The organism is Nitrospiraceae bacterium, from assembly GCA_021373015.1.
Taxonomy (GTDB): Bacteria; Nitrospirota; Thermodesulfovibrionia; order Thermodesulfovibrionales; family UBA1546; genus JAJFTJ01.
In genome coordinates this window covers 1-115343 of sequence record JAJFTJ010000005.1, presented here as the reverse complement: position 1 = coordinate 115343, position 115343 = coordinate 1, and the positions used below count along the sequence as shown (strand labels likewise).

The window sequence follows — 115343 nt, the reverse complement described above, 5'->3', positions numbered from 1 at the left end:
TAAAAGTAGGTTTTAGCGCAAGAGATCTTGCAATCTCGCTTCTTCTCCTCTCACCTCCTGAAAGCCTGTAACCGTCCCTGTCTGCAAATTTACTCAAATTGAATTCATCAATAAGGCTCTCTATCATCTCATCTGTCTCTGTATCAGGATAGCCCTTAATTTCAAGCACTGCCCTTAAGTTATCTCTTACGCTCAGTTTTCGAAATATTGATGCTTCTTGAGGAAGATAGCTTATTCCCCTGCGTGCCTTTTGGTACATTGGAAGCTGTCCTATGTCCTCACCATCAAGAAATATGCTGCCTGACTCAGGTTTAATCATTCCAACGATCATATAAAATGTAGTGGTCTTTCCAGCGCCATTAGGCCCCAGAAGTCCTACTATTTCTCCTGTTTTAACATTAAGAGTAAGATTATTGACAACACATCTATTGCCGTAGTTCTTAGTTATTCCCTTTATTTCCAGTGAATGCATTTATTTCCCCTTTTTGTTTTCAAGCAATACCCTGCTTTTATTAACAATAAATCGTTCAGTTTTAATAAAATATGTCATCATATCGCCTGCAACAACATTTCCTTTTTCAACTGCCTTTGGTTCACCAGTAAAAACAACTTTATTTTCATCAGCATAATACTTTGCAACATCTGATGTAACAACAAGATCATTTTTTATTAATTTTACATTACCTTCCACATCAATTCTTGTTATGCTGCCTGTTTTTTCAGCATAATATACAAGCATCTTATCGGACATCAGAGTCATGGTTTCAGTCTTTGCTACTACATTTTTTTCAAAAAGGGCTGTCCTGGCCTTGTTATCAGCTGACAGTGTGTCAGAAGTAATTATTATCGGTCCCTTTAACTGACCTGTGCTATCTTCAGAAAAAACATTGGTCGTAAAGGAAAAAAGAATAACTGCACTAACGATAAAAAACCGCTTTAACATCTTTTAATATTCTCACCTTCTGGCCTGAATTTGCTTCGATTCCTACACCCTGTATAGTAAATCTCCTGCCCTCGATTTTAACATCACCTTTTGTTTTTATCTCCCCATTGGAAGTCCACTCAGCTGTATTAGCAATGATTGTATAATCTTTTGTATCTGCAATTATATTTCCAAGCAAAGTAAATTTTTTCCCTGACATGTCGTAAAGTCCATCTGCAGCTCTTATCTTCATTTCCTTTTCTGTTATTAGAATTTCGATGTTAGACAACATCGCCTTGTTCTCTTTTTCAACGATATCAGCTCTCTTGGCATTGAGAACCCATATATTATTCCCATTTTTTTTCTGCACAATCTTCAATCCTTCGATAAAAGAATCTCCCTTTAAACGAAAATCTTTTTCAAGCTCCCTGTTTTCTCTTGTAATCAGAAAGACTGCAACGGAAAAAATCAGGAAGAGAAGAAACAAAAACTTCCTTTTCATGTATAAATTTTATCACATGGGTATAACCAAGTAAAGATTAAAGCGCTGTTTAAAATGGGAGGAAATTTGTTGATCATTCAATAGCAAGGGGTGCTTGTACAATAAAAATTATCTATTTTTAAAAAAATATCAGATTAATTTTATCCCAGCCCTATAGATATTGTTATCAATTATTTTTGCGTTCCAGACTACAAAACCCTTTTTTTCTTCTTTTGCATTTAGAAATCTTACAAAATTCCCAGGGGCAACAGGAACCTTCAGCTTTACACCTATCCCAGCATCACTTTCGTCATTAACAACACATTCTAAGGTACATACACGCGCTGTTTTAAAGTCGAGTATGCTTGCTGCAAGAAATGCCGATTCTTTCAAATATTGTCTTGAAGATTTTCTCTTTTCCAGCATATATCCCCTTTTTTATTTAGCAGATTATACTCTGCAAACTGACTGCTTTGGAGCGGGCGACGGGATTCGAACCCGCGACCTCCAGCTTGGGAAGCTGACACTCTACCGCTGAGTTACACCCGCAGAAAAACCGTCACATGAACAGCGTTTTATAAACCAGAAGCATAACAAAAGTCAAGGAAGCCGCTTAATTATTGTTAATTATTGTAAATACCATTTAAATTTTTTAAAAAAACTTTTTCATAATATTTCAGAGAATTGCTTTTTTCATTAAATCAACCGGTGGTTTTTTGCCTGTCCATAATTCAAAAGCAAAAACACCCTGCCATAAAAGCATTCCAAGCCCGCTCATTGTTTTACATCCTTTTTTTGAAGCAGATGCAAGAAATTTCGTTTTTTTATAAATCAGATCGCAGACAATATGATTTCGTTTGATTAGTTTAATATCCAATGGCATAGGGTCACTGTTTTTTAATCCAAGAGGCGTTGCATTTATTATCAAATCTATATCTTCTAGGTTTGTTATCTCTTTTATTGAATGTATATTTGGTGAGATCTCTTTTAAATCATTTGCAAGGTTATTTGATTTTTTATTGTTTACATCGAATATGATAAGTTTTAATGCTTTTTGTCCGAGATAGTAACAAACAGCTCTTGACGCACCGCCAGCGCCGATAACCAGTACACGCTTGTTTTTTACTGTTATTCCAGCTTTTGACACTGACTTCATAAAACCCCTGCCGTCAGTGTTATATCCTTTGAGCTTTCCATTTTCATTTACTACTGTATTAACAGCTCCTATAAATGCAGCTTCAGCATCAATTTCATCAAGAAAAGGCATAATCTTTTCCTTATGAGGGACAGTAACATTGACACCGGTAAGACTTAGAGCCTTTATTGCCTTTGCAGCATTTTTTAATTCATCAGGCTTCACAGAAAAGCATACATAACAGAAATCCAATTTCAGATGTTTAAATGCTGTGTTATGCATTGAAGGCGAAAGACTGTGTTCAACAGGATAACCAAAAAGAGCAATCACTTTTGTCTTGGCACTTATTCTCATGCAGCCTCCTTGTAATCAGGCATCATCCCTTTTATCAAACCTTCAGGAGTAGACTCAACAACCCTTACTTTAATATTAAGAGCCCGTTCGATATCCTTTCTTGTGACATCATCCAAAAAAACACTTGTTCCCTCTTTTAACACAACATCGGGAATCAGCAGATATTTAAATCCGTCAATTTTATCAGTCAGTGTTTTTATTACATCACGAGCAGTTAAAAGACCAGTAACTGTAACTGATTTCCCAAAAAATGTGTTCTCAACAGGGATGACTTCGAGATGTATATTGTCTTTTTCCAGAAGCCTGTCAGAAAACTTTTTTAAAAAAGGATAAAAAGATACTCCGGTAAATGTAAGGAAATGTTTCTTTTTTACAATGCCATCTGGAACTCTAATTCTTCTTGACTGTGACATAAACATCGGCACCATTCCAATGCCGTTTTCTATCTGAGGCAATTCATCGTATTCTTTTAGGGCAGGAAATGCCAAACCTGCCTTTATATAAAGCTCATCAGCTCCATAAACAATTGTTTCTCCATGTTTCTTTATAAATCTTTTCTGAAACGCATTAATAATCCCTATTGCCTTTCCAGCATCTTCTTTTTCAACAGGTTTAAGCTCTTTTTTCCTGTGCATTGTAAGCCCGACAGGCACAACCGCTATTGATGACACATATGGATAAAATCCATACAGATCTCTTATTGTCTTTTCAAGTTCTTTTCCGTCATTGTAACCGGGGCACATTACTATCTGGGTATGCATCCTGATCTTATTTTCTTTAAAAAATTTCAGTTCCTTTAAGATATCTCCGGCTCTTGCATTCCCAAGAAGATTATTTCTGAGATTTTTATTTGTTGAATGAACAGAGATGTAAAGCGGGCTCAAGCGCTGTGCTGCAATCCTTGTCTTGTCCTTCGCACTTAGGTTTGTAAGCGTTAAATAATTACCATAGAGAAAGGACATTCTATAATCTTCATCTTTTAAATAAAGTGTTTTTCTTAACCCCTTTGGTAATTGTGATACAAAGCAGAATACACAATTATTGTTGCATCTTCTTGTCCTGAAAGGCTTCAGTATAATCCCAATGTCTTCAGATTCTTTTGGAGCAAGCTTTAGAGATATCTTTTTCCAGTTTCTCATAAGGGCAATATGTAATTCAGGCTCATTCCTGTAATACATAAAATCAATGCTGTCGCAGAGCTTGTGATTGTTTACTGAAATCAGGAAGTCTCCTGGAAGAAACCCAGCAGTTTCAGCAATGCTTTCAGTTCTTATTTTTTCAATTTCCACACCGCATTTATTCTGCATATGTAGTTTTAAAACCCCTATAAATATAATGCAGCCCTGATGCAATAGTTGTTATTGCTGTTATCCATATTAACATTCCGTGTATGTCTGGCACTGAAGGCACATTAATATCAAGAAGCACATAACAAAGCAATAGTAGCTGCATTGCTATCGCAAGTTTTCCTGTCTTGGTTGTATTAATAGTTGATTTCCCTGCAACAAGATATATTACTATCCATCCCATAACAACAATAACGTCTCTGCTCACTATTGTTATAGTAAGCCATAGCGGAATCAAACCGCTAACCGCAAAAACAATGAATGCGGTAACGAGCAGAAACTTGTCTGCCAGAGGATCAAGAAATGTTCCGAATGCTGTTTTCTGGTCTGTCAGTCTTGCAAAAAGCCCGTCAAGAGTATCTGTAAGCGCTGCAAATATAAAAAGATAAAGCGCATAGTCATACCTTTTGTATATCACAGCTGTTGTAAAAACAGGTATAGTAACTATACGCATTATTGTTAAAGTATTTGGAAGATTTAATACCTTCATGTTCTCCTTCATGATGCCTGATATCGAATACTATCAGGGAATATTAAACGGAATAGACCTGAATTTAAGTTTTAAGCCGAGCTTATTATAGCAATTGTTGTCTGATTTTCCATCTAAAAAACTAAGAAATGCCTTTGCATGGCATTTTTCCACAAGAAACATATCCTCAACTGCTTTTTCAAAAGCGGCTCGAAAGAGTCTGCATGCTGATGCTTTTTTACCCTTGAGGAATTCTATTTCGCCTTTCCCAAGACTGCAATATATTCTTCCCCTTGAATCACCTGTTTTTCTAAAAAGTTTATCTGCCTTATCAAAATATTTTAAAGCTGTTTTGAACTTTCCGGTCATGGTTAAAGTTTTTCCAAGACTCCACAAAGTATATGAGTAACTAACAATGTCGCCTATTTTTCTGTAAAGTTTCTCTGCATTCTTGAAATTTTTATGAGCTCCGTCATAATCATTCATCATTCTCAGTGCATTTCCAACACCGCAATAAGAATATGCGATGCCGAATATGTCATCTAATCCTCTGAATGTTTTATTTGCTTCTCTGTAGTATTTAAGAGATTTATCGAAGAGTCCTGCAATCCTGTTTGTTCCCCCAAGGCCGCACAAACAGTATCCCAAGCCTGTCCTGTTTTTGAGTTTCTTGAATAATTCTAGTGCATTATTAAATGTCTTTATAGCTTCAGGGATATTGCCTTCTATTCTCAATGCACCTGCTTCAGCCCAACACACAAAAGCAATGCCTTCCCTATCCTTGTTAAAAATATATAGTTTTTTTGCCTCTGAAAATAATTTTAATGCATCTTTCCATCTGCCCATTGCTCTCAGCGAGAGTCCTATTCCGACCGATGCATCTGCAGATGTCTGTCTGTCTTTTAATTTAATGCATAGACTGTCTGCTTTTTTATAGTTTTTGATTGCAGATCTGAAATCACCAGTCATGCGGTAGATGTCAGCAAGCGACAGAAAACAGTTACGAATTCCCTCTAAAGACATTTGTTTATTCTTTTCTTTTTTATAAAGACTGATTGTTTTGTTGAATAAGGCAAGCGCCTTTAAATATTTAGCGCTGTTTTTCAGGTTCTCCGCGTGAAGGTATTGTTTTTCTGGGATGTTAATCATGGGATTTTTATAATTATTAAACCAGTATGTTCCGCAGTTTCTTTGTGAAAGAGATATAATCTTCCTTTGTTATTTCGCCCTGTTTGTGGTTAAAAAATCCAGAACCTATTACAAGCATGTCTGCGCCGGCCTTTGCGACCTCTTTTGCATTGTCAAGTTTTACTCCGCCGTCTATCTCGATCAAGGTTGAGAGTTTCTTGTCTACAATCATTTTTTTCAAGGCTTTTATTTTATCTAATGCCTGAGGAATAAAATCCTGTCCGCCAAATCCAGGGTTAACAGACATAACAAGCACAAAATCAAGATCGCTTATTATATTCTCAAGAGTTGACAGCGGCGTTGCCGGATTAAGAGACACCCCTGCCTTTATTTTCCTTTCTTTTATATGTTGGACAGTCCTGTGCAAGTGGATACATGCTTCAACATGCACTGCGAGATAATCAGCTCCGGCATCAATGAATTCATCTAGATATTTATCGGGATTTTCTATCATAAGGTGAATATCAAGAGGAGTTTTTGTTATCTTTTTTATTGCCTTAACAACTGAAGGCCCAATAGTAATATTCGGTACAAAATGACCATCCATTATATCGATATGGAAAAGGTCAATGCCTGCTGAGTCTGAATTTTTTATTTCTTCGCCCAAACGAGTAAAATCAGCTGAAAGTATCGATGGAGCAATTTTTACCATCCTGTTCCTCCTCTAAGTTTTTCTGCATCCCTCATCGGCTGTGAACTCTCAATCTGAGCCAGCACTGTCTCACCTTTTTTAATCTGAGCGCCAGGTCTCGGCTTCTGAGATCTTATTAAATCCCCTGAACCTATAATTCTGAGTTTCAGTCCGAGCTTTTCAGCAATCTGTATTGCCTCTTCCTGTGATTTCCCCTGAAAATCAGGACAATAATATACTGTATCATAATTTCCTGCGCTGACAATAAGCACAACCTTTCCTTCTGATTTATCATCAGGTCCAGGCCTCTGTGCAATAACTCTGTCTTTTTCAATGCTGTTTGAATGTACGCGGATTATCCTGTTTAGCTTAAATCCTTTTTGAAGAAGTATTGATTCTGCCTTGTCGGAAGGCTCACCGACAACAAACGGTATTTCCTGAATTCTTGTTCCTCTGCTTATTATCACCTTTACTGCTCTTTGTTCTTTTAATTTGCTCCCTGGAGGAGCATCCTGCTTTATAATTTTTCCTGGCGGCGCTGATGCATCGAAATCTTCGCCTCCAATCTTGAGGCTAAGCTTTATTTTTTTCAACATCTCATTTGCTTCAACAAGACTTTTACCTGAAAGATCAGGCACATCAACTGTCTTGCTGAAGCTGATTATCTGGAACGTAATGTAAGCGAATAAAAAACCCAGAAGCACAAAACCAATAAAATACAGCGGAATTTTAATTGTATTGTTCATAAGTTATATTTGTCAAAGTTTTTCATATGTCATGATTATTAATCCTTCTCTGCAACCTTGCCAAAACTTACAATCTTGTCTCCCTTTTCAACATCCATGACCCTTACGCCCTGCGTGTTTCTGCCTTGCATGGAAATATTATCCGCCTTTGTTCTTATCAGTTTTCCTGAATTTGTGATCATTATTATCTCATCTTCTTCCCTTACGAGAATGAGACCCACTGACTTCCCGCCTTTCTCAGTGGTCTTTATTGATATTACACCTTTGCCGCCTCTTCCCTGCATTGGATATTCCTCGATCATTGTCCTCTTACCCATTCCTCTTTCAGTGATTGTAAGAAGCGCTGTCTTGTCCTCGGCAACCTCCGCTGAAACAACCGCATCATCTTTTCCAATGCGGATTCCTCTTACTCCCTTTGCAGTACGCCCCATGTCGCGGACATCATCTTCATTAAAGCGTATTGCAAGACCATTAATCGTACCTATAATCAAATCGCTTTTACCGTCTGTTTTCTTGACAGCAATCAACTCATCGCCTTTATCGAGCGTGATAGCGATGATTCCCTTTCCTCTAGGGTTATTGTATTCCTCAAGTGCGGTCTTCTTCACTGTACCATTTTTTGTAAACATCACAAGATATCCCTCTTTAAAATCTCGGACAGAGATTGCTGTTGATATTCTTTCTCCCTGAGAAAGCTGGAGCAGATTTACAAGCGCCTTTCCTTTTGAAGCACGACCTGCCTCCGGAATCTGATATACCTTCAACCAGTAAAGTTTCCCAATGTTCGAGAAAAAAAGCATGTAATCATGCGTAGAGCCGATAAAAAGCTGTTCAACGAAATCCTCTTCTTTTGTCTCCATGCCAATAAGTCCTTTACCGCCTCTTCGCTGGCTTCTATATTCAGACAGAGGATTTCTCTTTATATAGCCCTGATGCGAAAAAGTTATAACCATATCTTCTTCTGTTATCAGGTCTTCTATTGTTATTTCTTTTGTCTCTGCGCTTATCTCGGTTCTTCTTTCTTCAGTATATTTCTCTCTAATTTCAATCAGTTCATCGTTTATTACCTTTGCTATCAGAGTTTCACTTGCAAGTATGGCCTTCAGTCTTTCAATTTCCTTTAACACTTCTTTGTATTCGCTCATTATCTTATCTCTTTCAAGCCCGGTAAGGCGCTGCAGTTTCATATCCAGTATTGCCTGAGCCTGAATTTCTGAAAGCGGATAGTTACTCATCAACCCATTCCTTGCTTCCTCAGGGGTCTTTGATTTTCTGATGAGGGAAATAATCGCATCAAGATTATCAAGCGCAGTCTTTAAGCCTTCTAATATATGTGCTCTTTCTTCTGTTTTCCTCAGCTCGAATTTTGTCCTTCTGATAACAACATCACGCCTGTGTTGCAAGAAATACTTAAGCATATCTTTTAGATTCAAGACCCTTGGCTGATTGCCTACAAGCGCAAGCATTATAATCCCGAATGTTGATTCCATCTGGGTGTGCTTGTATAGATTGTTCAGCATTACTTCTGCCATCTCGCCTCTTTTTAACTCAAGAACAACCCTGATGCCGTCTCTGTCAGACTCATCTCTTATCTCTGATATGCCTTCTATCTTTTTATCCCTTACAAGCTCGGCTATTTTTTCTATTAGTCTTGCCTTATTGACCTGATAAGGAAGCTCAGTGATGATAATATTGTTCCCTCTTTTTTGTTCTTCGATCTTTGCTTTGGCCCTTATCTTTATTAATCCTCTGCCAGTGTTATAGGCATCAGTAATCCCGCCTGTGCCGTGTATAATCCCCCCAGTTGGAAAATCAGGGCCTTTTATTATATTTGCAAGCTGCTTAATACTGATCTCAGGATTCTTAAGCAGCATTACTAGTCCATCAATTATCTCGCCAAGATTATGAGGCGGGACATTTGTTGCCATTCCAACAGCAATCCCTGATGATCCGTTAATGATAAGGTTAGGAACCCTTGATGGGAGCACAACAGGCTCTTCTGTTGTCTCGTCAAAGTTAGCAGTGAAATCAACTGTATCTTTGTCTATGTCCTCAAGAAGCTCTTCTGCGAGCTTTGCAAGTCTTGCCTCTGTATAACGATAAGCTGCTGCAGGGTCTCCATCAATAGAGCCGAAGTTGCCCTGTCCGTCTATCAGTGGATTGCGCATATTAAAGTCCTGAGCAAGCCTTACAAGTGCATCATAAACAGCAGAGTCACCGTGCGGGTGGTACTTTTTAAGCACTTCACCGACAACACCAGCACACTTGGAGTATTTCTTGTTAGAAAGGAGTCCCTCTCTAAACATTGCATATAGAATTCTTCTCTGGACAGGCTTTAACCCGTCCCTTATATCTGGCAATGCCCTCCCGATAATTACGCTCATAGCATAATCAAGGTAGGAAGCCTTCATTTCTTCTTCAATACTTATTGGAACCTTTGCCATTTATCTCCTCTCTGAGTTCATAGAATAGCCTTTGGAAAAGCGTTATATTCTAACATAAATTCAACTCAGCCTGAATATAAAATTTCTCTTTAAAATTAACAGGATCAATAAATATTGACAGTTGTTCATGCCATATTTCGCAAGCATAGTTATGGTATAATGGAACAAATTTGTACTTTTATATCAATAGAGAAGACAATAGGGAAGAGATTATATCTTGAATTGCCTTGTACTTGGGGGAAATGGTTTTATAGGCTCTCATCTGGTTGATAAACTTATCTCAGAGGGGCATCATGTCCGAGTTTTCGACAAATATGAAGAACATTACCGTTCTCCTATTTGCTCTGTTGATTACCTATATGGTGATTTTGGCAACAGAGGATTATTGACTGAAGCTTTACATAATATTGAGATTGTTTTTCATCTAATAAGCACTACTCTGCCAAAGACTTCAAATGATGATCCAGCTTTTGACATTCAATCCAACTTAATTGACACCATATATTTGTTGGAGCAATGTATTGCACAAAAAATTAAACATATTGTCTTTATTTCTTCAGGCGGCACAATTTATGGACTGCCTAACACCTTGCCAATAAAAGAAGACTGTCCTACCAATCCTTTATGCTCATATGGAATAACGAAACTGGCAATCGAAAAGTATCTGGAACTTTTCAGCTATCTGTACGGACTGAGTTATACGATTATTCGTCCGTCAAATCCATATGGAAGCAGGCAGAATCCAGCTGGAATCCAAGGTGCGATATCTGTCTTTCTTGGAAAAGCGGTTAGAAATGAAGTAATAGAGATATGGGGCGATGGAGAAATAGTGCGTGATTTTATTTTCATTGATGACCTTATAGATGGAATTCATAGAGCAGCTATAACCAGAACTAAATCTCATATATTTAATATAGGCAGCGGGACAGGCATTTCAATTAACGATATTTTAACTGCTATTCGCAATGTTACTCATAGTGAAATAAAAATTGAATATAAGGAAAAACGCTCATTTGACTTGCCAAGAATATTTCTTGATATAACACTGGCAAAAGAAGAACTTGGCTGGAATCCGGTTGTCCCATTAGAATCAGGAATTAAAAAAACCCTTGATTTTATCAAGCAAATTTATAAATAGCATGCTTATTGTATATAATAGCGCAGCATATTAAATTGTGTTTGTTGTTCATAGATATTAAATGTTGGATTTTAAATAAAGATTAGAGGAATGGGTTCGTGAAAATTTCTATAGTGATCCCTGTATATAAAAGCGAAAAAATACTACCTGTGATTGCAAAACAGATAGATGAAGCTATGGAAGAAGCCGGCTTGAGCAGAGATTACGAGGTTATTTTAGTAAATGATTGCAGTCCTGATGAAAGCTGGCAGATAATTGAAAAACTGTGCGATTGTTATCCGTCTTTTAAAGGAATCAATTTAATGAAGAATACCGGTCAGCATAATGCTATTATGGCAGGATTAAATCATACCAATGGCAGAACGATTGTAATGATGGACGATGACCTTCAACATTCTCCTAAATATATAATTCAATTATTCTTAAAAATTAATGAAGGCTTTGACGTTTGTTACACAAAATTTAAAGAAAGGAAACACTCACTGTGGAAAGTATTAGGAAGCGCATTTAATGACAAGGCAGCAACAATTATGTTGGGGAAACCAAAGAAAATTTATCTGTCGTCATTCAAGGCGATCAGCAGTGATGTTAAAAATATAATAATAACCTATACAGGTCCTTTTGCATATGTAGATGGATTAATTCTAATGGCAACAAATAATCTGACAAGCATTGAAGTTGAGCATTATGAACGTCATGAAGGCAAGGGTAATTATACTTTTGCAAAAGGAATCATGCTGTGGATGAAAATGGCCACAATTTTCTCCATCGTGCCTTTAAGGATAGCAACTTTTTTAGGGTTCATTAGTGCCATTGTTGGTTTTATACTTGCCTTGATACTAATAATTGAAAAATTGACTATGAATGTTCCGGTTCGCGGTTGGGCATCATTAATAGTAACAGTTCTTATAATGGGAGGGATTCAGCTGATTGCTCTAGGAGCTATTGGAGAATATCTTGGTAGAATTTACATAAATATAAATAAGAAACCTCAATTTGTTATTAAATCAAAGAAAAATCTTTCTTGAAGAATAAACTTTCACGCATTTTACTGCTTATATTCCTGAATTGATTTTAATTACTGGTAAAACAGCATTGATTGACATATATCAAGAACTGCTGATATGATTAAACACTTTACCGATTTTTTAAAAAATTATATTAATAAGATATTACAAAAAGGGTAGGAATAAATGTCTTTTAAAAAAAATTTGCTCGAAAAAATAAAACTCGCAGAATGGCTCTTGCTGCTTTTGTCTGTTTTTTCATTGCCGCTGTTCAGATCTCCAACTGAAATTTTTTTATATAGCAGCGCTTTGTTTTTCGTTGTTCGTCATATTTACGAGAAGGACATTGGTATGGTTTTGTTTGCTAAAGATGTACGATTAGGTTTTCTTGCTATTTTTGCATCTGCCTGTCTCTCTGCCTTGTTTGCTCTGAAACCAGGCCTTGCATTGCTTGGAAGCATGGGCTACCTAAAGATGTATACAATATTTATTATTATTGCTTCTGATTTTTCAGACAGAAATTCTATAAAAATTATTTTGCGTGTTGTAATTGCAGCTTCAGTAATAGCAGGAGCATATGGATTAATGAGATATGAGATGGGATTGAATGATTTCGTTGAGTTTCCGTCAGGGGGAATGACAAATCATACAGCGATATATCTAGGCCTTGCTCTTTTAATAGCATTTTATTATTTTTTCAATGTAGCTAAAGAAGCCAAGTTATTTGAAAAAACTATGGCTGCCTGCGGGGGCATAGCAATTTTAATCCTTTTAATGTTTTCCTCTTCAAGAAGCTGGTTGAGCTACGGCAGAATGTTATTTATTCCATTTGTCCTTTTTTATTTCGATAGAAAAAAAATATTAAAGATTGCAGCATTAGTATTGATAATATGTGCACTATTTGCAATGGCATTTCCTCCAAATATGCAGTTTGCAAGTTATGGAGGGAGAGCGATTGCATGGGAACTGAGTTGGGAGGTCTATAAAGCCCATCCAATATTGGGTATCGGAGCTAAACACCTACGGTTCAATACTGCTGAAATGTATAATCTAACGCATGAAAGCCATTTTAACCATGCACATAATTTATTTTTGAATGTTCTTTGCCATCAAGGAACCGTTGGATTTCTTTCGCTGATGTTTTTGCTTTATTTGATCTATAAACTGTTGCGAAAGACAAATGAAGATATAAAACCGCTTATCGTAAGTGTCTGTATCTCTTATTTTTTGATAAGTTTTGTTAACACAACTCTACACTCTCAACACGGGTTTCTTTTTTCTGTAATTATAGGAATGGCTAATAATAGATTCAAGGAATAAATAAAGCAAGGTTATAAAAGATTATGGTATTCCTGTATAGATTTTATGGTCATATTTTTCTTTAAAAGTTTCTCTATTGCATTGACAACTGCCTTGGCGCCCGATACGGTCGTTGTGTAAGGAATCCTGTATTGTAAAGCGCTTCTCCTTATTGAGTAAGAATCTTTCTGGGCCTTTGCATCACTGACTGTATTGATTATGAAATGAACCTCTTTGTTCTTAATCATATCAATAATATCCGGTCTTCCTTCAGTAACCTTATTCACTACTTCAACAGGAATGCATTTATCTTTCAGATGCTGGGCAGTGCCTCGTGTTGCAACAACATCGAAACCCATATCATTAAGCTGTCTTACTAATTTACAGATGCCTTCCTTGTCCTCATCTCTCACACTTATAAAAATTCTGCCTGAGGTAGGTATCTTGTTACTGCTCGAAAGCTGGGCTTTAGCATAAGCCATGCCAAAATCTGCATCGATTCCCATTACCTCGCCTGTTGACTTCATTTCAGGCCCAAGTATTACATCAACTCCTGTAAACCTGTCAAAAGGCAATACTGCCTCTTTAACTGCAACATGGGTCATCTCCTTTTCCTTTTCAATCCCCAGTTCTTTCAGGGTTTTTCCAAGCATTGCTTTTGCAGCAAGCTTTGCCAGAGGAACTCCTGTTGCTTTACTTACATATGGAATTGTTCTTGATGCTCTGGGATTTACCTCCAGAACATATATTTCTTTGTCCTTCACAGCAAATTGGATATTCATGAGTCCAATAACATTAAGCTCTTTTGCAAGAGCCTTTGTCTGTTTCTTGATCTCATCAACAATATCTTTGCTTAGAGAATAAGCCGGCAATGAGCATGCTGAATCTCCAGAATGTATGCCAGCCTCTTCAATATGCTCCATAACACCACCAATTATTACATCAGAACCGTCAGATATTGCATCAACATCAACCTCAACAGCGCCCTCAAGATATTTGTCCACAAGAACAGGATGCTTTGAAGATGCCTTTACAGCCCTCTCCATATAATCCATAAGCGAGATTTCATCATATACAATCTCCATTGCCCTTCCGCCAAGCACATAAGAAGGTCTGACCATTACCGGATATCCTATCTTCTTTGCAATGGCAAATGCTTCTTCTGGAGACATGGCAGTATCGCTTTCCGCCTGTTTGAGGTTAAGTTTGTGCAGCAGCTCCTTAAATCTCTTTCTGTTCTCAGCCCTGTCTATTGAATCAGGCGTTGTTCCAAGAATCTTAACCCCTTCTTTTTCAAGAGGAACTGCAAGTTTTAATGGAGTCTGTCCCCCGAACTGCACGATAATTCCTATAGGTTTTTCTGTCTGGATTATATTCATAACATCTTCTATTGTAAGAGGCTCAAAATACAGCCTGTCGGCAGTGTCATAATCAGTGCTTACAGTCTCAGGATTGCAGTTCACCATTATTGTCTCGAATCCAAGTTCCTTGAGAGCAAAAACAGCATGAACACAGCAGTAATCGAATTCTATGCCCTGCCCTATCCTGTTTGGGCCTGAGCCTAAAATTACAACTTTTTTCTTGTCAGTTGGATTTGCTTCACAATCTGTAACAGGACTTGATAATCCCAATTTAAAAAAAGGCCTTTCATAAGTCGAATACATATAAGGAGTATATGCTGCAAACTCAGCAGCACACGTATCAACCATTTTATACACAGGTTTTATTCTAAGTTCATTTCTGAGTTTTCGTATCTCATCCTCTTTCTTTTTTGTAAGCTGTGCTATTCTTCTGTCTGAAAAGCCGTATTCCTTAAATTTTCTGAGTGTTTCTCCTGCATCCTTGCCGGGTTTCATTTTCTTTATCTCTTCTTCCATATCAATAATCTGTTTTATATTATTCAGAAACCATGGATCTATCCATGTAAGCTCATAAATTTCACTGAGAGACATTCCTTTTCTTACCGCCTCAGCAATGTACCATAGCCTTTCAGCATTCGGAACTTTGAGCTTTGGCTTCAGTTCTTCGATATCAAGATTAATATTCTCAAATCCATAACTGCTGATCTCAAGGCTTCTGAGCGCCTTTTGAAGAGATTCCTTGAATGTTCTTCCTATTGACATTACCTCGCCTACAGATTTCATCTGTGTTGTTAGGGTAGGATTGGAGCCCCTGAATTTCTCAAATGCAAATCTTGGTATCTTTGTAACAACATAATCTATCGTTGGTTCAAATGATGCTGGCGTCTCTTTTGTTATGTCATTTGGGATTTCGTCCAATGTCATACCGACCGCAAGCTTCGCAGCAATTTTTGCTATTGGAAATCCTGTTGCTTTACTTGCAAGAGCAGATGATCTGGAAACCCTTGGATTCATCTCTATAACTATCATCCTGCCGTTCTCAGGATTCAATGCGAATTGAATATTAGAACCGCCTGTATCAACTCCTATTTCCCTGATAATTGCTATAGAAGCATCACGCATCGTCTGATATTCTTTGTCAGTGAGTGTCTGTGCAGGCGCAACTGTAATGGAATCTCCGGTATGAACTCCCATGGGATCAAGGTTTTCGATCGAGCAAATTATCACAACATTGTCCTTTGTATCACGCATTACCTCAAGCTCATATTCTTTCCAACCTATAACAGACTCCTCAACAAGCACCTGATGAACAGGACTGAGTTTTAATCCTTTATCAAGAAGTTCTGTGTACTCTTCCATATTGTATGCGATGCCTCCACCTGTTCCGCCAAGCGTGAATGACGGCCTTAGAATCGCAGGGAATCCAATAGTCTCAATAATCTCAAGTCCTTGTTTCATGTTCCCAATGTGAGCGCTCTTAGGGACATCAAGATCAATTTTCTTCATAGCTTCCTTGAAAAGTTCTCTGTCTTCAGCCTTTTTGATAGCATGAAGTTTTGCGCCGATCAGCTCGACTTTGTTTTTGTCCAGTACTCCGCTCTCTGCTAGTTCAACTGCAAGATTAAGCGCTGTCTGTCCTCCCATTGTGGGCAAAATAGCATCAGGTTTTTCCTTTTTTATAATCAGCTCTAGTATGTCTGCTGTCAGCGGTTCGATATAAGTAGCATCTGCGATCTCAGGGTCAGTCATTATAGTTGCAGGGTTAGAATTCACAAGAACAACCCTGTATCCTTCTTCACGCAAGGCCTTGCATGCCTGAGTCCCTGAATAATCAAATTCGCATGCCTGACCTATAACTATTGGCCCTGATCCGATTAAAAGTATTGTCTTTATATCACTTCTTTTTGGCATAAACTATCTTGCTCCCGTTCAGCTGCAGTATTACTAGTGATTTTCAGCTTAAAGTCTATTTTTAAGATATTTATTCTCTGCATAAACTAAAGCAACTTGCAAATGGAGAAAACCTTAGATTTCAAATTTATATGCCTCAGCGTTTCCCTTCAATTATCTCCCTAAATCTTTTAAACAAATGAACTGAATCATTTGGTCCTGGTCCGGCTTCTGGATGATATTGAACTGAGAAAACAGGCAACTCTGCATGCTGCATGCCTTCTTCAGTATTGTCGTATAAATTAAGATGCGTTAGTTTCACCTTGTCTTTTATGCTTTTTATATCTACGCAATAATTATGATTCTGTGATGTTATCTCTACTTTTTCGGTTGATAAATTCTTGACAGGATGATTGCCGCCATGGTGGCCGAATTTAAGTTTATATGTTCTTCCTCCAAGTGCAAGTCCAAGAATCTGATGGCCAAGGCATATTCCAAAAATAGGTTTCTTACCTAAAAGTTTCTTTGCGCTTTCAATTCCGTATTTTACTGTCTCAGGGTCTCCAGGACCATTGCTTAGCAACACTCCATCAGGATTCATCTCAAGAACTTTTTCAGCAGGCGTCTGCGCAGGCACAACCGTCACATCAAATCCAGCATTCACAAGATTTCTTAATATATTTAACTTGATGCCAAAATCATAGACAATAACTTTATATGTATTTAATTTTGAATTTTGAAGATTTTTCTTTGCACATAAGTTCCAACAGCCTTCATCCCATTCATATTGTTTTTTTGTTGTAACATCCTTAACAAGATCAAGCGAAGATATGCCGGGATGCTTTTTCACCTTTAATAGCAGCCTTTCAGGCTCCATATCAGCAGTCGAGATAATCCCCATCTGTGCGCCCTTGTTTCTTAAATGTCTGGTCAAAGCCCTTGTGTCAATTCCCTCTATTCCTACAATTTTATTTTCTGTAAGATACTGTTTTAAAGACATTGAAGAACGCCAGTTGCTTGGCAGATCAAGATATTCCTTAACAACAAACCCTTCAATCTTTGGGCCTCCTGATGACTCTATATCTTCAGTGTTGACACCGTAATTTCCAATCTGGGGATATGTCATTGTGACTATCTGCCCTTTATATGAAGAGTCAGTAATTATCTCCTGATACCCAGTCATTGATGTATTGAAAACAACTTCGCCTATAGTCTCGCCTTCAGAGCCGAAACTTATGCCCTCAAAAACCAGACCGTCAGAGAGAACCAGTAACGCCTTACCACTCATAAATCTTTCCCTTGCATATAGTAGTCTTAACCATGCCCTTAAGATTAAATCCTTCAAAGGGAGTATTCTTCCCTTTAGAAACAAATTTTTCAGAGTCAACAATATATTCTTTTTTCGTATCAACTATTATAAGTTCAGCACCAGCTCCGACTTTTAGATTGCCTTTGTTTAATCCTAATATCTTTGCCGGATTCAAGGCCATTTTCTCCACCAGCTGATTTATAGTAATAATCTCTTCTTCAACAAGTTTAAGACTTAAACTGAATGCTGTCTCAAGCCCTGATATTCCTGAAGGCGCAGTATCAAACTCTTTCAGTTTTTCATCTCTATGATGCGGAGCATGATCCGTTGCAATCACATCGATTGTTCCGTCTTTCAATGCTTTTTTAATCGCCTTAATATCCTTCTCTGTTCTCAGAGGAGGATTAACCTTTGCATTTGTGTTATAACCTTTCACTGCATCCTCTGTCAGGCTGAAGTAATGCGGACATGTCTCAGCAGTAACATCTATTCCCATTTCCTTTGCATTTCTGATTAGCCTTACAGAACCTTCAGTAGAAACATGCGCCACATGAAGTCTTCCGCCTGTAAGTGTTGACAAAGCTATATCCCTTGCAACCATTATTATTTCAGCTTCAGAAGGTATTCCTTTTAATCCAAGTGTGAGCGATAGCAGCCCTTCGTTCATCACACCGCTTTCTGACAAAATCAAATCCTCGCAATGAGATATTATAGGGACGTTAAAAACTTTTGAATATTCAAGAGCCCTTCTCATTATCATACTGTTCATCACAGGGCTTCCATCATCAGAAAAGGCAATGCATCCTTCTTCATGCATAATGCCCATCTCTGCCAATTCCTCGCCTTTTTGTTTCTTTGTTATTGCTCCTATTGGATATACATTGCATGCGCCTTCTTGGATTGCTTTTCTTATAATAAAATCAGTAACGCTTGAGTTGTCATTAACAGGATTGGTATTGGGCATTGCACACACTGATGTAAACCCGCCCTTAACAGCTGCTGTTGTTCCGGTTTTTATTGTTTCCTTATATTCAAATCCAGGTTCTCGCAAATGTGTATGCATATCTATTAAGCCAGGGAAGATATACATCCCGCCTGCGTCAATAATTTGCATGCCGGAGACAAGAGACTGTTCAACTGAATTTCCAACAGTTTTTATTTTTCCGTCTTCAATTAATACATCGCCTATCTCGTCAATCTTCTGTGACGGGTCTACTATATGGCCGTTTTTTATTAATATACTATTCATCTATGCTCTCATACCTGCCAGAAGATACATAACAGCCATTCTTACAGCAAGACCATTCGTGACTTGCTCAAGTATTACTGATTTCGGGCCGTCTGCTATATGTGATTCTATTTCTACTCCTCTGTTCATCGGTCCAGGATGCATTACGATTGCATCTTTATCAGCAAATCTGAGTCGTTCTTCTGTAAGTCCCCAGTATTTGAAATATTCAAGTGTTGAAGGAAAAAATCCTTTACCCTGCCTCTCCATCTGTATTCTCAGAGTAATAATCACATCAGCATTTCTGAGTCCTGATTCAATATCATGAAATACTTTTACTCCAAGAGATTCCAGTTCGAGAGGAACAAGCGTAGGAGGACCAATAAGTCTGAGTTCAACTCCGAATTTTGTAAGAAGATAAATATTTGATTTTGCCACACGGCTGTGCAGCACATCACCTACAATCGCAATCTTCAGACCTTCAAAGCTCCCTTTTTTTTCTTTTATTGTGAATGCATCAAGCAGAGCCTGAGTCGGATGTTCATTTGTCCCATCACCTGCATTTATAACAGATGCCTTAAGATGCTTTGCAAGTATATGAGGCGCGCCTGAAGACGAATGTCTTATGATTACAAAGTCTGCTCCAAGAGCCTGTATATTCAAAGCTGTGTCAATCAGACTTTCACCCTTAACAACACTGCTTGTTGGCACTGAAAGGCTGAGCACATCAAGGCTGAGCCTTTTTTCAGCAAGTTCAAAAGATGTTCTTGTCCTAGTTGAGGGCTCAAAGAATAAATTAACCGAGGTCTTTCCTCTTAAGGCAGGGACTTTTTTGATATCACGTTTAAGCACATCCTTAAAGCCAGACGCTGTGTTAATGACAAGCATTATCTCATCTTTTGTAATATCCTTTATTCCCAAAAGATCTTTTGACGATAGTTTCATTCTATTGTCACCTTGTCTTCTGTTCCCTCTTCTTCAAGGCTCACATCTATCTTTTCATTCAGGGCTGTTGGGATGTTTTTCCCGACAAAGTCGGCTTTTATAGGAAGCTCTCTGTGTCCCCTGTCTATAAGCACAGCAAGCTGTATGTTCGCAGGCCTTCCAATATCCATTAATGCATCCAGAGCAGCCCTTGTTGACCTGCCGGTAAAAAGAACATCATCTACAAGCACGACTTTCATGTCTGCAATTTCACACGGCACTTCCGTATTTCTTACAGCAGGCTGTTCTTTTCTGATATTAAGATCATCTCTGTAAAAAGATATATCGATTGCTCCAACAGGTATGTCCTTGCCTTCTATCTCTTTAATTTTGTTTGCCAGTCTCTTTGCAAGATATACCCCTCCTCTTTGCACACCAAACAGGCAGAGCTCTTTTGTCCCCTTGTTTTTTTCAAGAATCTCATGCGCAATGCGCGCAAGGGTCCTGTCAATATCTTTTTTATTCATTAGTTCTTTAGACATATGCAGGCATAAAAAAACCTTCCCGGTTTCCTGGGAAGGTTGTATTGGTTATGTATTTTTTGCAGCTCACGCTGTCTCCTCCGCCTTCACAGTCTCGCCGAACTATGTTTAAAGGCAAAAGTATTAAAACACAAAAAGAATTCTTTGTCAATCAGTTTTAAAAATACACCCTCTGCATTCCTCGGATTTTTGCATATTTGATTTGCAGACACCCGATATCCCGTGATGGCAGAGTGCAAAATCATATTTAAGCGGGTCTTCAGAATCAAGTTTTTTGAGTGAATTCGTTATCTCAACAGCCATTTTCCAGTCAGGAGATTTTCGAGTTGCAAGGCCTAAACATCTTGATATTTTTGCTATATGCGTATCCAGAGGAATCACAAGCTTGTTTTTTGGAATTCCATCCCAAATGCCAAAATCAATATCCCTGTCTCTTACCATCCATCTAAGAAAAAGATTCATCCTTTTGCACGCACTGCCATCCTTAGGGGAAGGGAAAAACTGCATTAAACCTTGCGGCTTTATGTTCCTGCCATAAATTTCTGTTGTGTTTATCTCTGTAATTTCTTTAATAAATCCTTTAAGCGCAGTTTCAATGTCAGGATCATCTTCATTGAAAAATTTCTTGAATGCATTTTCTATTGAGCAGTGTTTCTTGAGCAGTTTGCTTATAATGTGAATCAGGCAGACAATATCCTTTTCTTTATTAAACCTGTATCGTATATTTTTAAATTTTTCAGAATCCCTGTCAGCATTAAACTCCTTCACAAAATCATATGGGCTCCTGCCCATAAAACCGAGTATTTTCTCTATTACAGATTTGAATAAATCAACTTTTCCATAAGCAAAACACGAGGATACAAAACCTGAGATTTCAATATCATTTTTGCTCTGATATTTGTGCGGAAACTCTATCGGGTCAGAAAACATCCTTTCCTTAAAATTGTATCCTCTGTAAAATCTGTCCAGAATTTGCTTGATATCTTTGGCCATGAACTATATTAGCATAGGCTATTTTTTGATCCTAAATTTTATCAGTCGAAAAAAATGTTGTTTTATGCTAAATTTCATAAAATACCATGAAAAACTTTAGGGGAATATTACCGGGAATCGCAGTCATCATACTTATTATGATCGTTTCTTTCTTTTTATCTTCACTGCATCAATCATTTGATATGCTGATTATATCGATCATACTTGGAATGGTTTTGGGAAACTTCACAAAAAATATTTTGATTCTTTCAGACGGTATTTCATTTTCGCTGAAAATCTTTCTTCCGATAGGCATTGCCTTATACGGCACACAACTGACTTTTACAGGAGTGGAGACAAAACAGTTTCCTTATGTAGTTTTGATTTTCTTTATGCTTTTTTCATTTGTGTATTTTTTCTCCAAGAAACTTGGTTTTTCTAAGAACATAAGCATACTGCTCTCAACCGGCATATCAGTATGCGGCTCATCTGCAATTACAGTAATATCACCTCTTATAGATGCAAAAAAAGAAGAAACATCACTGTCAGTCTTTGTCATACTAATAGTCGGGTTAGCAGGAATGATATTTTATCCAATTCTCAACGGAATAATAATGTTCGACAAAAATGAATTCGCTTTTTTAACTGGCACTACCCTTCCAACAATAGGGCAAGTTAAGACAACTGCTCTTACAGCGGGACAAGACGTGCTTTCTTATGCGCTCAAATTAAAACTTATAAGGGTTTCATTCTTGATATTCCTTCCGCTGATTGTTCTATGGCTCAAAGGAAAAGAAAAGAAGTTTTATTTCCCCTGGTTTATTATTGTTTTTATCATGCTTGCGATAATCGCAAACATCGTAAATAATCAGCACTATATCTTTCAGATAGCTGAATCTCTCAGTAAGTTTTTTCTTAGCGGCGCACTTGCTGCAATAGGATTTTCTGTGAATTTTAACTCTTTATTTGATGAAATTAAAAAAGCTTTTATTGCTACATTCATACCATGGAGTTTAATCGTACTTGCCATATGTCTCACACTGATATTCTCCAATTAATTCGTGACAATTTCCTTCTAGATATTCTATAATCAATTCACATCATTCATTATGGAATCATATTGTTAATATCCAATTTTAATAAAGACTTTGATAATACCGTCAGAGAGCTGAGCAATTCATATGAAGAAAATTCTCTTCTATGCAAGCTTTCAGATATATTCGCATGCCGCAATGTTAATGAAATCTACGAAAATCTAGTCATCGAAGCTGCTGCAACTTTAGGGGTGGCAACAACCGCTGTTTTATTTCTTGATGAAAACAATACAATGCTTCATACAAAGGCGTGTTACGGCATATGGGAAAAGAACAAGATATTAAACGGTAAAAGGGAGCCGCTCTTGAACATAATGAAAAGCGGCATGCCCGTAGTATTCAATAAAATAAACGAGATAGATACCAGTAATAATTTCTACGGATTAAATTCTGCACTATTCTGTCCTTTGACAATAAAAGGCAGGACAGTCGGGTTAATGATACTTGCTGACAAAATAACAGCAGAGGCATTCTATCCCAGCGATATAAAACTTTTCAGATTTATAGTTAATCAGGCCGCCCTTGCAATTGAAAATAAAATCCTCTATCAGGAAATCGAAGATATGATGCTTGGCACAATAAAATCATTCGTAAACGCTCTTGAATCAACAGCAGAATGGACAAGCGGACATGCAGAGCGTGTGATGCTCTACAGTCACGGCATTGCGAATGAGATGGGCATAGGCAAACAACAGACTGATCGTCTGCGGATATGTTCTCTTTTGCATGACATCGGAAAGATTGCAATCCCTCCTCACATACTGAATAAAAAAGGACCCCTAGATAAAGAAGAATGGGGAATAATAAAAACACATCCTACTGTTGGAGTAAAAATTCTTTCTGGACTTAAAACATTTGATGATATTCTTGACGGAATAAAGTACCATCATGAGCATTGGAACGGAGAAAATGGGATATTTAAACTCGAACGCAATGACATACCTTTAATATCAAGAATACTTACTGTCTCTGATGCATTTGATGCAATGACATCTGACAGGCCTTACAGAGATAAGATTAGCGAAAAAGAAACTCTCGCTGAGATAAAAAACCTGTCAAAAAAACAGTTCGACCCTCAGGTGGTCGAGGCATTATTAGTTTGGATCAGCCAACAGCATCAAGCTTCCTGATCCTCAGTATAATGCCTAGATCTTCCGTTATCTTTTTGCACTTTTCTATATCAACGCCTTTAATTTCTACAACTGTTGCCTGAACAATAGGTATATATTTTTTAGCCTCTTTTATGAATTCTATTACTTCGGGAAATGCGTTTTTAAATATCGGAGAACATATACTGTTATAAGTAGATGCATCATGTGCATCAAGACTAACTGAAACCGCATCAACAATCCCTTTAAGTTCTGGAAGAATATTTCTTTTATTGATAATGTTGCCATGCCCGTTTGTGTTGATTCTTACTGAACCGTTTTTTTCTTTAACCCAGCAGGCAAGATTCTTAACCAGATCAAGTCTCAACAGCGGTTCTCCGTATCCGCAGAATACTATCTCCTTATACTTAGACGGGTCACCTACTTCTGCTTTTATATCATCTTCTGTAGGCTCTTCAGAGAGTCTGAGATTGTGTCCCTTAACATAATCAGTATGAAATCTTACGCAGAAAGAGCATTTATTCGTACATCTGTTCGTTACATTTATATAAAGACTATCTCTAATCTTATAAGTAAATTCTCCTTTTTCTGGTAGCTCTCCGATCCCGAATAACTTTTTTGAATTTAATGTTGTAATTCTCTCAATATCCTCAAATCCAATATTCCTCAGCTCTGCTATTTTCTTAGCTGTATGAACAATATATGCGGGTTCGTTTCTCTTTCCTCTGAAAGGCTCCGGAGTCAGATATGGGGAGTCTGTCTCAATAAGTAGATACTTGTCGGGGATTATCTTTACAATTTCCATCAATTCTTTGGACTTGCCGAATGTTACAGGGCCTGCGATAGAAATATAAAAACCCATCTGCATTACCTTTTCTGCCATATCTCTGTCTCCGGAAAAACAATGCAATACGCCTTTGTTCAATTTTGATTCGCGCAGTACTTTAAGTGTATCTTCTTTTGCCTCTCTGCTGTGAATAATAACAGGCAGGTCTAGTTCCTGAGCTAATTCCATATGTTTCCTGAATACTTTTTTTTGTATATCACGAGGTGAATTGTCATAATGATAATCAAGCCCTGTTTCCCCGATAGCAACAATTTTGGGATTATCAGATTTTATTTCTTTTGAAAATTTATATTCTTCTCCCCATTTTTTGATTTGATTATATGTCTCGCCAGAAAAATCTTTTGCATCATGCGGGTGAATGCCAACAGAAGAATAGATAAAATCGTATTTTTTGGAAAGTGCAAGGCTGCCAAGATTTCCTTTATTATCAGAACCTACAGAAATGAGCGCTTCTATTCCTGATTCTTTTGCGCGGGCTATGACATCTTCTCTGTCAGAAGAAAAGGCGTCCATATCAAGATGACAATGTGTATCAATCATGCTCCAAACTTCTTTAAACGAAGTGCATTGGCAAGTGCAAGCGGCATAAGATTAACTGTATTAAAAATACCAAATTCTCCTTTTAGACATTCCCTCTCTGTAAAAGAACGGCAGGTATTTCCAAAAACATAAGGGGATTTCAAAAGCACAGGCACAGGATGCCAGCTGTGTCCCTTGAGCAGTGACGGAGTCGAATGATCACCTGTGATTATAAGTACATCAGGATTCAGAGCAAGAATCTGAGGGAGCATGCTGTCAAAATTCGCAAGCTGATTAGCCTTTTCTACAAAATTTCCGTCCTCGCCATATGAATCAATTTTTTTCACATGAACAAAGAAAAAATCGTAATCTTTATATTTTTGCTTCACAATCTCTATTTCTGTTTCAACATCTCCTTTTATCTCAGGCGCATCCATACCGATAAGTTTTGCAAGCCCCCTGTACATCGGATACGATGCAATTGCAAGAGACTTAAGCCCATACACCTCATTGAAATGAGGGATATCAGGCGCTTGTGAAAATCCTCTCAGCAATGCAAAATTGGCCTTATCCTGCTTTTTCAGAATATCCTCAATCTGGCTTATCAAGTTTTTTACAACAGGAATGATCTTTTCAGCCTGTTTTGTTTCTGGCACAGGATCAAGCGGCGCTTTTTCTTCCTTCTGAGGATCAGTATCAAGAATCACTCCAGAGCCTTTTTCCAGAGAGTCAGGAAATCTAAGGACTATGGAAAATCTGTGTTCCATGCCGGAAGTAAAGATTACCTCAACATCTCCTATCTTCTTTATCTTATTTTGAAGCAGTCCGGTAATATCTTTATTCTTTTCCGTAGGGATTCTGCCAGCTCGTCTGTCTTTGATGATACCGTTTTTTATCGTTGAATAATTTCCTCTGATCGCAATATCTGTTTTTTTCAATTCCACGCCAAGACCAAGCGCCTCAAGAACTCCCCTTCCAATCTGCCATTCAACAGGATCATATCCAAAAAGCGCAAGATGTCCGGGTCCGCTCCCAGGTGTTATGCCGTATCCAACAGGAAGATGCATACCGCATGCAGAGTTCTGAGCAATCATATCTAAGTTAGGGATATCAGCTGTTTCAAGTTCTGTCTTACCGTGCATTGGAAGACCTCCAAGCCCGTCAAGCACAACAAGGATTATCTTTGAATTGTTTTTTTGGATCAGGTGTTTTATTGTGTTTTGCATTCTTAATCTTACTTAAAAACTGCGGTATGTTGCAAGTTTAAATCATTTCTGGTTAATAAAGGTTTTAAGAGCATCTTCGTATTTAAGCGGTTTAAATCCGAAACTCTTTTCAACTGAATCAATAGGGCATAGATTATCTTTCTCTAGCAATCCAAGCTGTTCAATGGTCACGGGCGGAACACTTAATATCTTTTCTGCAAAAAAAGCTCCTAATTTCATTAAACCCATAGGAACATGAAAAACGGGTTTTTTTACGTTTAACGCAATCAACAGGTTATTTAAAATTTCATCATAGGTGAGGTGCTGAGGACCACCTATCTCAAAAGTTCCTGAGTAAGCTTCTGGTGAATCAATTATCTTGAGAGCGCACTTCACCCAATCATTAATATATAAAGGCTGAAATTTTGATTTTCCAGAACCTGGTATAGGAATTATCGGAGATTTTTTAATTATGTTTATTATCTTCCTTGTAAATCCATCCCATGGCCCGATTAAAATTGAAGGCCTAAGAATTGTAAATCGGATCCCTGACGCCTTAACAATCTCTTCAGTCTCAGCTTTTGTTCTCAAATATCCTGACCACGAATCTATGTCAGCCCCAATAGCACTCTGATAAAAAAAATGTTTCACTCCTGAGTTCTTTGATTCAGAGATTAGATTTTCTGTGCCGTAAACATGTATCTTTCTGAATGTGGATGAATCTGTTTCATGAATAATTCCCACAAGATGTATTACGAGATCAATGCCGTTTAAGGCATTTCTAATTGTTTCAGGCATTGTTATATCTCCAACAACAACCTCAATGCCCTTCTGTTTAAAACTATTCTGTGCTTTTTCTGAACGCACAAGGCATCTGAGCTTATGATTAAGCTCAATGAGCGCATCGATTAGATGTCCTCCGACAAATCCTGTTCCTCCTGCAATAAATATATTCATAGATTGTATTTGTTATTTAACATTAAAATATATAATGAGTTTTATCATTGTAAAAAATAACAGGTTAAAAGAATTTCCAGCCATGGATTCTAAAAAAAGTTACAGCTGATCTTGCAAACATTATAATGTGTTTAAATCCCTTTTTAGCTGCGTAACCGCCATAATGCTTAATTTTCACAGATGGGATATAAGCGATTTTCACTATTTTTTTAGCTCTAATACTAAGGTCAGAATCTTCAAAATACATAAAAAATCTCTTATCAAAACCTCCAAGTTTTTTTATTACATCTGTGCGGAAAAACATGAAACAGCCGCTGACAAGCAAAAGATCCCATACAACATTATTGCTGATCACATCTCGCATCTCAAAATAATCAAGCTGTTTATGAAAAATTTTTCTTAACCACTGAGGAGCGAGTCCTCGCAATGCCAGGATTAAAATAGATGGATATCTTTTGCAAAGATACTGCCTTTGCCCAGTTCTATCGAAAACTGCAGGGACAATCAGTCCACATTCAGGGTGGGCAGAAAAAAACTCAAGTGCATTATTAAGTCCGTCAAAGGCAATTTCAACATCAGGATTCAGGATTAAATGAAAATCACTGTTTGTCTTTGATATTGCCAGATTGTGCCCCTGACCAAAACCAATATTGCCATGGCCTTTTATATATACGACTTGAAATGATTCAGTGGCTTCGAACGTAATATGATTTTCAGGGCTATTATCAATAATATAAAGAACTGAGGTTGAAAGCGGCAAGTTCAAAAGAGCAGTCTCAAGGCTTCTTAATGTTTTAAATAAAAGATCCCTGTCAGGTTTGTATAAAACAATAGAAAAACTAATATTTATCTGCATTACCTCATACTCAAAAATTTTATAAATTTTTCTTTTAAAAGTCTCGAAATAAGAGCTGACCCTAAAATATATCTATACTTAATTTTGTCATAAATCGTATTTCTGCTTTTATTGCCCGTAAAGGTTTTATTAGAAGAATGTCTACGATAAAAAACCAGTTTTTCATTACAAAAATATATTTTCCCAACAAACTCACTTATCATACCGATCCACCAATCATGTGCAGGAATTTTTGCTGAAAACGGCAGAGCCTTAGAAAGAATTGATTTATTGAAGGCCATACAGCAGCCGATATAACTGTTGTGCATAAAATTTTTTAAAATGCCTTTCCCCGAACCAATCAGTTCAAAAATTGATTTATTTAAAATTTTAGATTCACCATCAATTATCTCGGCATCAGAAACAACAAGATCATATTTCATCAACAATTCCATTATGCGGGATACTCTATCATGGCGCCATACATCATCCTGATCAGACAAAAAAATAATTTCTCCTGAAGCGCTTGAAAGAGCATTTTCAAAATTTTTTACATAATTTTGGAAATTAGCCTTTAAAACAAAAATTCTTTTATCATTGAGAGATTTTATTATATCTACAGTCCCATCCGTAGAGCAGTCGTCTGATATGATTACCTCATCCTCTTCTTCCAATTGAGGCAGGATACTCTTCAGCTGACTTTCAATAAATTTACTGCCGTTGCATGTAGCCATACAGACAGAAACTTTCTTTCTGTGTTCAGACTGCTTTATGGTGCTCAAAATATGAATGTTCCTCCAGCTTTAGAAACTGATGTGCAATTATTCAAGCTTTCCGCTAATCCCCTTTACACCATCAAAAATACCTTTAAAAATCATCTGAAAAATCTTCTCTCTTGACCGCCCAGTTAAAAGTAAAAAAACAAAAATCTGCAGCAAGCTTATTATATCTGCAGACATCCATTTAACAGACATATATTCTCTGCGATAGAGGAGAAAACTGTTGCGGAAAATATAATAGTAGCGAAAAGGCTTGTGTTGAAAAAAAATTTTCCGTCTGAAACCCCAGATTTGCCTCGCTGATTCTCCGATAGAATGTTCCATAAAAGCGTTAGACACTCCCCATGCACAATATCCAAGAGAACGAGCGCGCAAAAACCACTCTATATCAATCTTATCGATAAACAAAGATTCGTCCATAGTCCCTATATCATTTATCGTCTCAAGAGAGATCAGAGAACCTGATGAAATAAGAAAGTCAGCAGGAACATAAATTGAATCCATAGATTTTATCTGATTGAATCTAAACCATCCTAACCGCATAAAAGGAGAAAATAAATCTGTTCTCAAATCATGATAAACAGGCCCCACAGCAGATATTTTATAACCTTGCTGCTTAAGATTATTAAATGCATTCATCAGTATAATAACCATGTTTGATTCTGGCACACTATCCTGATCGAATAAAATAATGTGTGAACAGCCTGACTCTCTAGCTTTCTTTACGCCTAAATTATAGGCATATCCCAACCCCATATTCTCATTTAAAAAAAAAGTCATGTTTTTATAATTTTTTTCCGCTTTAATCCAATCACAAAAACCGTTTTGAGAAAAATTATCAATGATAATAATCCGATTGACCTGATCTGCTAACTTATTTAAAATCTGACCGATTGTTAAAAAGTCAGGATTGTAAGTCACAATTATTGCGCATATGCAATTTGATTTAAGATGTTCGTTAAACATTATTCCTTCCCAAATATTTAAAAATAAAATTTTAAAATATTAAGTGATTTGTTCAAAGCCTAAATAATCCATACGCAGTTAACGCTCATCAAATATAAAAAACTAGAATTTCTTATTCAGCTTTTTTATAAATCGAAAAACTGCCTGCCCTATATTATGAAATTCACCCCTGAAAAGGTATTTAAATAAGCGAATAACCGCATTACAAAAATAAATTTTTTTCTTAGAATGCGGTGAAAAAACATCATCTCCGCCGTTAATCATTTCATGTATAAGCTTGTTTCTCTTGTCTTCCGCGATGCATGAATATCTCATCTGCCATTCTTTTTCTTTAGCAAAAAAATCATCATAGCCGCATTCATTTTTAAATATAACCCCAAGTCCATAAGACTGATAAAATTCTATTGTTTTGTATTTATTTTTCAGCTCTTCCCATAGCTTATAAACACCGAAATCGTCCTTATTTACGAAAATATCATGAAGAAAAATAATCCCTTCTTTTTTGACTTTAGGCAGCCATGTTTCAAAATCATGTTTTACAGCCTCATATGTGTGCAGTCCATCAATATGCAGTAAATCTATCGAATAATCCTCAAATTCATTGCATGCCTGATCAAATGTTTTTTCTAAAAAATTAATTTTCAAGTCACAGTAATACCTTTTCACTATTTTAGTTAAGGTTTCAAAAATATTACTGTCATAAAATCCCGAATGCTTATCTCCCAGCCATGTGTCCACAGAGTAGAGATTTGCATTGTAACGAGCATCTTTCACGCCTTGACAAAACGAACAAAACGATATGCCCTTGTATGTTCCCAACTCAACAATTGTCTTTGGTTTCAGATTGCGCACTAGATCATATGCGAAATACTTATGCCCTGACCATGCTGATTCAAAATCATGAAGCATCTCCTCATACTCGAATTTTCTGTTAAAATATTTCCAGACACCGCTAGTTGCTTCGAATCCTGACATCAAATCCCTGAAATCTATCTCCTCGACAAATCCTTGCTTCAAAAACTCGTTAACTTCAGTGTCTTTAAGAATAAGCTTTTTATATTCTTTATCCAGCAGACCTTTTTTATAGCTTTTGTACCAGCGCCTTACATGAAATCCCATTTTTTTATCGAGTTTTTTGTTTCTTTCATGAGAACTTCCACTCTGTATTGTTTTCTGAAAAAACTGAGCTTTATTTCTTATAGGATAATGATAAATAAGTATATCTTTTGAGATGCCTTCTGCCACGGAAGAATCCTTGTTGGTCACAAAATGATTTCCCTGAGAAACAAAAAAAAGTTTATTCTTCAGTTTGAAAATAACTTTAGGAGGGTATTTAAAATAAAAAAAGTTGGTGTCCTTAGTATCATTTATATAGTCTTCAGCGACAAGAGGATCAACAACTGCATATTTTGCATCTTCAGGAAATGTTTCTTTGCCACTTTTATCTGATAATAATATGTTTACCACGTCAACTATTAATATATCTTCAGGTCTTTTCAAAATTTCATATTTAAGATTGCCTGCTCTAGGGTGCCAAAATTCATCAGCGTCGCAATGAAAGACAATATCAGCATTGTATTTATCCCGGGCGATTGTTGTCATGTGGTTGTTCCAGCCTGCTTGATCATGGTCTTTACCTTTTTCATCAATCACATGCAAAATTCCTCTTTTCTCATACTCGGCTAAAATTTCTCTGGTTCCATCTGTTGAATCATTGTCAGTAGCAATAATAAAATCAACACCTTTACTTAAATGAAAATCAATATTATGGCGGATTATATCTTTTTCATTCCTGACAAGCAGAGTCATGACAAGTTTTTTTTGACTTGTAGTCAGCTTAAAGCCTTGAAGATCAGCAGTGAAATCATCAACGTCAGGATACTTAAATTTTAGGCATGACATCATTTCTTTATAAAATCTCATATATTTTTACCGCTTTGAAAAATTGTCCGAATCAATTCAGAGAATCCTTCTTTAAAAATATTTTTTAAAAGAAAGGGAGTCTTCAATCTCGTTACTTGAGAGATATCTGGATTATGTGAGCTAAAAGCTATTCTTCCGTCATTTCTTCTATAAGAGATATCTGTAAGGGGTGAGCACTTTACACCGTGTTTCCATAGAGCGTATGTGAAACTGAGCTGATCGCGTCTAGAAAAGTTTTCAACCCAAGACCACCAATCATTCATAAGCTCGATATTCTTTTTGTCGTTATTCTCTCTGAATAATATATTGGTCTCAAAAAGACCTTGTTTTGCGGGAAATCCATCCTTTTTTATCATCTCAATCTGTTTTTTCATTATTTTAAAATCATCTTTGTTTAATGCTATGCAAGCTTCCAGCTCTTCATAAACACAGTTTCTATCGCGATGTGGAGCACTCGAAATTTTCATGAATTCTTTTATTGCTTTCCCTAAATCTTCGAATAAATCTTTTTTTAATACGTTTACGTTCCCGTCAACCCATAAACTTCTCTCATATTCAGGGAATAGAATGTGAGGATGCAGTTTGTGCCAGCGTTGATTTCGCACAGGATCAAGGGCTGTAAATATTATTGGCCTTACCTGCCATGACAAATTTCCATTATTCTTAATAGATAAATCATCAGTAAAACAAACATAATCCCACTTGGGATCTTTATATGAATGATCAACAAGATCATCATATTTGTTTGTTATACAAGTATAGACCACTCCGAGTTTTTTGCTTTTCATTTTTTTATTCATATAAAACCTATTCGAGTATTTTCTTGTCAGGCAATACCAGCATGCTGCCTAGTTTATAGTCCCAGTCAACCGGGTCAAAAGGGACAACGCCGCTTCCTGGATGAAATGTTAGCTCTCCAAAAAAAATTTTATTATTGACATGATAAAGATCGACTCTTACAAACGGGAACGGTTTTGATAATTTTTCAGCAATCTCAATCATTAAATCAAGGTTCTCTGGTTTTTTTATTTTTTTAGGGATATTTTTATTAAATCTTTTGAACGGCAATTGATTCCATTCAAGGTCAAAATAATCCACCCCTAAACTTACAGCCCTTTCATAGCAGACAGAAATTATTTTCACTTGCCCATTGAAGCACATAATTTTATAATCCTTAAGATCTCCGTCTTCTTTGTCTTCAATGAATTCTTCGCATATAATTCTCGGTTTTATATTTTTATAGCACCATTCGTATAAATAATAATAATGACTAGCTCTCGGATTCAGCCAGCTTTTCATTTTTTCCTTCGCATCATAAATGTCAAAAATACTCTTATTTTCGCAGAATATATTTGACCCCGAACTATTATTTGCTTTCAGCACAAATTTATCAGGAAGCTTATCAAAATCGACATCATCTGAATCATCGTAAACTCCCAAAAGCCTTACCAGAAACTCTTCTCCAATTGTCTGTTTGACATATTCCCGGACAATGTATTTGTCAGAGCATTTAGTTATAAGATCGTCTTGATAATAAAGTTTTAGCCATTGTATCTTTTCATTTAGGCTTTTTGGGCTGTCAATATCAGGGAAGTATCCGACATTCTTCAAAAAAAGCTTTTTAATATGTATTTTCTTTATAATTAAACTCTCAGGAAGATATGGCTTAATCTTTTTTCTGAACTCAGCGATTTGTTTTTTATATCTATCAGGTATGAGATTTTTTAAAATTCTCATTTCTTTTCTGAGTAAAGCGCTATTGTTTCAGAAGCAGCGCCGCTGAATGCAATCCTTCCCGATTCCATCAAAATGGCTTTAGTGCACAAGGATTCGATGGTAGACATGGTGTGGCTTACCAGAATGATCGTACGCCCCTGATTTTGTGATTCTTCAATTTTTTTCATACATTGTTTTTGAAACTCAGCATCGCCGACTGCAAGCACTTCATCAAGAATCAAGATATCAGGGTCAAGGTGCACTGCAACAGAAAAAGCAAGCCGAACATACATACCGGAAGAATAGCGTTTCACAGGCGTATCCAAAAAACGTTCTATGCCTGAGAACGAAACAATACTATCAAATTTTCTCCGTATCTCAGGTCTTGACATGCCTAAGATAGCTCCGTTCAAATATATGTTCTCACGGCCTGTAAGTTCAGGATGAAAACCTGTTCCGACTTCAAGGAGACTTGCTGTTCTGCCATGCAGATGAATTGTGCCGGTTGTAGGTTCAGTAATTCTGCTTAAGATTTTAAGCAAAGTTGATTTACCTGCGCCATTTCTCCCGATAATACCGACTCTTTCTCCCTGTTTAATTTCAAAGTCAATATTTTTTATCGCCCAGAATTCTTCAATTTTAGGTTTTCTATTTTTTTTGTCAATGAAGTTTTTCCATGTATAATCAAACAATTCGCGGATCGTCTGGGGCTTTTGCCCTGATAAGTGGCGGATAGTATAACGCTTGCCAATGCCTTTTGCTGTGATCACTGTTTTATTCATGTTTAATATATTCTCATTAGATAATATCTGCAAAAGTTTGTTCAGCTTTTCTAAAATATGACATGCCAAGCATAAAACTCAATATCGAAACTCCCAATGACATATAAATACTAATAAGATTCAACTCTGTTATCCCAGGCAAAAGCGACCAGCGGAATCCGTCAATAATTCCAACCATTGGATTGAGATAATATATAAGACGCCATTGTTCAGGCACAAGAGAACTGATAAAACCAACAGGTGAAATGTATAAACCTATTTGTATTAAAAATCCCGAGATAAAATTAAAATCCCTGTATTTCACATTGAGTGATGCCATCCAGAGTCCCAGCCCTAATAATGAAAAAATTTCAAGCGCAAGAAACATGGGCAAAAAAACAATTTTCCATCCCGGTAATACCTGATACCATATCATTAAACCGACAAAAAGGCAGAGGGATATCAAAAAATCCACAAGATTCACTACAAAAGCGCTCATCGGAACTATAAGTCTTGGAAAGTAAACTTTAGAAATAAGATTAGAATTTACAACTAGACTGTTGCTTACGCCGGTTAATGACGAAGCAAAAAACTGCCATGGAATTAAGCCTGAAAAAACTATCAGGGAATACGGCATGTCCATGGAAGGCAGTTTAGCAAGCTTCCCGAAAATAAAAGTAAAGATAGCCATCGTCAGAAGCGGTCTTACTACATTCCATGCAATGCCTAAAACAGTCTGTTTATAACGAACAAGAATGTCGCGCCATGAGAGGAAGTAAAACAATTCCCTATAACGCCACAGATCTTTCCAGTAATTAGATTTTAGTCTCCCGGCTTCAATGATCAGGGTATATTCATGTTTATTATCCATTAATTTTAATTACCTTATGAGCTTACTAAACTCTGAATTAGATTTTTTCTCAATTTTATCATGCAGACTCTTTCCGTGTGCATCCATCGTAACTATTGCAGGAAAATTTTCAACCTCAAGCACCCACATAGCTTCAGTGGTACCAAATTCATCAAGTTTCCACACATCGGCAACTCTTATTATCCTGTCTGCAAGATATGCTGCTGCTCCGCCTATTGTATGAAAATATACACATCCGTTTTTGCGCATTGCATCAAGAGTTTTTCCCCCCATACCGCCCTTGCCCATTACTCCGCGTATTTTGTATTTTGATATAACTTCATGTTCATACATCTCTACTCGTATGCTTGTTGTAGGGCCGGCTGCTATTATTCTATATTTACCTTCTATTTTTTTAACTATCGGGCCGCAGTGGTATAAAACCGCTCCTTCAAGGTCAATCGGCATATCTTTTTTCTGAATTTTCTTATTACAAAGAAATTTATGAACCTTGTCTCTTCCTGTAACCATAATCCCATTGATAAGAACATTATCTCCGACTTTGAGATTCAAAGCGTCTTTCTTTGTCATGGGCAGATTAATTATTTTTTCTTTTTTGATCTTCACTTTTTTCCTTACCATGTGAGAATCCCTCTTCTGTTAGCCCAGCATGCAATTGATATATCAACAAAGTATGATGCGGGATGACGATGATTCACTGCAACCTTTACAGCTATTGCAGTAGTCCTTCCGCCAAAGCCCATAGTCCCTATTCCCAATTTATTAATCTCTTTTAGCAGTTTTATCTCAAGTCCTGCAAGAACAGAGATTGGGTTTATGTCATCAATCTTTCTTAACAGCTGGCTCTTGGAAAGCTTGGTTACCTGATCTTTTGCAGCGCCTATTGCAACTCCTATAGTGTATGGAGGACATCCCTTACCCTGAGATTTCTGAACCGCATCAAGAACGCATTTTCTTACTCCGTCAAAATCTCTGCCTGCATTTAGCTCTGACATTGGAAGTTTATATGTCTGCCCGACATTTTCACTGCCTCCGCCTTTCAACATAAGATCTATTGTAAAAACATTATCCTGTGATTCTTTGAAATATATTACAGGATAACCAACACCAGTATTATCACCGCTGTTTTTTTCTGTGATTATGTCTACAGCATTCGGTCTTAATGGAATTTTTTCAGTTGCAATGCGTGTAGCTTCAATAATTGTATTTTCAATCTCAAGCTGGCTGAAGCTTCTTGGCAATGATACATAAAAAACAGGAACTCCTGTGTCCTGGCATATTGGACGGGATGTATTGCGGGCTATGGTAATGTTATCGAGTATTACTTTTAGCGCCTGCTCGGCATTAGAGCCTTTCTCTTCGCTTTTACGCGCTTTTATTAATGCATTCTCAACATCAGGCGGCAGAGACGTTGCAGTTTTTCTGTATAATTCTATAATTCCATCACGAAGTTTTAGCATTACTTGTCCCTCCTCGTGGAGTATATCATTTTCAAAAAACTTCTGTAAATTTTTGGATTTTCTTGGAGTAAAACATAAGTGGGTTGTTGACACAGTCAACAACCCACTAGAAAAGAAATAGTCTTTATAATCTTATTTTTTTGGCTGTTCTTTTATGGGTTCCTTTTTGTTGTCTTTCTTTGACTCTGCCGGTTTTGAGATATCTGCAATCGCCTGTTTGTTTATTTCAACCTTGTATGTCTTTTTCAGATTTTCGATATACGCGTCGAAAGCCTCTTTTTGTTTCTGTGAGCTTATCTGCTGAGTCAGATAGCCCTTAACTTCTTCAAATTTGTATTGTCTGCCGCTCTTATCCTTAATGTTTGCCTTGTTCTTGTCGTAAAAATCTTTTATTTCCTGCTCAGATACATTCACCTTGCTGTCAATCTCTTTCTCTAAGAGAGTACTGATAAGAATGAGCTTCTGTGTATCTGCAATTTTCTTTGCATATGCTGGGTCTTTATCAAGACCTTTTTTCTTTGCTTCCTTATAAAGCAGTTCTTTCTTTACAATCTCATCTATAAGTCTCGATTTGCCTTCTTCGCCGTCAAACATCTTCTGTGCAAAAACAGGAAGCGCTTCAAGCTCTCTGCTCAAGTCCTCCTTTGTTATAGCGGATCCATCGACCTTTGCTAAAACAGGGTTTTTCTTGCTTCCGTCTTTTGAGCACCCAACCAGAATAAAAATCCCAAGAATCAAAACTAATACTTTTTTCATTTAAGGATCCTCCTCGTTTTTTACTTAGATATTAGTAATGCTTTTTTATTTCAAGCAGAACTTGTTTTGCAACGCCTTTCAATGTTTCGAATACGCCCAGTCCATTGGGTGCAATTGCCTCGAACCATGGAACGCCGTCAACATTGAGCAGTTTATTCATCTCTTCCAATGGCGCAACATTTGGAAGGTCCCTTTTATTGTACTGTATGACAAAAGGAAGTTTTTCAAGAACATATCCCTGCTCGGCAAGATTTATCTTTAAATCTTCGAGACTCTCTATGTTTGCCTCCATTCTCTCTAATTGTGAATCAGCGACAAAGACAATTCCGTCAACACCCTTGAGTATCAGCTTTCTGCTTGCAGCATAGAAAACCTGACCTGGAACTGTATATAAATGAAATCTTATTTTAAAACCTTTGATATCACCCAGAGCAAGCGGCAAGAAATCAAAGAACAGAGTTCTCTCTGTCTCTGTTGCCAGAGAAATAAGTTTGCCTTTTTGATCCGGATTTGTTTTTCTATAAATGAGCTGAAGATTTGTGGTCTTTCCGCACAAACCAGGACCATAATAGACAATCTTGCAGTTAATTTCCCGCGAAGAATAATTTATAAAGGACACTTAGCTGTCACACCTACTTGAAAAGATTATCAATATCTTCATCGCTTATCTCCGCAAAAGGCGATCTTTCCGCCTTTTCACCTGATTTTTCTGTCTCAGCCTTGTTTGTCATTTCATTGAATAAGTTAGAAAGAGCTTCTGATGATTTTTTAACCCTCAGCCTTACAAGTCCCAGTGAAGATCTTTTGTCAAATATCACGACAAGAATTACTCTGTGTCCAATTAAAGAGATATGTATATTGTCTTTTTCACCCTCATGAAAGAGAATTGAAAATTCTTTCTCTCCAAGAAGCCTTGCCATTCCGCCTGTTGCCGCTATGTTGCCTGCTGTCAGGGACGCAAGCGAAGTGGTATCGACATTGCTGATGTCGCCGGCACACGCTATTAACTGGCCGTTCTTGTCAACAAGAAAGACGATGTTCGCATTCGCCTGCTGCTGCAGTTTTTTGAGTTCCTCGTCAATCTTCTGAAACTCGTTCTCATACATCACAAGATCAGATGTAGCCATTTTTATCTAAGCTCCCTCAACTAAATTATCAGAAACAGCAGTAATAATCAACACTAAGAATGCATCTTTGAAATTATTCAGGATTATTCAGTTGGTGAATTTTTCAGAAGCTTCTCCCATTCAGCATCGACATATTCCTGAAATGTTCTCAGCATGCCTTCATTCTCAGCGCTAAAAAGGTGCTTAAATCTTCCCTGCGGCTTCAAAAAATCCGCAAGAGGCTTTTTCTCTTTAGGCTTGTATGTAACTTTTGTAACCCCGTTTTCTATTTCATACAAAGGCCAGTAGCATGTCTCAACTGCAAGTCTGCTGAGCATAATCGCATCATCAGTTTTGGATCTCCACCCTCTGTTGCATGGAGAAATTACATTAATGAATTTTGGCCCTTTTATCTCTAATGCCTTCTGTACTTTTTTAATAAAATCCATCCAGTGGCTGGGAGATGCCTGTGCAGCATAAGGAATATCGTGTGCAGCCATTATCTTTGTAAGGTTCTTCCTGTTCTGAGATTTTCCCTTAACAATACTGCCGACAGGGCATGTTGTTGTGTCTGCACCAAACGGAGTGGCGCTCGAGCGCTGAATACCTGTGTTCATGTATGCGCCGTTGTCATAGCATATATAGAGCATGTCATGACCGCGTTCCATTGCGCCTGAGAGACTCTGGAAGCCTATATCATATGTTCCACCGTCTCCGCCAAATGCTATGAACTTGACGTCCTTATCAATCTTTCCCTGTTTTTTCAGAGACCTGTACATTGTCTCAACGCCAGAGAGTGTTGCTGCTGCATTCTCAAAGGCATTGTGTATCCAAGGAATCTTCCATGCAGTGTATTCAGATATACATGTTGATACTTCGAGACAACCTGTTGCATTTGCCGCAATAACGGGATAATCGCATGCAAGGAGCGTCATCTTAACAACTATAGGTGCACCGCAGCCAGCGCACATTCTGTGTCCTGAAGTCAAAAGCATTTCTTTTTTTGAAAGCTCTTTTAATGTAATTGCAGTTGCCATTTTTATTCCCTCACTCCAATGTATTCTTTAAATGTCCTTACTTTGCCGGTTTTTGCAATCTCGACAAGCTCGTTAAGCACAAGCTCTGCATGTTCAGGCAGATAGTCTCTTCCGCCTAGACCGAAAATCTTATTGATAAGCAAAGGCTTTTTATCTGATGTATAAAGACTTGCTGCGATGTCAAGATACAGCGGTCCGAAAGAAACTCCGAATGAATCAGACCTGTCAAGAACGCATATTGCTTTCAGGTGTTTTAAGGCATCGCACACTTCTTTATATGGAAATGGCCTGTACAATCTCGGTTTTAAAAGACCTGCCCTTATTCCCTTTTTTCTGAATTCATCGATTACATCCTTTGTTGTCCCCGCAGCAGAGTTAAGTATCACAATCCCAATCTCAGCATCATCAAGTCTGTATGACTCAAACAAACCGTATTTTCTTCCTGAAATTTTTTCAAAGTCTTTAGCAACATCTAAAACAATCTGTGGAACTTTAGACATTACATCTGCCTGCGCCTTTCTGTATTCCATATAGTAGTCAGGCAGTATAAGCGGACCATAACTTACAGGATGTTCCATATCAAGCAGCGGATTAAGCTGTTTGTATTCGCCTGCAAAACTTTTAACAGCATCATCGTCAATATACTCTATCCTCTCTATTGAATGGCTTATTATAAATCCGTCAAGGCATACCATTGCAGGAAGTCTTATATCCATATGCTCGGCAATCCTGAAAGCTTGTATTGTATTGTCATATGAATCTTGAGCGTTCTCCGACCATAGCTGGATCCAGCCTGTATCTCTTGCGCCCATGGCATCTGAATGGTCGCCATGAATATTTAAAGGCGCAGCAAGCGCCCTGTTTACAACAGGCATTACTATAGGAAGCCTATAGCCTGATGCTATGTAAAGTATCTCCCACATTAGAGCAAGCCCTTGTGACGATGTAGCTGTTATTACTCTTCCTCCTGCTGCTGAAGAGCCTACACATGCGCTCATTGCGCTGTGCTCGCTCTCAACAAGGATAGTTTCTGTATTGACCTTCCCGTCTGAAACAAACGACGCAAACCGCTGCATTATATCTGTCTGAGGAGTTATTGGATATGCTGCGCACACATCAGGATTAACCTGTCTGAGCGCATTAGCCACTGCTTCATTGCCTGTAACTGCTACAATATTTGGCATTATTTCCCCTCCTCTTCCATGATAATCGCCTTATTCCCTTTTTTACCGGGACATTCGAGAGCGCAGATACCGCATCCTTTACAGTAATCATAGTTGAATCCTGTCATTTTTCCTTCTTTTACATTAATTGACATGTCAGGACAGTATGCCCAGCAGAAGAGGCAGTGAATGCAGTTCTCCTCTATCCACTTTGGTTTCAATGCCCTCCATGATCCGGTCTTGAATTTCAGAGCGCTTCCAGCCTCAGTGACAACAGCGCCCGGAACTAATTCTTTGCAGTTTCTCAGTTTCATCCCTCGTTTACCTCCTGATATCCGCGTCTTGTTGCCTCAAGGTTTCCGTCAATTATTTTTTGAGAGAATTTTTTACCAAAGCTTTTCTTCACATCTCCCAGAACATGCTCAAGAGTAACAAGACCTGTTACCTTGCATACTGCTCCAAGCATAGGAGAATTCGGCATTGCCCTTCCAATGCAATCAACCGCAATCTTTGTCGCGTCGATCGTATAAACTTTCTGAGTTGATTTAGCTTTTAATTTTGCTCTTATTTCTTTCGGATCTCTCATGGTGTTCACAACAAAAATTGCGTTCTCCGTTGAGCCGTCTGCAACATTAATGCTGTCAAGCAATGTGGCATCAACAACACTCACAACCTGAGGTTTGAGCACAGGACAATGCATTCTAAGTTCATTGCTGCTTATCCTGTTATAAGCTCTAAGCGGAGCGCCTGCGCGTTCAGGCCCGTACTCAGGAAATGCCTGTACGTATCTGCCGCTGCTAAGGCAGGTATCTGCCAAAACTTTTGCGGCAGTTACGGTTCCCTGTCCTCCTCTGCCATGCCATCTAATTTCAACCATCTCAGACATAATTTTCCTCCAGAACAAATTTTAAGATTATAATTTTATATAATTACATTTTCATTTTACAATACCAGAATAAGGCTATAACTATTTCTTATGAATCAATTCGATGCTTTATCAAACCAAGCTCTCCTGACAACTGACAAAATAGTTCAAGTCCCTTTTTGTGTTCATCATTAAAATCATAAGATATATTTTCCCAGTAATCAACAATCTCTTTTCCGCCCAGAACTTCTTTCAGTGGAAAATTATCTGCTACCAATCCAAAATTCTTGAGAGCAAGTAATTTTGCGGCATCAAGATCTTTCCTAAGTTTTTTGATAAGACTTTGTTTTTCAGGACTGAGATTTTTTTTGTAAATCCATAATGCGAATGTAAACGGGAGTTCTGTATATTTATGCCACAATTCTCCAAGGTCATATATATAAAGCTCCGGACCTCTGCAGGATGATTCGTATTTTCTCACTGCTTTCATGGCATCGTCGCCTATCAGCATATAGGCCTCGGCCTTATTATATCCGTAAATTAAACTTTCGATGCTTATGTTTCCTGGTTCAGAATTGCAGTTTATCTTCAGAAATTTTCTGAATATTATTTCTAGAAGCGCAGTTGATGTCTCTGACTGTGAAGATGTTAATATCTTCATGCCGTTAAGCTTTTCTATCGGTCTTCTGCTGTAAAGAAATATACTGCCAATCGCTCCTATCGAACTTATTGAATGGTTTTCTATAAATTCATATTCATCTCTCATACGAAGATACTCAATTGACGACGAAGGGCTTATATCAATCTCTCCATTTCTCACCATTTTATTCAAATCCGAAGGCACTCCATGTATAAATTCATAAAGCGCACAGTCGCAGTTTTTTTTAAGCATATAAAATATAGGGAATAAGTTCGAGTAAAATATCTCGCCTATCCTAAGTCTGTTTTCTGCTGGTTCAACAATATCGGTCATTTATTTAAATATTTTTTAAGGCCGTCAATATTTATGTTTTCGGCGAATGCCTTCAATATCTCATCTCCTGAAATATTGTCAAGAAACGGCAAAACACCCATAAAGGGAATATTCCCTATCATCTTTCTCACAACATCAGGGTTTGTTTTTTCAGCAATTAATTCCTGATAGGGATACATATTATTCATTATCAAACCTGCTATCTCAAGTCCTTTGTTCAAAGCAAAATTTATTGTCAGCATAGTGTGATTTATCGTGCCCAGATACGGTCTTGCAACTATAACTAGAGGAAGATTTAGTTCTTTTGCAATATCTGCAATGAAGTAGTCTGTTTTTATCGGCACGAGCAGCCCTCCCACCCCTTCAACAATTACTGCATCGTATTTATCTGAAAGTTTTTCAAATGATCCTTTTATTATATTTATATCAATAGTTTTATTTTCCAGCGATGATGCAACCATTGGCGCAAGCGGATGTTCGAAGCAGTATGGCGTTATCAGATCAATATCTTCATCTGCAATATTCATCTCTTTTAAAAAAAACCCATCACAAGGGACAATCTTATTGTCTTTTCTTTTACAGCCAGTCTCAATCGGTTTCATGCCGCAAGTCTTGATGTTTATTGAATTCAATGTTTTTACGATCGCTGCTGTAATTATGGTTTTCCCTACGTTTGTGTCTGTTCCTGTAACAAAAAAACCTTTTGTTTTCATATGATCCTGCTGTCAAGACAGAATACCTGTCCTGTGATATTTCTTGTTTTTACGATATTCAATATGAATTCAGCAACTTCATCAGGATCCGATAATCGGTTTAACAGGCTTTCCTTCTTTGCGTTTTCCATTGCCTTTGGAGAAGAAACTCCCATCTCAGTCTGCATATAACCCGGCAACAAAGCGTTTACTCTGATATTGAATTCAGCAAGTTCTCTTGCAGAAGTATACGTGAGACCAAGTATTCCTGCCTTAGAAGCGCTGTAAGCAGACTGTCCAGACTTTCCCTTTAATCCTGAATACGAAGAGATATTTATAATATTACCGCCTGTTTTTTTCATTTTTTCTGAAAATACTGTGATTGTGTTAAAACAACTTTTGAGATTAGTCCTTAAAATTCTGTCCCAGTCTTCTTCCTTCATATTGATCATTAGTTCGTCTTTTGTTATGCCTGCATTGTTTACTAATAGGTCAACCCTGCCCCATTTTTTATAAACTGCATCAGCCATATTATTCACTTGTTTCATATCTCCTGCATCAGCCCTGAAACAAAAAGAATCATTTTTTATTTCAGCAACTGTTTTCATTGCATCTGACTCTGACTCAAGATAATTAACTGCAATACTATAGCCTGCCATTCCAAGTTTTATTGCAATGGTTTTCCCAAGACCGCGTGAGGCTCCTGTGACTACTGCTACAGGCAAGGTAACGCTCCTTTGAAAAATGTTCTTTACCTGCACATTTTAACATATTTTATAAAACACGCATTTTTACCTTTTTAATAAAAAACAAATAGAATGTTGTTTAAATTGAGACTATAATCAAGAGTAGATATATTGATAACATGCAAGAAAAGGGAGGTGAATTCAATGACAAAAAATATGGGAACAACTGACAAGATAATAAGGATAATAATCGCAGTTGTTATAGGCATACTCTATTTAACAGGCAATATAAGCGGCATACTTGCTGTTGTGCTAGGAATATTAGCAGTTATATTCCTGCTCACAAGCTTTGTTGGATGGTGTCCGCTATATGTGCCATTTGGGATATCTACCAAGAAAAAATAAGAATCTGCTGTCAATTTAAGGCTGTTTTATCCATTATGGACAAAACAGCCTTATTTATTATTTTATTGCATCTTCTAAATTCTCATTCTGTTCTGATATACTAGCAAAATGTTTTACAGGGTAATTTCAATTGCTTTTATCCTTGGGTTATGTCTTGTATCCTTTCTCGAGGCAAATCCATCCTTTATTCCTATCGATTTTAAAGGAAAACTTGATTCAAAAGGAGTTCCTGAAGGATGGGAACTAAAGACAAAAAACGGCGATGCTTTATTCAAAATACTGAATGAAGATGATGAAAAAATTGTTCATTTTACGTCTATTGATTCATCTTTCTCCTTTCAACGTGATATATCTTTAAACTTAAAAGATTATCCCTGTCTCGTAATGAAATGGAAGGCAGTAAAATTACCGACAGGAGGCGATGTCAGAAAAGGGAAAACAGATGATCAGGCTCTTCAAACACTCATAGCATTTAAAGGCGGGAATATATTGAGTTATGTATGGGACACAAACGCGCCTGAAGGTTTTTTGAAAGATGATTCTATTGGCTTTCCTCTTAATCTAAAGATCAAAATACTTGTCGTTAAATCCGGAGCTTCACAGATCGGCCAGTGGTTGACAATAACAAGGAATGTATATGATGACTATAAAAAATTCTTTGGCAAAGAACCGCCGCAGATTAAAGGCATCAGAATTCAGATAAATTCACAAAATACTGGCACAGCTGCTGAAAGCTATTTCGGCAGCATGATATTTAAGAAGGATACTGCAAATTAGATGAGGACAATATGGGCGCCATGGAGAATGGATTTTATTGCCTCGAAAAAAGAGCCCGGATGTCTGTTCTGTAATAAACTCAAGGAGAAAAAAGACCGAGAAAATCTGATCCTCTACAGAAGCAGACACTGTTTTGTTATTATGAATTTATATCCTTACAACAACGGTCATCTTATGGTTGTGCCAAATATTCATACGCCTTCTATAGAAAATCTGCATGATGATATGCTTCTGGATTTTTCAAAGGTTACTCAATATTCAATAAAATGTCTTAATGATCTTATGAAACCCGAAGGTTTTAATCTCGGCATTAATATGGGGGCTGCTGCAGGAGCAGGGATAAAGGAACATGTCCATCTTCATGTTGTTCCAAGATGGGCAGGTGATACGAATTTCATGACTACAGTCAGTGAAACAAAAGTGATCCCCGAACATATACTGAACACTTATGACAACCTTTTAAAAATCTTCACCAAATAATAGAGTTCCGATTTATCACAATATCATCTAATCTGTCTTATTTCTGCTCTTTGTTTTTGCCTCATCCCACAAAGCATCCATTTCTTCAAGCGCCATGTCTGAAAGGTTCCTTTCACTCTCTGATGCCTTCATCTCTATATAGCGGAATCTTGATATAAATTTGCTGATTGTTTTTCGGAGCGCATCCTCAGGATTTACTCCTACAAATCTTGATATGTTAACAAGCACGAAAAAAATATCTCCCAGTTCATCCTCGATCTCAGACTGTCTATTGTTGTTAAGCGCAGTCTTGAACTCATTAAGTTCTTCATCAAGCTTTTTAATTACATCATCCGTCTTCTCCCAGTCAAAACCAGCCCTTGCAGCTTTTTTCTGAAGCTTATGCGCTCTCAAGAGAGACGGTAATGCCTTGGGAACTCCTTCAAGGACTGACTCTCTTTTTTTGCCTTCTCTCTTTTTTTCTTCTTCCCAGTGTCTTTGATGCTCTGCCTTGCTCTTAAATTGTATTCCGGCAAAAACATGCGGATGTCTTTTGATCATTTTATCGCTGATCGTCTTAACCACATCATAAATATCAAACTCTTTTTTTTCTTTTGCTATCTGAGAATGGAACACTATCTGTAAAAGAATATCTCCGAGTTCTTCTTTTATCTTTTCCGGATTATCTTCGTCCAGAGCCTCAAGCAGTTCATATGTTTCCTCTAAAAGAAAAGGTCTTAGAGACGCTCTTGTCTGTTCTTTATCCCATGGACAGCCGTTTTCTGCTCTGAGCGCTGACATTATTTCTACAAGTTTTTTAAAGTCCATAATCAAGAATAATAGCAGAAAACAAAATTAATGGAGAGCTAAAATTACCAGACAATCGAGATCAAGGAATTTATATCAGCCTGAATGCGGTTATATTTACATTTTACAATCGAACACCGTTCTGAACGATAGCAATATCCGCCTCTTAGAACTACATGTGTGTAAATTCCAGTAGACTCTCTGTATGGACAGGGCAGATGCAGTTTGCCTGTTGTCTCTGAAAATTGTTTTTCTAGGATTCTTTTCTTCATTGATTTTCAATCAGGATCATAATCGAGGTCTTATTCGAGAAGTAGTATAAATCATCTAAAAGCTTTTTGTCACTTAAAACTATTTTTTATAGAATTAACTCCTGCCCACTGCATTCAACCGGCAGATGTCATAACACGCACCGCATTTTATGCATTTAATGTGTTCTATCCTGTGCGGAAACTTATGGTCGCCTACTATAGCTTCTTGAGGACATACTCTCTTGCAGGCACCGCATCCTGTACATATATCTTTGTGAATCGCATATATAAGAAGGTGCTTGCATACTTTTGCGGGACACTTTTTTTCTCTTATGTGCGCTTCATATTCGTTCCTGAAATATTTTATAGTGCTGAGCACAGGATTAGGTGCTGTCTGTCCAAGACCGCAGAGAGATGTTTTTTTTATATATTCGCTCAGTTCTTCAAGTTTTTCTATGTCTCCTTCTTCTCCATTACCGGTTGTTATTTTTTCCAGTATCTCAAGAAGTCTCTTAGTCCCTATTCTGCATGGAACGCACTTTCCGCAAGATTCTGACTGAGTAAACCGTGTGAAATATTCAGCTATATTCACCATACAGTCATCATTGTCCAGAACTATCATCCCTCCGGAACCAACTATAGAGCCTGCTTGTGCAAGAGACTCGTAATCGAATTTTATGTCGAGCATACTGGCTGGAATGCACCCTCCTGACGGACCGCCTGTCTGAACAGCTTTTAAATTTTTTCCCTCATCAAGTCCGCCGCCAATGTCATAGATTATCTCTCTGAGGGTTATGCCCATCGGCACTTCTATCAGTCCGGTATTTTTTATCTTGCCTGTTAAAGCAAATACCTTTGTGCCTTTTGATTTCTCAGTCCCGTATGATGAATACCACGCATGGCCTTTTTTGATTATGTAAGGGATATTCGCCAGTGTCTCGACATTATTGATGACTGTCGGCTTCTCCCATAAACCCTTATTCACAGGAAAAGGCGGTTTGGATCTGGGCATTCCTCTCTGCCCTTCGATGGAAGCTATCAGCGCTGTTTCTTCCCCGCAGACGAACGCGCCTGCTCCGAGTTTTATAACAATATTAAAATTTTTGTCTGAATTGAATATCCTCTTTCCTAAAAAACCTTTGTCCTCCGCCTGTTTAACAGCAAGCCTCAGTCTCTCAACAGCAAGAGGATATTCTGCTCTTATATACACATAACCTTTCTCAGAACCAACAGCATACGCTGTTATTATCATTCCTTCCACAACAGAATGCGGGTTCCCCTCTATGACTGCCCTGTCCATAAATGCTCCGGGGTCTCCTTCATCAGCATTGCAGATAATATATTTTGTATCTGCTTGAGCCTTTCTTGCCAACTCCCATTTCAAACCCGTGGGGAAACCTGCTCCTCCTCTTCCACGCAAACCAGATAATTTTATTTCATTGATAACATCTTCAGGTTTCATTGAGGAAAAAACTTTGCGCGCAGATGCATATCCATCTGCGCATATGTAAGATTCGATATCTTCAGGATCAACTTTTCCACAATCAGAAAGAACTATTTTCATCTGTTTTTTATTAAAATCCACCAGAATCTCGTCAGCCATCCATCTATGCACAGGTTTCCCGCCAATAATATGATCTTCTACTATTTTTTCGACCATGTCAGGCTTCACATGCTGATATACTGTCTTAATTCCGTCAATGACAATGTCGACCAAAACATCACTTGCGCACAAACCCATACAGCCAACCTGATGAGATGAGCATTTTTTGCCGACTGATGCCTTTATCTTTTTTTCATGAAAAATTCTTTTGAATTCGTCAAGAATATCTTTCCCTCCTGCAGCAATACCTGCAGGCCCCATGCATACCCTTATCAATATATCCTTTTTCATATCTATTTCTTCTTTTTCATTGATTTTATCTCTCTTACTAAAATTTCATGCTTGACCTTGCCCCTTACCTTGCCGTCTATCAAAACAATAGGAGCAAAACTGCAGGTGCCAAGACAAGCAACTTTTTCGAGAGTGAATTCTCCGTCTTTTGTCGTGTCTTCTTTGTCGTCCAGCCCTAATTCAAGTTTAAGGCTGTCTATTATTTTTTCTGCTCCTTTTACATGACACGCTGTGCCGCAGCATGCTGTAATCTTATGTTTGCCTGCCGGATTTAACCTGAACTGAGAGTAGAAGGTTGCCACTCCATAAATATAAGCCGAAGGGATATTAAGTTTTTCAGAAAAATAATAGATTGACTCTCTGGGTATGTAACCAAATACTGCCTGTATGTCCTGCAGAAGAGATATAATATTACCGTTGTTTTCTAAATGTCTGTGCAAAATATCTTCGTTTGATCGCTTCATATAATATCCCTTACTCTTAAGTAAGGTATTTTAACATGCATATAATAAGCCAGCTTATTAATTTTTCTTATTGCGTCTTATTATAAAAACAAGCGGCACAGTAAATAGCAAAAGTACACTCAACAGATGAAATGCATCATTAAAAGAAAGCATGGAAGCCTGCTTTAACATCTGATTATATATTACTGCCAGTCCCCCCTGCTGTGAGGATGCTGCATCTAATCCTTTACTCTGGAGCATTTGAGATGTTTGTGACGAGAGAATCTGATAATTCGCATCAAATGGAGTCAGATGCTCAACAAGTCTTACCTGATGGAACTGGGAGCGTCTTGCAACCATAGTAGTTACAAATGCAACTCCAAAACTCCCGCCGAGATTCCTGAGCAGATTAAATATTCCTGTAGCATTTGCCATCTCCTCTTTTTTAATTTCTGACATTGTAAGAGTCGTAAGAGGAATAAATAAAAAACCCATTCCAACGCCAAGCACAACACGCGGCCAAATTATAGTATCGAAATCAGCCATGAGATTGAAATTAGACATCAGATATGTTGAATATGCAGCTATGCCTATCCCTGAAGCAAGAAGAAGTTTTGGATTCATTTTTGTTACAAGCTTTCCTGCTACTGGCATTGCAACCAGAGTTGCTATTCCTCCGGGCCCCAGTACTAGACCTGCAAGTGTTGCATTGTAGCCCATTAAAGTTTGAAGATAAATTGGAAGAAGAACGATACTGCCGAAAAGATTAAAAAAAGCCAGAAACATTATTGTACTGCCTGTGCTGAACGAGATATTTTTAAATGTCTTCAGATTAACAATAGGATGTTCTGCAAAAAATTCCACGATTATAAAAAGAACTAAAGACAATGCTGAGATTGTAGCCAGCCATGTAATAAAGTTTGACGAAAACCAGTCCTCCTGCTGACCCTTATCAAGCACTATCTGAAGACAGCCAAGACCAACTGCAAGCAATGCAAGACCCCAATAGTCTATCTTCATCTTCATCTGTCTCATGTAATGAGGGTCTTCTATGAAAAACATGACCATAAGTATCGATACAACCCCAATAGGTATATTAATAAAGAATATCCAGTGCCATGACCAATTATCAGTAATCCATCCGCCGAGCAATGGTCCTATTATTGGGCCGAACATTATTCCGACACCAAATATCGCCATTGCCATTCCATGCTGTTTCTGTGGAAAAGTTTCAAGAAGTATTGACTGTGATATCGGCTGCAAAGCTCCTCCGCCAATACCCTGCAAAATTCTAAATAAGACCAGACTCTGAAGATTCCATGCCGTGCCGCATAAAAAAGAACTTACTGTAAAAAGCATAAGTGAAAATATAAGATATTTTTTTCTGCCGAATAGTCTGCTCAGCCACCCGGTCATCGGGATGATTATTGCGTTAGATACAAGATAGGATGTTATTGTCCATGTAGATTCATCTATGCCTGCCGAGAGACTTCCGCGTATATGGTCAAGCGAGACATTTACAACAGACGTATCGATGATTTCGATAAGTGTTGGAAGCATTACTGTTAAAGCAACAATCCACTTATTCATTCATTTTAATTTTGCAATGACAAAACCACAAGAGAAGATTTATTTATCAATAATAATCGTGGTTACAACAGACATGCCTACTCTGAGCACATGTCCAGGATCAGTTCCCTTGTCAAAGGCAATCTTCACAGGGATTCTCTGAACAACCTTTACATAATTTCCGGTTGCATTTTCAGGGGGAAATAACGAAAATACTGCGCCTGTGCCTGCCATAATGCTGTCAACCGTGCCTTCAAATGTCTTTCCAGAATAAGTATCAACTTTTATCTTCACTCTCTGTCCAGATTTAACCTTTTTGAGCTGTGTCTCTTTGTAATTAGCAATAACCCAGATATCATCAAGCGGCACAACCGCCATTAAAGGCTGTCCTGCCTGTACCTGATTCCCAGCCTCAAGTGATTTTTTTGTTACATTCCCATCTGCAGGCGCATAGATCTTTGTATAACCCTGATTAAGTTTCGATGCATCAAACTGCGCTTCTTTTTGTTTAATGGTTGATTTCTGAGGTTCCAGTGCTGCAGCAGTCTGTTTTATCACAGCCTTCTGAGTTAGAAGCCGTGACTCAATCTGTTTTAGTTCTTCTCTTGAAGCCTTAAGCTGTGCATTTGCAATATCATAGCTTGTCTTTGTTTTTTCATACCTTTCTTTTGAAATAAGTTCCTCTTTAAAAAGTTCTTCTGCTCTCTTCATGTCTGATTCAGACTGTTTCATATTCGCTTCCTGAAGTTCAAGATTCGCTTTTGCCGAGCCAAGCACTGCCTTTAACTCTTCATACTGCTGTTTTGCTGTCTCGAGCTTATACTTAAGCTCTGAGAGCCTTGTTTTTTCTGCATCAAAAGCTGATGATGCCTCTTTAACCTTCACGTCATAATCCTGTGTGTCTATCTCAAGAAGCATATCTCCTTTTTTCACAAACTGATTATCATTTACATACACAATTTTTACTGTCCCGGAAACTTTTGCGCTGATCGTATGAATGCGTCCTGTTATAAATGCATCGTCTGTGCTTATATGACTTTCTTTATACGGAAGATAGATTGCAAGTGAGATTGAGCTTACTATGACAAGAACGCCAAATACAACAAGAGCTGTCTTTTTTCTTTTATCATTATTGCTGACAACATTCATTTCATCCATCTATTTTTTCCTTCAAAATATAATTTATTCATATCTCAAGGCATCTATTGGATTAAGCAGAGACGCCTTATATGCCGGATAAAAACCGAAAAATATCCCGACAATCGCAGAAAAACTGAACGAAAGCACTATAGAAAAAACTGAGACTACTGTTGTCCATCCAGCTGTAAAAGACAGGATTTCCGAGCTTGTTATGCCGAGAATTATTCCTATTATTCCTCCTGTCATAGAAAGAATAAGCGCCTCGATAATAAACTGCAGCCTTATATCCCATGTTTTAGCTCCGACTGCCATACGTATCCCTATCTCTCTTGTCCTCTCTATAACAGAAACAAGCATTATGTTCATAATGCCTATCCCTCCAACAAGCAAAGACACAGAAGCAATCGCGCCAAGAAGCAGCGTCATAACTCTTGTTGATTCTTCAGCCGCCTGCATCATCTGAGTGAGATTTCTAACAGTAAAATCTAAATCTTTTTTAAAACCTATTTTATGCCTCTGTTTGAGCAGTTCTGTAATCTGTTTTTCAGCAGCTGGCAATTCTTCAGATCCTTTTGCCTTGACCATGATAAACCTGACCATACCAGGCAGAGTAGTTCCGAAAAGTTTTTTTTGTGCGGTAGTTACAGGAACATAGATAACATCGTCCTGGTCCTGTCCAGTCGCAGACTGGCCTTTTTTATCAAGAACACCGATGACCTTAAAAGGAACTTTTTTTATTCTTACAATCTGACCAACAGGGTCAAGACTTCCGAAAAGGCTGTCAACCACAGTCTGGCCCAGCAGACAGACTTTTGTTGCGCTTTTTACATCTTCTGAAGTGAACGGTCTTCCTGAAGACAATGCCCATTCTTTTACATCAAGCATCTCAGGTGTCGTGCCTGTGACACCTGTGGACCAGTTCTGATTTCCATAGACTATTTGCGCTGTTCCACTCAGAATAGGCGCAGCATACGCAACTGCAGACAATTCTTTTTGTATTGCCTCAGCGTCTCCTGTTGTAAGAGTTGGCTGGGAACCTGCTCCCATTCTAACTCCGCCTGAAGTAGTTGCTCCGGAAAGTACCATAATAAGATTGCTTCCAGTGCTTGCGATCTGCTCAGCAATTTTTCTGCTTGCTCCTGTTCCTACTGCAAGCATTGTTATTACAGCTCCAACACCTATAATTATTCCAAGCATAGTCAGCGCAGAACGAGTCTTATTCACCTTGAGCGCTCTAAGAGAAATCTTTAATGCCGAGGGTATATAAATCATATTATTTTCTCTTCTCGTCTTTTATTATTCTGCCGTCTACGAATTTTATATTTCTCCGCGCATATGCCGCTATATCAGGTTCGTGAGTCACAAGAATAATTGTTATCTCCGATTTTTTATTAAGATTTACAAAAAGATCCATTATCTCATTGCTTGTTTTTGTGTCGAGGTTTCCTGTTGGTTCATCAGCAAGAATCATAGGAGCATCATTAACAAGTGATCTGGCTATGGCAACCCTCTGCTGTTGTCCGCCTGATAACTGGTTGGGATGATGATGTTCTCTACCATCGAGCCCTACAAGCTTTAACGCATTCATAGCCCTTTCTCTTCGTTCCTCAGGCGTAAATCCGTTATACAACATAGGGAGTTCAACATTTTCTATTGCCGATGTTCTGGACAAAAGATTAAAACCCTGGAACACAAAACCTATTTTTTTATTTCTTATTCCTGCAAGCTCATCTCTTGAAAGGCTTGCAGTATCAATACCGTCTATCAGATATTCACCGCTGGTCTGCTTGTCGAGGCATCCGATAATATTCATGAATGTTGATTTGCCTGAGCCAGAAGGTCCCATGATCGCTACGAATTCTCCTTTTTCTATAGAGACAGTCACTCCGCACAGAGCGTTCACCTCGACATCACCTAGGCTGTAAATTTTGCATATATTTCTTACTTCTATGAGCGCCATATTTAATTTAAAACAGTCTGGGACCACCAGACTGTTTTGTTGAACCGCTTTTTTGCTGTGTCAAAGCCTCAACAATAACTTCTTGTCCTTCTTTCAGTTCTTCAGAAATCACTTCCGTATAATTGCCGTCGCTTAGTCCTGTTTTGATATTTATCCTTTTTGGTTTTTTGTTTTCCAATATCCAGATACCAATAGATTTTTTCCCCGGTTTGCCTGCTGTCTTTTCAGGCGCTTCACTGAGTCTGAATCTAAGAGCAGCATTCGAAACTTTGAGTACATTTTTCTGAGAAGCAATAATAATCGAAACATTTGCCGTCATTCCCGGTTTTAGTTTCATATCACTGTTATCAACCATAACCACGACGTCATAAGTGATAACGTTTTGAACATTTATCGGAGAATTTCTTATCTGAGCCACTACCCCTTTAAATGTTATTTCAGGATATGCATCGATATTGAATTCGACTTTTTGTCCAACAGCTATTTTGCCTATGTCCGCTTCGTCGACATTTGTGTCGATCTGCATCTTTGTGAGATCCTGAGCTATTGTAAAAAGTGTCGGTGTCTGAAAACTTGCGGCAACTGTCTGTCCAACATCCACATTTCTTGATACCACAATCCCATTAACAGGAGACAGGATTCTTGTATACCTCAAATTTGTTTCTGCAATCTTTAAAGCAGCAGCTGTTTGAGCAACCTGAGCCTTTGCAGAGCTTGCAGCTGCTACTGATGTCAAATAATTGGTCTCGGCAACATCAAGATCACTGCGCGCAATAAGATTTTTTGCGAACAATTCTTTATATCTCTCCATTGTACGCTTTGCATCAAGAACTGTTACATTTGCCTTGTCCTCATTTGCCTTTGATGACATCAGATTCGCCCTTGCCTGGTCAACCTGAGCCTCGAATGTTGTTGGATCGATCTGAGCAATAAGCTGGCCTTTTTTAACAATTGAATTGAAGTCAACGTAGATATTTTTTATTGTTCCTGAAACCTGCGTGCCAACCAAAACATTTGTAACAGCATTAACATTTCCCGTTGCCGAGACAGCTGCAGTGATATCACCTTTTGCAAGCTTTTCGGTCCTGAACTTCATTTCTTTATTGCCGCTTAAAAAATAAACAGCTGTAAGAACAATAACTAATACAGCGATTCCAGAAGTAATAATAATTTTCTTTTTCATATTATTTTAACCCCATAGCCTGCTCAAGGCTTGCAAGCGCCAATTGATAATCATAAAGCGCCTGTATGTGTGATAGTTTTGAATTGCTGTATGCAACTTGTGCATCAGTTACTTCGATCGGGCTGCTTATTCCTGCTTCATATCTCCCATTTGCAATTTCTAGATTTTCAGTTGCCTGCTTTACCGCAAGCTCAGCAGTTGTTGTTGATTCTTCAGCTTGAAGAAGCTGAAGATATGCCTGTCTTATATTTAATTGAATTGTATTTTTTAGTGCCTCTTCATTGGCTCTAACTAAATCCAGATTAGCCTCTGCTTCTTTCACCTGATGCCTTGTGAGAAATCCGCTGAATATCGGAAATGTCATTGTAACTCCTGCGGTCCAGCCTTCTTGAAGAGGAAATTTCTGCGCCGACCAGTTATAAGCAGCGCTTCCGTTCAACACAGGATAATATCCTTTTTTTGCAAGTGAAACGGATTCTTTTGCAGCCTCTTTCTTTGCTGTAAGCGAAATAAGATCAGGACGATTTTTAAAGGCCGTCTCAATAGCTTCTTGTAATGTTACATGTTGTTTTTTTACAGTAAGATTGTCTACAAGCGTATATTCCGGCGCATTTGGAATTCCCATGGCGTTATTGAGTGTTACAAAAGCGATCTTAAGATTATTTTCAGCCTTTATCAGATTAAGCTTTGCAGTGCTAAGATCAACTTCAGCTTTTGTCACATCGAATTTTGATTTAGTTCCAACACTGAAAAATCCTTTTGCCTGCTCAAGATGCTGCTGATACTGGGCTACTGTTTCAAGAGCAACATCTCTGCTTCTCTTTGTCTGGAGCAGATTATAATAAGCCTGTTTTACGTTGAATATTGTCTGATCTATAATGTTGTCAAGATCAGCTTTAGAGGCATCGCGGTTGAACTCCTGAATTCTGACCTGTGTCGGAGTCTTACCAAAATCAAAAAGCATCTGGTTGAGATTTATACTGCTGGTATATTGATCATAAGGGTTGTCGGATTTAAGCGTTGACCCTCCTGATGCTGATTTTATTTTGCTATAGCCTCCCGATGCGCTTAGCTGAGGAAAATAATTAGACTGCGCCTGTCCTATTTTGCTCTGGTTCACTAAAACATTATTTTTAGCAGCAACAATACTCGGATGGAATTTGAAAGCTAATTCAATACATCGTTCCAAGTTTAAATTCTCATTCTTTTTAATTATCTCCTCGCCAGCTGCATGAAAAGGAAGAGACAACAAGAAAATGACTGAAAAAATTACCCGAATAAAATAAAATTTACGCTCTGTCATGTTATAAGCCCTCATACTTTGCTTTACTGATTTTTTTTGGAATGTCTCCATTCATTCACCTTATCTTTGAATGCCTCCATATATACATAAAAAACAGGAGTAACATACAGCGTCATTAACTGTGAAACTACAAGACCGCCAACAACAGCAAGTCCTAATGGACGACGCACATCAGCGCCGGCGCCAAAACCAAGGGCAATTGGCAATATTCCCATCATAGCTGACATTGTTGTCATCATAATCGGACGGAACCTTACAATACATCCTTCATATATGGCTTCAGCAGGCTCCTCGCCTTTTTCCCTTTGGGCAACAAGCGCAAAATCTATCATCATAATCGCATTTTTCTTAACAATCCCAATAAGCATGATTATTCCAACAAATCCATAGATATTAAGTTCCATACCGAATATCATAAGCGTAAATAATGCTCCGAAACTTGCAGACGGCAGACCTGAAAGAATAGTTATCGGATGGATAAAACTTTCATAAAGTATTCCGAGAACAATGTATATAACAAGCACAGCTACAATTAAAAGAATCCATAAATTTTGCATTGATGATTGAAACGCCTGAGCTGTGCCGCCAAAATTTGTGCTTATGGTTTGAGGCAGGGTTGCACTCGACGCTTTATCAACAGATGAGACAGCCTCGCTCAAAGATACATCAGGTCTTAGATTAAATGAAAGCGTAACTGCAGGAAGCTGTCCCTGATGATTGACTGACAGAGGACCAACGGTATTTTTAAGGTCTGCAATAGCATTTAAAGGAACTAGTTTCCCGGAAGAAGACCTGACATATAATAACAGCAATGCCGATGGATCCAGCTGATATTTTGATTCTACCTCCATAATAACCTGATACTGATTAGTTGGAGCGTATATTGTAGATATCTGTCTTGTAGAATATGCGGTGCTTAAAGCATCTTCTATCTGCTGGGCGCTTATTCCTAATGCCGAGGCCTTATCCCTGTTTATATCAATATCCAACTGAGGATTTTTTATCTGAAGATCGCTTGTTACATCTTGAAGAATCGGGATTTCACGAAGTTTCATTTCGAGTATTGCAGAATATTTATAAAGTTCTTCTATATCAGGCCCCTGGAGAGTGTACTGATACTGCCCTTTTGTTAATCTGCCGCCGATAACAATAGGCGGAGGGTTTTGCATAAAAATTTGTATTCCAGTTACATTAGAAGTTTTTTTTCTGAGTTCCTGTATAACTCCCTCTGCTCTCAATTTACGTTCTGAGCGCGGCTTTAGATTTATGAACATTCTTCCTGTATTGAGTGAAGAGCTAGGACCTGCTGCACCTACTACTGACATAAAGGCATCAACATTAGGATCCTTGCTTATAATATCCGCCAATTCCTTTTGGCGTTTTACCATTGCATCAAAAGAAATCCCCTGCTGTGCCTCTGTAAATGCAAAAATTCTTCCTATATCCTCGCTTGGAAGAAATCCCTTTGGCATTGAAGCGAACATAAAAAGACTTAGGATTAACATAATGACTGTAATTATCATAGTTGTTCTTCTGTGCTTTAGGACTATATCAAGACTCCATTTGTATGTATCAAGCATCTTGTTAAAAAATTTCTCAAGTGTCATGTAAAGCCTGCCGTGGCGTTCTTCACCGTGAGGCCGTATAAATTTACTGCAAAGCATCGGCGTAAGGCTCAATGACACAAACCCAGATACAAGAATTGCCATGCTTATTGTGACTGCAAATTCATGAAGCAGACGGCCGAGTATCCCGCCCATAAAAAGTACGGGGATAAATACTGCAACCAGCGATAATGTCATTGATAAAATGGTAAATCCAATTTCCTTCGAGCCTTTCAATGCAGCTTCCTTTACACTCTCGCCCTTTTCCATATGTCTGACGATGTTTTCCAGCATAACAATAGCGTCATCTACAACAAATCCTACAGCGAGGATCATCGCCAATAATGAAAAATTATTAATGCTGTAATCAAGAAGATACATTGCCGCAAAAGTAAATATGATCGATATTGGCAAGGCAAGACTTGGAATTACTGTTGCAGAAAGATTTCTTAAAAACAGAAATATAACGAGAACAACAAGACAGATTGCAAGAAATAGTGTGAATTTAACCTCATTGACTGATTCCTTAATAGAAACAGATCTGTCAAAAAGTATATTTAGATTAATTGATGCAGGTATCTGAGCGCGAAAAGCCGGAAGAAGAGCTTTAATTGAATCAACTACTTCAATAGTGTTCGTTCCGGGCTGGCGCTGAATAGCAAGAACAATCGAACGCGTATCATTATACCAACTGGCCAATCTGCTGTTCTCCACACTGTCTATGACATTTCCAAGCTGCTCAAGATACACAGGAGAGCCGTTGCGGTAAGCCACTATCAATTTGCGATATGCCGAAGCTTCATAAAGCTGACCGCTTGCCTGTAATGTAAATGCCTTGTCAGAACCGTATAAAGCGCCTATAGGCAAATTAACATTAGCCTTTGAAACAGCATTCATGATCTCATCAATGCCAATGCCTCTGTAGGATAAGGCTTCAGGATTAAGCTGAACGCGCACTGCATATTTCTGAGCGCCATAAATCATAACCTGAGCCACTCCGCTAATCATCGAGATGCGCTGTGCAACATATGTATCTGCATATTCATTCACTGTTGAAAGCGGCAGAGTAGGAGAATTCATCGAAATAAAAATAACCGGGGAATCAGCAGGGTTAACCTTCTGATATGAAGGAGGACTCGGCATATCAGGCGGAAGCAGACGCGCTGACTTCGAGATCATTGCCTGAACATCCTGCGCTGCTGCATCAATATTACGGCTGAGATTAAATTGGAGTGTAATCTGCGTTTTCCCTAAAGTATTTGTTGATGTCATTGAATCAATACCAGCAATTGTAGAAAACTGTCTTTCCAAAGGAGTGGCTACTGCTGATGCCATAGTCTCAGGGCTGGCGCCCGGCAGATCTGCCGTGACATTTATTGTAGGGAAATCCACACTCGGCAGGTCATTAACAGGCAGAAATTTGTAACCGATAATCCCAAAAAGCACTAATGCTGTCATGACAAGCGTTGTCATGACAGGTCTTTTTATAAAAATCTCAGCGATATTCATTATTGTTTGCTGCCTTGTTTTTCTTTAATCTCTTTGCTGTTTTTCCCGTCCTTGATCTCTATTTTTACTCCGGGAATAAGCTTCATCTGTCCATCTGTAACAACTTTCTCATTAGGCTGCAGACCTTTTTCAATAACAGCCTTGTCATTGAAACTCCTGTTCGCCACAACAGGACGCATTTCAACAGTCATATCATTCTTTACAACAAAAACATACTGTCCGCTCTGGCCTGTCTGCACCGCCTGCAAAGGAACAACGATTGCATCAGGTTGTGTCGTTAATGTCATGACAACATTCACAAACTGCCCCGGCCAGAGTCTCTTGCTCTTGTTCGCAAAGGTTCCTTTTATTCTTATAGTCCCTGTTGATGCATCAACTGCATTATCAATGAAGCTAAGTGTTCCTTTTTCTGTATCCTGATAGTCTTTTGCAACAACCGCCTCGATCTTCAAAGAGCCCTTTGACATATATTTCTTTATCTCAGGGAAATTCTGCTCAGGCACAGAGAAATTCACATATGTCGGCTGCAGCTGATTAATAACAACCATTGCCTTATCATCATTAGCCTTTATCTGATTTCCCTTATTAAAAAGCAGGCTTCCTGTCTTTCCTGAAATTGGAGCATGTATCGTGCAATAACTTAACTGAAGCTCAGCGTTCTCAACAGCCGCTTTATCAGCTTCAACTGTTGCCTTTAAAGCCTCGGCATTTGCAAAAATCTGCTCATACTGCGATCTGCTCACAAGCTGTTCTTTGTAGAGTTCTGAATATCTTTTTTCGTCTTCTTCAGCTTTTTTGTATAAAGCCGTATCCTTTAAAAGATTAGCTTTTGCAGAATCCAGCGCTGCCTTATATGGTCTGGGGTCTATGGTAAAAAGCAGATCGCCCTTATTGACATCTTTGCCTTCTTGAAAGTGAACAGCCGTTAACTCTCCGTTGACGCGCGCCTTTATCGAGACAGTTGAATACGCCTCAATATTCCCTATTGCATTGATCTGAACAGGCACTGTTTCTTTTGAAACACTTGCAACAAGGACAGGAACAGGCATTGTCTTGCCTTTATCGGGTTTTCCTCCAGAACATGCAGCAATAAATGAAACCGAAAAAATTAGCAGCGATATCCCCAGTATTTTATTTAGAGTGTTTGGTCCTATGTTTATTTTCATCAGAGCCCTCTTTGCTTAATTATTTTTATTGTCAGCCTGAACAATTATATTTTTCAGAAGAATGCCTGCGGCTTTTTTTAATTTTAATACAGCAACCTGATAATTGTATTTTGCGTCAGCCAGTTGTCTCTCTGCTGTAACAAGAAGATTGTTTGCATCCATAACATCAAGACTGTTGGCTATTCCATACTGAAACTGTTTATTTACAGCATTGTAATTATCTGTGGCAAAGGCAAGCTGTGCTTCAAACTGCTCCATTATGCCTTTCTGTGTCTGCAAATCAAGGTATGCATTTTCTACCTCAACGCCTATTGCCTTTTTCTTGTCCTCATATAAAAGAACAGCCTGTCTCATTCTTGCTTCTGCCTCTCTTACTTCTGCCCTTCTGAGACCGCCTTCAAAAAACGGAAAATTCAATTTAACGCCTCCGTATACGCTCTCTTTGTTAACACTCGATGCCATTGGATCATCCTCTTTTTTTGAATAAACTCCTTCAATGGAAATCGTAGGCCAGTAAGCTCCTTTTGCGTAACTAACCTGATTTTCGTTCATCTTTTTCTGCATCTCGAGGCTTTTGAGCTCTGTTCTCTCTGAAAATGCTGTATGTTTCAAAATATTTATTGTTTCCATCCCCTTTATCTCTGTTATTGACTTGAAGCTGAAAGGAGTTTCCTTCAGTTCATATGGTCCGGTTATCCCCACAATTCTAGCCAGAATAGCTCTCGCAAGTTCAAAAAAATTTCTTGCCTTTATCTCCTCTGACTTTGCTCCGGCCAATTCTGCCTCTGCGCGTAAAAGAGTGGTCTTTGTTATTTCGCCAATCCTAAGCCTGATTGCAGCTGCTTCCCTGTATTTTGTCAGCCTCTCTACATTCGATTTTGTGATCTCGAAAGTTTTCTTTGCTCTGAGAACATCATAGTAAGCAGCAGAAACACTCAGGAGATAATTTTCTTTTAGCGCATTATAATCGTATTTGCTTTTTTCGATATTTTCCTTTGTGATCTGAAACGCCTTTAGCTCCCTGCCGTTAATCGTGAATGACTGATCAAGCCTGAAGCCCCATGTCTTTGAATTATCAGGCTGTATCAGCTGTCCACCCGAAGATGCGTATTTTTCTTCAGTGTATTTTGTATAACCGGCAAATGCAGACAGCTTCGGCAGCAAGGCTGCGACAGCCTTGTCCTTCGTTGTCTCTGCAATAAAAACATCTTCCTCAGATATTTTTATGCTTTCTGCCCGCTCTAGTGCAAGCTTATAAAGATCTTCCAGCGTATATTCGACTGCATAGGCATTTATCGTAATAAACAAGAAAACAATCACAAGAAAAAATATCTTTTTCACTTTTAATTCCTCCTTAAAAACCCGTTAAGTACAAGACTGCTGAATTCTTCAGGAACGTATAATGTTTCAGGGTCTATTACCATTGAAAGTGCATATCCTCGAAGAGCGCAGTTTATTACCTTTGCTGATTCTTCTACATTGCACTTCCGAAACATATCTGATCTTATTCCGTCTTGAATAATATCTTCTATATGCTGTCTCTGTATCTTAAAATATTTCCTTTTCACTTTTACGCCGAGAGTAAAACCAAGCTCTCTCCCTGATACTAAAATGAGCTGCCTGTATTTTTTAATATTGCTAACTGCAATAGATATGAAAGTTTTAAGGGCTTCTTCAGGGTCGTTAATAGACTTGAGGATTTCTCTGGTCTCTCTTGCCATAGTTTCCATGTTGGACTTCATAAGCGTAATGAACAGGTCTTCCTTATTTTTAAAGTAGAGGTAAATACCTCCGATGCTCATGCCGGATTCTTTTGCGATAGCGCGCATATTTGCCCGTGCATAACCGTACTCGGAGAATACTTTTTCAGCTGCACTGAAAATCCTCTTCTGTGACTCTATGCCTGAACGTTTGTTCATGTGAACCTGAGTTCAGTATAAATTATAAAAAAAAAACTGTCAAGAAAATTTATTAAAATAGCAGGAAAATTTCATATTGAAAAAATCTGTTTTTTTTGCTAATTTACAAAAAAAATTGGGAGGGGAAATTTATGCGTAAACAGTTATTTTTATTACTCCTTTTGTTATGTTGCAGTATTGTTTTGACTGGTTGTGCAAGTATAATATCAGGATCTACTCAAGAAGTGACATTTCAGAGTCAGCCAGAGGGCGCCACAGTTTCTGTTGACGGAAAACCTCTCGGGAAAACTCCATTTACAACAACTCTTAAGAAAAAAAACGACCAGAAACTTACATTTGAAAAAGAAGGATACAAGACCGAGACTATGCAACTTACTACACACCTGAACCCCTGGTTTTTTGGAAATATTATTTTTGGTGGACTTTTGGGATCTACAACAGATGGTCTTTCAGGATCAATACACGAATATGTTCCAGCTCAATATTTTATTCCGTTAACTCCTCTTGATAATACTCGCCTTGATCCCCTAACTGAGAAAAAAAATAAGGCAAAAAAATTTATTGTTTTAGAGTATAAAAACATAATGTCAGATATCTCAAGAGGCTCAGGAGAATATCTAAATTCGCTGATGGATTTATTATCTGTTGCTCCAACAGAACAAAAAGAAGCTACTACAAGGATAACTGCTTTGTCAGAGACACACAAAGACCCCTTGATTTTTGCAGACAAGATAATAGAACTTTATGTGAAATAAGTAATTGATACAAAAATCGACAAACAATTGACAAACGTTTTTTTCTATGATAAGGTTTAACATAAATTCTACAGGAGGTGCTTTATGAAAAGATTTTTAGCATTATTTGTAGCAGTTTCAGTTATGCTTGTTGTAGGCATCGCATTCGCAGGCACAGCCAAGGACAACACAGGCTGCGGACTGGGTACAATGTTATGGAAGGAATCAAGTTCAGCTGACGGATCAACCGTATCACAGTCTTTACAGGCAACCACAAACGGAACATTCGGCAACCAGACATTCGGGATTACAAGCGGAACATCAGACTGCAAACAGCCTGCAAAATTCGTAGAGAACAAAAAACTTCAAGAATTCGTTTCATCAAATCTTGATACTATTGCAAAAGAAATTGCAATTGGCAGAGGAGAAACTCTTGATGCAATGGCAGAGCTTATGGAGATTTCAGCTCCACAGAGAGCAGACTTCTATGCAAAGCTCCAGACAGGTTTTGACAAGATATTCACTTCTGAGAAGGTTGAGTATGCAGCTGTAGTAGACAGCATAGCAGCAGCATATTCTCAGATCTAATAAGGACTCTATTCTGATTTCGTTAATATTGTTTTGCGATTAGATAAAAAGGCATATGGAATGAGAAAAAATTTCATATGCCTTTTTTTTATACTCTTATTTGCTTTTATAAATGCATTTCATGCAGCAGCTGAAGAATCTTACCTCGAACAACTCTTAGAACTTTCTGAAGAAAAGAAACTATATGAAGATAGATACTGGCATACTCTTCTTCACTATAAAGCTGGAATTTTCGAAAAAAGAAGCCTGATCGATGATCCCAGATTTTTTATTGCTGATAATGGAAAGACAAACCCGCAATCAGAACTAAAAGAAACAATCAAAAGCTTTTTTTCAGAACAAATAAAGGATATCGAACACCCTCAGTGCAGGTTCATAGCCAGATACAACTGGCTAAAAGAAAAACTAAATATTGATGAAACTAAACTTCCAAAAGTTCAATGCACAGAGTATATTGAAGTGACTGGTAAGATGAAGCCAAAATCTGCAGCCTTTGTATTTCCCGGCTCTTTTATGAACAGACCGGCCTCTATGTTCGGCCATACATTCATACGAATTGACAGCGAATACCAGAGCAAATTGCTTGGACACGCAGTCAACTACTCTGCCTTTACCGGCGGAGGAGACGATATGCTCTATGCTATAAAAGGCGTTTTTGGATTTTATAAAGGATACTATTCTATTCTCCCCTACTACGAGAAGGTCAAAGAATATAATGATATAGATCAGAGGGATATGTGGGAATACATTATGAATCTGTCTGAGGATGAATTGAAAAAAATGCTTATGCATATATGGGAGTTGAAAAATCTCTACTCATATTACTATTTTTTTGACGAAAACTGTTCTTATAATATTCTTTTTCTTCTCGAGGCTGCCAGGCCGTCTTTAAATCTTACTGACAAGTTTGGTTTCTGGGTAATACCTATTGATACTGTAAGGGCTGTAAAAGAAAGTGGTTTAGTAGACTCAGTAAATTACCGCGCATCAAAAACAACAACAATAAATCATATATCATCTTTACTCGATGAAAATACCAATTCAATTGCACTTCAGATAATCAATGGAGAAACAGACCCAGAAACCTTATTGAACAACAAAAATCTAACTGTAGATGAAAAAACCCATGGACTCGATATTGCATCTGAAATGGTTCAGTATAAATATCTTAAAGGGGAATTAAATAAAGACGATTATCTTAAAAGGTTTTTGCACATTCTTAAAATTAGAAGCCAGCTGGGAAAAAGAGACGATAATTTTTATAAAATCCCCAACCCCGTTAATCCAGAAAACGGACATCTATCTAATAGGTTAGCTGTTGGGATAGGTGTTAAAAAAGACTACCTATTTCAAGAAATAAAAATAAGGCCGGCATATCATGATCTTCTCGATCCTGACGAAGGTTACAGGGAAGGTTCTCAGATTGTTTTCACAGATATCAGGGCAAGATATTATTTTGAGAATAAAAAATTCAAATTGGAAGGTGTGGACATTGTAGATATAGTCTCAATTTCTCCTATGACCGAATTTTTTAAGCCAAATTCATGGAAGATAAGCACAGGCATAACTCAAAAAATATTCAAGGATGGCAATGACCATGCTGTTTTATATGGGAATGGCGGGTATGGACTTGCATTTGAAGACAACTCAAAAGGGCTGTATTATATCCTTGCAGAATCAGATATCTATATAAGCAGGAAACTTGAAGATAAATACTCAGTCGGCATTGGTATAACACCCGGCATAATAAAACCCATAACCAGGTTTTGGAAAATTACTTTCTCGCTTGAAGCCCTTCATTATTTCGCAGGAGATAAAACAGATACGTACAAAGGCACATTCAATCAGAACTTCAGAATCAGCCAAAACAATAGCATCTCGCTTAATCTTTCGAGAATAAAGACTTATACAATATATCAAAGTGAAGCGATATTAAGTTGGAATCTGTACTTTTAAATGCTGTACTTTCTAAAGCATAAACTATCTCATCCGCTAGTTCTTCTTATTCTTATCTTTCTTATTACGTCTGGCTGTAATGGTTATTTTTTTTATCCTAGCAAGAATATGATTCCAAATCCAATGCTAGAAAAGTTTAATTATGAAGATGTATATTTTAAAACCCCTGACGGCCTGAAATTACACGGATGGGTTTTAAAACCAAAAGATAAAAGCATCGGGTTTATACTTTTTCTTCATGGCAATGCTGAAAACATAAGTACACACATCAATAGCGTGCTCTGGCTTGTTAAAGAAGAGTTCACTGTTTTTGCATTTGATTATAGGGGATACGGCAAATCAGATGGACATCCAACAATAGAAGGCGTGCATATAGATGCAGAAACCGCACTTGAGAAAGCATTATCAATGTCTGGTGAAAAAATATTTGTGTTTGGCCAGAGCGTTGGCGGAGCAATTGCAGTATATACAGTTGCAAATTCAAAATATAAAAATAATCTTAAAGCATTAATTATAGAGAGCACTTTTTCAAGTTACAGAGAGATTACAAGGGAAAAGGCTTCACAGATTATAATTACATGGACTTTCCAATACCCCCTGTCATTTCTTGTAAGTGATTATTACAGTCCTGTCAAATGGATAAAAAATATAAGTCCTGTGCCGCTTTTAATTTTGCATGGGGAATATGACAATATAGTACCTCTTCACCACGGTATTGAAATTTCAGAAAAAGCTGTAAATCCTAAAGATTTCTGGATTACAGAAACCAAAGGTCATATCCAGTCTTTTGCTGACAAGAAGATCAGGGAGAAATTTATTGAATACTTAAAGGAAAAATCTAATTGATTTAAATTTCTTTAAATCCACAAAGTTCAAGTTCAGATTAAGAGACAACTTCCAATAAATGCTAAGTAGTCTTCTTAATCCTGTTCTTTGAATCTACAATTATTATCTTTGGCTTGAAGTTTTTAAGAGTGTTCTCTTCGAGATATGCATATGAGAATATTATTATCTTGTCTCCAACCAGCCCTTTTCTTGCAGTAGGTCCGTTAAGGCAAAACATGCCTGAACCCTTTTTCCCGGGAATAGCATATGTCTCAAACCTCTCACCGTTATTTATGTTGCTGATCATGACCTGTTCGTATGGAAGAATGCCTGATTTTTTCAGGATATCTTCATCAATCGTTATACTGCCTTCATAGGCAATATTAGACTCTGTGACTGTTGCCATGTGAATCTTTGCTCTAAGCATGCATCTTAACATCTCTTACCTCACTCTATTATCTTTGGCACACGATAAAATTTATCTGTGCAGTCAGGCGCATTCATCAGCGCATCTTCTTTTGAAAGCGATTTATCTGGCTTATCTTCTCTCATCACATCGCTCAAGGAAAGCACATGCGAGGTCGGCTCGATATCTTTTGTATCAAGTTCATTCAGCGTCTCTATATGATCAAGAATATTTTCAAGCTGTTTGCCGAAAAGTTCTTTTTCTTTTTCTGAGATATTAAGTCTGGCAAGTTTTGCTACATATTCTACAGATACTTTCATATATTTTTATATTTTCTGGAGATTTGCGAATTTCAAGGCAAGCCTTTTAACTCCTACCTCCGGGAAATTGACCATCACCTTCTGCTCATGGCCTTCGCCGTAACATTCCCTAATTACGCCAACGCCCCATTTAGGATGTTTAACCCTGCTGCCAACAACATAAAGAAGTGATTTCTTGAAGGAAGCCGGCAAAACGGTAATTGTTTTTTTTGAAGAAAAAGCAGGAATAGGCTTTCGTGTTGATGACTTTTCGATCCAGTGATAACAATGCGGCGGAATATCATCAAGAAATCTTGACGGTTCCTGCTCCTGAGTCTTTGTATAAAGTCTTCTCTTTTTTGTTCCTGTGAGCCAGAGGATATCTTTTGCCCTGGTCATTCCAACATATAAAAGCCTCCGTTCCTCTGATATATCATCCTCGTTATTGAATGTCTTGAAATATGGCATTAATCCGTCTTCAAGCCCGACAACAAAGACTACAGGGAATTCCAGACCTTTTGTACTGTGCATTGTCATGAGAGACACGGCATTTTCTGAATTCGAATCGTCAATATTTGAAACAAGTGAGGCAGTATCGCTGAATTCCTGCATTGATTTGCCTTGCGCAGATGATATAAGTTCATCTACATTTTGAACCTTGTCTTCAGCCAGCGCATCCATGTACTCTGTTTTTTCTACTATGTCTTTAATCATGTCAGCAGCTGTTTTGTAGCTATCAGCATTTATTGATTCGATTAATTTTATGAAATCTGAAAGTTTTTCTTTTGCAGATGCTGCAACTGAATTGCTTTTGATTATGCCCTTGATTGAGCTGAAAAGACTGCATGTTTTCTTTTTTGCCTCATGTTCTATTTTTGAAAGCGTTGCAGCTCCAATCCCTCTTGCAGGCGTGTTTATTATGCGTCTTAAGCTGACATTGTCATGAGGATTAATTCCAAGCCGCATATAAGAGATTATATCTTTAATCTCTTTTCTCTGATAGAAACTTATTCCGCCCATTACACGATAAGTTATAAGTTCGCTCCTCAGTGCGTCTTCTATCGCTCTGGCCTGAAAATTAACGCGATATACAACTGCAAAATCCTTGTAATTGTGTTCGCCTTTTAAATAGAGCTCCTTTATAACGCTTGCTACCTGTTTTGCTTCTTCTTCTTCTGTGTTCAGCCAGCAGTGAAATACTTTTTCGCCTGTTCCTCTGTCTGTCCAGAGTTTTTTTGACTTCCTTGCTGTATTGCCGGCTATTACAGCGCCAGCTACATCAAGTATGTTCTGAGTCGAGCGGTAATTCTGTTCAAGTTTAATGGTTTTTGTTTTAGGAAAGTCTTTGTCAAAATTGAGAATATTGGCAACATCAGCTCCTCTGAATTTGTATATGCTCTGGTCGTCATCGCCAACTGCGCACATGCTGTCACTCTTGTCCAGAAGTTTTAAAAGCTTGTACTGTGCATAATTTGTGTCCTGAAATTCATCGATTAAAATATAATTAAATATACTGCGGTATTTTTTTAGTACTGCAGGATATTCCTCGAAAAGTTTCACTACTAAACCTATAAGGTCGTCAAAATCAACAGCGTTGCACCTTTTCAGCTCATCCTGATATCTCACATAAACTTTCGCAAGTTTTTCGTCAAAACCAAACCCATCGTTTGAAGACAGGAATTTGCTTGGACTGGTCAAGGAGGATTTAAGAGAACTTATTCTTGATACAACACCTCTATACATTGCCTCGTAAATCTTGAATTCTTTAAGGATATGGCGGACAAGACTGCACTGATCATCGTCGTCATATATCTGAAAATTACTAGTGTAGCCGAGCGCCTTAATATCATGTCTTAATATCCTGTTGCACTGTGAATGAAAAGTGCCGATCCATGAACCGTTAAGGTCTTTACCAATGAGACTCTCTATTCTTCCCTTCATCTCCTCAGCTGCCTTATTGGTAAATGTGACTGCGAGTATAGAGTTAGGGGATAATTTCTCACCTTTTACAAGATAGGCAAATTTATGCGTTATTACCCGTGTTTTACCGCTTCCTGCGCCGGCAAGCACAAGCAGAGGACTTCCTTTGTGCAGTACAGCTTCTTTTTGCTGTTTGTTTAGGTCTTTTAACAAGGTATCTTTTGACATTTTTAATACATGCTTAGAATAACAGATACATGCAGGATAAGTCTATAATTTATTATAATTCTATGCAAAATCACTCAACTGTAACGCTTTTGGCGAGATTTCTGGGCTGATCAACATCACAGCCCCTGAGAATTCCTATATGATACGCCAGAAGCTGCAATGGTATTGTAAGCAGAATTGTCATAAGAAATTGATTGGAGTTCGGAACATACATCTGGTACTCAGAACAAGTTATGATATCTGAATTGCCCTCGTCTGTTACTGCCATAATCTTTCCCCCTCTGCTCTTTACCTCTTGTATATTAGAGAGAATCTTTTCATAAAGCTTGCCCTTTGGCGCAAGGATAACTGAAGGCAGAGCCTCATCAATAAGCGCTATTGGCCCGTGTTTCATCTCTCCTGCAGGATAGCCTTCAGCATGAATATAGGAAATTTCCTTAAGTTTTAAAGCGCCTTCAAGCGCTATTGGATAATTTATTCCTCTTCCAAGATAGAGAAAATCTTTTGCCTTAAATAAATCTTTAGAAATCTTTTTTATCTCAGGGTCTGATTCAAGAACTTTTTCTGCCATGCCTGGCAAAAACAGCAGATCTTTAAGAAGCGCTGCTGCTGTGTTTTTATCAATTGCTTTTTTGGCTCTTGCAAAACCGACTGCAAAGAGATAAAGCCCTAGAATCTGGGTCGTAAATGCCTTTGTTGATGCAACTCCTATCTCAGGCCCTGAGTGGGTATAAAATACTGCATCTGCCTCTCTGGAAGATGTGCTTCCCACAACATTACATATGCTTAGCACTTTGCAGTCAAGTTTCTTTGCCTCTCTCTGCGCTGCAAGAGTATCCGCAGTCTCGCCTGATTGTGTTATTGCAATAAGAAGACTTTCCTTCCCGGCAATAGGATTCCTATATCTGAATTCCGAAGCTATATCCACCTCAACAGGAACTCTAGCAAGTTCTTCTATCATGTATTTGCCAACCAGGGCTGAATGCCATGATGTTCCGCATGCAACTATGAAGACCTTTTCTATTTTTAAGAGTTCGTCTTTTTTAAGACCGAACTCTTCCATGTTAACTTCACCGCTCTCAGGATAAAATCTTCCTCTTAGAGTGTCTCCTATTGCCCTTGGCTGCTCAAATATTTCTTTAAGCATGAAATGTTTATATCCACCCTTCTCAGCCATTGAAGGACTCCATGATACTGACACAACCTCTTTTTGAATCGCAGTTCCGTCAAATCTGGTTACCATTACACCATCATCGGTTATAATAACCATCTCATCTTCATCAAGGAATATTACGTCCCTTGAGTGAGCAAGAAATGCAGGGACATCCGAGGCAAGAAAATATTCTCCTTCACCTAATCCTATAACGAGCGGGCTGTCTTTTTTAACTCCAACAATCTTGCCGGGTTCTTTCTCATCCATTACAGCAATTGCAAAAGCCCCTTTTAGCTGACCAAGCGCTTTTCTGACAGCATTTTCCAGAGAACATCCTTCAGAATATTTTTCTATCAGATGACATATCACCTCTGTGTCAGTATCAGAAGTGAATTTATATCCTTCATCAATGAGCTGTTTTTTGAGCGTTAGATAATTCTCGATTATTCCATTATGAACAATAACAATGCCGTTCGATCTGTGCGGATGGGCATTATCTTCTGTTGGTTTTCCATGAGTTGCCCATCGTGTATGGCCTATTGCTGTATGACTTACAGGTTTATCAAGATCTATTGCTGAGCAAAGGTCTTTTATCTTTCCTTTACGTCTACGGACTTCTATTCCTTTGCCATTGAAAAAAGCTATGCCAGCAGAATCATATCCCCTGTATTCAAGCTTCTTAAGCCCTTCAAGAACAATAGCGACTGCATTCCGTTTTCCTGTGTATCCAATTATCCCGCACATTTTATTGTCCTCTTAAAGTTATCTGACCTTTTTGTTCTTCTTAGACGCCCAATTTTTGATATGCCTTTGCTCTGTCCTGCTGACTGCAAGCGACATTGGCGGTACATCCTTCGTTATTGTGGAACCAGCGCCAATATATGCGCCCTTCCCGATCTTTACAGGTGCAACCAGCTGAGTATCGCTGCCAACAAATACATTATCTTCAATTGTAGTTTTATGTTTATTCATGCCGTCATAATTGCATGTTATTGTTCCTGCTCCGATATTTACAGACTTGCCTGTGGAAGCATCTCCAATATAGCTGAGATGAGATGCCTTTGTTTTATCTCCGATTTTTGATTTTTTTATCTCTACAAAATTCCCTATTTTTGCGCCTGAACCAATCTCAGAGCCGGGTCTTATATGTGCGAAAGGACCTACAACAGCTTTTGATTTAATTGTTGAACTCTCGATAATTGTTGAATCCTTTATAACAGCATTATCATTAATTGCGCTGTCAATAATTCTCACATTAGGGCAGATCACACATCCCTTCCCGATCTTTGTCTTTCCTTCAATATGAACGTTTGGATATATTCTAGTTCCTGCGCCTATTACAGCTTCAGGGGAAATAAATGCCAGATCAGGATCTATAAATTCAACACTCTTTTCCATCCATTTACTATTAAATCTTTTCCTCAGCATTTTTTGAGCTGATGCAAGTTCAATGCGCGTATTAATCCCTGACATCTCTTCTTCAGAACCGATGCAAAAAGCTCCGACATTGTAGCCATGATCCAGCCCGATACGGATTATGTCAGTAAGATAATATTCCTTCTTTTTAAGATTTATCGGTATTTTTCTTAAGAGTTCCAGCGCCTCTGATTCTATTGCGTATACCCCGCTGTTAACCTCATTTATTTTTTTCTCTTCATCTGATGCATCTTTTTCTTCAATAATCCCTGAAACGTTTTCCGAATAATCCCTGATCACCCTTCCATATCCAGCTGGATTGTCAGGTTTAAATGAGATAAAAGATATATGTTTATCTTTTTTAGAATGCAATTCCAAAAATTTTCCTAAAATCTGAGGGGTAATCAAAGGTGTATCTCCATTTACCACCAACACAGTGCCTTTAAATCCCTTAAGCGGCTCTTTGGCGCTTAGAAGCGCATCAGCAGTGCCTTTAGGTTGTTTCTGCAAGGCGAAAAAAATTTTTTCTGAATTTATGGAATTCTTTATCTCTTTAAAATGTTTGCCTGCAACAACAGTAATCTTGAAAGGTTTAAGCATGCTGACAGAATCAATAACATACTGAATCATATGCTTGTTGAAAATTTTATGGAGCACTTTGGGCAAGGAAGAGTTCATTCTCTTTCCTTGTCCGGCCGCAAGTATAACAACTGCTGTCTTCATTCTTTTGCCTCTTTTATTATTCCAGGAGTCGATATCCCTCCTGATAGTATTATTTTTATGCCTTCTTCTATTGATATGTCAGTATTAAAAACATCCTTCTCATCAAAAAGCACTATTTCACCAAGATAAAGATTGTTCGTTGGTATATAAACTGCCCTAAGAGATGTTTCATTGCCGCTGTTTTCTGTTTTAACTGTTTTATCTTTTGTGAGAAAACCAAATGCAAAGGCGCCCTTACGGGGATATTCAACTATAACGAATTTTTTGAATGAACTTTTCTCATTCGGTGCAAAACCGTCAACAAGCTGTTTTATAGCAGTGTACACTCCTTTAAATACAGGTATTCTTGCAAGCGTGAAATCAAAGAGTTCAAGCGTTTTTTTGCCGAATACATTTGTTGATACTATGCCGATTAGAAAAATAAGTATTATTGCGGATATGAAACCAAGACCTGGAATTTTATAGCCAAGAAAATTTGTCAGCATTGGACCCAGCAGGCCATCGACAAAATGAAAAAACCATAAAATAACTAAAACAGTGACAACAGCAGGGATGGAAACAACAAGCCCTGCAAGAAATTTTCTTTTTAATGTTGCACGAATATAAGAAATCATATTTTTTATATTAAAGCTATAAGCGTAAAGATTGCAAGATTATTGGTTATAAATGTTTTAAGGCAGCATTAAGAATTTCCTCTGATGCGTCTTCCTTTGTCATTAGAGGCAGGGCAGTCTCATTGTTTCTTTCGACTATTGTTATTCTGTTAGTATCCACATCAAATCCTGCACCAGAAGATGTGACATCATTAAAAATAATTATATCTACATTTTTTTCAACAAGTTTTTTCCTTGCCCTGTCAAGTCTTTCCCCTGTTTCTGCAGCGAAACCAACAAGTACAGGCCTGCGTTTTAATTGTCCAAGCTCAGTCAGAATGTCAGGATTTTTTTTAAGTTTAATATCAAGCACATCTGATTTTTCGATCTTTTTAGCATGTGTTTTTTCAGGAAAGAAATCAGCAGGAGCTGCTGCCATAATAACCATATCAGCATCCTTGAGATTACTGAAAACAGCATTCTTCATCGCTGCTGCAGTTTCAACAGGAACAAATGACTTAAGCCCACGAGGAGTTTTTAATGAAGACGGACCGCTTATCAGAATGACTTCTGCTCCTCTTCGCATGCTCGCAATTGCAAGTGCATAACCCATCCTGCCTGATGAACGGTTAGAAATATATCTTACCGGGTCAAGATACTCTCTTGTTGGTCCGGCTGTGACAATTACTTTTTTTTTTGAAAGGTCTTTATTTGATAAAGAAGATTTTATTGCATCAATTATTTCACACACCTCTGACATTCTGCCGATGCCATCTTCACCGCATGCCAGTGTTCCTTTTTCCGGTCCAATCTGAATTACACCAAGCGCCAAAAGACGATTAAGATTTTCCTTAAATATAGGATGTTCGTACATCCTCCAATTCATGGATGGAGCAATTATTATCTTTCCCTTGAATGAAAGAAAACATGTGCTAAGCAGATCAGCAGCAATGCCATTTGCGAATTTTCCTATTATGTCAGCAGTTGCCGGAGCAATGACCATTACATCTGCATCTCTCGAAAGACTTATATGTGACATTGGGTCGCCGAAAAGATCTGAGAATACGCTGTTCTCAGATGCGATCTCCAATGATAGAGGAGTTACAAAATATTTAGAGGCATCAGTCATTACCACAGTAACCGATGCCCCTTCATCTTTTAATCTTCTTGTGAGTTCAACTGCTTTATATGCTGCCGCTCCTCCGGTAACCCCGAGAAGTATCTTTTTATTCTTCAGCAACTTCGTCTTGTCTTTCACCAAAAAGCTCTTCAAGCGCTTTTTTGTCTATACTCTCTCTCTCATGGAGATAGACCTTCAAGTCTTTCTCTAGCTCTGTTAGTTCTTCAGGGGTAGCTTCTTTTCTCTTTTCCTCTAAAAGCTTCCTGTAATCAAACTTTTTAGCCTCTTCCCTGGCCTTCCTTGCCTCTTCACCAACCACAAATTCAAGTTTGTCTTTAACAGCTTCCTCAATTGCAATTGTCGTGATTTTTTTAGACTTGGTCTGTACTTTTGGCTTGCCTCCTGCGGCAAGCTCTTTTGCTCTCTGCGAAGCAACCATTACAAGCCTATATCTTCCATCGATCTTTTTTTCATCGATCTCAACCGGCAGTGAAATTATATCCATCTACTCCTCCTAAATAGTCTTAACTTTCAAAGCTCTAATACTTTATTTCAAAAAATGTTTTTTTATCCATTCTTGATTGATATTCTTTGTACGAAGCCCTTCAATTAAAATAATCCCTATAAGTTTATCAAGGGCGCTCTCAAATATGTCGTTAATTATAACATAATCATACATTTTATAGTCCTTAATCTCTCCAACAGCCCTTCTCAGCCTTTTTTTAATCTCTTCATCAGAATTTGCCATTCTTTTTTTGAGACGCTCTTTGAGAATTTTCATTGATGGAGGGAGAATAAATATATATATGCCTTCAGAATATTTCTTTTTCATCTGTTTTGCGCCCTGGGTATCAATATCAAGCACTACATTAATTCCGCTGTTAAGCATTGACTCCAGTCTCTTTTTGGATGTGCCGTACAAATTGCCGTGAACTCTCGCCCATTCCAAAAATCCACCTTTTTTTGCCATCTTAAGGAATGCATCTTCTTTTATGAATGTATAATCTCTGTTATTAACTTCTGTTTTTCTCTTTTGTCTCGTAGTGTATGAAACTGAATGCTGGATATTCGGCAGGATTGCACTTATCTCATTGCAGAGTGTTGTTTTTCCTGCGCCTGATGGTGCGGATACGATGAAAAGACTTCCCCTATTCTTCCTCTTCATCCGCAGTTACCTTACCATTTGAAAATCTCTGAGTTATGGTCTCAACCTGTAAAGCGCTTAGAATTATATGATTGCTGTCAGTGACTATTATTGCGCGAGTTCTTCTTCCTTCTGTTGCATCAACAAGCCTTCCCTGTTTTTTTGCCTCATCCTTGAGTCTTTTCATTGGCGCTGAACCGGGTGTTACTATAGCAACAACTTTTGAAACAGAAACTACATTGCCGAATCCTATATTGACCAACACCGAGCTTATATCACCTCTCTTCATATTCACTCCTTCTCATCACTGAATGTTCTGTGCCTGTTCTCTGATTTTTTCTATCTCGCTCTTCATCTCAATAACAAAAGATGAGATTTTATAGTCGTCTGTTTTTGAACCAACTGTATTGGATTCCCTGTTAAGCTCTTGCAACAGGAAGTCTAGCCTTTTGCCTATTGTATCACCATTGGAAAGAATTTTCCTGAACTGCTTAAGGTGATTATCTATTCTTATTATCTCCTCTGTAATATCTATTTTCTCTGCCAGAACAACAATCTCGTGTGTGATTCTGTCTTTATCAGTCTGGATCTCATCAAGAAATTCTTTTATCCTTTCATTGATCTTAATCTTGAATTTATTTTCAGCTTCAGGGCTCAGCTCCATTAATTGTTTATTCAAAGATTCAAGGTGATCAATCCTCTTGACAATATCTTCCTGTATAGTCCTGCCTTCGTTTCTTCTCATTTTTTCGAGCTGATCCATTGCCTGGTTGAAAGCATCGTAAAGAGATGAGATGTTATATTCAGGCTCTTCTGAAATCAAAAACTCTTTATAAGCAAGCATTGCATTAATCCCTATTTCTTCAGAAATTGCTAAGTCAGTTTTCATGAAATTGAGGTTGTCATATATCTCTTTTGCCAGAGCTGTATTCACCTTGAGCTTAAGTTTTGAATAATCCTTTAATGTTACTGTTGCATCAAACTTCCCTCTTGAAAATCTCTCTTTGAGAAGATTCCTCAAAGGTATCTCATGCTCGCTAAGCCATGGCATAAGCCTCATAGAGATATCTGTAAACCTGTGATTAAGAGAGCGTATCTCTATCCTGAAACCGTCTTTTTCCGAAGCACCAAATCCTGTCATGCTCTGTATCATCGTGTGCTAAATATAAAACAGTTGTAATATTTAGTCAAATTTAATGAAAATTTTTTAAATCTGTAATATAATAGTCACTTCCAAATCAACTTATTCGGAGGTTTTCATGGTTAAGATTTATTATGATAAAGATGCAAAAGCAAGCATCCTTAAAAGCAAGAAGATTGCAGTCGTAGGTTATGGAAGTCAGGGGCATGCTCATGCCAACAATCTGAAGGAAAGCGGCATGGATGTTATCGTGGCAGAAACAAAAGGCGCAAACTGGGATAAGGCTAAAAATGCCGGATTCACAGTATTATCAGCGTCAGAAGCTGCTAAACAGGCAGATCTGATAATGATACTCGTTCCTGATGAATATGCAGCTGACATTTACAAGACTGAGATAGCGCCTAACATAAAAAAGGGGACATATGTAGGTTTTGCACATGGATTTAACATACACTTTGGCCAGATTGTTCCTCCACAGGATGTTAATGTACTAATGGTCGCACCAAAAGGACCCGGACATCTTGTCCGCTCAGAATACACTAACGGAAGCGGTGTTCCATGCCTGATTGCTGTTTATCAGGATCCTTCAAAAGATACAAAGGATATTGCACTTGCCTATGCTTCTGCAATAGGCGGTGGAAGAGCAGGAATCATCGAGACAACATTCAAAGAAGAAACAGAGACTGATTTGTTTGGCGAGCAGGTTGTGCTCTGTGGAGGACTTACCTCGCTCATTCAGGCAGGATATGAGACGCTTGTTGAAGCAGGTTATTCACCAGAGATGGCTTATTTTGAGTGTCTGCATGAGGTAAAGCTCATCGTTGACCTTATATATGAGGGGGGAATCTCGACAATGAGATACTCAATAAGCAATACAGCCCAGTACGGAGACCTTGTAGTTGGACCAAGAATAATCACCGAAGAAACAAAGAAAGAGATGAAAAAGGTGCTCTCTGAAATACAGAACGGTCAATTTGCAAGAGAATGGCTGCTTGAATGCAAAGCAAACAAGCCTGTGTTCAATGCACTCACTAAAAAAGGCGAGCAGCATCCTATAGAAGAAGTTGGAGCAAGACTGAGGGCAATGATGCCTTGGCTCAAAAAAGGCAGACTCGTAGATAAATCAAAGGCATAATACAATGCTGAAATTTGCTCCTGAAGGTTATTTCTTTATTGCCTTTTTCGGTATTGCAACAATAATCTCTTTTTTATTACAGGGATCATGGTTCACAATTCTCCCTTTTCTTCTGACTATGTTCATGTTTTATTTTTTTAGAGATCCTGAAAGGAAAATCCCTGAAGAAGGAGACATATTTGTTTCTCCTGCAGACGGAAAGATAATTGTGATAAAAGACACATTCGAAAATGAGCATTTGAAAACGGATGTGAAGCAGATAAGCATATTCATGTCTCCATTGAATGTACATGTCAATCGTGTGCCTTGTGATGGAACTGTTAAAACTGTTAAATATATCCCAGGTTCCTTTAAGGCCGCATATAAAGATGAAGCGTCTCTGAAAAATGAGAATATTGCTATGGTATTTGAGAGCAGGTACGGCAACATACTTTTAAGGCAGATTGCTGGGTATATTGCAAGAAGAGCTGTATGCAGAGTAAAAGCGGGTGATTCTCTAAAACGCGGCGAGCGTTATGGGATCATAAAATTCAGTTCAAGGGTTGATATATATCTGCCAAAAAATATTGATATCAAGGTGAAATTAGGTGATTCAGTAAAAGCAGGAGAAACTATAATAGGCCATGTATCTTAAAAAAGTTCGCGAACTAAAACCCAAGAAAGGCGTCTATCTGCTTCCCAATACATTAACGCTCTGCGGAATGTTCTGCGGGTTTTACTCTATTCTGTCTTCGATAAACGGCAATTTTTTGCATGCTGCATGGGCGATTGTTCTGGCAACTATCTTTGACGGATTGGACGGCTGGATAGCAAGGCTCACTAACACATCAACCCGTTTTGGCATTGAGCTTGATTCATTATCTGATCTTGTTGCATTCGGTGTTGCACCGTCAATAATGATATACAAGTGGTCGCTTATCCCATTTGGCAGGCTTGGCTGGGCAGCAGCATTCCTTTTTGTTGCATGCGGCGCATTAAGACTTGCTCGTTTCAATATACAGACCGGCACAACCGGATCAAAGGCATTTAAAGGAATGCCTATTCCTGCTGCAGCGGTCATTCTTTCTTCTATAGTGATTTTTTATTACGAATTCTGGTCAGGAAGACCTGATATAAATGAATTTTTCCTTACCATCACAATGCTTCTTTCCCTTCTTATGGTCAGCACATTCAGATATCACGGGATAAAAGAAGTAGATTTTAAGGAAAGAAAACCTTTCTGGGCGCTGATTGTCTTTGTCCTTTTTTTATTTATGCTGCTGGTACGGCCGTCAATCACAATATTCATTTTTGCAATGTCATACCTGATCTGGGGTATAATCGAAAATATATTAATCTTCATAAGAAAATTAATATCAAAACCTGAAAAAATAACAGAACATGCAGGGAACAGTGATGAGACAGGTAAAAATATTTGATACAACATTAAGAGACGGCGAACAGTCACCTGGAGCATCCATGACTGTGGATGAAAAAATACAGGTCGCAAAACAACTTGCGCGTCTTGGCGTTGATATAATCGAAGCAGGATTTGCAATAAGTTCTCAGGGTGATTTCGATGCTGTGAAGCGCGTATGTGAAGAAGTAAAAGGACCCGTTGTATGCAGTCTTGCAAGGGCAAAGGAAGAAGACATAAAACGCGCAGGGGAAGCCCTGAAGAATGCACCTAAAAAAAGAATACACACTTTCCATTCAACTTCTGACATACATCTTAAATATCAGTTCAGAGTAAGCAGAGAAGAGGCGCTCAGGCGCTCTGTTGAGATGGTAAAATTTGCGCGCAGTCTTGTCGCTGATGTAGAGTTCTCTCCAATGGATGCCACAAGAACTGATCTCGTATATCTTCTTGAAGTGGTTGAGGCAGTTGTGGAAGCAGGAGCATCAACCGTAAATATTCCTGATACTGTGGGTTATACAACTCCTGAAGAATTCGGGGGAATAATAAAGACAATAAGCGACAAAATCAAAGAAAGGGCGGTTATTTCTGTACATTGTCATAATGACCTTGGGCTTTCGGTTGCAAATTCATTGTCCGCAATAATCAACGGCGCCGGTCAGGTCGAATGCACGATAAACGGGATTGGCGAAAGAGCAGGAAACTGCTCTATGGAAGAAGTAGTCATGGCATTAAGGACACGCAGAGACTTCTTCAATGCTGATACCAATATCAACACAAAAGAGATCATTCGCTCAAGCAGGCTGATAACAAAAATAACCGGAATCACAGTCCAGCCCAATAAAGCGATTGTAGGAGCAAATGCATTCGCACATGAGTCCGGCATACATCAGGACGGTCTCTTAAAAGAAAAGACCACTTACGAGATAATCAGCCCTGAAAGCATAGGTCTTCAGAGTACAAAATTAGTTCTAGGAAAACACTCAGGCAGGCATGCATTCAAGACAAGGCTGAAGGAACTTGGGTATGATCTGAATGAAGAAGAGATTGAACGGGCTTTCCAAAAATTCAAAAATCTAGCAGACCAGAAAAAATCGATATTCGATGAAGATATTGAGTTTATAGTTTCAGAAGAAACTTCAAAGCTGGAAGAGATATACAGCCTTGTAGGCCTCTCTATTGTCAGCAGAATGAAAAAAACACCTAAGGCAACTATAAAGATGAAGGTCAGAGGCAAAACAGTGCAAAGGACATCTGAAGGAGACGGACCTGTTGATGCAACTTACAAGGCAATCTCGCTCACAACAAAGACAAAAAGCAAACTCCAAAAATTTGAGGTAAAGAGCATTACAGGCGGAACAGATGCACTTGGAGAGGTTATTGTAACTCTTGAAGAAAACGGAAAAACTGTAAGAGGAAATGGCGCTGACACTGATATTATTGTAGCCGCTGCAAAGGCATACATAAATGCCCTGAACAAACTCGCTTCAAAAAAGAAATAATTTTCTATACTTTAAAAATACTTACTTTTTGATTTAGCGCCTCTGCCTTGTTCCCAAGATTATCTGCTGTTTTATCAAGTTCTGCGGAAAGAGAAATACTCTCGTCTGTCTTGCCCTTAATTGTCTCGACCGAGCCAAGAATCATTTCAGACGCCTTCTTCTGCTCAGCGGCAGCCTTGGCAACAGACTGCATTTTCTGAGCAACATCCGTTATAACCTGTGAGATATACTTTACCTCTTTCAACTGCTGTGCTGTTGCCTGTTTTACTCTCACAGTTATATCGCTCATATCCTCTGTTGCATATAATATTTCTTGTGAAGCGCCTTTCTGCTCGTCTGTAGCTTTCTTTATTCCTTCCACCATATCGCTCATCTTTGTTACAGCTTTTGTAACATGGGCTATGCTTTGTCCTTGTTCTTCTGTCGCCTTTTCCACACTCACTGCCATCTCAAGTGAAGCATCTGCACTCTCCACAATCTTGGCAAGCGCATTCTCAGCTGCATTAGAAAGTTTCACTCCTTCAGCAACTCTTTCTGAGCTTTTATTCATCGAATCTACGGCAGCATCGACCTTGCTCTGCACAAGTTTTATCAGTTCGCCAATCTCTTTTGTAGAATCAGCTGTTCTCTGCGCAAGATTTTTTACCTGGTCTGCGACAACAGCAAACCCTTTCCCATATTCTCCTGCCTGAGCAGCGAGTATTGCAGCATTTAGAGAAAGCAGATTTGTCGTCTCAGCAACTTCATTAATGACATTAATTATTTTTCCAATCTCTCTTGACCGCTCTCCGAGGTCGCTGATTATGAATGCTGTGTTCTCAACTTCCTTTTTTATCTTATCCATTCCATCTTTTGTATTCCTTACAGCTTCAAGACCAATAGTGTTTGCGTCTGATTTAACCTTTTCAGAAAGATATGCCTGCTCCTGCGAACGCATACCCACTTCCATTGATGTTGTATTTATTTCCGTTACAGCGGACACTACTCCTTCTGTCTCCTGAGAAAGTTTGTCAACGCTTGAAGCAACTTCCTTGAGTGAAGCAGCGATCTCTGCTATTGAAGACGATACTTTTTCTACCGATCCTGTAAGTCTCTCGGAATTTTCTGCAACTTCAGAAATATTTGTAGACACTTCAAGAGAAGACGCCGATGCAGCTTCTGTGGATTCAAAAAGCACTTCGATATCACCTGCAACAGCTCTTATTGATTTATCCATCTCTTCTATGGAAGAAGAAATATCCTGCATTGCATCATGCTGAGCCTGAGCAGATATTTGTATCCCGCTTGAAGAAAGTTTTATTGATTTGGATGTATTAGTTATGTCATTGGAAGTTGAAATATTATCTTTTACTATTCCCTGGATCCCGTCCATAAACTTATTGAACCACTTGCTTGCCATCCCCATTTCATCGTTGGAATCAATCGTGAGCCTTTTTGTAAGATCGCTTTTCCCTTCAGCTATATGATTGAGCATGACCATTACGTTAGAAATAGGTTTGATAATTGATCTGCTTACCAAAATTGAAAAAATAAGGCCCAGAATACCTACTATAAGGAAAATTATTATAATTATATTCCTTGAGTAATTTTTTACAGTTAAAGCATTTTCTTTTTCTGCAAACAGTTTTTTTTGCAGGCCTGTCCTTAAATAATCTATCTTGCCAAGCGCAGGATATACATAATCATTGCTCATTGATTGAACCAGTGCTGAAAGTCCCGCGGATCTGTTAGACATTCCTAATAGTTTGACAGAGACTTTGTTTGCTTCAATATATAGAGACCAGATTTTTTCTATATCGACAAGTTCTTCTTTCGTAAAATTCTTATTGTTTTTTATGCTTAAAAGAATTCTCTGAACCTTGTTGTCTGCCGAGTCAAAAGTTTTCTTATAAGCAGGGTCTCCGACAACAATATATTCACTGACAGGTATTACTGTTTCATTGATAGCAAGCTGTAATTCATTTAAAAGGTTAACCTTCTCTGTATACGCTGATACCTTTCCAATGCTATCACCCAGTTTTCCCTGTATTAACAATGCAGATAATCCAATAACGCCAAAAAAAATACCTGCAGCGATAATAGAAATTACAAATTTGTTCTTGACAGTTAAAAACATGAATACCCCCTTTTTATGAAACAGCAGGGTCTTTTATCTTGTCGACTCATCCTGCCTGGATTTATCATCTGTAAAATAATTATAAACTAACCTGTTACAGAATAAAAGAACTAAAAAATTTTCACAACTTACTTGTTAAACTATCACAAGTACAGCTATAATAATTTTTTGAAAATTCTGTACTTCGGGAGATTATATGACTATTACTGAAAAAATCCTGAGCGCACATTCAGGAAAGAAAAAAGTAGAGGCAGGCGAGCTTATCAATGCAAAGGTCGACCTTATACTTGCCAATGACATTACTGCACCGATAGCAATACAGGAATTCAAAAAAACAGGCGCAAGAAACGTATTCGATAAAAACCGTGTTGTATTTGTTCCCGACCATTTTGCGCCTCAGAAAGACATAAAAGCTGCTGAACAGTGCAAGCTGCTAAGAGATTTTTCAAAAGAATACGACCTAAGTCTATATTTCGAGGTCGGCAGAATGGGAGTCGAGCATGCACTTCTTCCAGAACAGGGCCTGGTTGTATCAGGAGATGTTGTTATTGGAGCTGACAGCCATACCTGCACATACGGAGCGCTTGGGGCTTTCTCAACAGGCGTTGGCTCGACTGATGTTGCTGCTGCAATGGCAACTGGAGAATGCTGGTTCAAGGTTCCTGAATCCATGAAATTCATATATTACGGCAAGCTCAATAAATGGGTTAGCGGTAAAGACCTGATACTTCACACAATAGGCGATATAGGTGTTGACGGAGCATTATACAGAGCAATGGAATTTGAAGGAGAAGCTATAGACGAACTTCCGATGTACGGAAGACTCACAATGTGCAACATGGCTATTGAAGCAGGAGGGAAAAACGGGATCATCGTCCCTGACAAGATCACGAAAAAATATCTTAGAGGAAGAGCAAAAAGAGAACCCATATTTTACAGATCTGACAAAAAATCAAAATACATCGAAACAAGAGAATATGACTGTTCAAAAATTCCTACTACTGTTTCATGCCCTCATCTTCCTTCAAACACAAAACCTGCGTCTGAATTAAGCAAAATAACAATAGATCAGGTTGTTATAGGCTCGTGCACTAATGGAAGGCTTGAGGACTTGAGAGAAGCTGCTCTTGTTCTAAAAGGCCGCAAGGTCAACCCGAATGTTAGACTAATAATTATACCTGCAACACAGCAGATTTACAAACAGGCTATGAAAGAAAAACTTTTCGACATTTTTGTTGATGCAGAGGCTGCTGTGTCAACTCCCACATGTGGTCCTTGCCTCGGAGGCCATATGGGAATACTCGCAAAAGGCGAAAGAGCAATCGCAACCACAAACAGAAATTTCGTAGGCAGGATGGGACACCCTGAAAGCGAGGTTTATCTCTCAAATCCTGCTGTTGCAGCAGCATCAGCAGTGCTTGGAAGAATCGGAACACCTGACGAATTGGGTTTATAAAACTCATTATTGCTCTTGGGCAAATTTTGATCTCAGGAGGAGAGTTTTGAGAAAAAGAATAAAATTCAGGAAACCTCTTCAACAAAAACCAGCAGAAAACAAAACCGCCTCAGAAATAGTGCGTGAATTGAAAGGAGCCTTTGCTCCAGAGTCAAATTACAGAGAGCAGTCTTTGAAAATCCACGGCTTGATCTGCGCAAAGTGCGGCAGAGAATTTGATTTTAAAAACAGGAATCTTCTAACAGTCCACCATAAAGACGGAAATCATCACAATAATCCGACGGACGGCTCTAACTGGGAAAATCTCTGCGTCTATTGCCATGACGATGAACACAGCAGAGGGATCCTTGGAGATTATTTACATGGTACGTAATATGGTACAATTTCAAATCCGTCCAGACTTGAAAAATTAGTCGGAGATCTGACCGGTGCATACTCCAGCTGAATTAACATTCAGAACAGGCTGGTTTATCAGGTCTTGGATAAAATTAAAACAATAAAAATAATCAGAATGTGGACTCACTATGAATAAAATATTTTAATGATTTGATATGCAATCCTCTTCTTTCTTTCAAATCCCTCACTTTATATGTACAATAACTGCATCATGATTACTCCTGAACAAAAACTAAAGGATATCGGCATCACTCTTCCCGATGCGCCAAAACCTCTTGCTTCTTATCTGCCATGCGTGCAGACAGGCAAACTGTTTTTTCTGAGCGGGGTGCTGCCTCTGAGAGAGGGAAAATTAACAAAAACAGGAAAGGTCGGAGAATCAGTTACGCTTGAGGAAGCGCAGCAGGAAGCCAGACAGATCGTGATAAATGCACTTTCGATTTTAAAGTCTCATATCAAAAGTCTGAACAGCGTAAAACGCTGCATAAAACTGACCGGCTATGTAGCTTCTGCGCAAAACTTTCATGATCAGCCAAAAGTATTGAATGCTGCATCTGATCTGCTGTTCGAGATATTCGGTGAATCAGGCAGGCATGCAAGAGCAGCAGTCGGAGTAAACACACTGCCGTTCAATGCTTCTGTCGAGATCGAATTTATATTTGAGATTTAGTAAAAACTGTAAATAAATTTTCTGGATACCAATGTCAAAACCATTTGTAGTGATAGTCGGAAGAGCGAACGTCGGCAAATCCACCTTGTTTAACAAGATGGTTGGCGCTAATGCTGCTATTGTGGAAAATACCCCAAATGTTACTCGTGACAGAAATTACAGAGAAGGCATATGGGAAAACAAGGCATTCATTGCAGTAGACACAGGAGGCTTTTATCCTGAGGCGGCAGATGACATATTAGTCCAGATAAGAGAACAGGCTCTGTTTGCAATAGAAGAGGCAGACCTGATAATCCACCTGCTTGACGGGAAAGAAGGACTTAACCCTGCTGATAAAGAACTTGCAAATCTTCTCAGAGCATCAGGCAAGAAAGTTTTATGGGTTGTGAATAAGATTGATATTCCCAAAAAAACCGATCGGATTTATGATTTTTATGCCTTGGGCGTTGATGAGCTTATCCCTGTCTCTGCTGAAACAGGATATGAATTTGACGAGATGATGGACAAGGTTGCATCTTTACTTCCTGCTGCTAAAGAAAAGGAATCATCATATCCAAAAATCGCTGTTGTGGGAAAACCAAATGTCGGCAAATCAACTCTTGTAAACAGTCTGCTTGGAAAAAAAAGAATGATAGTAAACTCTGTGCCAGGCACAACAAGAGATGCTATTGATTCAATATGCACATATTACAAAAGCAAGTATTTAATCATAGACACTGCCGGCATAAGAAAGAAAAGCAGGTTAAGTTTTTCAGTAGAGAAATTTTCAGTGGTAAGCGCAATTAAGAGCATCGAGAGATGCGATGTTGCTCTTATCGTGATAAATGCCGTTGAAGGCGTGTCAGAGCAAGACCAGAAAATAGCAGGAATTGTCGAGAGCTATCACAAAGGTGCGATATTTTTACTGAACAAATGGGATCTTATCAGCGATCCAGAACAGGTTTATAAAAAACTCACGGCAGAGCTGAGGAGAACATTCTGGTTCCTTGACTATGCTCCGATCATCACGATATCAGGCATGGAAAAGAAAAGGATAACGAAAATATTCCCTGTCATTGACGAGATAATCAAGGAAAGAAAAAAAAGAATAACAACAGGTGAAATGAACAGACTTCTCAAGGATATTATTGAAGGCAGCCCTCTTCCCTTGTATAGAAGCAATCCTGTAAAAATTTTTTATATTACACAAGTCAAGACAGAGCCTCCTGCATTTACACTTTTCAGTAATCATCCTGAAGGCATCAGAAAATCCTATTTGCGCTATATAGAAAACTGCATCAGAAAAAAATTCTCATTCACAGGCACCCCAATAAAGATTTACAATAGGATGCGAAGCAGACGCGATAGACAGGGGGACTAATGCAGGATCTTATCGGAAAGATAGTTGATGTTATTTCAGCAGAGACTAAATACACAGGCAGGCTCATTGAGGTGAATGAAACAGACGTTTATATCGAGACTGAGGCTGGCTGGCTTATGATTCCTGTTGAAAATATTATAGATATTGTTGAAAAAAATATTGAACAGACTGAAGAGTCTTAATTCATATCTCCGATAATAAACTGGACCAGTGTTAAAGCTGAGATTGCTGCTGTTTCTGCCTTGAGTATTCTTTTTCCAAGGCTTACTGTTATAATCCCTCTGTCTTCCGCAAGTTTAATCTCCTGTTTTGCAAACCCTCCTTCAGGACCAATAAAAACATAAAATGGCTCATCGCGGATATTTTTATTTTGCAATGCATTTGACAAAGATATTCCTCCGTCTTCATAAAATATCAGACCATTCATCTGCTTTTTAAAAATATCATTGAATTCCATATATTCATGAATAACAGGGATGAATGTCCTTCCGCATTGCTTTGCTGCCTCTTCGGCAATCTTTTTCCATCTAGCAAGTTTTCTTGTATACCTGAGCTGACTTCTTTCTGTGATTGCAGGGATTATCCCCTTAACTCCAAGTTCAGTGGTTTTCTGAATAACCCAATCCATTTTCTCGCCTTTGAGAATTCCCTGAACAAGGATTAGATTCAAAGGCGATTCATTTGAATAAGACAATTTTTCTGGCAGATCAGCGATGACCCTTTTATTTTCAAGTGCAGAAATTTTTGCATTATAAAGTCCGCCTTCTCCGTCAAATATCTGTATCTCATCTCCCACCCTGCATCTGAGAACAGAAATAAGATACCTTGCCTTTTCTCCAGAGATAGAAACTTTTTTGTTTTTCAACTCGTCTGTTGAAAGAATAATCTTCATATGAAATTTATTATATCTGCGTTAAACAAAAATTGACAAGAAAAAGCCCTTCATAAGGCAATCAGCCAAACCTATAAATCATGATGCTTTAATCGATATTTCCTATTGGAATTTCCAATAGGTTACCTTGTATATTCAAATACAATCTTATTGTAAATCAAAAGGAGGAAGTAAACATGTCTACCCTTACCTCATTCTTTGGCTCGCGAAAGGGAATTGTATCTGTTGGTCTGTTTATCGGAGCTGTCGCTGCTCTACTGCAAAAACTTGGAAATCCTGCAAATATGGGGATCTGCGTTGCGTGCATGGAACGAGATATTGTAGGCGCTCTTGGCTTTCACAGAGATGGTGTTGTTCAGTATATACGTCCAGAGATCATCGGTCTTGTCCTTGGCGCAATGCTGGCTGCATTTTTATTCAAGGAGTTCAAGGCAAGGACAGGCTCTGCACCAATAGTAAGATTTGTACTTGGATTTTTTGCTATGGTCGGTGCATTGGTATTCCTTGGATGTCCATGGAGAGCTCTGCTCAGACTTGCAGGAGGAGACGGGAATGCAATCGTCGGATTATTGGGTCTTTCTGCAGGAATAGGAGCCGGCTCGCTTTTCATAAAATCAGGTTATTCATTAGGCGCTAATAAAAAAACTTATTCTATTGTCGGATTTATCTTGCCTGCAATAATGATCGGACTGCTGCTCCTGCTTTTATTTGCACCAAAGCTTCCAACAGGGACTGTCTTTTTCAGTGTTAAAGGTCCAGGCTCTCAACATGCTGCAATATTTTTTTCATTGATTCTTGCATCAGCCATTGGATTTTTTGCACAAAGAACACGCTTCTGCACAATGGGAGCGATAAGAGACGTTATTTTAATAAAAGATTTCCATCTTCTAAGCGGAATAATTGCTCTTGTAATCGGAGCATTCGTAACAAATTTGATATTCAACCAGTTCAACCCGGGATTTGAGAACCAGCCGATAGCTCATACAGATATTCTCTGGAATTTTGGAGGAATGGTACTGGCTGGTATTGCATTTTCACTCGCAGGAGGATGTCCGGGACGTCAGTTGTTTTTATCCGGCGAAGGAGACGGCGATGCAGCAGTATTTGTTATCGGTATGTTTTCAGGAGCTGCATTTGCGCATAATTTCACAGCTGCAAGCACGCCGGCAGGCCCTGGATTGTGGGGACCGGCTTCAGTAATTGTTGGACTTATAGTCTGCGTTATTATCGGCTTTGCAATGAGAGAAAAAATAACATAAGGAGAATTAAAAAATGACTGAGCAACTTGATGCAAGAGGGCTTTCATGTCCTCAGCCTGTTATAGAGACAAAGAAAAAACTGTCACAGATAAAAAAAGGGACATTAGAAGTTTTTGTTGATAATGCAACTGCAAAAGAGAATGTATCACGAATGGCAAGAAATTCAGGCTGGGGTGTTTATGTTAAAGAGAATAATGAAGAATATATAATCACTCTCTCCAAGTAAATACATTACAATATAATTAATATGATATATCTTGACAATGCAGCCTCTTCTTTTCCAAAACCAAAACAGGTGGAAGAAGCTGCGCTTAATTTTCTGAGGAATATTGGAGCCAATCCCGGCCGTTCAGGCCACCGCCTTTCTATTGAAGCTGGACGCATCATATACAAAACAAGAGAAAGTCTAGCTGCTTTATTCGGGGTAAAAGACCCACTTAGAATTGTATTCGGACTTAATGCAACAGAAGCGCTGAACCTTGCATTGAACGGAATATTAAAAAAAGGAGATCATGTAATCACAAGCAGTATCGAGCATAACTCAGTTATGCGTCCATTAAGAGAGCTAGAGAAAAACGGCATTGAAATAAGTGTTGTAAAGTGTTCTTCCCATGGATTAATAGATCCTGATGATATAAGGGAATCTATCAAAAAAAATACTCGTTTAATTGTCATTAATCACGCCTCAAATATTATAGGAACAATCCAGCCTGTTTCAGAAATAGGGAAAATTGCAAGAGAACATGGAACACTCTTTCTTCTGGATGCTGCACAAACAGGAGGCTGCTGTCCGATTGATTTTGAAAAAGATATGATAGATCTGCTTGCATTTACAGGACATAAGAACCTTTATGGTCTGCAAGGTACAGGCGGGCTGATTATCGGAGAAATAATTGATATAAAAAAATTCCAGCCCCTCAAAACAGGCGGAACAGGTAGCAGATCTGAATATGAGAAACAGCCTGATTTTCTGCCTGACAAGTTCGAGAGCGGAACACCGAACACAATCGGATTGGCGGGACTTGGCGCCGGAGTCGAGTTTGTGCTCAAAGAAGGAATCAAAAAAATTCAGAAACATGAAATAAAACTGACACGAAAATTAATCACAGGACTAAAAAACATTCAGGATGTAATTGTTTACGGTCTGGATAATCCTGAAAAAAGAACAGCAACAGTCTCATTCAACATAAAAGGTATTGCTTCATCCGACATAGGGCTTACACTAGATGAAAAATATGACATTATGTGCAGAATAGGGCTTCACTGCTCACCGGCAGCTCATAAAACAATCGGGACATTTCCTGATGGGACAGTCAGATTCAGCATGAGTTATTTCACGACTGAAAAAGATATAGACAATACATTGGAAGCAGTTGCTGATATTGCAAAAAAAGGGAAATAATCATTGGAAAAAAATTTCAGCATTGTACTTTTCAATACAACAAGTTCAGCAATCAGATCAGAGATACTGATAAAAAAGAGAACTGATATTAAAGTAAAGCTTATACCAGTTCCAAGGCATCTGAGTTCAGACTGCGGAATATGTCTGAGTTTTGAAAGTGGTGATAAAGAAAAAATCCAGGAATTATTGCTTGAGGGAAATATAGAATTCGAGGGGATATACAAGGTTTAAAACTTACTTTGTCACTGAGAAAAAATTTTTCACCTTTTCCCTGAAACTCTTATAAATATCATCGCTGTTAATCTTAGAGAATTCTTCAAGAAGTTCTTTCTGCTTCTTATTGAGACTTTTTGGAACTTCGATATTAACAATAACTATCTGATCTCCTTTACTATGGCTTCCCACTTTTGGCATTCCCTTGGATTTAAGATGAATTGCCTTGCCTGAAGGCGTTCCTGCCGGGATCTTTAATTTTGAAACGCCATAGAGAGTTGGCACGTCTATTTCTGCACCTAATGCTGCCTGTGGAAATGTTATGGGAACGTTACAGTATAAATTCATGCCTTCTCTTTTAAGAAAAGGATTCTCTTCAACATCGAGAATTATATAAAGATCTCCTGCTGGTCCTCCATGTGTTCCGAGTTCGCCTTCTCCTGTCATTCTAAGCCTTGAGCCTGTATCAACACCCGGAGGAATTTTTACTATAATATTTCTTACTTCCCTTGTCTTTCCGCTTCCCTTGCACTTCCTGCATGGGTCTGTGATAATTTTCCCCTGACCGCCGCATTTTCCGCATGTCTTTGCAACGCTGAAAAAACCCTGCTGAAATCTTATCTGTCCTGTGCCCTTGCAATTAGAACATGTTACAGGTCCTTTGCCTGATGCAGCCCCGCTGCCATTACATTCCGCACAGTGCACCCATCTTGGGATTTGGAGAACTTTTTCCGTGCCGAATGCTGCTTCCGTTAAAGTTATATCAAGATCGTATCTAAGGTCTTCGCCTCTTGTTGGTCTTGCCCTGCGCTGGCCCGTGAATGTGCCAAAAAAATCACCGAAAACATCTTCGAATATATCTCCAAACCCTGCCCCAAAATTACTGAAACCATTCCCCATTCCCTCAGAAGTTCCGAACCTGTCGTAATGCGCCCTCTTATCTTGGTCGCTGAGACAGGAATATGCCTCGTTTATCTCCTTGAATTTATCCTCTGATTCCTTGTTATCAGGATTTCTATCAGGATGATGTTTCATGGCAAGCTGCCTGAATGCCTTTTTTAACTCAGCATCAGTAGCCTCTCTGGACACACCTAGAATGTCGTAATAGTCTTTCATTTTAGTAAATAGAAAATAGTAAGCAGTGAATAGTTTTCAATGCTAAATCCTATTCACTGCTTACCGGATATCAGCTCTCTTTCTTTCCTTTATCAACATCTTCAAATTCAGCTTCAACAACCTCTTCTTCAGCTGGTTTTGCACCTGTTGTTCCTGCACCCGCGCCGGCAGATGCTCCCTGCTGCTGTGCGCCTGCTGTCTTGTATACATGCTCTGCTAGCTTATGAGAAGCCTTCATCAAAGCTTCAACCGAAGATTTTATCTCAGTTGGATCCGTGCTCGAATCTTTAAGCTTCTTGCATTTTTCCAGCGCATCCTGTATGTCTTTTTTCTCTGTCTCGCTCAGTTTGTCTCCATAGTCTGCAAGTGATTTTTCCACGCTGTATACAATAGTGTCTGCCTCATTTCTTGCTTCAGCAAGCTGCTTTTTCTTTGTGTCTTCCTCTGCATGAGAATCAGCATCGCGAGTCATTTTCTTTATCTCTTCCTCGCTCAATCCGCTTGATGCAGTTATTTTTATAGACTGTTCCTTGCCAGTTCCAAGATCTTTTGCAGAAACATGCAAAATTCCGTTTGCATCAATATCAAATGTAACCTCTACCTGAGGCACACCCCTTGGTGCAGGTGGAATTCCAATAAGTTCAAAGTTTCCCAGGAGTCTGTTGTCGTTAGCCATCTCTCTTTCACCCTGGTGTATCTTTATGGTCACAGCAGGCTGGTTATCAGCGGCTGTTGAGAATACCTGGCTTTTCTTCGTAGGAATCGTTGTATTCCTTTCTATAATCTTTGTGAATATTCCGCCAAGTGTCTCTATGCCAAGTGAAAGCGGCGTTACATCAAGAAGAAGAACTTCTTTCACATCACCTTTCAGCACTGCTGCCTGTATTGCAGCTCCAACAGCAACAACCTCATCAGGGTTAACTGTCTTGTTTGGTTCTTTGCCAAAGAAATTCTGAACAGTCTGCTGAACCTTTGGAGCTCTTGTCTGTCCGCCGACAAGCAGGACTTCATCTATATTAGAAGCTGAAAGATTTGCATCGTTAAGAGCATTTTTGCATGGACCTGTTGTGTTCTCGACAAGGTCGCCTGTGAGCTGTTCAAATTTGGACCTTGTAAGCTTCATTAGAAGATGTTTTGGTCCTGATGCATCTGCAGTTACAAAAGGCAGATTTATATCTGTCTCAGCTGCAGTGGAAAGCTCTATCTTTGCCCTTTCTGCAGCTTCCTTAAGCCTCTGCAGAGCCATTTTATCGCCCTTAAGGTCAATGCCTTGATCTTTTTTGAATTCCTCAACCATCCAATCCATTATCCTGATATCAAAGTCATCACCGCCAAGATATGTGTCTCCATTGGTGGATTTAACTTCTATTACACCTTCGCCAATCTCGAGTATTGATATGTCAAAAGTTCCGCCTCCCAAATCATAGACTGCGATCTTTTCCTCTTTCTTCTTATCCATGCCATAGGCAAGGGCGGCTGCAGTAGGCTCGTTTATTATTCTTAGAACATTCAATCCTGCAATCTTTCCTGCATCCTTAGTTGCCTGGCGCTGGCTGTCGTCAAAATATGCGGGGACCGTTATTACCGCATCAGTTACAGATTCACCGAGATAATCCTCTGCTGCCTGCTTGAGCTTCTGGAGTATCATTGCTGATATTTCAGGCGGTGAGTATTTCTTGCCTCTTATCTCAACATGCGCATCTCCATTGGAAGCCTCGGTAATTTTATAAGGCAGACGTTTTTTTGCATGGTCAACTTCCGGTGAAGTATATTTTCTTCCCATCAGTCTTTTTATGGAAAAAATTGTATTTTCCGGATTTGTTATAGACTGTCTTTTTGCTATCTGTCCTACAAGTCTTTCTCCTTTATCCGTAAATGCAACAACAGAAGGAGTAGTCCTTGTTCCTTCCTGGTTTGGGATTACCACAGGTTCTCCGCCCTGCACAACAGCAACAACAGAGTTTGTCGTACCAAGATCTATTCCTATTGCTTTACCCATTTTGTATTTCCTCCTCATTATTTAAATTTATCTTATTTTCATTCTCGCTTTTCTCTGTCTTAGAACTCTCTTCATTTACATTTCCTCCTTCATTTTTTTTCTTTGAAACAGTAACCAATGAAGGCCTTAACACCTTATCTTTAAGCATATAGCCTTTTCTTAATTCTTCAATTATTGTATTCGCCTCAACATCATCCTTCTCTGCAATTGACATTGCGTGATGAACAGATGGATCGAAATGTTTGCCTTGCGCCTCAATCGGAACAACTCCAAATCTTCCAAGTACTTTCATAAACTCTTTGAGCGTTATCTCAACCCCCTGCACAAATCCCTCTCCTGCTTCCGCATTATCAGCAGAATGCTTAAGAGCCATCTCAAGATTATCAACAACAGGCAGGAGATCATAGATCAAAGACTCATTCCCGTAATTAGCAATCTCTTCCTTATCCTTGATTATTCTTTTTTTGTAATTCTCAAATTCTGCATATAGTCTAAAATATTTATCCTTTTGTTCTGCGAGTTCCTTTTCAAAGTCTGGCTTTATAGCCTCAAGTCCGGCTTCTAAAATGCTTTCAGCTGTTTCACCAGACACAGGCTTCTTATCTTTTTCCTCAGCTACTTCTTTGACATGGGAATCATGTCTAGTCTTGTCTTTTTTCAATTTTATCTTCACCTCAATATCCTTGATTTACTTGTCAGAGAGTACCTGGCTTATTAACTTTGCAGTTATATCAATCATTGCTATTGCCCTTGGGTAGTCCATTCTTGTTGGACCTATTATACCAATACTCCCTGCAGGCTTGTCGCCTTGCATGAATGTCTTTGCCACTATGCTGAATTTCTTCATCTCAGAAACAGAATTTTCAGAACCGATTATTACCTGAACGCTGTCAAAATCAGAAATCTTATCAAGCAGCTTTATAATCAGGTGTTTATCCTCAATTGCCTTTGAAATCTCTTTTATTTTTTCCAGATCAGCAAAATCAGGCAGATTCAGAACTTCAGACAGACCTGAGACATAGATATCTCCGAAAGAAAAAGCCATTGCTTCCCTGCATATCATCATTGCCCTTGATATCATAGAGTCGCACACTGCTTTCTCAATAGCCATCTCTCGTATTATTATTGAGCTTATTTCTTCCAGAGTGCAGCCGTAAAATTCTGAATTGAGATATGCCGCTATCCTGTTAAGGTCTCTCTGGGTCAGATCACAATCTATATCTACTATTTTATTATTTACCAGCCCTTCATCCGTAAACAATACAGTAACTATGAAATTCCCTTTATGCTTAAGAAGATTGATCCTGTTAAATGTTGCTGTTCTTGTCTTTGGAGAAAGCGCAAATCCAAGATAGTGCAGAAAATTAGAAAGTCTTTTTGTTGTCTCACTTAAAAGAAAATTCATATCATTTCTTATGGATTCGAGCTCTTTTGCAAGCTCTCTGGCAAATGCACTGTCATCAGGCTGAGATTCTCCGCTGATAAGCGAGTTAACATAAAACCTGTACCCTTTGTCAGTCGGCACTCTGCCTGCAGAGGTATGCGGCTGACTTAGAAAGCCTAGTTCTTCAAGGTCTGACATTATGTTTCTTATTGTTGCAGGTGAAAGACTTATGGCAAATTTCTTTGTTATAAATCTTGATCCCACAGGATCAGGATTATCTATATAGCTCTGCACTATTGCACAGAGTATCTGTTTATTTCTGTTATCAAGCATAGTTGGCACTCTCAACATTAGAGTGCTAATAATTTATCAGTAAACCCCTATCTCTGTCAAGTGGAGCAAAACATATTGAAATAAAAAGAAAAAAACGATACAGCTCTAAGCATTAAGCAACTGGATGCGTGCAAGCCATAAAAGCCAGCCTTCACTTAAGTTTTCACCAATAAGAGATGCAATTGCATTGTTTGCATTTTCATTCAGCTCTTTTATCCTGCCTGTCATTGGAGAGACAAGATATTCTTCTTGTCCAGAACCTGACAATATTTTGGCAAAGGCCTGTCCGGCAGTGACAATATCAATCCCCTTTAGAATATCCACATACATTAGTTGGCCTCCAAGAAGCCAGTATCTTACATCAAATCCTATCTCCCATATCCCCTGCCTTAGCGCCCTAGCCCAAGTGCCTTCTTTGTAATAGATGACAGGATTTTCTGAGTCTCTTAATAACACTACTTCATTCCTGAATTCATCAATAAATGCCTTTCTTAATATCCAGCCTCTCTGATCAAAGACTTTTTTTGCAACATTGATCATGAAATCGGGGATAAATGGCTTTTCTATATATTCAAACGCCCCGAGTCTTATTGATTCTTTTGCATCTTCAGCCGTAGGATAGCCGGTAATCATAACAACATCCAGTTCAGGATTGATTATCTTTGATTCCTTTAAAACAGTGATGCCGTTTATATCAGGAAGCCTGATATCTGAAATCAGAAGATCAATATCTTCTTTTGAAATTTTTTCAAGAGCATCCTCGCCTTTGTCAGCAGTAATAATGGCATAACCCTCAGCTCCAAGGATTCTCTTGCAACTCAGTGTTACGGCAGGATCATCATCAAGAACAAGTATTCTGCGATTTTTGCTCATCAGAAATTCCTTTTAATAAATTCAATCCTTAAAAAATAATAGCATTATTTAATCAATAAAAAAACTAAATTTTACTGCTGCTTTGTCTTATGCATAAAAACATTATTGATTGCTGATAATATCTGGTCTGGAGTGAAAGGCTTTTCCAGATAATCAAATGCCCCTAATTTAAGAGCGCTCACAGCAGTTTCTACTGTCTGGTATCCAGTAATAATTACAACCTCTACAGAAGGCCAGCTTTCTTTTATCATACATAATATCTTTATGCCGTCCATATCAGGCATCTTTAGGTCAGTAAGCACAAGATCAAACGATTCGTTTTCAAGCAAGATGATCCCATCAGTGCCGCTTCTGACTGTTTTTACTTCGTACCCTTCAGGCTCAAGCGTTCTCCTGCAGCTTTGAAGCACTATCTCCTCATCATCGATTACCAGAATTTTTTTCTTTCTCATATTTATCCTCTATTGTTATTAGGGCTTTTTAAACTCAAAAACTCATCTTTTTGAACTGGAATTCTGACAAAGAAACTTGTCCCTTTTCCCAATGAAGTTCTTACATGTATCCTTCCGCCGTGGTCCTGAATTATTCCATGGCTTACTGCAAGCCCAAGTCCAGTACCCTTGCCAACTGGTTTTGTCGTAAAAAAAGGCTCAAAAAGCTTTGCAAGATCTTTATCTGATATGCCGCTTCCTGTATCAGTAAATTCAATCTCAGCGTAAACCCCGTCAGTTTCAACAACCTTTCGTGTATTTATAGTCAAAGTGCCTTTTCCTTCCATGGCATCTGCAGCATTTAATATTATATTCAAAAAAACCTGTTGTATCTGTGATGCATCAGCCTTAACAGGCGGCAGAGCATCAGCAAGATTAACCAAAAGTTTTATATCAAAAAAATCCATTCTATGCTTAACCATATGCAAAGTTGTATTCAGAATATCATTAATATTGACAATAGTTTTCTCTGAATACGTTCCTCTTGAAAAACCCAGCAATCCCTTTATTATGCTTGAGCATCTATTTGCCTGTTCAATAATCACCTCAACATCATCTTTCTCCTGACTTCCATGCGGGAATTTTTTAAGCAGAAGATGTCCGAATGTTACTATGCCTGTTAACGGGCTGTTTATTTCATGGGCAACGCCTGCTGCCATTCTGCCAAGTGAAGCAAGTTTTTCAGAATGCACAAGCTGCTCCTGAGTCTTTTGTATCTCCTTTGTCTTTTCAGCGACCTTTTTTTCAAGTGTATTTCCCCACTCAATAATCAATAATTTGGCTTTTGACAAATCTGTAGTCATTGTATTAAACACATTAGCAAGCTCTCCGATTTCATCCTTTGTTGTTATATCAAGGACAAAATCAAGTTCACCTGCAGATACGCGTTTCATTCCCTGTGTAAGCATATTTAATGGATTATGCACAAGCCTCCAGAGTATTGCCCACAGGACAACAGAAAGCACACAGATAAAAACAAGCACGTATGCCGTCATTGCTATCTCCTGCCTCATTATTGCCGTATCCATTCTATTCAGAGATATATCTGACTCGATGAATCCAAGAATTGTAGTATTTTTTTTGTGTATATGGCACGCTGCAGAATAACAAGGTTGCTGATTGTAAACAGGCTGCACAATATTAAGGAATCTTTTTCCATCTCTGTCTTTCTTTATAGACCAGTTAGGCATCTCTAATGGCTTTTTAGTTTCTGAATGACAGAACATGCACATTGATTCATCCTTTGTAAATACAGCGCCTATCTCTTCTTTATCTGATGAATATGCGATCTTGCCCTTTCCTTCAAATATCCTTATTCTTTTAACTCCTTCTCCAGAGCTTATCGACTCAATAGTGTGCTGTATCAAAGGTTTCTGATTTGTAAGCATTCCATATTGCGTGCTCTTTTCCACAAAACCCATGAATGAACGTCCGTAGCTTACAGAACTTTTTATAGATTCCTTTTCTTGATAATTAATAAGAAAATACCAGAATATTGCAGTTCCGACTACCATGAGAGTTCCTATAGCAAGGACAAGTTTTCCTGTGAGGGAAGAAAAGATCTTATTTATCTGCAATCTGACCACTGCAATTTATACTAAATTTAGTAAATTTTATGCAAGTTAAAATTAGTTATATCACATGAAAAAAATAAAAAAAGCTTGCAGTTTTAGATGCAAGCCTTTTGCTTTAAAGTGAGCCGTGCAGGATTCGAACCTGCGACCCGCTGATTAAGAGTCAGCTGCTCTACCAACTGAGCTAACGGCCCTAAACGTTTTTTGGTGCGCCTGACCCGACTTGAACGGGCGACCCTCGGCTTCGGAGGCCGATGCTCTAATCCACTGAGCTACAGGCGCATTAAAAGTCTAAAGTTATATATGCACAACCCTAAACTTTTAATTTACACAGAATTATGGGGTGAGTGAGGGGACTCGAACCCCCAGCAGCTGGAACCACAATCCAGTGCTCTGCCATTGAGCTACACCCACCGACTAATAAAAACCAGTTATTAGTAAAACAAAAACAACCATATTCCGTCAAACCCAAACAAATACTGATAACTGGTTTCTACATTAGCTTTTGATAATTTTTATTGGCGCGCCTGAAGGGATTCGAACCCCTGACCCACTGCTTAGAAGGCAGTTGCTCTATCCGACTGAGCTACAGGCGCACACCTTAATTATTTATATTTTACAAGATATGGCCTCTGAGCGGATTTTAATTCCAGCTTGCATTAGAATTCACCTCAGAAAAAATCTGCTGAAGCAGCTTCATATAGGTGAAAGCAATAAAGCTTATCTTGCAAAAATTTATTATTGGTCGGGGCGAGAGGATTTGAACCTCCGACCCCCTGCTCCCAAGGCAGGTGCGCTAGCCAGACTGCGCTACGCCCCGAATCTAACTTTCTGCCAGACGCAGAAAAACTAAAAACACAAGAAAAATATTATACAGATTATTTCAAGAATTAAAAGCAAAAAATTTCAGGAGTCTAATATTTGAGAATTTCAAGATAATCAGTGATATCTTTCTTCTCATCGCCTTTTGATTTTTTTTCCTTCTGCAGGAAATCACCTATAGCCTTATTCCTGTCGCCCTTATAATTTGGATCAAGCTCTATTGCCCTTGTGATGGCTGTTGATGAATCTCCGTATTTGCCTTTTGCATTTTGGCTTAGTGCAATACCATAATAAGCAGGGTAAAAATCAACTGCTCTCTTCAGGGCATTTTTATATGCCTCGATAGAATCGTCATACTGCCCCATTCTGTAATATACTTGACCAAGATTATAATAAGCCTTTTCAGGTGTGCGGTAGACTTTATTTGAAACAGCTTTATTATAAACATCCGCTGCTTCCTTATACTTTCCTTTCATCATATATGCATAACCGAGATTGTTATATGCCTCTGAATAATTGCTGTCGACATTTATTGCTTTCCGAAAATACTCTATGGCATTATCATATTCTTCATAGTGAATCAGATAGATGACACCTAATGAGTACAGGACTTCCTTATCCTCTGGATTGTATTTAAGCGCATTCTGAAACTCTATGAATGCAGACTGCATATTATTTTCATTGAAATAGGCCAGACCCAATTTGTAATGAGAGGTTGCCTTTTGAACATTCTCAGTGCTTGTTGCACAGGAACATATCAAAAGCATAACTATCAGCAAAAAAATCTGTCCTTTTTTCATATTTCTCTATCCTTTTAAAATTTGAATTTAGTTATTTTAACATAAAAGTTACAATAGTTTTTCCAGAACTTTCTTTATCATTGAGTAAATCTCAGCCCATGAAAGATTTTTGACATTTATCTGAAATCCCTGTTCTAAAAATTTTATTTTATTGCCGTATATGTTGTGGAGTGAGAGTATCTTATTCACAGCTACTTTTGTGTCTTGCGAGAATATAACTTTTATAAAACCTCCAGCCTCAATCATATCAATAACCCTTAGTTGTCTTGCAGCAATCTTCAGCCTCATAATATCGAATAAGTTATTCACCTGATCAGGCAGCTTCCCGAATCTGTCCCTGACTTCATCCAATAAACTGTTTAAATCTTCTTCCCTCTTTGCTGATGCAATCTTTCTGTAAATGCTCAGTCTCAGTGTTACATCCTCTATAAATTCTTCTGTTATGAATGCAGGCACTCTAAGGCTCATGCGGGGCTCTATCTCTTCCTCAATCTTTATTCCTTTTATTTCTGATACAGCATTTTCGAGCATCTCAACATACATATCAAAACCGACCGCATGAATGTGTCCTGACTGCTCTGCGCCTAGAAAATTCCCAGCGCCTCTTATCTCCAGGTCTTTCATTGCAAGCCTGAATCCAGCGCCAAGGTAACTCATATCCTGCACAGCCTGGAGTCTTTTTTTTGCCTCATTCGTAATAATATTTTTTCCAGGAATAAGAAAATAAGCGTATGCCTTTACATTGCTTCTTCCAACCCTGCCTCTGAGCTGATATAAATCTGCAAGACCCATCCTGTCAGCCATGTTTATAATTATTGTGTTTGCATTTGATATATCAAGCCCTGATCCGACAATAGCCGTAGAGACAAGTATGTCAATCTCTTTGGCAATAAACTGTTTCATTATTTTTTCCAAATGTCTCTCAGGCATCTGTGCATGGGCAACAGAAATTCTTGCATCTGGAATAAGCTTATTTATACTGCCGTAGATTTTATCTATATCCCTTATCCTGTTATGCACAAAGAATACCTGTCCTTTTCTTTCAAGTTCTCTCACCACAGCATCTCTGATAATATCTTCCCTGAATTCAGAGACTATACTCTTAACAGCGAGTCTTTCTTCAGGAGGCGTTTCTATAAGACTCATACCCCTTATGCCTGACAGCGCCATGTTCAGTGTACGGGGTATCGGCGTTGCGCTTAATATCAGCACATCAACGCCTTTTTTTATCTCCTTCATCTTTTCTTTTTGGGCAACACCAAATTTATGTTCTTCATCAATTATAAGAAGTCCAAGGTTAATAAAATTCATATTTTTTTTCAGTAATGTATGTGTGCCGATAAGTATGTCCACATCTCCGCTCGTAACTTTTTTTATTGTCTCGTTCTGGTCTTTTTTTGTCTTGAACCTGCTCAGATAGTCTATGTTCACAGGGAATGCAGCAAATCTCTGCGTAAATGTTCTGAAGTGCTGTTCGCACAAAAGAGTTGTAGGCACAAGCAGAGCAACCTGTTTATTGTCAAACACTGCCTTGAATGCAGCCCGCATTGCAACTTCTGTTTTTCCATAACCAACATCACCGCACAAGAGCCTGTCCATTGGTTTTTCCAACTCCATGTCGAGCTTTATCTCTTCAATCGCCTTATGCTGATCAGTGGTTTCCACGTAAGGGAAAAAATCATCGAATTCTCTGTGAAGTTCAGAATCAGGGCTGAATGAAAAACCCTTTGTAATTTCTCTCTCAGCATAGAGTTTCACAAGCCTTTCTGCCATCTCCTTTATCTTTTTTCTGACTCTTTCCTTTGTCCTCGCCCATGTTATGCCTCCGAGCCTATCAATTTTGGGGAAAATATCTTCTTCAGCATGATATTTTTTTATCTTCTCGATTCCGTAAAGAGGCAGATACAGTCTGTCGCCTCCTGAATATTCAATAATCATGACATCGCTTTCATAATTCTCAAGCAGATGTGTTTCAATCCCAAGAAATTTTCCTATGCCGTGATCCTTGTGAACAACAAAATCACCTTTCTCAATATCATCAAGTGTATTAAGAAGTTCTGACACTCTTGATTTTTTTATAGGCCTGAAATGCTGTCTTTCGCCAAAGATCTCTTTTTCAGTTAAGACAATAAGATCGTTGATAAAAAATCCTGATGAAAGCTCGCCGATTGTTATCAGAATATTTCCCTCATAATCTGCTGCGTCTTCCTTGGAAATTATCGGAGCTATGATCTCCTTTTCCCACAGAATCTCCTTTATCCTTTCAGCCTGCCCATGCGAGGAAGCAGCAATCAAAACATTGTTGCTCTCAGAAATCTTTTTTAAAGCATCAGGAAACTCATAAACAGTCTTTCTCTCAGCATGCAGTATCCCATGTCCTGCCATTGAAATCAGCCCTGCATCAATCCCTTCACCTGCGAATGAAAACTGCGAGAGCATTACAGCATTCTCAGGGATATCATCTGATAGACCGTCTGTATCTGAATAAAAATAATTTCTATTCTCCGTTATTTGATATCTGCTGTTTTCATCCGGTTCTGATGCAGGAAAAATGACAAGCTCTTTATCAATGTCTGTGGATTTCTGCGTGCTTACGTCAAATGTTTTTATTGTTTCTATTGTATCGCCGAAAAACTCGATTCGATGCGGGTCTTTTGCAGAAGATGGGAAAATATCAAAGACCCATCCTTTATGACTGAATTCACCATTTTCAACAACAAGCGCTACGCGCTTATAACCAAGCCTTATAAGTTTTTTCTCGAACAAGTCTCTACTGATTTCATATTTGAGATTCAGCACAAGCGCATCTTCCCCTAATTCATCAGGAGTCCATAAATTTGCATTAAGTGCATCTTTTGAAAGCACGACCGAATCAAACTTGGTGAGATTATAAATCAACTCTGCTCTTTGTCCAGTTGTCTCAGGGTTATCAGGCTCAGGCAGAAAAAAAATATTATTTTTTATATTAGAAGGATTTATTGAACGGAAAAACAAAATGTCCTGATAAAGCTCTCTTGCCTTCTCTTCGTTCGACTCGACCATGACAAAAGGTTTTTCTTGCAATGCAAGAAAAAGAGCCATGGACGAGCCTGTGAGGTTATATACATGAGAAGTATATGGAATATTTCTTATTCTATGAGCAAACTCGCTGAAATACATTAGTGATTGCTAAAACCAAAACTACAAAATAATTTATTGTGGCTAATTTTACAGCTTTCTAATCTTTTCGATAATCTCGGTTGTTGAGATGCCGCTTATATATGGAAGACTGTGGGTTTCTTTTGCTATGTCAGAGCCGACAATGTCTTCTTTTTTCCAATCCCCGCCTTTGACAAGAACATCAGGCTTAACAATCTTTATTAATTCATATGGAGTGTCTTCATCAAACAAAGTTACATAATCAACCATGTCTAAAGCTGCAAGCACTTCTGCCCTGTGATCCTGCGGATTAATAGGTCTTCCTGGTTTTATGCGGGATACAGATTTATCAGAGTTTAAGCCTATGACAAGAACATCGCCGAATGTCTTTGCTTCTTTTAAATATCTGACATGACCTATATGGATAATATCAAAACAGCCGTTAGTAAAGACAATCTTTCTGCCTTTTGATCTTGCGGCATCAATCTCTTTTTTTAGGGAATCCCAGCTTAATATTATCCTAGCCATATATATCCTAATAGCTTATATTCAAAAAATCCTAGTTATTTATTCTTTGAATTTATGTCTTCCAGCATCTTTTTTGCTTTTTCTATTATCTCTTTGTCGCCTTTGTAACTTACCTTTTCCAGAGCTTGATCTATCGCAAACCATTCTGCCGAATCCACTTCCCAGTTGTGATCCTCTGTTTTTCCATCAACATATGACATTAGAAAAAAGTGGACTGTTTTTCTTGTTCTTATGTTTTTATCTTTGATGAAATACCAGTATGATATCTCTCCGATTTTTTCTATGACTTTTCCTTTAAGTCCTGTTTCCTCCTGAACTTCTCTGACTGCTGCTTTTTCCTGACTCTCATTTTTTTCAATGATACCTTTTGGCAGGCACCAGATATTGCCGCCTTTTACTGCAATGAGCGCTATCTCAGAAATACCTGATGTATTTCTGGATATCACTCCGCCTGATGAAACCTGAGCTTGTAAGCTTACCGGTCTTGTCATATATCAAACTATATGCTGAATAGTTTTTTTACCCAAGGAACTACTACTCTTATGACATCATTATATAGTACAAATATCATTAATGTAATGAGAAGAGCTACGCCTATTTTCTGGCAGATAATTATCACTTTCTCGCTTAATGGTTTGCGTCTTATTCCCTCTATAGTAAGAAACATCAGATGTCCGCCGTCAAGTATCGGGATAGGAAGGAGATTAAGCACTCCAAGGTTAATGCTTATTACTGCCATAAAACTGAAGAAACTCATCGCTCCCATCGATGCCTGCTCTCCTGCCATCTGGAGTATCATTATAGGACCGCCAAGTGTATCAGCAGGTATGATTCTCTGGAACAATTTTACGATTACAACAAGTGTGAGAACACAAATGTCCCATGTTCTTTTGAAACCAAGATATAGTGAATCTATTAATCCGAATTTTTTCTCTACCTCATTAGCTAAAGGCTTTATGCCGATCAGTCCTATATCTTTTCTCTTGCCTGTAGGTTCTGTTATAGTCTTTGTCTCTGGTGACACTATGATATCAAGAATCCGTTCTCCTCTTTTTATCTTGAATCTCAAGGGCTTCCCGGGATTTTGATGTATTATTGAGGTCATTTCCTGCCATGTTTTTATATCCGTGTCTTGAATTCTTATAACCCTGTCGCCTTTTTCGATCCCTGCTTTTTTTGCAGGTGAATCTGACACAACTTCCCCGATGTAAGAATAGAGTAAGGGCGAGGTTCCTATTTCAAAGACATCAATTTTCTCGCCGAATATATTTTTTTCTGTTTCTTTAACAGGCGTTACATTAAGCTCAATTATTTTCCCTTCTCTTTCTATCTTGAAAGCAAGTGCATTGCCCTTGCTTTTGCTTACTGATTCATTTATCTCATACCAGCTCATAACAGGGATGTTATTAATCTCAATAACCTTATCGCCTGTGCTGAGTCCTGCCTTGTCAGCAGGAGAGTTATTAACAATAGTGCCTATGTAAGGCTCCGGCATTGGAACACCTGATAGAAAGACAAAAAAGAAAAGCACAGCGGCAAAAATAAGATTGAATATCGGACCTGAAGCCACTATCAAAAATCTTTTCCATACAGGCTGGTAATTATAGGCAAATGGTTTATCTTCTTCTTTTAAAGTCTCGCCTGGCTCTTCGCCAAGCATCTTCACATATCCGCCAAGCGGTATGCTGGAGATAAGATATTCTGTTTCTCCAAATTTTCTTCCTATCAGCTTGGGGCCAAACCCAAGCGAAAACTTCAGAACTCTTACCTTGAGTTTTTTTGCAAACAGGAAATGCCCGAACTCATGCACGAAAATGAGGACGCCTAAAAGTATTATTGCTGAAAGAAATGACATTTATATCTCCTTATTCTTAATTCTGATTATCTATTTTATCAGTTTATCTACAATCTCTTTTGCCTGATGTCTTGCCCAGTCATCAGCCTTCATCACAATGCTCAGGTCTGATACAGTCTCAGTCTTATGTCTGCTCATTGTTTTTTCTATTACTAAAGGGATGTCAGTGAATTTTATCATTTTGCTTAAAAAAGAATTTACAGCAATCTCATTCGAAGCATTCAAAACAGCAGGCATTGTGCCTCCGAGTTTTGATGCTTCATAAGCATATGTAAGGCAAGGGAAATTACTTGTGTCAGGATCCTTAAATGTCAGTTTATCAAGTTTGCTGAAATCAAGCACTGGCATTGGATCGCTCAGTCTCTCAGGATACGAAAGCGCATATGCAATAGGCCCTCTCATATCAGGAATAGAAAGCTGTGCAATATAACTTCTGTCTTTGAACTCGACCATTGAGTGCACAATGCTCTGTGGATGTATGAGAACATCAATATTTTCCGGAGCAATATCGAAAAGATAATGCGCCTCTATTACTTCAAGCCCTTTATTCATCAGCGTGGCAGAATCGATCGTTATTTTTTTGCCCATCTCCCATCTGGGATGCTTTAATGCATCTTCAATCGTAACTTTTTCAAGTTCGCTTTTTCCCTTTCCCAGAAACGGCCCTCCTGATGCTGTGAGGACTATTTTTTTTACTGAATCAGGATGCCTGCCTTCAAGACACTGAAAAACCGCGCTGTGCTCGCTGTCAACAGGGATTATCTTTGAGCCGGATTTTTTTGCGCTGTTTTTTACGATATCGCCTGCTACTACCATAGACTCTTTGTTTGCAAGCCCGATTGTTTTTCCGGCATTTATAGCAGCAAGCGTGGGCATGAGTCCTGCAAAACCTATTATTGCTGAAAGAACAAAATCAGTTTTTGGGTGCGATGCAGCCTCAATAATTCCTTCATCACCTGATAAAATGTCCATGTCAAGTTTTTCCCTCAGCTTAACAGCGCTGGCTTCATCAGCCACTGCAACAACCTCCGGCTTAAACTGTCTTATCTGCTCTTCGAGAAGTGATATGTTATTTCTTGCGGTCAACCCAACAATTTTAAATCTGTCTTTGTATCTTGCTGCTACATCAAGGGCATTCTTTCCTATTGATCCTGTAGAGCCGAGGATTGTAATGCGCTTCACTATATCAACCTCAGCGCCATTGCAGTCCAATAAACAGCCGGCGCTGCGAAAAGAGAGCTGTCCAACTTGTCAAGCATTCCTCCATGTTCCAGGATCAAGCTGCTTGAGTCTTTAACTCCTGCGTCACGTTTGAACATTGATTCAACTAGATCTCCTATAACAGATACTGCGCCGATAACCATGCCGAGTATGACAGCATTTATAAAACTGAGAACCAGCATATCTGCAAGCGCATATTTGAATATAAGTGCGCCGATAGCGCCTCCGAGTATCGAGCCGAAAAGACCTGCTATGGTTTTATTAGGACTTATTTCAGAATAAAGCTTTCTCTTGCCTATTGTGCTGCCCAGCAGATAAGCCATGCTGTCTGAAGCCCATACACATCCATAAAGCAAAATTATCCAATCAAAGCCCTGTTCTCTCAGGTAAACCTGAAAACCCAGAAGTCCTGGTATATAGGCAATACCAGTAACAACCGGAGCTATATCCCTAAGAGAAGACTCGGGTTTGCGTTTATAAAACAATCTGATAACAGCAACTATTAAAAATCCGATAGCAGCCAGATCAGTGACAAAAGGCTTTTGCGGATCCAGAGAATATTGAAATATAAAAATAAAATAAAGAATTAACATCCCCAAAAGAATTCCAGTGAATCTTAAAAGTCCTTTAATGCCGTACATCGTATAAAATTCATACTGTGCAAGGGCAGATACTATCATCAGTATGAACAGAAAATAAATTGCAGGAAGCTTTGTAATATAAATAAAAAGCAAAGGCAAAATAATCAAAGCAATGATTAATCTTTTAATATGGTGCATATGAATTATGGACTTGTCTTTGTTTGGACACAGCCGAATCTCCTTTCTCTCATCTGATAATCATGTAAAGCAAGCATTAACTCGTCTTTTGTAAAATCAGGCCAGAGCGTATCCGTAAAATAATATTCAGCATATGCTCCCTGCCATAACAGAAAATTACTAGTTCGTCTTTCGCCGCTTGTGCGTATTATAAGGTCAGGCGAAGGGATTCCCTTTGTGTCAAGACATGATTCGAATAATTCTTCAGTTATTTCATCAGGATTTTTTATTTGAGCTGCAATTTTTTTTGCAGCCCTGATAATCTCATTTCTTCCGCCGTAACTCAAAGCAGTAACAACAGTCATCCCTTTATTCCCAGCAGTCAGCTCCTCTGTCTCTAAAACAAGAGATTGTATATTTTTTGGAAGCCTCCATATCTCTCCAATCGCCCTGAACACAATACCATTTTCCATAAATTTTCTTAACTCTTTTCTCAGGTACATTTCGAGCAGCTTCATCAATGTATCAATTTCATCTTTGGGTCTCTGCCAGTTCTCGATCGAAAAAGTATAGAGAGTCAGAACCTTTATGCCAATTTCCTGCGCAATCTCGATCGTCTCTTTTGCTCTCTCGGCCCCTCTTCTGTGTCCCTCAATTCTCGGAAGACCGCGCAATTCCGCCCATCTGCCATTTCCATCCATTATGATTCCCACATGGCCAGGGATTTTATCTTTTGACAAAACTATTTTCCTCCATAATTAAGCTTAAGCAGAGATATTGATTCTCTGTTATCTTCCCTTGAGCGAGTATATATAAACCAGGCTCCCGTAAAGACCTTCGCCTTTGAAAAGTTTCTTAATGGAAAGAGTAACAGCAGGGCTGTCGAGCACAACAATTTTATCGTCAGCAATCCCAAAATCCAATGCACTGCCTGATATATAATCCACAATAGTTCTTTCTTCCATGGAAGCGCCTGTGAACCATAGATTTTTTATTTGTGAACTGCTGAATCCAACTCCACGGGCCATCCCTACAAGAGGGAGCCTTCTTATTACATAAGCTGATTTATTGAAAACAAAAATTCTATCCTTGATAGACCATTCTCCTCTGTCTATAAACATATTTGGAACAGCTCTTTTGAATTTGGTCAGAAAACCTCCATAGTCCTCGCTGCTGCGCCAAAGCTTAAGCCCTTTGTCATCATAAAGATTCAGATAACCGGCATCATCATATGCAATAACCATTTTCTTATCCTCATCTTTTATATAGGCAAAATCATAGATATTTACACCAGTTGGAAGTTTTACATCACTGCCTCTTTTGTATCCATTATCCCAGACAATCTGATATACAGGTCCCTTATATCCATCGCCTTGATCAAATTCTTGTGCAAAAAGTTCATTGCCCATAGCTTTTAAAAAAACCTTGCCTTCCCAGAGCATAACAAACTTGTCTTCCTGAAGTTCATATATCCTTGAAACTACCGTGTCATACCTGAAAAAGGTGATGATTATCTCATCCCTGCCGTTTTTGTTAAGGTCAATCTTGTCAAACCATAAATTTTCATCAGAATAAGAACCCTTAATCTTATAAACAGTGCTTAGCTCGCCATCCGGAGTATACATGCGGATATCCCTGTCAGTGCTGACAAGCAGTTCTGTTTTTTTGTCTCCATTTACATCAGCAGCTAGTATGAATCTTCCGCCAACCGGCAGTTTCAGTTCGCGTGCAACATCTTCTTTTTTAATGCCAAGCATCTCCTCGCCGAATTTAAGATCCTTTATAAATGACAACGGAACTTTTACTTCATCTTCTGAAAGCTTGGAAGAATCTTCAACCCAGAAGAGGCTTTGTTTGAGCTTTACATCTCCTCCTGCGTCCTTTGCAGCAAGCATAATCAGCACATCGGCATTCTGCTTCTTAGCCTCTTTTATAATCTCTGCCTGATTGTCACTCTCAATCGCTGTCTCGAGAAGCTCAAACCTTCCTGTATCCTTAAGTGTCCTGAAATAAGCATCGCCAAGGCTCCAATCAACATTTGCGCTCTGATAAAATAGCGCTTTAACTCCGGTTTCAGATATTCTTATTTTGTCTTCAGGCTTAACATCACCATTAAGAATAGTTACTGACGATGTATTAGAGCTTACGTCTTTAATCTCTACCTTTCCCACTGCAGTCTCAACAAGACCTATCGGTTCTTTGGTCACAGGATGCAGAAATGAAGCGCCCTCTCTTACAACAGAAAAGCGCATTCCTTTTTTTGCCTGAGAACTTGTTCCTATATCAGCTACAGTTCCATCACTGCTTACAGACACTATCTTCCCCTTCAAGGGTTTAAAATAAGAAAGTGCGCTATTTTTCAAAGGTTCAAACGGATTTTCCTTTGAAAGAGCTGTTGAGATAATGCATACAGTGAATAAAAAAGAAAAAATTATATAACGCTGAATATTTTTCATCTTATCATTCTCCAATATTTATAGTGAATCCGATTTTTTTCTTGTCTGTGAGTTCTATTTTATTCATAAATAAAAATTCTGTGCCCTGATAAATCCTTTCAATTCCATTTTCAGACAGAGATATGGTCTCAACAGGATAATGACAAAAATCGATATTCTCATCAAAAACAAATTCCATTTTAAGACCTGAAATTTCGTCACTAATAACAATTTTATCTATTGTTTCATGCAGCCCTTTGTCTTTAATATAAAAAACACTATCCCTTAAATTTACAGCTGTGTATGAAGAACCCAAAAAAGAAAGATTGAATTCTACGCCAAATATGCCATTATATTTACCTTCGAGCAGATAGTCAACCCTTATTCCTGATTTATTGAAGCCAATCAGTTTTTCTATCCTCATTTCCTCACCGAAAACCGCTCCCTTTTTAAATAATCTTACTCTGCTTTTATCAATATTACTTTCAATCTCGTAATGACCATTTATGAAATCACCATTTTCAATATAGCTGGAATTAATCAGATCATCAATTTTAACGTCATAGTTTAAAAAATGATCCAGCAAAGATGCTCTTCTGTAATTATCATAAACAAGTACATTCTTCAGCCCTTGTTCCTTTGTAAAAATTCTGTTATGTATTGTCTTTGTTGCATTGTCTATAGAATTTGCTGTTTCAGAAATACGCGTGTGGTAAGCTTCAGGTCTGCGCGTAAGAATGTCCAGCACATTTATGTTCTGTCTTTTTACTGAAAGTTCTGTCAAAGCGCCGCTGTTTTCTGTAAAAAATGCTGACATTGTTTTGGTGCTTATTAATATGTCTTTGTATCCGTCACAATCAATGTCGCCTTCCTGAAAAAAAACATCTTGTTTTGTTATAGATTCGTCTGCAAGTATTTTTTCTGCCATCGATTCTGCCTTGATCAGGTGTCTGTAAAGAGCAGATCTCAGGTGCGGCAGATACAAGCCTCCAAAAATACCATGCCAGTATGCATCATTGCACTGGCCTTTCCATAATTCATGCAAAAGAGCCTTTGAACCTGTAAAATCAGTTTTTTTCTTTTTAATGATATTAGCCGCATCATGTACTTTTTTGCTTATACCAAGCATCCTTTTATTTATGTGATTTGACTCAGGGTATTTTGCAAAAAATGAACGCCATATCCCGCCCCTTAAAAAACCTTTTGCGCTGTCTCCAAATATTTTTTCCATCTCAGATAAAAGATTTTCGTATTCCTTCGCGCTTTCCAACGGAAGGCTCCATTCACCCATTTCCCTGTAAGATGCTGCAGGGAGATATGCCCTGCCCAAAGGATAAAATTTTTTCTGATATTCATCGAATGTTGTTGTCTCGATCCACTCTTTATTTTCTTCTAATGCAGAAAAAAATTTATCAAGCCATCCGTCTTCGTAGCAATGCTTGTATGTGTCAGGCCAGACACCAAATTTCTCGCCGTCATCAGCCATTGTCAAAAGGCGTGATTCGTCTTCTTTATGAACTTCCCTTAAATACTCTATTATATCGCTGACATCTCTGAATGGGATCCAATACCTGAGCTTCTCGCTCCCCGGAAATATTTTTATGTAATTACCCTGTTCTTCGGTTATGTAATAACCAAAAAGTTCTTTGTCTTTAAGGCCTGAGAGTTTAAAATGATGATCATCAACAGGCAGATATTCAATGCCTGCCTGAGCAATATATTTAGGCATGTTTGGTTCCCATACCCTTTCAGGAAGCCACATGCCTTTTGGAACAACCCTGAATATTTCTTTAATATAATCTGTCATCTCTTCAATCTGCATAATTCTGTCAGTTTCAGGGATTGAGGCAAAGATTGGTTCATAAATACCGCCAGAAAGAAGTTCTATGCGGTTTTCCTTTAAAAGTGTCTTTATAATATCAACAGCCTCAGGATGGTTGTCATTAAGCCATAAAAGAATATTGCCTGAATAATGAAGGACAAATCTCAGGCTTTTATATGCAAGCAGCTTTTCAAGAAAAGGAAGATAGGCTTTTTTATATGAATCTTCCAGAACATTATCAAAATTCCCAACAGGCTGGTGATTGTGAATTGCAAGGATGAGGTTAAGTTTTGGCATTCAATAATCCATCCTTTCTTGAATTACCTTGAAGAACACACCCGCTTTAGTTTTATAATTATAGCACATAAATCAGAGCTCATCGATTTAATACAAAAAAGGATGTCAGAACATGAAACTTGCTTTTATTAAAAAGAATTTTTCTATTCATGGCGGAGCAGAGAAGTATATGCAGACCCTAATGGAAAAACTCAAAAACAGAGCTGAGATACATGTTATAGCAAGCAAATGGATAGAGAGTCCGTGCATAATCTTCCATAAAATAAAATCTATCTCATTAATCTCATTTCTTTCAGTGCTTTCATTTAATTGGAATGCACAAAAAAAAATTAAATCACTTAACCCTGATTGCACTATAAGCTTTGAGCGCACAACTTTTCAGGATATATACAGGGCAGGAGAAGGATGTCATATTGAATGGCTGAAGCTGAGAAAACAGATTGATCCATTATGGAAAAGATTCACCTATTTTATAAATCCCTTGCATCTTGCGCTCCTTTATATTGAAAAGAAATTGTTTGCCGGCACAAAACTTATCATAGCTAATTCAAATATGGTCAAATCACAAATAATTCAAAACTACGCTGTTCCTGAGGAAAAGATCAAGGTTATATACAATGGGGTTGATCTTAAAAAATTCTCGCCTCAAAACAAAGAATTATATAGAACAGATATCAGAAAAAATCTGTCTATAAAAGAATTCTCAAAGGTAATAATCTTTGTAGGAACAGAATTCGGGAGAAAAGGACTGGGAACACTGATTAAAGCATTATCTTTTGTAGAAGATGAACATGATATTAAGCTAATAATAATAGGCAGAGGGAGGGTTGGTAAATTCAGAACACTTGCAAAGAAATTCGAAGTTTCAGACAAAGTTATTTTCATCGGGCCCCAGAAAGATATCCAAAAATTCTATGCTGCGGCAGATATCTTTGTGCTTCCTACTATGTATGACCCGTTCAGCAATGCAACGATCGAAGCAATGGCTTCAGGCATTACGGTTATCACAACAAAAAATAATGGTGTATCAGAGATAATAGAGAATGGCGAAGAAGGATTTGTGACAATAAATATATTAGACCCACTGGAATTGGCAGAAAAAATCAAGCTTTGTCTGAATAATTCAAAAACAATGGGAATTAAGGCAAGAATCAAAGCTGAAAGGTTTTCTATCGAAAAAGCAGAAGAAGAATTTTTAAAAACAATCTCGGATTTTAGAAATAATCTTTCTATTTAACTTCTTGCTTCCATAAAAAAACATCTTTATTTTTCAGTCTTGTATCCCAAATATCGCTGAGCCTAAAAACTTAAAATATTCATCGATAACTCTCGTTCTGTCCGGTTCTTTTTTCCACCATTTCTCAAAATTAAAATTGCTTTCGACAGGAGAGGAGCTGATGACTTTTATATCTTCACCCATTATTTCCCTGAAAATATTTCCTGCTCTTTTACTCTGATAAACAGAAGTGACAAGGATACATGATTTGTAGTTTAATTTTTTCATCATGTCTTTTGTGAACTGTGCGCTTTGGAGTATGTTGATTGATTTTTCTTCCAGAAGAACAGAGTTTTTTGGCAGGCCCAGCGACAATGCGTGCTCCTGCATAAGAGATGCCCATGTATATCTCCAAACAACATGTCCTCCTGAAAAAATTACCACATCTTTCCTTGCCCAGCCTTCTTTGAAAAGCTTAACAGCATGTTCGATTCTTTCTGCATCTTCACCTTTAAGAACTACGATAACATCTGCAGGTTTAAGTTCATCTTTATAATAAAGATGCTTCCCCATCTTATTCAGAAGAAAACCATAACTTACAAAAAGTATGAGCGCTACAATCGCGAGGATTATCAGAATTTTTAGAAATTTATTCAGGATATCGAACACTATGTCCAACCTCTGAAATAAATCTTAAGCTTAAATCATCTGCTTGAATAAGCATATGTATATTATGATATAAGGGAAATGCGATTAATTCAATTTAATAATTATATTATTTTTTGTCTTTCTTCAGCGCCCTTTCAACTGTCCTGATGGCGCAGAATTCTCCGCACATACTGCATACATCTTTTTCTGAAGGCGGGACTTCGTCTCTCCATTTTTTGACTTTCTCCGGATTAAAGCTCAATCCTATCTGGCCATTCCAGTTCAATGCCTTTCTATACTCTGCCATTTTGATATCTTTATCGATCGCGCTCTTTATTCCTTTGGCAATATCAGCAGCATGAGCAGCAATCTTAGAAACTATTACTCCTTCTTTTACATCTTCTATATCAGGTAGTCTTATATGTTCAGAAGGCGTCACATAGCATAGGAAATCTGCTCCTGCTGCGCCAGCAATTGCGCCTCCTATTGCAGCAACAATATGGTCATAACCCATGCCAATATCTGTAACCAGAGGTCCCAATACATAAAACGGCGCGCCCTTGCATATCTCTTTCTGTATCTTCACATTTAATTCTATCTGGTTTAATGGCACATGCCCCGGTCCTTCGATAATAACCTGAACTCCCTCATCTACTGCCCTGTCTCTTAATTCTCCAAGAGTCAAAAGCTCTTCTATCTGCGTGCGGTCTGTTGCATCAGCAAGACATCCCGGTCTCATCCCATCGCCAAGACTCAATGTCATATCATATTTTTTTGCAATCTTTAAAAGTCTGTCATAATCTTCGTAGAGCGGATTTTCTTTTTGATTGTATATCATCCATTCAAGGAGAAATGATCCTCCTCTGCTCACTATGTCGAGTATTCTTCCTTCCTGCTTAAGTCTTTCAACTGCTCTCATAGTAAGACCTGAATGAACAGTTATAAAATCGACTCCTTCTTCTGCCTGTTCTTCTATTACTGCAAAAATGTCATCTGTTGTCATCTTTGTAATAGAGCCTTTTTTTTCAGCCGCTTTTACAGCAGCTTCATAAATAGGAACAGTGCCTACAGCTATCAAAGATTTTTTGAGCATTATATTACGAAGTTCTTTTATAGCTCCGCCTGTTGAAAGATCCATTACTGCATCAGCTCCGTATTTCACAAGCACGTTAAGTTTTTCAATCTCACTGTCGAATGAAACCTTGTCCTTTGACGTGCCGATGTTAGCATTTATCTTTGTGCGAAGATTCCTGCCGATGCCCAATGGTTTTATTTTGTGATTTTTGTTTATCGGGATAACACTGGCTCCCAAAGCAATGTCCTTAGAAAGCTGCTCAGGAGCAATACCTTCTTCTGAAGCAACCAGCTTCACTTCATCAGTTACAATCCCTTTTTTTGCCAATTCTATTCTTGTCATGTTAACCACCTGATTAATAATTTTTTATGGAAGGCAGAGCATAATATTTGAGCGGATTTGAATATGCCGCAGGCATATTCACCTCGGAGTCCCGATAAAATTTGGACGAGAATGAGCGAAATATTGTGCTCTGCCTTAATATCATTTTAATAACCTCAAAAACTTTTCTGTATCTTCTTGTACATTTTTTGAATTCAATATTGCTGATATAACTGCAACTCCGTCTGCACCGGCACTTATTACTTCCTTAACCCTGTCAGCCTTAATCCCTCCTATTGCAAAAACAGGAATAGAAACTTTTTTCTCCGCCTTATTTAAAATATCAATGCCCAAAGGCTTTCCATATTCAAGCTTTGACTGCGTCTCATAAATCGGTCCAAGTATTACAAAATCAGCGCCCTGCTTCTCTGCATTAACAGCCTCATCAATACTGTGTGTTGACACACCAATCATAAGCTTATTTTGTGCAATTTTTCTT

112 protein-coding genes, 6 tRNA genes and 1 pseudogene (1 of these 119 running past the window's edge) are annotated in these 115343 nt (G+C 38.3%); 26 read left to right on the top strand and 93 right to left on the bottom strand.

Translation table 11 applies throughout. The features are described from left to right. The 12 genes from lptB to gyrA form a co-directional block, all read right to left on the bottom strand. On the bottom strand, nucleotides 1-472 hold the 5' portion of the coding sequence (gene lptB / locus LLF28_01925) for an LPS export ABC transporter ATP-binding protein (protein ID MCE5194204.1). It extends 254 nt beyond the left edge of the window; the window shows 472 of its 726 coding nt (coding positions 1-472); the start codon lies at nucleotides 470-472; its stop codon lies beyond the left edge, outside the window. Continuing rightward, entirely contained in the window at nucleotides 473-943 is a 471-nt protein-coding gene (locus tag LLF28_01920; protein MCE5194203.1) for an LptA/OstA family protein, read from the bottom strand. Continuing rightward, nucleotides 918-1424, bottom strand: coding sequence for an LPS export ABC transporter periplasmic protein LptC (gene lptC / locus LLF28_01915; GenBank protein ID MCE5194202.1), 507 nt, complete (start codon nucleotides 1422-1424; stop codon nucleotides 918-920). Before lptC ends, LLF28_01920 begins: the two co-directional genes overlap by 26 nt. Nucleotides 1425-1553: 129 nt before the next feature. Next, nucleotides 1554-1829 (bottom strand): hypothetical protein, encoded by a 276-nt coding sequence (locus tag LLF28_01910; GenBank protein MCE5194201.1) that lies wholly within the window; start codon nucleotides 1827-1829, stop codon nucleotides 1554-1556. 48 nt (nucleotides 1830-1877) lie between these two features. Next, nucleotides 1878-1952, bottom strand: a tRNA-Gly gene (locus LLF28_01905). Between the two features lie 127 nt (nucleotides 1953-2079). Further along, the gene (gene aroE, locus LLF28_01900; protein ID MCE5194200.1) at nucleotides 2080-2892 is read right to left on the bottom strand and encodes a shikimate dehydrogenase; all 813 of its coding nucleotides are present in this window, start codon (nucleotides 2890-2892) and stop codon (nucleotides 2080-2082) included. Then, a complete protein-coding gene (locus LLF28_01895) occupies nucleotides 2889-4199 on the bottom strand; it encodes a DUF512 domain-containing protein (protein MCE5194199.1) in 1311 nt (436 codons plus the stop codon). Before LLF28_01895 ends, aroE begins: the two co-directional genes overlap by 4 nt. Further along, nucleotides 4189-4740 carry a CDP-alcohol phosphatidyltransferase family protein gene (locus tag LLF28_01890; GenBank protein MCE5194198.1) on the bottom strand — a complete coding sequence of 184 codons (552 nt, stop codon included), beginning with the start codon at nucleotides 4738-4740 and terminating at the stop codon, nucleotides 4189-4191. The genes LLF28_01895 and LLF28_01890 overlap by 11 nt, the downstream gene beginning before the upstream one ends. 21 nt (nucleotides 4741-4761) lie before the next feature. After that, a complete protein-coding gene (locus LLF28_01885; protein MCE5194197.1) occupies nucleotides 4762-5856 on the bottom strand; it encodes a tetratricopeptide repeat protein in 1095 nt (364 codons plus the stop codon). Between the two features lie 16 nt (nucleotides 5857-5872). Next, nucleotides 5873-6547 (bottom strand): ribulose-phosphate 3-epimerase, encoded by a 675-nt coding sequence (rpe, locus tag LLF28_01880; GenBank protein ID MCE5194196.1) that lies wholly within the window; start codon nucleotides 6545-6547, stop codon nucleotides 5873-5875. Further along, the gene (locus LLF28_01875) at nucleotides 6541-7272 is read right to left on the bottom strand and encodes a PASTA domain-containing protein (protein MCE5194195.1); all 732 of its coding nucleotides are present in this window, start codon (nucleotides 7270-7272) and stop codon (nucleotides 6541-6543) included. The genes rpe and LLF28_01875 overlap by 7 nt, the downstream gene beginning before the upstream one ends. A gap of 38 nt (nucleotides 7273-7310) precedes the next feature. Next, entirely contained in the window at nucleotides 7311-9716 is a 2406-nt protein-coding gene (gene gyrA / locus LLF28_01870; GenBank protein ID MCE5194194.1) for a DNA gyrase subunit A, read from the bottom strand. Nucleotides 9717-9933: 217 nt separating this feature from the next. Here gyrA and LLF28_01865 point away from each other — a divergent pair, with 217 nt between their 5' ends. From LLF28_01865 to LLF28_01855, 3 genes are all read left to right on the top strand, one after another. Continuing rightward, the gene (locus LLF28_01865) at nucleotides 9934-10854 is read left to right on the top strand and encodes an NAD-dependent epimerase/dehydratase family protein (protein MCE5194193.1); all 921 of its coding nucleotides are present in this window, start codon (nucleotides 9934-9936) and stop codon (nucleotides 10852-10854) included. 98 nt (nucleotides 10855-10952) lie between these two features. Further along, the gene (locus LLF28_01860; GenBank protein MCE5194192.1) at nucleotides 10953-11882 is read left to right on the top strand and encodes a glycosyltransferase; all 930 of its coding nucleotides are present in this window, start codon (nucleotides 10953-10955) and stop codon (nucleotides 11880-11882) included. Between the two features lie 165 nt (nucleotides 11883-12047). Then, entirely contained in the window at nucleotides 12048-13181 is a 1134-nt protein-coding gene (locus LLF28_01855; GenBank protein MCE5194191.1) for an O-antigen ligase family protein, read from the top strand. Nucleotides 13182-13192: 11 nt separating this feature from the next. Here the strand turns inward: LLF28_01855 and carB are convergent, their stop codons facing one another. The 6 genes from carB to LLF28_01825 form a co-directional block, all read right to left on the bottom strand. Further along, the gene (gene carB / locus LLF28_01850; protein MCE5194190.1) at nucleotides 13193-16432 is read right to left on the bottom strand and encodes a carbamoyl-phosphate synthase large subunit; all 3240 of its coding nucleotides are present in this window, start codon (nucleotides 16430-16432) and stop codon (nucleotides 13193-13195) included. A 136-nt stretch (nucleotides 16433-16568) separates the two neighbouring features. Beyond that, the gene (gene carA, locus LLF28_01845) at nucleotides 16569-17699 is read right to left on the bottom strand and encodes a glutamine-hydrolyzing carbamoyl-phosphate synthase small subunit (GenBank protein MCE5194189.1); all 1131 of its coding nucleotides are present in this window, start codon (nucleotides 17697-17699) and stop codon (nucleotides 16569-16571) included. Further along, nucleotides 17689-18969 (bottom strand): dihydroorotase, encoded by a 1281-nt coding sequence (locus LLF28_01840; protein MCE5194188.1) that lies wholly within the window; start codon nucleotides 18967-18969, stop codon nucleotides 17689-17691. The genes carA and LLF28_01840 overlap by 11 nt, the downstream gene beginning before the upstream one ends. Next, entirely contained in the window at nucleotides 18970-19893 is a 924-nt protein-coding gene (locus LLF28_01835; GenBank protein MCE5194187.1) for an aspartate carbamoyltransferase catalytic subunit, read from the bottom strand. After that, nucleotides 19890-20414, bottom strand: coding sequence for a bifunctional pyr operon transcriptional regulator/uracil phosphoribosyltransferase PyrR (gene pyrR / locus LLF28_01830; protein ID MCE5194186.1), 525 nt, complete (start codon nucleotides 20412-20414; stop codon nucleotides 19890-19892). Before pyrR ends, LLF28_01835 begins: the two co-directional genes overlap by 4 nt. A 147-nt stretch (nucleotides 20415-20561) precedes the next feature. Beyond that, entirely contained in the window at nucleotides 20562-21407 is an 846-nt protein-coding gene (locus tag LLF28_01825) for a TIGR02757 family protein (GenBank protein ID MCE5194185.1), read from the bottom strand. Between the two features lie 86 nt (nucleotides 21408-21493). Between LLF28_01825 and LLF28_01820 the strand changes: the two genes are divergently transcribed. Both LLF28_01820 and LLF28_01815 read left to right on the top strand, forming a co-directional pair. Then, nucleotides 21494-22444 carry a putative sulfate exporter family transporter gene (locus LLF28_01820; GenBank protein ID MCE5194184.1) on the top strand — a complete coding sequence of 317 codons (951 nt, stop codon included), beginning with the start codon at nucleotides 21494-21496 and terminating at the stop codon, nucleotides 22442-22444. A 62-nt stretch (nucleotides 22445-22506) separates the two neighbouring features. After that, nucleotides 22507-23610 carry an HD domain-containing protein gene (locus LLF28_01815; GenBank protein ID MCE5194183.1) on the top strand — a complete coding sequence of 368 codons (1104 nt, stop codon included), beginning with the start codon at nucleotides 22507-22509 and terminating at the stop codon, nucleotides 23608-23610. Here the strand turns inward: LLF28_01815 and LLF28_01810 are convergent. The 23 genes from LLF28_01810 to LLF28_01700 form a co-directional block, all read right to left on the bottom strand. Beyond that, entirely contained in the window at nucleotides 23585-24976 is a 1392-nt protein-coding gene (locus tag LLF28_01810) for a YchF/TatD family DNA exonuclease (GenBank protein MCE5194182.1), read from the bottom strand. The genes LLF28_01815 and LLF28_01810 overlap by 26 nt on opposite strands. After that, on the bottom strand, nucleotides 24973-26181 hold the full coding sequence (locus tag LLF28_01805) for a 2,3-bisphosphoglycerate-independent phosphoglycerate mutase (GenBank protein ID MCE5194181.1): 1209 nt from the start codon (nucleotides 26179-26181) through the stop codon (nucleotides 24973-24975). Before LLF28_01805 ends, LLF28_01810 begins: the two co-directional genes overlap by 4 nt. A 42-nt stretch (nucleotides 26182-26223) precedes the next feature. Then, entirely contained in the window at nucleotides 26224-27117 is an 894-nt protein-coding gene (locus LLF28_01800) for an NAD(P)H-binding protein (GenBank protein ID MCE5194180.1), read from the bottom strand. Between the two features lie 64 nt (nucleotides 27118-27181). Beyond that, on the bottom strand, nucleotides 27182-27973 hold the full coding sequence (locus tag LLF28_01795; GenBank protein ID MCE5194179.1) for a glycosyltransferase family 2 protein: 792 nt from the start codon (nucleotides 27971-27973) through the stop codon (nucleotides 27182-27184). Next, entirely contained in the window at nucleotides 27973-28734 is a 762-nt protein-coding gene (locus LLF28_01790; protein MCE5194178.1) for a glycosyltransferase family 2 protein, read from the bottom strand. The genes LLF28_01795 and LLF28_01790 overlap by 1 nt, the downstream gene beginning before the upstream one ends. 39 nt (nucleotides 28735-28773) lie before the next feature. After that, nucleotides 28774-29697, bottom strand: a complete 924-nt coding sequence (locus tag LLF28_01785) for a glycosyltransferase family 2 protein (protein ID MCE5194177.1) — start codon at nucleotides 29695-29697, stop codon at nucleotides 28774-28776. A gap of 102 nt (nucleotides 29698-29799) precedes the next feature. Next, nucleotides 29800-31620 carry a class I SAM-dependent methyltransferase gene (locus tag LLF28_01780; GenBank protein ID MCE5194176.1) on the bottom strand — a complete coding sequence of 607 codons (1821 nt, stop codon included), beginning with the start codon at nucleotides 31618-31620 and terminating at the stop codon, nucleotides 29800-29802. After that, on the bottom strand, nucleotides 31617-32420 hold the full coding sequence (locus LLF28_01775; protein MCE5194175.1) for a DUF616 domain-containing protein: 804 nt from the start codon (nucleotides 32418-32420) through the stop codon (nucleotides 31617-31619). The genes LLF28_01780 and LLF28_01775 overlap by 4 nt, the downstream gene beginning before the upstream one ends. A gap of 7 nt (nucleotides 32421-32427) precedes the next feature. Continuing rightward, on the bottom strand, nucleotides 32428-33357 hold the full coding sequence (locus LLF28_01770; GenBank protein ID MCE5194174.1) for a hypothetical protein: 930 nt from the start codon (nucleotides 33355-33357) through the stop codon (nucleotides 32428-32430). After that, on the bottom strand, nucleotides 33354-34118 hold the full coding sequence (locus LLF28_01765) for an ABC transporter ATP-binding protein (GenBank protein MCE5194173.1): 765 nt from the start codon (nucleotides 34116-34118) through the stop codon (nucleotides 33354-33356). The genes LLF28_01770 and LLF28_01765 overlap by 4 nt, the downstream gene beginning before the upstream one ends. Before the next feature lie 16 nt (nucleotides 34119-34134). Beyond that, nucleotides 34135-34968, bottom strand: coding sequence for an ABC transporter permease (locus tag LLF28_01760; GenBank protein MCE5194172.1), 834 nt, complete (start codon nucleotides 34966-34968; stop codon nucleotides 34135-34137). Between the two features lie 9 nt (nucleotides 34969-34977). Then, on the bottom strand, nucleotides 34978-35589 hold the full coding sequence (locus LLF28_01755; protein MCE5194171.1) for a FumA C-terminus/TtdB family hydratase beta subunit: 612 nt from the start codon (nucleotides 35587-35589) through the stop codon (nucleotides 34978-34980). Next, complete coding sequence (locus LLF28_01750; GenBank protein ID MCE5194170.1) at nucleotides 35583-36428, bottom strand: fumarate hydratase; 846 nt, start codon at nucleotides 36426-36428, stop codon at nucleotides 35583-35585. Before LLF28_01750 ends, LLF28_01755 begins: the two co-directional genes overlap by 7 nt. Nucleotides 36429-36560: 132 nt before the next feature. Then, entirely contained in the window at nucleotides 36561-37184 is a 624-nt protein-coding gene (locus LLF28_01745; protein MCE5194169.1) for a SurA N-terminal domain-containing protein, read from the bottom strand. A gap of 31 nt (nucleotides 37185-37215) precedes the next feature. After that, nucleotides 37216-37803 carry a GTPase domain-containing protein gene (locus tag LLF28_01740; protein ID MCE5194168.1) on the bottom strand — a complete coding sequence of 196 codons (588 nt, stop codon included), beginning with the start codon at nucleotides 37801-37803 and terminating at the stop codon, nucleotides 37216-37218. Nucleotides 37804-37816: 13 nt separating this feature from the next. After that, nucleotides 37817-38311: a roadblock/LC7 domain-containing protein gene (locus tag LLF28_01735; protein ID MCE5194167.1), complete on the bottom strand. Its 495-nt coding sequence runs from the start codon at nucleotides 38309-38311 to the stop codon at nucleotides 37817-37819. An 83-nt stretch (nucleotides 38312-38394) separates the two neighbouring features. Further along, nucleotides 38395-39327, bottom strand: coding sequence for a thiamine pyrophosphate-dependent enzyme (locus LLF28_01730; GenBank protein ID MCE5194166.1), 933 nt, complete (start codon nucleotides 39325-39327; stop codon nucleotides 38395-38397). Between the two features lie 2 nt (nucleotides 39328-39329). Then, the gene (locus tag LLF28_01725) at nucleotides 39330-40511 is read right to left on the bottom strand and encodes a hypothetical protein (GenBank protein MCE5194165.1); all 1182 of its coding nucleotides are present in this window, start codon (nucleotides 40509-40511) and stop codon (nucleotides 39330-39332) included. Further along, complete coding sequence (locus LLF28_01720) at nucleotides 40511-40804, bottom strand: 4Fe-4S binding protein (protein MCE5194164.1); 294 nt, start codon at nucleotides 40802-40804, stop codon at nucleotides 40511-40513. The genes LLF28_01725 and LLF28_01720 overlap by 1 nt, the downstream gene beginning before the upstream one ends. Continuing rightward, nucleotides 40801-41376, bottom strand: coding sequence for a 2-oxoacid:acceptor oxidoreductase family protein (locus tag LLF28_01715; protein MCE5194163.1), 576 nt, complete (start codon nucleotides 41374-41376; stop codon nucleotides 40801-40803). The genes LLF28_01720 and LLF28_01715 overlap by 4 nt, the downstream gene beginning before the upstream one ends. Nucleotides 41377-41464: 88 nt before the next feature. Then, nucleotides 41465-42328 carry a menaquinone biosynthesis protein gene (locus LLF28_01710; GenBank protein MCE5194162.1) on the bottom strand — a complete coding sequence of 288 codons (864 nt, stop codon included), beginning with the start codon at nucleotides 42326-42328 and terminating at the stop codon, nucleotides 41465-41467. Beyond that, nucleotides 42325-43041 (bottom strand): dethiobiotin synthase, encoded by a 717-nt coding sequence (gene bioD / locus LLF28_01705; GenBank protein ID MCE5194161.1) that lies wholly within the window; start codon nucleotides 43039-43041, stop codon nucleotides 42325-42327. Before bioD ends, LLF28_01710 begins: the two co-directional genes overlap by 4 nt. Beyond that, a complete protein-coding gene (locus tag LLF28_01700) occupies nucleotides 43038-43745 on the bottom strand; it encodes an SDR family NAD(P)-dependent oxidoreductase (protein ID MCE5194160.1) in 708 nt (235 codons plus the stop codon). The genes bioD and LLF28_01700 overlap by 4 nt, the downstream gene beginning before the upstream one ends. Nucleotides 43746-43910: 165 nt before the next feature. On the opposite strand from LLF28_01700, the gene LLF28_01695 reads away from it, so the two are divergent. From LLF28_01695 to LLF28_01685, 3 genes are all read left to right on the top strand, one after another. Continuing rightward, nucleotides 43911-44111 carry a DUF2892 domain-containing protein gene (locus LLF28_01695; GenBank protein MCE5194159.1) on the top strand — a complete coding sequence of 67 codons (201 nt, stop codon included), beginning with the start codon at nucleotides 43911-43913 and terminating at the stop codon, nucleotides 44109-44111. 108 nt (nucleotides 44112-44219) lie between these two features. After that, nucleotides 44220-44888 (top strand): DUF3047 domain-containing protein, encoded by a 669-nt coding sequence (locus LLF28_01690; GenBank protein MCE5194158.1) that lies wholly within the window; start codon nucleotides 44220-44222, stop codon nucleotides 44886-44888. Continuing rightward, on the top strand, nucleotides 44889-45368 hold the full coding sequence (locus LLF28_01685; GenBank protein MCE5194157.1) for an HIT domain-containing protein: 480 nt from the start codon (nucleotides 44889-44891) through the stop codon (nucleotides 45366-45368). It abuts the gene before it with no gap. A 27-nt stretch (nucleotides 45369-45395) separates the two neighbouring features. On the opposite strand, the gene mazG is transcribed toward LLF28_01685, so the two are convergent. From mazG to LLF28_01615, 14 genes are all read right to left on the bottom strand, one after another. Further along, complete coding sequence (gene mazG / locus LLF28_01680) at nucleotides 45396-46175, bottom strand: nucleoside triphosphate pyrophosphohydrolase (protein MCE5194156.1); 780 nt, start codon at nucleotides 46173-46175, stop codon at nucleotides 45396-45398. A 44-nt stretch (nucleotides 46176-46219) separates the two neighbouring features. Continuing rightward, complete coding sequence (locus tag LLF28_01675) at nucleotides 46220-46426, bottom strand: hypothetical protein (protein ID MCE5194155.1); 207 nt, start codon at nucleotides 46424-46426, stop codon at nucleotides 46220-46222. A gap of 94 nt (nucleotides 46427-46520) precedes the next feature. After that, nucleotides 46521-48299: an NADH-quinone oxidoreductase subunit NuoF gene (nuoF, locus tag LLF28_01670; protein MCE5194154.1), complete on the bottom strand. Its 1779-nt coding sequence runs from the start codon at nucleotides 48297-48299 to the stop codon at nucleotides 46521-46523. Nucleotides 48300-48301: 2 nt separating this feature from the next. Further along, entirely contained in the window at nucleotides 48302-48763 is a 462-nt protein-coding gene (locus LLF28_01665; GenBank protein ID MCE5194153.1) for an NAD(P)H-dependent oxidoreductase subunit E, read from the bottom strand. A 57-nt stretch (nucleotides 48764-48820) separates the two neighbouring features. After that, nucleotides 48821-50332: a DHA2 family efflux MFS transporter permease subunit gene (locus tag LLF28_01660; protein ID MCE5194152.1), complete on the bottom strand. Its 1512-nt coding sequence runs from the start codon at nucleotides 50330-50332 to the stop codon at nucleotides 48821-48823. A 39-nt stretch (nucleotides 50333-50371) separates the two neighbouring features. After that, nucleotides 50372-51469 carry an HlyD family secretion protein gene (locus LLF28_01655; GenBank protein ID MCE5194151.1) on the bottom strand — a complete coding sequence of 366 codons (1098 nt, stop codon included), beginning with the start codon at nucleotides 51467-51469 and terminating at the stop codon, nucleotides 50372-50374. Nucleotides 51470-51493: 24 nt separating this feature from the next. Continuing rightward, nucleotides 51494-52723 (bottom strand): ABC transporter permease, encoded by a 1230-nt coding sequence (locus LLF28_01650; GenBank protein MCE5194150.1) that lies wholly within the window; start codon nucleotides 52721-52723, stop codon nucleotides 51494-51496. A 1-nt stretch (nucleotide 52724) separates the two neighbouring features. Then, the gene (locus LLF28_01645; GenBank protein ID MCE5194149.1) at nucleotides 52725-53411 is read right to left on the bottom strand and encodes an ABC transporter ATP-binding protein; all 687 of its coding nucleotides are present in this window, start codon (nucleotides 53409-53411) and stop codon (nucleotides 52725-52727) included. A gap of 7 nt (nucleotides 53412-53418) precedes the next feature. Continuing rightward, complete coding sequence (locus LLF28_01640) at nucleotides 53419-54594, bottom strand: efflux RND transporter periplasmic adaptor subunit (protein ID MCE5194148.1); 1176 nt, start codon at nucleotides 54592-54594, stop codon at nucleotides 53419-53421. A 1-nt stretch (nucleotide 54595) separates the two neighbouring features. Then, complete coding sequence (locus tag LLF28_01635) at nucleotides 54596-55897, bottom strand: TolC family protein (protein ID MCE5194147.1); 1302 nt, start codon at nucleotides 55895-55897, stop codon at nucleotides 54596-54598. 23 nt (nucleotides 55898-55920) lie between these two features. Then, entirely contained in the window at nucleotides 55921-59010 is a 3090-nt protein-coding gene (locus tag LLF28_01630; GenBank protein MCE5194146.1) for an efflux RND transporter permease subunit, read from the bottom strand. Next, on the bottom strand, nucleotides 59010-60176 hold the full coding sequence (locus LLF28_01625) for an efflux RND transporter periplasmic adaptor subunit (protein ID MCE5194145.1): 1167 nt from the start codon (nucleotides 60174-60176) through the stop codon (nucleotides 59010-59012). The genes LLF28_01630 and LLF28_01625 overlap by 1 nt, the downstream gene beginning before the upstream one ends. A 15-nt stretch (nucleotides 60177-60191) precedes the next feature. Then, complete coding sequence (locus tag LLF28_01620; protein ID MCE5194144.1) at nucleotides 60192-61517, bottom strand: TolC family protein; 1326 nt, start codon at nucleotides 61515-61517, stop codon at nucleotides 60192-60194. Nucleotides 61518-61519: 2 nt separating this feature from the next. Next, on the bottom strand, nucleotides 61520-62095 hold the full coding sequence (locus tag LLF28_01615; GenBank protein ID MCE5194143.1) for a TetR/AcrR family transcriptional regulator: 576 nt from the start codon (nucleotides 62093-62095) through the stop codon (nucleotides 61520-61522). Between the two features lie 131 nt (nucleotides 62096-62226). Between LLF28_01615 and LLF28_01610 the strand changes: the two genes are divergently transcribed. The 4 genes from LLF28_01610 to LLF28_01595 all read left to right on the top strand — a co-directional run bounded on the left by LLF28_01610 (nucleotide 62227) and on the right by LLF28_01595 (nucleotide 66219). Further along, a complete protein-coding gene (locus LLF28_01610) occupies nucleotides 62227-62850 on the top strand; it encodes a PEGA domain-containing protein (GenBank protein MCE5194142.1) in 624 nt (207 codons plus the stop codon). An 84-nt stretch (nucleotides 62851-62934) separates the two neighbouring features. Next, on the top strand, nucleotides 62935-63417 hold the full coding sequence (locus tag LLF28_01605; GenBank protein MCE5194141.1) for a DUF3015 domain-containing protein: 483 nt from the start codon (nucleotides 62935-62937) through the stop codon (nucleotides 63415-63417). A gap of 60 nt (nucleotides 63418-63477) precedes the next feature. After that, the gene (locus LLF28_01600) at nucleotides 63478-65373 is read left to right on the top strand and encodes a DUF4105 domain-containing protein (protein ID MCE5194140.1); all 1896 of its coding nucleotides are present in this window, start codon (nucleotides 63478-63480) and stop codon (nucleotides 65371-65373) included. Between the two features lie 123 nt (nucleotides 65374-65496). Beyond that, nucleotides 65497-66219, top strand: a complete 723-nt coding sequence (locus LLF28_01595) for an alpha/beta hydrolase (GenBank protein MCE5194139.1) — start codon at nucleotides 65497-65499, stop codon at nucleotides 66217-66219. A 61-nt stretch (nucleotides 66220-66280) separates the two neighbouring features. On the opposite strand, the gene LLF28_01590 is transcribed toward LLF28_01595, so the two are convergent. The 11 genes from LLF28_01590 to LLF28_01540 all read right to left on the bottom strand — a co-directional run bounded on the left by LLF28_01590 (nucleotide 66281) and on the right by LLF28_01540 (nucleotide 76341). Beyond that, nucleotides 66281-66637, bottom strand: a complete 357-nt coding sequence (locus LLF28_01590; GenBank protein ID MCE5194138.1) for an aspartate 1-decarboxylase — start codon at nucleotides 66635-66637, stop codon at nucleotides 66281-66283. Between the two features lie 8 nt (nucleotides 66638-66645). After that, a complete protein-coding gene (gene gatC / locus LLF28_01585) occupies nucleotides 66646-66924 on the bottom strand; it encodes an Asp-tRNA(Asn)/Glu-tRNA(Gln) amidotransferase subunit GatC (GenBank protein MCE5194137.1) in 279 nt (92 codons plus the stop codon). A 6-nt stretch (nucleotides 66925-66930) separates the two neighbouring features. Further along, nucleotides 66931-69051 carry a UvrD-helicase domain-containing protein gene (locus tag LLF28_01580; GenBank protein ID MCE5194136.1) on the bottom strand — a complete coding sequence of 707 codons (2121 nt, stop codon included), beginning with the start codon at nucleotides 69049-69051 and terminating at the stop codon, nucleotides 66931-66933. A 70-nt stretch (nucleotides 69052-69121) separates the two neighbouring features. Further along, nucleotides 69122-70948, bottom strand: a complete 1827-nt coding sequence (glmS, locus tag LLF28_01575) for a glutamine--fructose-6-phosphate transaminase (isomerizing) (GenBank protein ID MCE5194135.1) — start codon at nucleotides 70946-70948, stop codon at nucleotides 69122-69124. 18 nt (nucleotides 70949-70966) lie between these two features. Then, nucleotides 70967-72343: a bifunctional UDP-N-acetylglucosamine diphosphorylase/glucosamine-1-phosphate N-acetyltransferase GlmU gene (gene glmU, locus LLF28_01570; protein MCE5194134.1), complete on the bottom strand. Its 1377-nt coding sequence runs from the start codon at nucleotides 72341-72343 to the stop codon at nucleotides 70967-70969. Continuing rightward, complete coding sequence (locus LLF28_01565; protein MCE5194133.1) at nucleotides 72340-72957, bottom strand: DUF502 domain-containing protein; 618 nt, start codon at nucleotides 72955-72957, stop codon at nucleotides 72340-72342. Before LLF28_01565 ends, glmU begins: the two co-directional genes overlap by 4 nt. Before the next feature lie 46 nt (nucleotides 72958-73003). Then, on the bottom strand, nucleotides 73004-74194 hold the full coding sequence (gene coaBC, locus LLF28_01560) for a bifunctional phosphopantothenoylcysteine decarboxylase/phosphopantothenate--cysteine ligase CoaBC (GenBank protein ID MCE5194132.1): 1191 nt from the start codon (nucleotides 74192-74194) through the stop codon (nucleotides 73004-73006). Further along, nucleotides 74163-74561, bottom strand: a complete 399-nt coding sequence (gene rpoZ / locus LLF28_01555; protein ID MCE5194131.1) for a DNA-directed RNA polymerase subunit omega — start codon at nucleotides 74559-74561, stop codon at nucleotides 74163-74165. The genes coaBC and rpoZ overlap by 32 nt, the downstream gene beginning before the upstream one ends. Nucleotides 74562-74603: 42 nt before the next feature. Continuing rightward, nucleotides 74604-75221 (bottom strand): guanylate kinase, encoded by a 618-nt coding sequence (gene gmk / locus LLF28_01550; GenBank protein ID MCE5194130.1) that lies wholly within the window; start codon nucleotides 75219-75221, stop codon nucleotides 74604-74606. Further along, the gene (locus LLF28_01545) at nucleotides 75205-75474 is read right to left on the bottom strand and encodes a DUF370 domain-containing protein (GenBank protein ID MCE5194129.1); all 270 of its coding nucleotides are present in this window, start codon (nucleotides 75472-75474) and stop codon (nucleotides 75205-75207) included. The genes gmk and LLF28_01545 overlap by 17 nt, the downstream gene beginning before the upstream one ends. A gap of 30 nt (nucleotides 75475-75504) precedes the next feature. Next, nucleotides 75505-76341 (bottom strand): YicC family protein, encoded by an 837-nt coding sequence (locus LLF28_01540; protein MCE5194128.1) that lies wholly within the window; start codon nucleotides 76339-76341, stop codon nucleotides 75505-75507. A gap of 118 nt (nucleotides 76342-76459) precedes the next feature. Here LLF28_01540 and ilvC point away from each other — a divergent pair, with 118 nt between their 5' ends. Genes ilvC through LLF28_01520 form a run of 4 tightly spaced genes read left to right on the top strand, consistent with a single transcriptional unit; the run spans nucleotide 76460 to nucleotide 80374 of the window. Further along, on the top strand, nucleotides 76460-77476 hold the full coding sequence (gene ilvC / locus LLF28_01535) for a ketol-acid reductoisomerase (protein ID MCE5194127.1): 1017 nt from the start codon (nucleotides 76460-76462) through the stop codon (nucleotides 77474-77476). A 4-nt stretch (nucleotides 77477-77480) separates the two neighbouring features. Beyond that, the gene (locus LLF28_01530; GenBank protein ID MCE5194126.1) at nucleotides 77481-78110 is read left to right on the top strand and encodes a phosphatidylserine decarboxylase family protein; all 630 of its coding nucleotides are present in this window, start codon (nucleotides 77481-77483) and stop codon (nucleotides 78108-78110) included. After that, nucleotides 78100-78894, top strand: a complete 795-nt coding sequence (gene pssA, locus LLF28_01525; GenBank protein ID MCE5194125.1) for a CDP-diacylglycerol--serine O-phosphatidyltransferase — start codon at nucleotides 78100-78102, stop codon at nucleotides 78892-78894. Before LLF28_01530 ends, pssA begins: the two co-directional genes overlap by 11 nt. After that, nucleotides 78857-80374, top strand: coding sequence for a 2-isopropylmalate synthase (locus tag LLF28_01520; GenBank protein ID MCE5194124.1), 1518 nt, complete (start codon nucleotides 78857-78859; stop codon nucleotides 80372-80374). The genes pssA and LLF28_01520 overlap by 38 nt, the downstream gene beginning before the upstream one ends. Before the next feature lie 4 nt (nucleotides 80375-80378). Here LLF28_01520 and LLF28_01515 read toward each other — a convergent pair whose 3' ends face one another. Further along, nucleotides 80379-82490 (bottom strand): methyl-accepting chemotaxis protein, encoded by a 2112-nt coding sequence (locus LLF28_01515; protein ID MCE5194123.1) that lies wholly within the window; start codon nucleotides 82488-82490, stop codon nucleotides 80379-80381. Nucleotides 82491-82686: 196 nt separating this feature from the next. Between LLF28_01515 and leuC the strand changes: the two genes are divergently transcribed. The 5 genes and pseudogenes from leuC (at nucleotide 82687) to LLF28_01490 (ending at nucleotide 86554) form a co-directional block, all read left to right on the top strand. Next, on the top strand, nucleotides 82687-83946 hold the full coding sequence (leuC, locus tag LLF28_01510; protein ID MCE5194122.1) for a 3-isopropylmalate dehydratase large subunit: 1260 nt from the start codon (nucleotides 82687-82689) through the stop codon (nucleotides 83944-83946). Nucleotides 83947-84061: 115 nt separating this feature from the next. Beyond that, nucleotides 84062-84286: pseudogene (locus LLF28_01505) on the top strand (YajD family HNH nuclease). Nucleotides 84287-84535: 249 nt separating this feature from the next. Further along, entirely contained in the window at nucleotides 84536-85012 is a 477-nt protein-coding gene (locus LLF28_01500) for a RidA family protein (protein ID MCE5194121.1), read from the top strand. Between the two features lie 31 nt (nucleotides 85013-85043). Continuing rightward, nucleotides 85044-86372: a ribosome biogenesis GTPase Der gene (gene der / locus LLF28_01495; GenBank protein MCE5194120.1), complete on the top strand. Its 1329-nt coding sequence runs from the start codon at nucleotides 85044-85046 to the stop codon at nucleotides 86370-86372. Beyond that, nucleotides 86372-86554 (top strand): hypothetical protein, encoded by a 183-nt coding sequence (locus tag LLF28_01490; GenBank protein MCE5194119.1) that lies wholly within the window; start codon nucleotides 86372-86374, stop codon nucleotides 86552-86554. Before der ends, LLF28_01490 begins: the two co-directional genes overlap by 1 nt. Here LLF28_01490 and LLF28_01485 read toward each other — a convergent pair. Beyond that, on the bottom strand, nucleotides 86551-87264 hold the full coding sequence (locus LLF28_01485) for a 16S rRNA (uracil(1498)-N(3))-methyltransferase (GenBank protein ID MCE5194118.1): 714 nt from the start codon (nucleotides 87262-87264) through the stop codon (nucleotides 86551-86553). The two genes, LLF28_01490 and LLF28_01485, sit on opposite strands and share 4 nt — an antisense overlap. A gap of 176 nt (nucleotides 87265-87440) precedes the next feature. Between LLF28_01485 and LLF28_01480 the strand changes: the two genes are divergently transcribed. The 4 genes from LLF28_01480 to LLF28_01465 are packed head-to-tail and all read left to right on the top strand — an operon-like array spanning nucleotide 87441 to nucleotide 90156. Then, entirely contained in the window at nucleotides 87441-88523 is a 1083-nt protein-coding gene (locus tag LLF28_01480; protein ID MCE5194117.1) for a YedE-related selenium metabolism membrane protein, read from the top strand. A gap of 13 nt (nucleotides 88524-88536) precedes the next feature. Further along, nucleotides 88537-88749, top strand: a complete 213-nt coding sequence (locus LLF28_01475) for a sulfurtransferase TusA family protein (GenBank protein MCE5194116.1) — start codon at nucleotides 88537-88539, stop codon at nucleotides 88747-88749. Between the two features lie 21 nt (nucleotides 88750-88770). Beyond that, entirely contained in the window at nucleotides 88771-89925 is a 1155-nt protein-coding gene (locus LLF28_01470; GenBank protein MCE5194115.1) for an aminotransferase class V-fold PLP-dependent enzyme, read from the top strand. Nucleotides 89926-89928: 3 nt separating this feature from the next. Continuing rightward, nucleotides 89929-90156: a DUF3343 domain-containing protein gene (locus tag LLF28_01465; GenBank protein ID MCE5194114.1), complete on the top strand. Its 228-nt coding sequence runs from the start codon at nucleotides 89929-89931 to the stop codon at nucleotides 90154-90156. Nucleotides 90157-90159: 3 nt separating this feature from the next. On the opposite strand, the gene dnaJ is transcribed toward LLF28_01465, so the two are convergent. The 22 genes from dnaJ to LLF28_01355 form a co-directional block, all read right to left on the bottom strand. Next, complete coding sequence (dnaJ, locus tag LLF28_01460) at nucleotides 90160-91254, bottom strand: molecular chaperone DnaJ (GenBank protein ID MCE5194113.1); 1095 nt, start codon at nucleotides 91252-91254, stop codon at nucleotides 90160-90162. Between the two features lie 70 nt (nucleotides 91255-91324). Next, the gene (gene dnaK / locus LLF28_01455) at nucleotides 91325-93253 is read right to left on the bottom strand and encodes a molecular chaperone DnaK (protein MCE5194112.1); all 1929 of its coding nucleotides are present in this window, start codon (nucleotides 93251-93253) and stop codon (nucleotides 91325-91327) included. After that, on the bottom strand, nucleotides 93246-93926 hold the full coding sequence (gene grpE, locus LLF28_01450) for a nucleotide exchange factor GrpE (GenBank protein MCE5194111.1): 681 nt from the start codon (nucleotides 93924-93926) through the stop codon (nucleotides 93246-93248). Before grpE ends, dnaK begins: the two co-directional genes overlap by 8 nt. A 15-nt stretch (nucleotides 93927-93941) precedes the next feature. After that, a complete protein-coding gene (gene hrcA, locus LLF28_01445) occupies nucleotides 93942-94970 on the bottom strand; it encodes a heat-inducible transcriptional repressor HrcA (GenBank protein ID MCE5194110.1) in 1029 nt (342 codons plus the stop codon). Between the two features lie 105 nt (nucleotides 94971-95075). Next, nucleotides 95076-95843, bottom strand: a complete 768-nt coding sequence (locus LLF28_01440; GenBank protein MCE5194109.1) for a response regulator — start codon at nucleotides 95841-95843, stop codon at nucleotides 95076-95078. 71 nt (nucleotides 95844-95914) lie between these two features. Then, a complete protein-coding gene (locus tag LLF28_01435) occupies nucleotides 95915-96295 on the bottom strand; it encodes a response regulator (protein ID MCE5194108.1) in 381 nt (126 codons plus the stop codon). Nucleotides 96296-96297: 2 nt separating this feature from the next. After that, nucleotides 96298-97911, bottom strand: a complete 1614-nt coding sequence (locus tag LLF28_01430) for a HAMP domain-containing protein (GenBank protein MCE5194107.1) — start codon at nucleotides 97909-97911, stop codon at nucleotides 96298-96300. A gap of 118 nt (nucleotides 97912-98029) precedes the next feature. Further along, nucleotides 98030-98102, bottom strand: a tRNA-Lys gene (locus tag LLF28_01425). Between the two features lie 11 nt (nucleotides 98103-98113). After that, nucleotides 98114-98190, bottom strand: a tRNA-Arg gene (locus tag LLF28_01420). A 57-nt stretch (nucleotides 98191-98247) separates the two neighbouring features. Next, nucleotides 98248-98322, bottom strand: a tRNA-His gene (locus tag LLF28_01415). A 105-nt stretch (nucleotides 98323-98427) separates the two neighbouring features. Then, nucleotides 98428-98504, bottom strand: a tRNA-Arg gene (locus tag LLF28_01410). A gap of 146 nt (nucleotides 98505-98650) precedes the next feature. After that, a tRNA-Pro gene (locus LLF28_01405) sits at nucleotides 98651-98728 on the bottom strand. Between the two features lie 94 nt (nucleotides 98729-98822). Beyond that, complete coding sequence (locus LLF28_01400; GenBank protein ID MCE5194106.1) at nucleotides 98823-99530, bottom strand: tetratricopeptide repeat protein; 708 nt, start codon at nucleotides 99528-99530, stop codon at nucleotides 98823-98825. Between the two features lie 48 nt (nucleotides 99531-99578). Then, nucleotides 99579-102611, bottom strand: a complete 3033-nt coding sequence (gene mfd, locus LLF28_01395) for a transcription-repair coupling factor (GenBank protein MCE5194105.1) — start codon at nucleotides 102609-102611, stop codon at nucleotides 99579-99581. A 126-nt stretch (nucleotides 102612-102737) separates the two neighbouring features. Further along, complete coding sequence (gene rfaE2, locus LLF28_01390; GenBank protein MCE5194104.1) at nucleotides 102738-103196, bottom strand: D-glycero-beta-D-manno-heptose 1-phosphate adenylyltransferase; 459 nt, start codon at nucleotides 103194-103196, stop codon at nucleotides 102738-102740. A 35-nt stretch (nucleotides 103197-103231) separates the two neighbouring features. After that, complete coding sequence (locus tag LLF28_01385; GenBank protein MCE5194103.1) at nucleotides 103232-103687, bottom strand: NUDIX hydrolase; 456 nt, start codon at nucleotides 103685-103687, stop codon at nucleotides 103232-103234. 8 nt (nucleotides 103688-103695) lie between these two features. Beyond that, nucleotides 103696-105051, bottom strand: a complete 1356-nt coding sequence (gene rseP, locus LLF28_01380) for an RIP metalloprotease RseP (protein MCE5194102.1) — start codon at nucleotides 105049-105051, stop codon at nucleotides 103696-103698. Between the two features lie 30 nt (nucleotides 105052-105081). Beyond that, nucleotides 105082-106263, bottom strand: coding sequence for a 1-deoxy-D-xylulose-5-phosphate reductoisomerase (locus LLF28_01375; GenBank protein MCE5194101.1), 1182 nt, complete (start codon nucleotides 106261-106263; stop codon nucleotides 105082-105084). Continuing rightward, nucleotides 106233-107051, bottom strand: coding sequence for a phosphatidate cytidylyltransferase (locus LLF28_01370; GenBank protein MCE5194100.1), 819 nt, complete (start codon nucleotides 107049-107051; stop codon nucleotides 106233-106235). The genes LLF28_01375 and LLF28_01370 overlap by 31 nt, the downstream gene beginning before the upstream one ends. 5 nt (nucleotides 107052-107056) lie before the next feature. Then, nucleotides 107057-107770 carry an isoprenyl transferase gene (locus LLF28_01365; GenBank protein MCE5194099.1) on the bottom strand — a complete coding sequence of 238 codons (714 nt, stop codon included), beginning with the start codon at nucleotides 107768-107770 and terminating at the stop codon, nucleotides 107057-107059. 48 nt (nucleotides 107771-107818) lie between these two features. Then, nucleotides 107819-109486: a hypothetical protein gene (locus tag LLF28_01360; protein ID MCE5194098.1), complete on the bottom strand. Its 1668-nt coding sequence runs from the start codon at nucleotides 109484-109486 to the stop codon at nucleotides 107819-107821. Between the two features lie 4 nt (nucleotides 109487-109490). Continuing rightward, nucleotides 109491-111584 (bottom strand): DUF1926 domain-containing protein, encoded by a 2094-nt coding sequence (locus LLF28_01355; protein MCE5194097.1) that lies wholly within the window; start codon nucleotides 111582-111584, stop codon nucleotides 109491-109493. 112 nt (nucleotides 111585-111696) lie between these two features. On the opposite strand from LLF28_01355, the gene LLF28_01350 reads away from it, so the two are divergent. Next, entirely contained in the window at nucleotides 111697-112821 is a 1125-nt protein-coding gene (locus LLF28_01350; GenBank protein ID MCE5194096.1) for a glycosyltransferase family 4 protein, read from the top strand. A gap of 33 nt (nucleotides 112822-112854) precedes the next feature. On the opposite strand, the gene LLF28_01345 is transcribed toward LLF28_01350, so the two are convergent. The 3 genes from LLF28_01345 to LLF28_01335 all read right to left on the bottom strand — a co-directional run. Further along, the gene (locus LLF28_01345) at nucleotides 112855-113469 is read right to left on the bottom strand and encodes a YdcF family protein (protein MCE5194095.1); all 615 of its coding nucleotides are present in this window, start codon (nucleotides 113467-113469) and stop codon (nucleotides 112855-112857) included. A gap of 106 nt (nucleotides 113470-113575) precedes the next feature. Continuing rightward, nucleotides 113576-114865 (bottom strand): phosphomethylpyrimidine synthase ThiC, encoded by a 1290-nt coding sequence (gene thiC, locus LLF28_01340; GenBank protein MCE5194094.1) that lies wholly within the window; start codon nucleotides 114863-114865, stop codon nucleotides 113576-113578. Between the two features lie 141 nt (nucleotides 114866-115006). Next, nucleotides 115007-115343 (bottom strand): thiamine phosphate synthase (locus LLF28_01335; GenBank protein ID MCE5194093.1); only part of this gene is annotated, 337 nt, incomplete at its 5' end.

Excerpts from the sequence above, each read along its gene's own strand:
- LLF28_01920 (MCE5194203.1), bottom strand. The coding sequence starts at position 943 with ATGTTAAAGCGGTTTTTTATCGTTAGTGCAGTTATTCTTTTTTCCTTT.
- lptC (MCE5194202.1), bottom strand. The coding sequence starts at position 1,424 with ATGAAAAGGAAGTTTTTGTTTCTTCTCTTCCTGATTTTTTCCGTTGCA.
- LLF28_01910 (MCE5194201.1), bottom strand. The coding sequence starts at position 1,829 with ATGCTGGAAAAGAGAAAATCTTCAAGACAATATTTGAAAGAATCGGCA.
- aroE (MCE5194200.1), bottom strand. The coding sequence starts at position 2,892 with ATGAGAATAAGTGCCAAGACAAAAGTGATTGCTCTTTTTGGTTATCCT.
- LLF28_01895 (MCE5194199.1), bottom strand. The coding sequence starts at position 4,199 with ATGCAGAATAAATGCGGTGTGGAAATTGAAAAAATAAGAACTGAAAGC.
- LLF28_01890 (MCE5194198.1), bottom strand. The coding sequence starts at position 4,740 with ATGAAGGAGAACATGAAGGTATTAAATCTTCCAAATACTTTAACAATA.
- LLF28_01885 (MCE5194197.1), bottom strand. The coding sequence starts at position 5,856 with ATGATTAACATCCCAGAAAAACAATACCTTCACGCGGAGAACCTGAAA.
- rpe (MCE5194196.1), bottom strand. The coding sequence starts at position 6,547 with ATGGTAAAAATTGCTCCATCGATACTTTCAGCTGATTTTACTCGTTTG.
- LLF28_01875 (MCE5194195.1), bottom strand. The coding sequence starts at position 7,272 with ATGAACAATACAATTAAAATTCCGCTGTATTTTATTGGTTTTGTGCTT.
- gyrA (MCE5194194.1), bottom strand. The coding sequence starts at position 9,716 with ATGGCAAAGGTTCCAATAAGTATTGAAGAAGAAATGAAGGCTTCCTAC.
- LLF28_01855 (MCE5194191.1), top strand. The coding sequence starts at position 12,048 with ATGTCTTTTAAAAAAAATTTGCTCGAAAAAATAAAACTCGCAGAATGG.
- carB (MCE5194190.1), bottom strand. The coding sequence starts at position 16,432 with ATGCCAAAAAGAAGTGATATAAAGACAATACTTTTAATCGGATCAGGG.
- carA (MCE5194189.1), bottom strand. The coding sequence starts at position 17,699 with ATGAGTGGTAAGGCGTTACTGGTTCTCTCTGACGGTCTGGTTTTTGAG.
- LLF28_01840 (MCE5194188.1), bottom strand. The coding sequence starts at position 18,969 with ATGAATAGTATATTAATAAAAAACGGCCATATAGTAGACCCGTCACAG.
- LLF28_01835 (MCE5194187.1), bottom strand. The coding sequence starts at position 19,893 with ATGAAACTATCGTCAAAAGATCTTTTGGGAATAAAGGATATTACAAAA.
- pyrR (MCE5194186.1), bottom strand. The coding sequence starts at position 20,414 with ATGTCTAAAGAACTAATGAATAAAAAAGATATTGACAGGACCCTTGCG.
- LLF28_01825 (MCE5194185.1), bottom strand. The coding sequence starts at position 21,407 with ATGGCCAAAGATATCAAGCAAATTCTGGACAGATTTTACAGAGGATAC.
- LLF28_01820 (MCE5194184.1), top strand. The coding sequence starts at position 21,494 with ATGAAAAACTTTAGGGGAATATTACCGGGAATCGCAGTCATCATACTT.
- LLF28_01810 (MCE5194182.1), bottom strand. The coding sequence starts at position 24,976 with ATGATTGATACACATTGTCATCTTGATATGGACGCCTTTTCTTCTGAC.
- LLF28_01805 (MCE5194181.1), bottom strand. The coding sequence starts at position 26,181 with ATGCAAAACACAATAAAACACCTGATCCAAAAAAACAATTCAAAGATA.
- LLF28_01800 (MCE5194180.1), bottom strand. The coding sequence starts at position 27,117 with ATGAATATATTTATTGCAGGAGGAACAGGATTTGTCGGAGGACATCTA.
- LLF28_01795 (MCE5194179.1), bottom strand. The coding sequence starts at position 27,973 with ATGCAGATAAATATTAGTTTTTCTATTGTTTTATACAAACCTGACAGG.
- LLF28_01785 (MCE5194177.1), bottom strand. The coding sequence starts at position 29,697 with ATGTTTAACGAACATCTTAAATCAAATTGCATATGCGCAATAATTGTG.
- LLF28_01780 (MCE5194176.1), bottom strand. The coding sequence starts at position 31,620 with ATGAGATTTTATAAAGAAATGATGTCATGCCTAAAATTTAAGTATCCT.
- LLF28_01775 (MCE5194175.1), bottom strand. The coding sequence starts at position 32,420 with ATGAATAAAAAAATGAAAAGCAAAAAACTCGGAGTGGTCTATACTTGT.
- LLF28_01770 (MCE5194174.1), bottom strand. The coding sequence starts at position 33,357 with ATGAGAATTTTAAAAAATCTCATACCTGATAGATATAAAAAACAAATC.
- LLF28_01765 (MCE5194173.1), bottom strand. The coding sequence starts at position 34,118 with ATGAATAAAACAGTGATCACAGCAAAAGGCATTGGCAAGCGTTATACT.
- LLF28_01760 (MCE5194172.1), bottom strand. The coding sequence starts at position 34,968 with ATGGATAATAAACATGAATATACCCTGATCATTGAAGCCGGGAGACTA.
- LLF28_01755 (MCE5194171.1), bottom strand. The coding sequence starts at position 35,589 with ATGGTAAGGAAAAAAGTGAAGATCAAAAAAGAAAAAATAATTAATCTG.
- LLF28_01750 (MCE5194170.1), bottom strand. The coding sequence starts at position 36,428 with ATGCTAAAACTTCGTGATGGAATTATAGAATTATACAGAAAAACTGCA.
- LLF28_01745 (MCE5194169.1), bottom strand. The coding sequence starts at position 37,184 with ATGAAAAAAGTATTAGTTTTGATTCTTGGGATTTTTATTCTGGTTGGG.
- LLF28_01735 (MCE5194167.1), bottom strand. The coding sequence starts at position 38,311 with ATGGCTACATCTGATCTTGTGATGTATGAGAACGAGTTTCAGAAGATT.
- LLF28_01730 (MCE5194166.1), bottom strand. The coding sequence starts at position 39,327 with ATGGCAACTGCAATTACATTAAAAGAGCTTTCAAAAAAAGAAATGCTT.
- LLF28_01725 (MCE5194165.1), bottom strand. The coding sequence starts at position 40,511 with ATGCCAAATATTGTAGCAGTTACAGGCAATGAAGCAGTGGCTAATGCG.
- LLF28_01720 (MCE5194164.1), bottom strand. The coding sequence starts at position 40,804 with ATGAAACTGAGAAACTGCAAAGAATTAGTTCCGGGCGCTGTTGTCACT.
- LLF28_01715 (MCE5194163.1), bottom strand. The coding sequence starts at position 41,376 with ATGTCTGAGATGGTTGAAATTAGATGGCATGGCAGAGGAGGACAGGGA.
- LLF28_01710 (MCE5194162.1), bottom strand. The coding sequence starts at position 42,328 with ATGACCGATATTGTTGAACCAGCAGAAAACAGACTTAGGATAGGCGAG.
- bioD (MCE5194161.1), bottom strand. The coding sequence starts at position 43,041 with ATGAAAACAAAAGGTTTTTTTGTTACAGGAACAGACACAAACGTAGGG.
- LLF28_01695 (MCE5194159.1), top strand. The coding sequence starts at position 43,911 with ATGACAAAAAATATGGGAACAACTGACAAGATAATAAGGATAATAATC.
- LLF28_01690 (MCE5194158.1), top strand. The coding sequence starts at position 44,220 with ATGTTTTACAGGGTAATTTCAATTGCTTTTATCCTTGGGTTATGTCTT.
- LLF28_01685 (MCE5194157.1), top strand. The coding sequence starts at position 44,889 with ATGAGGACAATATGGGCGCCATGGAGAATGGATTTTATTGCCTCGAAA.
- mazG (MCE5194156.1), bottom strand. The coding sequence starts at position 46,175 with ATGGACTTTAAAAAACTTGTAGAAATAATGTCAGCGCTCAGAGCAGAA.
- LLF28_01675 (MCE5194155.1), bottom strand. The coding sequence starts at position 46,426 with ATGAAGAAAAGAATCCTAGAAAAACAATTTTCAGAGACAACAGGCAAA.
- nuoF (MCE5194154.1), bottom strand. The coding sequence starts at position 48,299 with ATGAAAAAGGATATATTGATAAGGGTATGCATGGGGCCTGCAGGTATT.
- LLF28_01665 (MCE5194153.1), bottom strand. The coding sequence starts at position 48,763 with ATGAAGCGATCAAACGAAGATATTTTGCACAGACATTTAGAAAACAAC.
- LLF28_01660 (MCE5194152.1), bottom strand. The coding sequence starts at position 50,332 with ATGAATAAGTGGATTGTTGCTTTAACAGTAATGCTTCCAACACTTATC.
- LLF28_01655 (MCE5194151.1), bottom strand. The coding sequence starts at position 51,469 with ATGGATGAAATGAATGTTGTCAGCAATAATGATAAAAGAAAAAAGACA.
- LLF28_01650 (MCE5194150.1), bottom strand. The coding sequence starts at position 52,723 with ATGATTTATATACCCTCGGCATTAAAGATTTCTCTTAGAGCGCTCAAG.
- LLF28_01645 (MCE5194149.1), bottom strand. The coding sequence starts at position 53,411 with ATGGCGCTCATAGAAGTAAGAAATATATGCAAAATTTACAGCCTAGGT.
- LLF28_01640 (MCE5194148.1), bottom strand. The coding sequence starts at position 54,594 with ATGAAAAAGAAAATTATTATTACTTCTGGAATCGCTGTATTAGTTATT.
- LLF28_01635 (MCE5194147.1), bottom strand. The coding sequence starts at position 55,897 with ATGACAGAGCGTAAATTTTATTTTATTCGGGTAATTTTTTCAGTCATT.
- LLF28_01630 (MCE5194146.1), bottom strand. The coding sequence starts at position 59,010 with ATGAATATCGCTGAGATTTTTATAAAAAGACCTGTCATGACAACGCTT.
- LLF28_01625 (MCE5194145.1), bottom strand. The coding sequence starts at position 60,176 with ATGAAAATAAACATAGGACCAAACACTCTAAATAAAATACTGGGGATA.
- LLF28_01615 (MCE5194143.1), bottom strand. The coding sequence starts at position 62,095 with ATGAACAAACGTTCAGGCATAGAGTCACAGAAGAGGATTTTCAGTGCA.
- LLF28_01610 (MCE5194142.1), top strand. The coding sequence starts at position 62,227 with ATGCGTAAACAGTTATTTTTATTACTCCTTTTGTTATGTTGCAGTATT.
- LLF28_01605 (MCE5194141.1), top strand. The coding sequence starts at position 62,935 with ATGAAAAGATTTTTAGCATTATTTGTAGCAGTTTCAGTTATGCTTGTT.
- LLF28_01600 (MCE5194140.1), top strand. The coding sequence starts at position 63,478 with ATGAGAAAAAATTTCATATGCCTTTTTTTTATACTCTTATTTGCTTTT.
- LLF28_01595 (MCE5194139.1), top strand. The coding sequence starts at position 65,497 with ATGCTAGAAAAGTTTAATTATGAAGATGTATATTTTAAAACCCCTGAC.
- LLF28_01590 (MCE5194138.1), bottom strand. The coding sequence starts at position 66,637 with ATGTTAAGATGCATGCTTAGAGCAAAGATTCACATGGCAACAGTCACA.
- gatC (MCE5194137.1), bottom strand. The coding sequence starts at position 66,924 with ATGAAAGTATCTGTAGAATATGTAGCAAAACTTGCCAGACTTAATATC.
- LLF28_01580 (MCE5194136.1), bottom strand. The coding sequence starts at position 69,051 with ATGTCAAAAGATACCTTGTTAAAAGACCTAAACAAACAGCAAAAAGAA.
- glmS (MCE5194135.1), bottom strand. The coding sequence starts at position 70,948 with ATGTGCGGGATAATTGGATACACAGGAAAACGGAATGCAGTCGCTATT.
- glmU (MCE5194134.1), bottom strand. The coding sequence starts at position 72,343 with ATGAAGACAGCAGTTGTTATACTTGCGGCCGGACAAGGAAAGAGAATG.
- LLF28_01565 (MCE5194133.1), bottom strand. The coding sequence starts at position 72,957 with ATGATTTCTTATATTCGTGCAACATTAAAAAGAAAATTTCTTGCAGGG.
- rpoZ (MCE5194131.1), bottom strand. The coding sequence starts at position 74,561 with ATGGATATAATTTCACTGCCGGTTGAGATCGATGAAAAAAAGATCGAT.
- gmk (MCE5194130.1), bottom strand. The coding sequence starts at position 75,221 with ATGAAGAGGAAGAATAGGGGAAGTCTTTTCATCGTATCCGCACCATCA.
- LLF28_01540 (MCE5194128.1), bottom strand. The coding sequence starts at position 76,341 with ATGACAGGATTTGGTGCTTCGGAAAAAGACGGTTTCAGGATAGAGATA.
- ilvC (MCE5194127.1), top strand. The coding sequence starts at position 76,460 with ATGGTTAAGATTTATTATGATAAAGATGCAAAAGCAAGCATCCTTAAA.
- LLF28_01530 (MCE5194126.1), top strand. The coding sequence starts at position 77,481 with ATGCTGAAATTTGCTCCTGAAGGTTATTTCTTTATTGCCTTTTTCGGT.
- pssA (MCE5194125.1), top strand. The coding sequence starts at position 78,100 with ATGTATCTTAAAAAAGTTCGCGAACTAAAACCCAAGAAAGGCGTCTAT.
- LLF28_01520 (MCE5194124.1), top strand. The coding sequence starts at position 78,857 with ATGCAGGGAACAGTGATGAGACAGGTAAAAATATTTGATACAACATTA.
- LLF28_01515 (MCE5194123.1), bottom strand. The coding sequence starts at position 82,490 with ATGTTTTTAACTGTCAAGAACAAATTTGTAATTTCTATTATCGCTGCA.
- leuC (MCE5194122.1), top strand. The coding sequence starts at position 82,687 with ATGACTATTACTGAAAAAATCCTGAGCGCACATTCAGGAAAGAAAAAA.
- LLF28_01500 (MCE5194121.1), top strand. The coding sequence starts at position 84,536 with ATGTACAATAACTGCATCATGATTACTCCTGAACAAAAACTAAAGGAT.
- der (MCE5194120.1), top strand. The coding sequence starts at position 85,044 with ATGTCAAAACCATTTGTAGTGATAGTCGGAAGAGCGAACGTCGGCAAA.
- LLF28_01490 (MCE5194119.1), top strand. The coding sequence starts at position 86,372 with ATGCAGGATCTTATCGGAAAGATAGTTGATGTTATTTCAGCAGAGACT.
- LLF28_01485 (MCE5194118.1), bottom strand. The coding sequence starts at position 87,264 with ATGAAGATTATTCTTTCAACAGACGAGTTGAAAAACAAAAAAGTTTCT.
- LLF28_01480 (MCE5194117.1), top strand. The coding sequence starts at position 87,441 with ATGTCTACCCTTACCTCATTCTTTGGCTCGCGAAAGGGAATTGTATCT.
- LLF28_01475 (MCE5194116.1), top strand. The coding sequence starts at position 88,537 with ATGACTGAGCAACTTGATGCAAGAGGGCTTTCATGTCCTCAGCCTGTT.
- LLF28_01470 (MCE5194115.1), top strand. The coding sequence starts at position 88,771 with ATGATATATCTTGACAATGCAGCCTCTTCTTTTCCAAAACCAAAACAG.
- dnaJ (MCE5194113.1), bottom strand. The coding sequence starts at position 91,254 with ATGAAAGACTATTACGACATTCTAGGTGTGTCCAGAGAGGCTACTGAT.
- dnaK (MCE5194112.1), bottom strand. The coding sequence starts at position 93,253 with ATGGGTAAAGCAATAGGAATAGATCTTGGTACGACAAACTCTGTTGTT.
- hrcA (MCE5194110.1), bottom strand. The coding sequence starts at position 94,970 with ATGCTTGATAACAGAAATAAACAGATACTCTGTGCAATAGTGCAGAGC.
- LLF28_01440 (MCE5194109.1), bottom strand. The coding sequence starts at position 95,843 with ATGAGCAAAAATCGCAGAATACTTGTTCTTGATGATGATCCTGCCGTA.
- LLF28_01435 (MCE5194108.1), bottom strand. The coding sequence starts at position 96,295 with ATGAGAAAGAAAAAAATTCTGGTAATCGATGATGAGGAGATAGTGCTT.
- LLF28_01400 (MCE5194106.1), bottom strand. The coding sequence starts at position 99,530 with ATGAAAAAAGGACAGATTTTTTTGCTGATAGTTATGCTTTTGATATGT.
- mfd (MCE5194105.1), bottom strand. The coding sequence starts at position 102,611 with ATGGCTCTTTTTCTTGCATTGCAAGAAAAACCTTTTGTCATGGTCGAG.
- rfaE2 (MCE5194104.1), bottom strand. The coding sequence starts at position 103,196 with ATGGCTAGGATAATATTAAGCTGGGATTCCCTAAAAAAAGAGATTGAT.
- LLF28_01385 (MCE5194103.1), bottom strand. The coding sequence starts at position 103,687 with ATGACAAGACCGGTAAGCTTACAAGCTCAGGTTTCATCAGGCGGAGTG.
- rseP (MCE5194102.1), bottom strand. The coding sequence starts at position 105,051 with ATGTCATTTCTTTCAGCAATAATACTTTTAGGCGTCCTCATTTTCGTG.
- LLF28_01370 (MCE5194100.1), bottom strand. The coding sequence starts at position 107,051 with ATGCACCATATTAAAAGATTAATCATTGCTTTGATTATTTTGCCTTTG.
- LLF28_01360 (MCE5194098.1), bottom strand. The coding sequence starts at position 109,486 with ATGAAAAATATTCAGCGTTATATAATTTTTTCTTTTTTATTCACTGTA.
- LLF28_01355 (MCE5194097.1), bottom strand. The coding sequence starts at position 111,584 with ATGCCAAAACTTAACCTCATCCTTGCAATTCACAATCACCAGCCTGTT.
- LLF28_01350 (MCE5194096.1), top strand. The coding sequence starts at position 111,697 with ATGAAACTTGCTTTTATTAAAAAGAATTTTTCTATTCATGGCGGAGCA.
- thiC (MCE5194094.1), bottom strand. The coding sequence starts at position 114,865 with ATGACAAGAATAGAATTGGCAAAAAAAGGGATTGTAACTGATGAAGTG.